At 65.2% G+C, this 113,856-nt stretch carries 99 protein-coding genes (2 of these 99 cut by a window edge); 57 read left to right on the top strand and 42 right to left on the bottom strand.

Annotation, left to right across the window (positions count from 1 at the left end; all coding sequences use genetic code 11):
- The 7 genes from minD to AC1Q6Z_RS12585 all read right to left on the bottom strand — a co-directional run.
- A protein-coding gene (gene minD / locus AC1Q6Z_RS12555; protein ID WP_256116480.1) for a septum site-determining protein MinD crosses the window boundary here: on the bottom strand, positions 1–440 show its 5' portion. Its footprint begins 376 nt before the window's first position; the window shows 440 of its 816 coding nt (coding positions 1–440); its start codon is at positions 438–440; the stop codon falls past the left edge of the window.
- A gap of 33 nt (positions 441–473) precedes the next feature.
- A complete protein-coding gene (gene minC, locus AC1Q6Z_RS12560; protein WP_492648052.1) occupies positions 474–1,247 on the bottom strand; it encodes a septum site-determining protein MinC in 774 nt (257 codons plus the stop codon).
- 316 nt (positions 1,248–1,563) lie between these two features.
- Positions 1,564–2,412 carry a sugar phosphate isomerase/epimerase family protein gene (locus AC1Q6Z_RS12565; RefSeq protein ID WP_439615703.1) on the bottom strand — a complete coding sequence of 283 codons (849 nt, stop codon included), beginning with the start codon at positions 2,410–2,412 and terminating at the stop codon, positions 1,564–1,566.
- Between the two features lie 11 nt (positions 2,413–2,423).
- Positions 2,424–3,410: an ABC transporter permease gene (locus AC1Q6Z_RS12570; protein WP_492648053.1), complete on the bottom strand. Its 987-nt coding sequence runs from the start codon at positions 3,408–3,410 to the stop codon at positions 2,424–2,426.
- A complete protein-coding gene (locus AC1Q6Z_RS12575) occupies positions 3,407–4,408 on the bottom strand; it encodes an ABC transporter permease (RefSeq protein WP_492648054.1) in 1,002 nt (333 codons plus the stop codon). The genes AC1Q6Z_RS12570 and AC1Q6Z_RS12575 overlap by 4 nt, the downstream gene beginning before the upstream one ends.
- Complete coding sequence (locus AC1Q6Z_RS12580) at positions 4,401–5,906, bottom strand: sugar ABC transporter ATP-binding protein (protein ID WP_492648055.1); 1,506 nt, start codon at positions 5,904–5,906, stop codon at positions 4,401–4,403. Before AC1Q6Z_RS12580 ends, AC1Q6Z_RS12575 begins: the two co-directional genes overlap by 8 nt.
- 113 nt (positions 5,907–6,019) lie before the next feature.
- The gene (locus AC1Q6Z_RS12585) at positions 6,020–7,003 is read right to left on the bottom strand and encodes a substrate-binding domain-containing protein (RefSeq protein WP_256116487.1); all 984 of its coding nucleotides are present in this window, start codon (positions 7,001–7,003) and stop codon (positions 6,020–6,022) included.
- Positions 7,004–7,248: 245 nt separating this feature from the next.
- On the opposite strand from AC1Q6Z_RS12585, the gene AC1Q6Z_RS12590 reads away from it, so the two are divergent.
- Positions 7,249–8,307: a LacI family DNA-binding transcriptional regulator gene (locus tag AC1Q6Z_RS12590; RefSeq protein ID WP_256116488.1), complete on the top strand. Its 1,059-nt coding sequence runs from the start codon at positions 7,249–7,251 to the stop codon at positions 8,305–8,307.
- Between the two features lie 40 nt (positions 8,308–8,347).
- Here AC1Q6Z_RS12590 and AC1Q6Z_RS12595 read toward each other — a convergent pair whose 3' ends face one another.
- From AC1Q6Z_RS12595 to AC1Q6Z_RS12615, 5 genes are all read right to left on the bottom strand, one after another.
- The gene (locus tag AC1Q6Z_RS12595) at positions 8,348–15,004 is read right to left on the bottom strand and encodes a beta strand repeat-containing protein (RefSeq protein WP_492648056.1); all 6,657 of its coding nucleotides are present in this window, start codon (positions 15,002–15,004) and stop codon (positions 8,348–8,350) included.
- A 235-nt stretch (positions 15,005–15,239) separates the two neighbouring features.
- Positions 15,240–16,727, bottom strand: a complete 1,488-nt coding sequence (locus AC1Q6Z_RS12600) for an HAL/PAL/TAL family ammonia-lyase (protein ID WP_492648057.1) — start codon at positions 16,725–16,727, stop codon at positions 15,240–15,242.
- Positions 16,720–17,550, bottom strand: coding sequence for a quaternary amine ABC transporter ATP-binding protein (locus AC1Q6Z_RS12605; protein WP_492648058.1), 831 nt, complete (start codon positions 17,548–17,550; stop codon positions 16,720–16,722). Before AC1Q6Z_RS12605 ends, AC1Q6Z_RS12600 begins: the two co-directional genes overlap by 8 nt.
- Entirely contained in the window at positions 17,543–18,400 is an 858-nt protein-coding gene (locus AC1Q6Z_RS12610; RefSeq protein WP_256116494.1) for an ABC transporter permease, read from the bottom strand. Before AC1Q6Z_RS12610 ends, AC1Q6Z_RS12605 begins: the two co-directional genes overlap by 8 nt.
- A gap of 97 nt (positions 18,401–18,497) precedes the next feature.
- Positions 18,498–19,532 (bottom strand): ABC transporter substrate-binding protein, encoded by a 1,035-nt coding sequence (locus AC1Q6Z_RS12615; RefSeq protein ID WP_256116495.1) that lies wholly within the window; start codon positions 19,530–19,532, stop codon positions 18,498–18,500.
- Positions 19,533–20,006: 474 nt separating this feature from the next.
- Here AC1Q6Z_RS12615 and hutC point away from each other — a divergent pair, with 474 nt between their 5' ends.
- The gene (gene hutC, locus AC1Q6Z_RS12620) at positions 20,007–20,747 is read left to right on the top strand and encodes a histidine utilization transcriptional repressor HutC (RefSeq protein WP_256116496.1); all 741 of its coding nucleotides are present in this window, start codon (positions 20,007–20,009) and stop codon (positions 20,745–20,747) included.
- A gap of 3 nt (positions 20,748–20,750) precedes the next feature.
- Here the strand turns inward: hutC and AC1Q6Z_RS12625 are convergent, their stop codons facing one another.
- Both AC1Q6Z_RS12625 and AC1Q6Z_RS12630 read right to left on the bottom strand, forming a co-directional pair.
- Positions 20,751–22,733, bottom strand: coding sequence for a beta-N-acetylhexosaminidase (locus AC1Q6Z_RS12625; RefSeq protein ID WP_492648059.1), 1,983 nt, complete (start codon positions 22,731–22,733; stop codon positions 20,751–20,753).
- 8 nt (positions 22,734–22,741) lie between these two features.
- Positions 22,742–23,212: a GNAT family N-acetyltransferase gene (locus tag AC1Q6Z_RS12630; RefSeq protein ID WP_492648060.1), complete on the bottom strand. Its 471-nt coding sequence runs from the start codon at positions 23,210–23,212 to the stop codon at positions 22,742–22,744.
- A 253-nt stretch (positions 23,213–23,465) separates the two neighbouring features.
- Between AC1Q6Z_RS12630 and AC1Q6Z_RS12635 the strand changes: the two genes are divergently transcribed.
- The 9 genes from AC1Q6Z_RS12635 (at position 23,466) to AC1Q6Z_RS12675 (ending at position 33,743) form a co-directional block, all read left to right on the top strand.
- The gene (locus AC1Q6Z_RS12635; RefSeq protein WP_492648061.1) at positions 23,466–24,053 is read left to right on the top strand and encodes a thioredoxin family protein; all 588 of its coding nucleotides are present in this window, start codon (positions 23,466–23,468) and stop codon (positions 24,051–24,053) included.
- A gap of 64 nt (positions 24,054–24,117) precedes the next feature.
- Positions 24,118–25,746 (top strand): FAD-dependent oxidoreductase, encoded by a 1,629-nt coding sequence (locus AC1Q6Z_RS12640; RefSeq protein ID WP_492648062.1) that lies wholly within the window; start codon positions 24,118–24,120, stop codon positions 25,744–25,746.
- A gap of 3 nt (positions 25,747–25,749) precedes the next feature.
- Positions 25,750–26,079, top strand: a complete 330-nt coding sequence (locus tag AC1Q6Z_RS12645) for a 4Fe-4S binding protein (protein ID WP_435265694.1) — start codon at positions 25,750–25,752, stop codon at positions 26,077–26,079.
- 16 nt (positions 26,080–26,095) lie between these two features.
- Positions 26,096–26,932, top strand: coding sequence for an ABC transporter ATP-binding protein (locus AC1Q6Z_RS12650; protein WP_492648063.1), 837 nt, complete (start codon positions 26,096–26,098; stop codon positions 26,930–26,932).
- Positions 26,933–26,943: 11 nt separating this feature from the next.
- Positions 26,944–27,807, top strand: coding sequence for an ABC transporter permease (locus AC1Q6Z_RS12655; protein ID WP_492648064.1), 864 nt, complete (start codon positions 26,944–26,946; stop codon positions 27,805–27,807).
- 52 nt (positions 27,808–27,859) lie between these two features.
- Positions 27,860–28,885: an aliphatic sulfonate ABC transporter substrate-binding protein gene (locus tag AC1Q6Z_RS12660; protein WP_492648065.1), complete on the top strand. Its 1,026-nt coding sequence runs from the start codon at positions 27,860–27,862 to the stop codon at positions 28,883–28,885.
- Positions 28,886–28,941: 56 nt separating this feature from the next.
- The gene (locus AC1Q6Z_RS12665; RefSeq protein ID WP_492648066.1) at positions 28,942–30,366 is read left to right on the top strand and encodes an MFS transporter; all 1,425 of its coding nucleotides are present in this window, start codon (positions 28,942–28,944) and stop codon (positions 30,364–30,366) included.
- An 89-nt stretch (positions 30,367–30,455) separates the two neighbouring features.
- The gene (locus tag AC1Q6Z_RS12670) at positions 30,456–32,018 is read left to right on the top strand and encodes a D-aminopeptidase (RefSeq protein WP_492648067.1); all 1,563 of its coding nucleotides are present in this window, start codon (positions 30,456–30,458) and stop codon (positions 32,016–32,018) included.
- Positions 32,019–32,120: 102 nt separating this feature from the next.
- Entirely contained in the window at positions 32,121–33,743 is a 1,623-nt protein-coding gene (locus tag AC1Q6Z_RS12675; protein WP_492648068.1) for an amidohydrolase, read from the top strand.
- Between the two features lie 75 nt (positions 33,744–33,818).
- On the opposite strand, the gene AC1Q6Z_RS12680 is transcribed toward AC1Q6Z_RS12675, so the two are convergent.
- The 3 genes from AC1Q6Z_RS12680 to AC1Q6Z_RS12690 form a co-directional block, all read right to left on the bottom strand.
- Positions 33,819–34,286, bottom strand: a complete 468-nt coding sequence (locus tag AC1Q6Z_RS12680) for a MarR family winged helix-turn-helix transcriptional regulator (protein ID WP_492648069.1) — start codon at positions 34,284–34,286, stop codon at positions 33,819–33,821.
- Between the two features lie 223 nt (positions 34,287–34,509).
- Positions 34,510–35,682 carry an aminotransferase gene (locus AC1Q6Z_RS12685; protein ID WP_492648070.1) on the bottom strand — a complete coding sequence of 391 codons (1,173 nt, stop codon included), beginning with the start codon at positions 35,680–35,682 and terminating at the stop codon, positions 34,510–34,512.
- Positions 35,683–35,713: 31 nt separating this feature from the next.
- Positions 35,714–36,733, bottom strand: coding sequence for a LysR substrate-binding domain-containing protein (locus AC1Q6Z_RS12690; protein ID WP_492648071.1), 1,020 nt, complete (start codon positions 36,731–36,733; stop codon positions 35,714–35,716).
- 179 nt (positions 36,734–36,912) lie between these two features.
- Between AC1Q6Z_RS12690 and speB the strand changes: the two genes are divergently transcribed.
- The 6 genes from speB (at position 36,913) to AC1Q6Z_RS12720 (ending at position 42,775) form a co-directional block, all read left to right on the top strand.
- On the top strand, positions 36,913–37,965 hold the full coding sequence (gene speB / locus AC1Q6Z_RS12695; protein ID WP_492648072.1) for an agmatinase: 1,053 nt from the start codon (positions 36,913–36,915) through the stop codon (positions 37,963–37,965).
- 171 nt (positions 37,966–38,136) lie between these two features.
- Positions 38,137–39,225: an ABC transporter substrate-binding protein gene (locus AC1Q6Z_RS12700; RefSeq protein ID WP_305111061.1), complete on the top strand. Its 1,089-nt coding sequence runs from the start codon at positions 38,137–38,139 to the stop codon at positions 39,223–39,225.
- 79 nt (positions 39,226–39,304) lie between these two features.
- The gene (locus tag AC1Q6Z_RS12705; RefSeq protein ID WP_492648073.1) at positions 39,305–40,339 is read left to right on the top strand and encodes an ABC transporter ATP-binding protein; all 1,035 of its coding nucleotides are present in this window, start codon (positions 39,305–39,307) and stop codon (positions 40,337–40,339) included.
- On the top strand, positions 40,336–41,190 hold the full coding sequence (locus AC1Q6Z_RS12710; protein ID WP_439615684.1) for an ABC transporter permease: 855 nt from the start codon (positions 40,336–40,338) through the stop codon (positions 41,188–41,190). Before AC1Q6Z_RS12705 ends, AC1Q6Z_RS12710 begins: the two co-directional genes overlap by 4 nt.
- Entirely contained in the window at positions 41,187–41,984 is a 798-nt protein-coding gene (locus AC1Q6Z_RS12715; protein WP_492648074.1) for an ABC transporter permease, read from the top strand. Before AC1Q6Z_RS12710 ends, AC1Q6Z_RS12715 begins: the two co-directional genes overlap by 4 nt.
- Before the next feature lie 8 nt (positions 41,985–41,992).
- On the top strand, positions 41,993–42,775 hold the full coding sequence (locus tag AC1Q6Z_RS12720) for a carbon-nitrogen hydrolase family protein (RefSeq protein ID WP_492648075.1): 783 nt from the start codon (positions 41,993–41,995) through the stop codon (positions 42,773–42,775).
- Here the strand turns inward: AC1Q6Z_RS12720 and AC1Q6Z_RS12725 are convergent.
- The 8 genes from AC1Q6Z_RS12725 to AC1Q6Z_RS12760 form a co-directional block, all read right to left on the bottom strand.
- A complete protein-coding gene (locus AC1Q6Z_RS12725) occupies positions 42,772–43,650 on the bottom strand; it encodes a DMT family transporter (protein ID WP_492648076.1) in 879 nt (292 codons plus the stop codon). The two genes, AC1Q6Z_RS12720 and AC1Q6Z_RS12725, sit on opposite strands and share 4 nt — an antisense overlap.
- A gap of 63 nt (positions 43,651–43,713) precedes the next feature.
- Positions 43,714–44,586: an N-carbamoylputrescine amidase gene (gene aguB, locus AC1Q6Z_RS12730; protein WP_492648077.1), complete on the bottom strand. Its 873-nt coding sequence runs from the start codon at positions 44,584–44,586 to the stop codon at positions 43,714–43,716.
- Between the two features lie 15 nt (positions 44,587–44,601).
- Positions 44,602–46,272: an amidohydrolase gene (locus tag AC1Q6Z_RS12735; protein WP_492648078.1), complete on the bottom strand. Its 1,671-nt coding sequence runs from the start codon at positions 46,270–46,272 to the stop codon at positions 44,602–44,604.
- Between the two features lie 22 nt (positions 46,273–46,294).
- Positions 46,295–47,476: a serine hydrolase domain-containing protein gene (locus tag AC1Q6Z_RS12740; protein WP_492648079.1), complete on the bottom strand. Its 1,182-nt coding sequence runs from the start codon at positions 47,474–47,476 to the stop codon at positions 46,295–46,297.
- Positions 47,477–47,554: 78 nt separating this feature from the next.
- On the bottom strand, positions 47,555–48,589 hold the full coding sequence (locus AC1Q6Z_RS12745) for an extracellular solute-binding protein (protein WP_435265677.1): 1,035 nt from the start codon (positions 48,587–48,589) through the stop codon (positions 47,555–47,557).
- A 17-nt stretch (positions 48,590–48,606) separates the two neighbouring features.
- Positions 48,607–49,419 (bottom strand): ABC transporter permease, encoded by an 813-nt coding sequence (locus AC1Q6Z_RS12750; RefSeq protein ID WP_256116523.1) that lies wholly within the window; start codon positions 49,417–49,419, stop codon positions 48,607–48,609.
- Positions 49,412–50,338 carry an ABC transporter permease gene (locus AC1Q6Z_RS12755; protein ID WP_256116525.1) on the bottom strand — a complete coding sequence of 309 codons (927 nt, stop codon included), beginning with the start codon at positions 50,336–50,338 and terminating at the stop codon, positions 49,412–49,414. Before AC1Q6Z_RS12755 ends, AC1Q6Z_RS12750 begins: the two co-directional genes overlap by 8 nt.
- 2 nt (positions 50,339–50,340) lie before the next feature.
- Complete coding sequence (locus AC1Q6Z_RS12760) at positions 50,341–51,438, bottom strand: ABC transporter ATP-binding protein (RefSeq protein WP_435265676.1); 1,098 nt, start codon at positions 51,436–51,438, stop codon at positions 50,341–50,343.
- Positions 51,439–51,693: 255 nt separating this feature from the next.
- Between AC1Q6Z_RS12760 and AC1Q6Z_RS12765 the strand changes: the two genes are divergently transcribed.
- Positions 51,694–52,380 (top strand): GntR family transcriptional regulator, encoded by a 687-nt coding sequence (locus AC1Q6Z_RS12765; protein ID WP_435265675.1) that lies wholly within the window; start codon positions 51,694–51,696, stop codon positions 52,378–52,380.
- Positions 52,381–52,479: 99 nt separating this feature from the next.
- Positions 52,480–52,641 carry a hypothetical protein gene (locus tag AC1Q6Z_RS12770; RefSeq protein WP_439615676.1) on the top strand — a complete coding sequence of 54 codons (162 nt, stop codon included), beginning with the start codon at positions 52,480–52,482 and terminating at the stop codon, positions 52,639–52,641.
- A gap of 4 nt (positions 52,642–52,645) precedes the next feature.
- Here the strand turns inward: AC1Q6Z_RS12770 and AC1Q6Z_RS12775 are convergent, their stop codons facing one another.
- From AC1Q6Z_RS12775 to AC1Q6Z_RS12795, 5 genes are all read right to left on the bottom strand, one after another.
- On the bottom strand, positions 52,646–53,380 hold the full coding sequence (locus AC1Q6Z_RS12775) for an ABC transporter ATP-binding protein (RefSeq protein WP_492648080.1): 735 nt from the start codon (positions 53,378–53,380) through the stop codon (positions 52,646–52,648).
- Positions 53,377–54,195 (bottom strand): ABC transporter ATP-binding protein, encoded by an 819-nt coding sequence (locus AC1Q6Z_RS12780; protein WP_492648081.1) that lies wholly within the window; start codon positions 54,193–54,195, stop codon positions 53,377–53,379. The genes AC1Q6Z_RS12775 and AC1Q6Z_RS12780 overlap by 4 nt, the downstream gene beginning before the upstream one ends.
- A complete protein-coding gene (livM, locus tag AC1Q6Z_RS12785; protein WP_492648082.1) occupies positions 54,192–55,499 on the bottom strand; it encodes a high-affinity branched-chain amino acid ABC transporter permease LivM in 1,308 nt (435 codons plus the stop codon). Before livM ends, AC1Q6Z_RS12780 begins: the two co-directional genes overlap by 4 nt.
- A 14-nt stretch (positions 55,500–55,513) precedes the next feature.
- A complete protein-coding gene (locus tag AC1Q6Z_RS12790; protein ID WP_435265671.1) occupies positions 55,514–56,431 on the bottom strand; it encodes an ABC transporter permease subunit in 918 nt (305 codons plus the stop codon).
- Between the two features lie 77 nt (positions 56,432–56,508).
- Positions 56,509–57,630 (bottom strand): ABC transporter substrate-binding protein, encoded by a 1,122-nt coding sequence (locus AC1Q6Z_RS12795; protein WP_435265670.1) that lies wholly within the window; start codon positions 57,628–57,630, stop codon positions 56,509–56,511.
- A 294-nt stretch (positions 57,631–57,924) separates the two neighbouring features.
- Between AC1Q6Z_RS12795 and AC1Q6Z_RS12800 the strand changes: the two genes are divergently transcribed.
- From AC1Q6Z_RS12800 to AC1Q6Z_RS12825, 6 genes are read left to right on the top strand one after another with little or no spacing between them, the layout of a single operon-like run.
- Positions 57,925–60,009, top strand: a complete 2,085-nt coding sequence (locus AC1Q6Z_RS12800; protein WP_492648083.1) for a hydantoinase/oxoprolinase family protein — start codon at positions 57,925–57,927, stop codon at positions 60,007–60,009.
- 11 nt (positions 60,010–60,020) lie between these two features.
- On the top strand, positions 60,021–61,679 hold the full coding sequence (locus tag AC1Q6Z_RS12805; protein WP_492648084.1) for a hydantoinase B/oxoprolinase family protein: 1,659 nt from the start codon (positions 60,021–60,023) through the stop codon (positions 61,677–61,679).
- A complete protein-coding gene (locus tag AC1Q6Z_RS12810) occupies positions 61,676–62,887 on the top strand; it encodes a pyridoxal phosphate-dependent aminotransferase (protein ID WP_492648085.1) in 1,212 nt (403 codons plus the stop codon). Before AC1Q6Z_RS12805 ends, AC1Q6Z_RS12810 begins: the two co-directional genes overlap by 4 nt.
- Before the next feature lie 11 nt (positions 62,888–62,898).
- Positions 62,899–63,705 carry an NAD-dependent epimerase/dehydratase family protein gene (locus AC1Q6Z_RS12815; RefSeq protein WP_492648086.1) on the top strand — a complete coding sequence of 269 codons (807 nt, stop codon included), beginning with the start codon at positions 62,899–62,901 and terminating at the stop codon, positions 63,703–63,705.
- Positions 63,705–64,898, top strand: coding sequence for an NAD(P)/FAD-dependent oxidoreductase (locus tag AC1Q6Z_RS12820; protein WP_492648087.1), 1,194 nt, complete (start codon positions 63,705–63,707; stop codon positions 64,896–64,898). The genes AC1Q6Z_RS12815 and AC1Q6Z_RS12820 overlap by 1 nt, the downstream gene beginning before the upstream one ends.
- A 16-nt stretch (positions 64,899–64,914) precedes the next feature.
- Positions 64,915–66,600, top strand: coding sequence for a thiamine pyrophosphate-binding protein (locus tag AC1Q6Z_RS12825; protein WP_492648088.1), 1,686 nt, complete (start codon positions 64,915–64,917; stop codon positions 66,598–66,600).
- A gap of 6 nt (positions 66,601–66,606) precedes the next feature.
- Here AC1Q6Z_RS12825 and AC1Q6Z_RS12830 read toward each other — a convergent pair whose 3' ends face one another.
- Positions 66,607–67,338 carry a FadR/GntR family transcriptional regulator gene (locus tag AC1Q6Z_RS12830; protein ID WP_256116540.1) on the bottom strand — a complete coding sequence of 244 codons (732 nt, stop codon included), beginning with the start codon at positions 67,336–67,338 and terminating at the stop codon, positions 66,607–66,609.
- A 32-nt stretch (positions 67,339–67,370) separates the two neighbouring features.
- On the bottom strand, positions 67,371–70,421 hold the full coding sequence (gene ydiJ, locus AC1Q6Z_RS12835; protein WP_492648089.1) for a D-2-hydroxyglutarate dehydrogenase YdiJ: 3,051 nt from the start codon (positions 70,419–70,421) through the stop codon (positions 67,371–67,373).
- A gap of 101 nt (positions 70,422–70,522) precedes the next feature.
- Here ydiJ and AC1Q6Z_RS12840 point away from each other — a divergent pair, with 101 nt between their 5' ends.
- The 9 genes from AC1Q6Z_RS12840 to AC1Q6Z_RS12880 all read left to right on the top strand — a co-directional run bounded on the left by AC1Q6Z_RS12840 (position 70,523) and on the right by AC1Q6Z_RS12880 (position 81,095).
- The gene (locus tag AC1Q6Z_RS12840; RefSeq protein ID WP_256116542.1) at positions 70,523–71,272 is read left to right on the top strand and encodes an SDR family NAD(P)-dependent oxidoreductase; all 750 of its coding nucleotides are present in this window, start codon (positions 70,523–70,525) and stop codon (positions 71,270–71,272) included.
- Positions 71,265–72,008, top strand: coding sequence for an SDR family oxidoreductase (locus AC1Q6Z_RS12845; protein WP_492648090.1), 744 nt, complete (start codon positions 71,265–71,267; stop codon positions 72,006–72,008). The genes AC1Q6Z_RS12840 and AC1Q6Z_RS12845 overlap by 8 nt, the downstream gene beginning before the upstream one ends.
- 10 nt (positions 72,009–72,018) lie before the next feature.
- A complete protein-coding gene (locus AC1Q6Z_RS12850) occupies positions 72,019–72,219 on the top strand; it encodes a hypothetical protein (RefSeq protein WP_439615663.1) in 201 nt (66 codons plus the stop codon).
- Between the two features lie 65 nt (positions 72,220–72,284).
- A complete protein-coding gene (locus tag AC1Q6Z_RS12855) occupies positions 72,285–72,887 on the top strand; it encodes an ANTAR domain-containing response regulator (RefSeq protein ID WP_439615662.1) in 603 nt (200 codons plus the stop codon).
- The gene (locus tag AC1Q6Z_RS12860) at positions 72,884–74,095 is read left to right on the top strand and encodes a CmpA/NrtA family ABC transporter substrate-binding protein (RefSeq protein WP_492648091.1); all 1,212 of its coding nucleotides are present in this window, start codon (positions 72,884–72,886) and stop codon (positions 74,093–74,095) included. Before AC1Q6Z_RS12855 ends, AC1Q6Z_RS12860 begins: the two co-directional genes overlap by 4 nt.
- Positions 74,096–74,405: 310 nt before the next feature.
- Positions 74,406–75,632 carry an MFS transporter gene (locus tag AC1Q6Z_RS12865; RefSeq protein ID WP_492648092.1) on the top strand — a complete coding sequence of 409 codons (1,227 nt, stop codon included), beginning with the start codon at positions 74,406–74,408 and terminating at the stop codon, positions 75,630–75,632.
- A gap of 15 nt (positions 75,633–75,647) precedes the next feature.
- Complete coding sequence (nirB, locus tag AC1Q6Z_RS12870) at positions 75,648–78,098, top strand: nitrite reductase large subunit NirB (protein ID WP_492648093.1); 2,451 nt, start codon at positions 75,648–75,650, stop codon at positions 78,096–78,098.
- A 4-nt stretch (positions 78,099–78,102) separates the two neighbouring features.
- On the top strand, positions 78,103–78,438 hold the full coding sequence (nirD, locus tag AC1Q6Z_RS12875) for a nitrite reductase small subunit NirD (protein WP_439615658.1): 336 nt from the start codon (positions 78,103–78,105) through the stop codon (positions 78,436–78,438).
- Positions 78,438–81,095: a nitrate reductase gene (locus AC1Q6Z_RS12880; RefSeq protein WP_492648346.1), complete on the top strand. Its 2,658-nt coding sequence runs from the start codon at positions 78,438–78,440 to the stop codon at positions 81,093–81,095. The genes nirD and AC1Q6Z_RS12880 overlap by 1 nt, the downstream gene beginning before the upstream one ends.
- Before the next feature lie 13 nt (positions 81,096–81,108).
- Here the strand turns inward: AC1Q6Z_RS12880 and AC1Q6Z_RS12885 are convergent, their stop codons facing one another.
- Positions 81,109–81,447 (bottom strand): cupin domain-containing protein, encoded by a 339-nt coding sequence (locus tag AC1Q6Z_RS12885; protein ID WP_492648094.1) that lies wholly within the window; start codon positions 81,445–81,447, stop codon positions 81,109–81,111.
- Entirely contained in the window at positions 81,444–82,547 is a 1,104-nt protein-coding gene (locus AC1Q6Z_RS12890; protein WP_492648095.1) for an alkene reductase, read from the bottom strand. The genes AC1Q6Z_RS12885 and AC1Q6Z_RS12890 overlap by 4 nt, the downstream gene beginning before the upstream one ends.
- A 124-nt stretch (positions 82,548–82,671) precedes the next feature.
- On the opposite strand from AC1Q6Z_RS12890, the gene AC1Q6Z_RS12895 reads away from it, so the two are divergent.
- Positions 82,672–83,568 (top strand): LysR family transcriptional regulator, encoded by an 897-nt coding sequence (locus AC1Q6Z_RS12895; protein WP_492648096.1) that lies wholly within the window; start codon positions 82,672–82,674, stop codon positions 83,566–83,568.
- A 3-nt stretch (positions 83,569–83,571) separates the two neighbouring features.
- Here the strand turns inward: AC1Q6Z_RS12895 and AC1Q6Z_RS12900 are convergent, their stop codons facing one another.
- Together AC1Q6Z_RS12900 and AC1Q6Z_RS12905 are read right to left on the bottom strand one after the other, a co-directional pair.
- Complete coding sequence (locus AC1Q6Z_RS12900; RefSeq protein WP_492648097.1) at positions 83,572–83,880, bottom strand: putative quinol monooxygenase; 309 nt, start codon at positions 83,878–83,880, stop codon at positions 83,572–83,574.
- A gap of 14 nt (positions 83,881–83,894) precedes the next feature.
- Entirely contained in the window at positions 83,895–84,908 is a 1,014-nt protein-coding gene (locus AC1Q6Z_RS12905) for a zinc-binding alcohol dehydrogenase family protein (RefSeq protein ID WP_492648098.1), read from the bottom strand.
- Between the two features lie 237 nt (positions 84,909–85,145).
- On the opposite strand from AC1Q6Z_RS12905, the gene AC1Q6Z_RS12910 reads away from it, so the two are divergent.
- Both AC1Q6Z_RS12910 and AC1Q6Z_RS12915 read left to right on the top strand, forming a co-directional pair.
- Positions 85,146–86,300 (top strand): CaiB/BaiF CoA transferase family protein, encoded by a 1,155-nt coding sequence (locus AC1Q6Z_RS12910; protein ID WP_492648099.1) that lies wholly within the window; start codon positions 85,146–85,148, stop codon positions 86,298–86,300.
- Positions 86,300–87,436 carry an extracellular solute-binding protein gene (locus tag AC1Q6Z_RS12915; protein ID WP_492648100.1) on the top strand — a complete coding sequence of 379 codons (1,137 nt, stop codon included), beginning with the start codon at positions 86,300–86,302 and terminating at the stop codon, positions 87,434–87,436. Before AC1Q6Z_RS12910 ends, AC1Q6Z_RS12915 begins: the two co-directional genes overlap by 1 nt.
- A 4-nt stretch (positions 87,437–87,440) precedes the next feature.
- On the opposite strand, the gene AC1Q6Z_RS12920 is transcribed toward AC1Q6Z_RS12915, so the two are convergent.
- Together AC1Q6Z_RS12920 and AC1Q6Z_RS12925 are read right to left on the bottom strand one after the other, a co-directional pair.
- A complete protein-coding gene (locus tag AC1Q6Z_RS12920) occupies positions 87,441–87,968 on the bottom strand; it encodes a MaoC family dehydratase (RefSeq protein WP_439615650.1) in 528 nt (175 codons plus the stop codon).
- A gap of 63 nt (positions 87,969–88,031) precedes the next feature.
- Positions 88,032–88,820 (bottom strand): IclR family transcriptional regulator, encoded by a 789-nt coding sequence (locus AC1Q6Z_RS12925; protein WP_256116561.1) that lies wholly within the window; start codon positions 88,818–88,820, stop codon positions 88,032–88,034.
- A gap of 159 nt (positions 88,821–88,979) precedes the next feature.
- On the opposite strand from AC1Q6Z_RS12925, the gene AC1Q6Z_RS12930 reads away from it, so the two are divergent.
- The 19 genes from AC1Q6Z_RS12930 to AC1Q6Z_RS13020 all read left to right on the top strand — a co-directional run bounded on the left by AC1Q6Z_RS12930 (position 88,980) and on the right by AC1Q6Z_RS13020 (position 106,978).
- Complete coding sequence (locus AC1Q6Z_RS12930; protein ID WP_492648101.1) at positions 88,980–90,290, top strand: type 2 periplasmic-binding domain-containing protein; 1,311 nt, start codon at positions 88,980–88,982, stop codon at positions 90,288–90,290.
- Between the two features lie 123 nt (positions 90,291–90,413).
- Positions 90,414–91,310, top strand: a complete 897-nt coding sequence (locus AC1Q6Z_RS12935; protein ID WP_256116563.1) for a carbohydrate ABC transporter permease — start codon at positions 90,414–90,416, stop codon at positions 91,308–91,310.
- 1 nt (position 91,311) lies between these two features.
- Positions 91,312–92,178: a carbohydrate ABC transporter permease gene (locus AC1Q6Z_RS12940; protein ID WP_492648102.1), complete on the top strand. Its 867-nt coding sequence runs from the start codon at positions 91,312–91,314 to the stop codon at positions 92,176–92,178.
- Between the two features lie 3 nt (positions 92,179–92,181).
- Positions 92,182–93,279, top strand: a complete 1,098-nt coding sequence (locus tag AC1Q6Z_RS12945) for an ABC transporter ATP-binding protein (protein WP_492648103.1) — start codon at positions 92,182–92,184, stop codon at positions 93,277–93,279.
- A gap of 1 nt (position 93,280) precedes the next feature.
- A complete protein-coding gene (locus AC1Q6Z_RS12950) occupies positions 93,281–94,399 on the top strand; it encodes a mandelate racemase/muconate lactonizing enzyme family protein (RefSeq protein WP_492648104.1) in 1,119 nt (372 codons plus the stop codon).
- Between the two features lie 3 nt (positions 94,400–94,402).
- Entirely contained in the window at positions 94,403–94,732 is a 330-nt protein-coding gene (locus AC1Q6Z_RS12955) for an L-rhamnose mutarotase (RefSeq protein WP_492648105.1), read from the top strand.
- Entirely contained in the window at positions 94,725–95,819 is a 1,095-nt protein-coding gene (locus AC1Q6Z_RS12960) for a Gfo/Idh/MocA family protein (RefSeq protein ID WP_492648106.1), read from the top strand. Before AC1Q6Z_RS12955 ends, AC1Q6Z_RS12960 begins: the two co-directional genes overlap by 8 nt.
- A gap of 81 nt (positions 95,820–95,900) precedes the next feature.
- Complete coding sequence (locus AC1Q6Z_RS12965) at positions 95,901–96,353, top strand: MaoC/PaaZ C-terminal domain-containing protein (protein WP_492648107.1); 453 nt, start codon at positions 95,901–95,903, stop codon at positions 96,351–96,353.
- A 21-nt stretch (positions 96,354–96,374) separates the two neighbouring features.
- A complete protein-coding gene (locus tag AC1Q6Z_RS12970) occupies positions 96,375–97,109 on the top strand; it encodes an SDR family oxidoreductase (protein ID WP_492648108.1) in 735 nt (244 codons plus the stop codon).
- 35 nt (positions 97,110–97,144) lie between these two features.
- Positions 97,145–98,422, top strand: coding sequence for an L-fuconate dehydratase (locus AC1Q6Z_RS12975; RefSeq protein WP_492648109.1), 1,278 nt, complete (start codon positions 97,145–97,147; stop codon positions 98,420–98,422).
- Positions 98,423–98,506: 84 nt separating this feature from the next.
- A complete protein-coding gene (locus tag AC1Q6Z_RS12980; RefSeq protein ID WP_256116987.1) occupies positions 98,507–99,118 on the top strand; it encodes a cupin domain-containing protein in 612 nt (203 codons plus the stop codon).
- A 138-nt stretch (positions 99,119–99,256) separates the two neighbouring features.
- On the top strand, positions 99,257–100,195 hold the full coding sequence (locus tag AC1Q6Z_RS12985) for an ABC transporter substrate-binding protein (protein WP_439615640.1): 939 nt from the start codon (positions 99,257–99,259) through the stop codon (positions 100,193–100,195).
- A gap of 63 nt (positions 100,196–100,258) precedes the next feature.
- Complete coding sequence (locus AC1Q6Z_RS12990) at positions 100,259–101,083, top strand: ATP-binding cassette domain-containing protein (protein ID WP_492648110.1); 825 nt, start codon at positions 100,259–100,261, stop codon at positions 101,081–101,083.
- Positions 101,084–101,121: 38 nt separating this feature from the next.
- The gene (locus AC1Q6Z_RS12995) at positions 101,122–102,090 is read left to right on the top strand and encodes an ABC transporter permease (RefSeq protein WP_492648347.1); all 969 of its coding nucleotides are present in this window, start codon (positions 101,122–101,124) and stop codon (positions 102,088–102,090) included.
- A gap of 1 nt (position 102,091) precedes the next feature.
- On the top strand, positions 102,092–103,183 hold the full coding sequence (locus tag AC1Q6Z_RS13000; RefSeq protein ID WP_492648111.1) for a phosphotriesterase family protein: 1,092 nt from the start codon (positions 102,092–102,094) through the stop codon (positions 103,181–103,183).
- 26 nt (positions 103,184–103,209) lie between these two features.
- Positions 103,210–103,974, top strand: coding sequence for a glutamine amidotransferase (locus tag AC1Q6Z_RS13005; RefSeq protein ID WP_492648112.1), 765 nt, complete (start codon positions 103,210–103,212; stop codon positions 103,972–103,974).
- Positions 103,975–103,995: 21 nt separating this feature from the next.
- Positions 103,996–104,901, top strand: a complete 906-nt coding sequence (locus AC1Q6Z_RS13010) for a PfkB family carbohydrate kinase (protein ID WP_492648113.1) — start codon at positions 103,996–103,998, stop codon at positions 104,899–104,901.
- Positions 104,902–104,906: 5 nt separating this feature from the next.
- Positions 104,907–105,740 (top strand): BtpA/SgcQ family protein, encoded by an 834-nt coding sequence (locus AC1Q6Z_RS13015; RefSeq protein ID WP_492648114.1) that lies wholly within the window; start codon positions 104,907–104,909, stop codon positions 105,738–105,740.
- Positions 105,737–106,978 (top strand): Zn-dependent hydrolase, encoded by a 1,242-nt coding sequence (locus tag AC1Q6Z_RS13020; RefSeq protein WP_492648115.1) that lies wholly within the window; start codon positions 105,737–105,739, stop codon positions 106,976–106,978. The genes AC1Q6Z_RS13015 and AC1Q6Z_RS13020 overlap by 4 nt, the downstream gene beginning before the upstream one ends.
- Here the strand turns inward: AC1Q6Z_RS13020 and pncB are convergent.
- Positions 106,975–108,279, bottom strand: a complete 1,305-nt coding sequence (gene pncB / locus AC1Q6Z_RS13025) for a nicotinate phosphoribosyltransferase (RefSeq protein ID WP_492648116.1) — start codon at positions 108,277–108,279, stop codon at positions 106,975–106,977. The two genes, AC1Q6Z_RS13020 and pncB, sit on opposite strands and share 4 nt — an antisense overlap.
- A gap of 52 nt (positions 108,280–108,331) precedes the next feature.
- On the bottom strand, positions 108,332–108,958 hold the full coding sequence (locus tag AC1Q6Z_RS13030; RefSeq protein WP_492648117.1) for a TetR/AcrR family transcriptional regulator: 627 nt from the start codon (positions 108,956–108,958) through the stop codon (positions 108,332–108,334).
- A gap of 139 nt (positions 108,959–109,097) precedes the next feature.
- Between AC1Q6Z_RS13030 and AC1Q6Z_RS13035 the strand changes: the two genes are divergently transcribed.
- Positions 109,098–112,496 (top strand): acyl-[ACP]--phospholipid O-acyltransferase, encoded by a 3,399-nt coding sequence (locus tag AC1Q6Z_RS13035; RefSeq protein WP_492648118.1) that lies wholly within the window; start codon positions 109,098–109,100, stop codon positions 112,494–112,496.
- Between the two features lie 6 nt (positions 112,497–112,502).
- Here the strand turns inward: AC1Q6Z_RS13035 and AC1Q6Z_RS13040 are convergent, their stop codons facing one another.
- On the bottom strand, positions 112,503–113,510 hold the full coding sequence (locus tag AC1Q6Z_RS13040) for a hypothetical protein (protein ID WP_492648119.1): 1,008 nt from the start codon (positions 113,508–113,510) through the stop codon (positions 112,503–112,505).
- On the bottom strand, positions 113,507–113,856 hold the 3' portion of the coding sequence (locus AC1Q6Z_RS13045) for a GNAT family N-acetyltransferase (RefSeq protein WP_492648120.1). 757 nt of this gene lie beyond the right edge of the window; 350 of the gene's 1,107 nt are visible here — the last part of the coding sequence; its start codon lies off the right edge, out of view; the stop codon is at positions 113,507–113,509. The genes AC1Q6Z_RS13040 and AC1Q6Z_RS13045 overlap by 4 nt, the downstream gene beginning before the upstream one ends.

A 113,856-nucleotide genomic window follows, 5' to 3' on the forward strand; every position in this document is an offset into this window, starting at 1 on the left:
GAGACTTCCGGGTTGGTGACGACGATCGCGACATCCGCATGGCGCATGGCGAGCGTGGCGCCACGCTCGATGCCGGCGGGGCTGTCGCAGATCACCCAGTCGAAGGCGTTCTTCAGGGCGGCGATGACCTTCTCGACGCCTTCGGGCGTCAGGTTGTCCTTGTCGCGGGTCTGGGACGCGGGCAGCAGGTAGAGCGTCTCGACGCGTTTGTCGCGGATCAGCGCCTGGGTCAGCTTGGCTTCGCCCTGGATGACGTTGACGAGGTCATAGACCACGCGGCGTTCGGCACCCATGACGAGATCGAGATTGCGCAGGCCGACGTCGAAATCCACGACCACGACCTTGTCGCCACCCTGCGCCAGCGCGGCGCCGAGGGCCGCGGTCGACGTCGTCTTGCCGACGCCGCCCTTGCCCGATGTAACCACGATTACCTTGCCCATTGACCTCTCCAGTTATGTGAACGCGTTTTCGGTTCAGCCGAGTGTTGCCGCCTTGATGGTCTCGCCTTCCAGCCAGATCTGCACTGCCTTGCCGCGCAGCTCCGGTTCCATGTCGTCAGCCGTCTTGTAGAAGCCGTCGATGGCGATCAGCTCCGCTTCGAGCTTGCGGCAGAAGATGCGCGCCGCGCCGTTGCCCATCGTGCCGGCCATCACCCGGCCGCGCAGCGGGCCGTAGATGTGGACCGAGCCGCCGGCGACGACTTCCGCGCCGGATGCGACGGAGCCGATGATGGTGACGTCGCCTTCGGGGAAGAAGACGGACTGACCAGAGCGCACGGGCCGGGTCACGACGATCGACGGTGTGGCCATCGGCATGGCCTGGGCCGGCGCAACGCTGATAGGCGCTGCCGCGGCGGCCTTTGCGACCGGTTCGGACGTCTCCGCCTTGTCGGTGGCCGAGGCGATATCCGTTGCCGGCGCCTCGATATCCGCCGTCGGGCGCCCATCGGTCATCGCGGGCGGCATGTCGGCGCCGAGCATCGAGGAGCGCGCGCCCTCAATGCCCATGACCCGCACGTTGCGGGCGTTGAGCTGGCTGACGAGTTCGCGAAGCTCAGCGCGGTCGATCTCCAGCCCCTCGACATCGAGCACCACAGGGCGGCGCAGGAAGAAGCCGGCGGAACGGGCAGCCAGGTCGTCGAGCCGCACCAGCCAGTCCTCGAAGGGAAGCTCCGGGGTCAAGGCGAGTGCGAGGAAGGAGCGCCCCTTGAGGCGGATCGGCCGTGGTTGAGTTAACACGTCAGTCATCTTGGTTAATTTTCGGTTGCTTTGGTGTAGCCGTGAAATGGTTAACAAACCATTAATTCGCAGGTCTAACTGGCGCGAGGCATGACGATACGACCGTCCGGGCGGGATGGACGGCGCGGAAGTCGGTGGCTTCAGCTAATCTTTTGAAAATAGAATATTTTTGGCTTCGGATTTTTTGTCCGTAGCGCGCTCGAAATAGGCCATCCGGCAGAGCGCAATGTCGCGATTCGAGCGGCGGTAGGGATGGCGGCACCGGGTCCGCCATCCCTGTGATTCTCTCGCCGCCGACAGGCCGTAACCCTTGGCGGCGAAGCGGTCAGATAAGGCCGTATTGCTGTGCCTTGTTGCGCAGGAAGGGCAGGCCGTTGCCCATGACCTCCTCCATGTCGCGCGCGACGGGGCGCCAGACGGCGAGGCCATAAGCCACTTCCGCCGGCATGTTGATGAAGCTTTCCATGGCAAGGCCGCCCTTGAAGCCGATGGCGGCGAGCGCCGCGTAGATCTCGTCCCAGGGGATGTTGCCATAGCCCGGCGTGCCGCGGTCGCTTTCGGAAAGGTGGATGTATTTCAGGTGGTCGCGGGCGATGATGATGCCGTTCGCCGCACCCTTTTCCTCGATGTTCATGTGATAGGTGTCGAGATGGACGAAGACATTGTCCGCGCCGACGCGCTCCACCATGTCGACGGCCTGCTGGGCCGAGTTGATCAGGTGGTTCTCGTAGCGGTTCACCGCCTCGACGCCGAGTTCGATGCCGTATTGCTTGGCGTGTTTCGCGGCCGCCTGGAGCACGCGGGCGATATTGTCGTATTCGCCCTGCGTCGGCGGCACGCCGGTGCGCTCGCCGATGCCGCCGAAGATCACGCCGGAGAGCGCTTCGGCACTCATTTCCGCGGTCTTCTCGATGGCGACCTTGAGGTGCTCGATCGCCGCATCCGGGCGGACGGAGGCCCAGGCGCGCTCCGGCAGGCCGAGCGAGCAGACGGCGCGCAGCTTGTTCTTCTGCAGGAGGTCGCGGGTGTGCTTAGTATCGACCGCGGGCGCGTTGAGGAGCGCGATCTCGATGAAATCCATCTTGTAGTGCACCGCGCCGGCAATCGCCTTTTCGGCGCCCGCGCGATCCCAGTTCATGGTCCACATGCTGGTATGAACGCCGAAACCTTCCATGGTCGTCTCTCCTATTTTGTAAGCTTGATGAACTTGGCCGAGGCCCAGCGCAGCACCATCACCACGATGAGCAGGATGCCCCAGACGGCGGTTGCCAGATGCTGGTTGGCGCCGAGCAGGTTCAGCCCCGAGGACAGGAGCTGCAGCACGACGAGCGCCACGAAGACGGGAAGCACCCGGCCGAAACCGCCGAACGGATTGATGCCGCCGAGGAAGCAGGCGAGCACGGTGATCAGCAGGTAGGATTCGCCGTGGCCGATGCGCACCGAATTGAACCGCGCCAGCATGATGATGCCTGCAACCGCCGCAATGGCTCCCGAGAGCATGTAGACCAGCACCAGCACCTTGCGGGTATTGATGCCGGAATAGCGGGCGGATTCGATGTTGGAGCCGATCATGTAGGTTGAGAAGCCGAGCTTGCTGCGCGAGAGCAGGACATGGCACGCCAGCACGCAGGCGATGAGGATGAGGAGCGGCACGGGAATGCCCAGAAGGCTGCCGTGGCCGATCGGCGCGATGAAGCCGGGGAAGCCGGAAATATCGCCGCCGCGGGTGAGAAATTCTCCCAGGCCGCGGAGAAAAATCATCATCGAGAGCGAGACGAGGATGGGGTGGGCGCGGGTGAAGGCGATGACGAGGCCCATGACGAGGCCGCTTGCCGCCCCCACGCCGAGCGCCAGCAGCGAGCCGAGCAGGAAGGCGCCGGGGCCGGCATCGGCGCCGCCATTGGCCTGCAACACCCAGGCGAGCGTCAGGCCGGCCATGTTGGCGGTAAACGTGATCGCGAGGTTGAGGCCGCCGGTCAGGATCGGCAGCAGCATGGCGAGCGTCAGGATGCCGAGTTCGGGAAGCTGGAAGGCGACCGAACCGAAGGTCGCGGCGGTGAAGAACTGCGGCGAGGCGAGGCCGAAGACGATGAGCACGGTGGCAAGGGCCGCGAAGGGGCCTGCCATGTCGGCGCCGAAGATCGCGTTGAATCGATTGGCAAGCGCGTTCATCGGTCGTCTCCCTTTTTGGCGCGCATCGGCAGCAGGTTTTCCAGGCGGGCGCTCGACAGCGTGATGGCGACGAGGATGATGGCGCCGACGATCATCTTGAAGGCGAAGGGCGAGACGCCCATCAGGTTGAGGCCGTTCTGGGTAATGGAGACCAGCAGCACGCCGAGCACGCAGCCCAGCACCGTGCCCTTGCCGCCGCCGAGCCGCGCGCCGCCGAGCACGACGGCGGCGAGAACGTCGAGCTCGCGGCCATAAAGCGCGTTGGGCACGACCTCTTGCGCGTAATGCGCCTGCATCAGCCCGGCAATGCCCGCCATCATGCCGAGCCAGCCGAAGGCGATGAACTGCATGGCGCCGATATTGATGCCGAAGCGGCGCGCACCCTCCGGATTGTCGCCGAAGGCGTAGAGCTGGCGGCCGGTCGTCGTGCGGGTGATGAAGAGCCAGGTGACGGCGACGCAGACGGCCATGACGACGACCGGCAGCGTGATTTCCGCCCAGCTGCCATCCGCCATCTCGCGCTCATAGAGGATGACGCGCGTCGTCAGCCAGTCCGGCAGGTTGTAGATCGACACGCCGCGCGTGAAGAACATCAGCAGGCCGAAATAGACGTTGAAGGTGGCGATCGTGGCGACGATCGAGATGATGCGGAAGCGGTGGATGAGGAAGGCGTTGATGAGCCCGAGCCCGATGCCGGTGCTTCCCGCAATGAAGAGGCCGGAGACCCAGCCGCCTCCGCCGATACGCTCCAGCAGAAGTGCCGTCACATACTGCACGACCGAGGCGGCGACGGCGAAGGAGATATCGATGCCACCGGCGATCAGCACCACGAGCAGGCCGACGGCGAAGATGATGTTGACGGCGCTGATGTTGAGCAGGTCGAAAGCATTGCCGAGGGTGAAGAAGCGCTCGGTGGTGAAGGACAGCACGATGCTGATCGCGATGATGACGGCGAAGAGCACGGCTTCCGTGGTGTGGGCGGCGACGAGTTTACGCATAGACGGCCGCCTCGATGTCCTTGAGGGTCGTCGCGCGCGGATCATGCCAGCCGGCCATGCGGCCCTTTTCCATGTGAAGGACCCGGTCGGCGTTGAAATAGACCTCCGGCACCTCGTCCGAGATCAGGATGATCGCGAGCCCTGCCTCGGCGAGCCGCGCGACGATCTCGAAAATGCCGGCGCGCGCGCCGACATCGACGCCGACCGTCGGCGAATCGAGGATCAGCACCTTCGGATCGGTCGCGAGCCATTTGGCGATCGCCACACGCTGCTGGTTGCCGCCCGATAGCGTCGAGATCGCATCCTCCTGCTGGCCGATCTTGACGCCGAGATCGGCGATCCAGCGCGAAACGAGCGAGCGCTTCTTGGTTGGCGAGATCAGCCTGCCGCTGAGAATGCGGTTGAGCGAGGCCATGACGAGGTTGTCGGCGATCGACTGCGGCTGGTTGAGGCCGAGGGCGAGGCGATCCTCCGAGAGATAGGCGACGCCTGCGGCGATCGCCTGCCGGTTGGAGGCAAAACGCACCGCCTCCTCAAGCGTGATCGTGCCGGCGGCCGGCTGGCGCATACCGAAGAGCGTCAGCGCAAGCTCGGTGCGGCCCGAGCCGAGCAGGCCGGTGATACCGAGCGTTTCGCCGCGGCGCAGGTCGAAGGCGATGTCGCTGAACTCACCGGGCCGGGAGAGACCCTGTACCGACAGCACGACGGGGTTTTGGGAAATGTCATGGGCGCGCACGGACTGGTCGAAGGTGCGGCCCGTCATCAGCTCGGTGATCCGCGATTGCGTCATGCCTTCGACCGGATAGACGCCGACCAGCGCGCCATCCCGCAGCACGGTGAGGCGCGAGGAGATTTCGAGCACTTCCGCAAGGCGGTGGCTGACGAAGACGACGGCGACGCCAGAGGCCGAAAGCGTGTGCACGATCGCCAGCAGGTGATCGGTCTCCGACTGGGTTAGCGACGCCGTCGGCTCGTCCATGAAGACGATGCGCGCCTCGCCGACCAGCGCGCGGGCGATCGCCACGATCTGGCGCTGCGCGATGGCAAAATCCTTGAGCGGCCGGTCGACGTCGAGCGTCACACCGAGCCGGGCGAGCGCCTCCTCGGCTATCTTGCGGATCGCCGGATAGCGGACGAAGCGCGGGCGCGCGCCGGAGAGCGTCTGGAAGGCGATGTTTTCCGCGACGGTCATTTCGGGAAAGAGCGCGAGGTCCTGCCAGATCACCTGGATGCCGAGCGACTGCGCGATGCCGGGCGTCATGGACGAAACGGCCGCGCCGTCGAAGACGATCTCGGCGCCGGCCGCCGGCCGGTAGACGCCGGTGATGACCTTGATCAGCGTGCTCTTGCCGCTGCCGTTCTCGCCGGCAAGGCAATGGACTTCGCCGGGCATGACCTCGAAGGAGACGTTCTTCAGCGCCCGAACCCCGCCGAAGGTCATGTTGATGTTGCGAAGCGAAAGGATCGGTCGGGCGTCTTCGCCTGGGGCCGTTGTCATGTCCATGCCTGCTGCCTGTTCCGTCGAGCACCGTCAGGGGCGGAAGCCGCGCTTTTGCCGAGTGTCGGGCCGGCAGGAATAACCGGCCCGACGCCCCGGGAGGGAGCCTCTTGTCAGAGGCCCATGGCGGCCAGGTCGTCGACCGTGTCCTTGTTGATGGGCAGCAGCTGATCAACGATGATGTCGTTGCCGACCGGCTTGATCACGCCGAGACCCGGAATGTCGTCGCCTTCCTTGACGCTTTCGCCCTTGATCAGGCGATCGGCGAGCGTGACGAAGACTTCACCGGCCTGTTTCGGGTTCCACATGAAGCCGCCGGAAATCGCGTCCGACTTGATGAGCTTCTGGCCCTGGCCGGGCGAGAACGGGCCGAGCACGAAGATCTCGCCGGTCTTGCGCCGTTCTTCGACCGCGCGGCCGGCGCCGATCGGACCCTGGCTACCAAAAGCGAGGAAGCCCTTGAGGTTCGGGTGCGCCGCGATCAGGTCGAGCGCGGTGGAGCGGCTCTTGTCGACGTCTTCGGCCACGCCGTAGCGCTCGCCGACCAGCGTCATCTCGGGATAGTTCGCCTTGATATAGGCGATGGCCGCATCCGCCCATGCATTGTGCAGCGGCACCGTCAGCGAGCCGACGAAGACGGCATATTCGCCCTTGCCGCCGGTCTTTTCGGCGAGCAGCTTGCCATGCGCCTCGCCGAAGCCGGTGGACGAGGCGAGCTCGAAGTTCCAGTCGGCGCCCTTCTGCGAGGGCGATTCATGGGTGATGACCTTGATGCCGGCAGCCTGCGCCTTGGTCAGCACGGGTTCCAGCACTTTGGCGTCGTTCGGCACGACGCCGATGACCTTGACGCCCTGGGCGATCAAATCCTCGATGGCGCGCACCTGGAGCGCCGGGTCGGCGCTTGTCGGGCCGACCATGAAGGCGTCGACGCCGAGTTTCTGGCCCTGTTCCTTGATGCCGGCCTCCATCGCGTTGAACCACGGAATGCCGCCGATCTTGACGACGACGCCGATTTTCGGCGTGTCCTGCGCGAGCGCGGCCACCGCGCCGGCAAGCGAGAGCGATGCGGCAAAAGCCGCCACGATAAGCTTCCTCATGTCCACTCCTCCTCAAATGGTCGCGTCTGCGAACGAATACAACCGGCCGGCTTTGCGGCAGGTTGTTTCTGGTTTCTCCACGGCGAGGGAACTCCCTTGCCTCCCGTCCCGCCTCCTCCGGCGAACCATCTTGCACAATCGATCTTTCTTTTTTGCACAATCGATGGTGCAATGAATATCCGTCAGGCTAGGACTTTCGTCAAGGGGGATTTCTTCCTAAGGGAATGAGGATAGAAGAGGCAGACATGACAGACACCGGAAAGAAGAAGGCGACGATCTACGATCTCTCGGTTCTCTCGGGCAGCTCACCTTCCACCGTCAGCGCGGTTCTCAACGGAAGCTGGCGAAAGCGGCGCATCAAGGAGGCGACCGCGACGCTCATCCAGGGGCTTGCCGTCGACCATGGCTATACCGCGAACCTCCAGGCGCGCGGCCTCCGTTCCTCCCGCTCCGGCCTCGTCGGCCTGCTTCTGCCGGTCTATGACAACCGCTATTTCTCCTCGATGGCGCAGTCCTTCGAGGCGGAGGTGAGGAGCCGCGGCCAGTGCCCGGTGGTGGTCAGCGCCTGCCGCGATCCGGAAGAGGAGCGCCAGGTCGTCGAGACGCTGATTTCCTATTCAATCGACGAACTGTTCATCGCTGGCGCGACCGATCCGGACGGCGTGCACGACGTCTGCGAGAAGGCGGGGCTGCGCCACGTCAATATCGACCTGCCCGGCACCAAGGCGCCGTCCGTCATTAGCGACAATTACGGTGGCGCGCGCATGCTGACGCAGGCGATCATCGAGCGGGCGCTGGCGGACGGCCCGGTGCCGCCGGAGGAGATCTACCTGTTCGGCGGCCGCGACGACCATGCCAGCCGCGAGCGTATCCGCGGTTTTCGCGACGTGAAGCGCGCGATGCTGGGCGGCGATCCCGATGCCTGCATCCGGCCGACCGGCTATTCACCGGGCATGACGGCGCGCGCCTTCGAGGCGTTCTACGCCGATCACGGCAAGCTGCCGCGCGGCTTCTTCGTCAATTCCTCGATCAACCTGGAAGGCCTGATGCGTTTTCTCGCGCAGCATCCGCACGAGACCTTCGCCGATATCGTCGTCGGTTGTTACGACTACGATCCGTTCGGGTCCTTCCTGCCGTTTCCGGTTTTCATGATCCGGCAGGACAGCGAGGCGATGATCACCAAGGGATTTGAAATCCTCGGCACCAGCCGCGCGCCGGCCGTCACCCATCTGGTGCCGCCGATGCTCGTGCCGCCGCGCACGGCGCTGACCGGCCCGCTCGATGCCCTGAAGGACATCGAGTAGGCGAGCCGGCCTCAGATTTCGAAATGATCCGGGCTTGCGGCTACACCCCGCCACCCTGCGGCAGCGCGTTGAGCTGCGCTGAGGTCATCGCGGCAAGCTGGCCGGGCGTAAAGGCGCTCGCCTGTTCGGTGCCTAGTCCGGCAAGCGTTGCCGTGCTCAATCCCGAAATGGCGTTCGAGCTCAGTGCGAGGATGTGCTCGGGCGTGAAGGAGCCGAGGTCGTCCGCACCCAGAGCCGCCGCCTGCGTTGCCGTCAGCGCACCGACCTGCGCGGTCGAGAGCGCGCCGATCTGCTGTGCGCTCAAGGCCGACATCTGCCCGTAGGTGAGAGCGGCAACCTGCCCGGTCGAAAGGGCGGTGATCGCATCGCTGGAAAGCGAGCCGATGGCCGCCGTGGACAAGCCCTTGATCGCGGCAGCGCTGATGGCGCTGAGTTCGGCGGTCGAGATGGTCTGCATCTGCGCGGTGGTGAGGCCGCCGATACCCGGCACGGCGAGTGCACCGATCTGGGCGAGCGAAAAGGCTTCGACTTGGTCCGTGCTGAGCGCTGCGACCTGGGCGCTGCTGAGACCGCCGACCTGGGCCGTCGTCAGCGCCGCGATCTCGGCTTCGGTGAGCGTCGCGAGATAGCTCGCCGGCACCCCCTTGATGGCATCGGCGCCGATCGCCGCCAGCTTGGCCGGCGTGAAAGTGTCGAGCGCCTGTGTCGACAGGCCCGCAAGCGCAGCCGAGCCGAGCCATCCGATCTGGCCGGCGGACAGCGCCTCGACCTGTTCCAGGCTCATTCCGGCGGCCTGCGGCCCGGTGAGGCCGGCGATCCCGCCGGCACTCAGCGCAGCGACCTGCCCGGGGGTCAGCACCACGATGTCTTCCACGTCGAGGGCTGCCACCTGCTTGGAGCCGAGGGCCGCGAGCTGCTGGTTGGTGAGCGCGCTCACCTGGCTGGAGCTGAGAGCCGCGACCTGGGCCGTGGTGAGCCCGCCGATGCCGGTTGCACTCAGCGCCGCGATCTGGCTGGCCGAGAAGCCGGCGAGCACGGCCGGCGACAGGCCGGTGATGGCGGAGGCACCGATCGCCGCCATGTCGGCGGTCGAAAACAGCGCGATATCGCCCGCATCCAGCGCTGCGATCTGCCGCGAGCTGAGAGCTGCAACCTGCGCGCTGGTGAGCGCCTCGACCTGATCGGAGGTCAGCGCCGCCATCTGGTCGCTCGACAGGCCCGAGATGCCCGTGGGGCTGAAGGCGGCGATCTGGCCGGTGGTGAGCGAGGCGAGCATGGCCGTCGTCAGGCCGGCAATGGCGCGCGAATTGATCGCGGCGAGGTCGCCTGGCGAGAACAGCTCAAGGTCGTCCGCGCCGAAGGCGGCGATCTGCGTCGAGCTCAGCGCGGCGATCTGCGTGCTGGTCAAGGCCTCGGCCTGGAGGGTCGAGAGGGCCGCGATCTGGGTGGTGCTGAGCGCGGCGATGCCGGCGGTGCTCAGCGCGGCGATCTGCGCCGGTGACAGGACGGAAAGGTCGTTCGTTCCGAGCGCGCCGACCTGCGTGAAGCCGAAGGCGGCAAGCTGGGCCGTCGTCAACGCCTCAAGCTGGAAGGTGTTGAGCGCGTCGATCTGCACGCTGGTGAGACCGGCGGCATTCAGCGCGGCGATCTGGCCGGTGGCGAGGACTGCGATCGTCGCCGTCGACAGGCCGGCGACGGCGCTGGAGGAAATGGCGGCGATCTCGCCGGCCGTGAAGGTCTCCATCCGGTCCGGCGCGAAGGCGGCGATCTGCGTGGAGCTTAGCGCGGCGACCTGGGCGCTGGTCAGCGCCTCGGCCTGGAGGGTCGAGAGCGTGGCGATCTGGGTCGAGGTCAGGCCGGCGATACCGGCGGGGCTGAGTGCCGCGATCTGCGTCGGCGACAGGGCGGCGATGTCTTCCGTATCGAGTGCCGCGATCTGCTTGGAGCCGAGTGCGGCGAGCTGCGCCGTGGTAAGGGCGCCGATCTGCTCGCTGGTGAGCGCCGTGATCTGGCTGCTCGTCATGCCGGAAAGACCGGCCGGGCCAAGCGCGGCGATCTGGCCCGTCGTCAGGGAGGCGAGCATGGCCGTCGACAGGCCTGCCATGGCGCTTGAGCTGATGGCCGCCATGTCGGCGACGGAGAACGTGTCGAGGTCGTCCATGCCGAGCGCTGCGATCTGGCGCGAGGTGAGGGCTGCGACCTGCGTGCTGGTCAGGGCCTCGGCCTGGGCGGTGCTGAGGGCCGCGATCTGCTCGGTCGACATGCCGGCGATGGCGGCGGTGCTGAGTGCTGCAAGCTGGGCGGTGGACAGCGCCGCGATATATTCCGTGCCGAGCGATGCGATCTGCCGGGCGTCGAGCGCCTTGACCTGCGCGGGTGTCAGCGCATCGAGCTGCTGGCTGGTGAAGGCTGCGATCTGGCGCGGTGCCATGCCGCCGATGGCGGCCGTGCTGAGCGCTGCGACCTGCGCCGTGGAAAGGCCGGCGATCGTTTCGCTGGAAAGCCCCGTGATGGCGCCCGCGCCGATCGCCGCGATCTCGCGGGTGGAGAAGGTGGCGATCTCGTCCGTCGCGAAGGCCGCAAGCTGCACGGCGCTCATCGCGCCGATCTGCGTGCTGGTCAGCGCCTCGGCCTGGGCCACGTTGAGGGCTGCGACCTGCCGTGCCGCCATGCCGCTGATGCCGGCCGCACTCAATGCTGCGACCTGGGCTGCCGAGAGCGAGGCGATCGTGTCGGTGGAGAGGCCCGAAATCGCCGACGAACCGATGGCGGCGATGTCCTGCGTGGAGAAGGTGGCGATGTCATCCGGCCCGAAGGCGGCGAGCTGGGTGGCGCTCAGCGCGGCGATCTGGGCGCTGCCCAGCGCCTGTGCCTGCGCCGTGTTCAGTGCTTCGAGCTGCTGCACGCTCATAGCGCCGATGGCGGCGGTGCTGAGCGCTGCGATCTGCGCCGTCGTCAGCGAGGCGATCATCGCCGCCGACAGGCCCTTGATGGCGTTGGAGCTGATCGCCGCGATCTCCTTCGTCGTGAAGGTCGCGATGTCGTCGGTGCCGAGCTCCTTGATCTGCTCGGAGGTCAGCGTGCCGATCTGCGCGCTGTTGAGCGCTTCGGCCTGGGCGGTGGTGAGCACGGCAAGCTGCTGGGAGTTGAAGCCCGCAATGCTGCCGGCATTGAGCGCGCCGATCTGCGCCGTCGACAGCACCGCCACCTTGTCCGTTCCCAGCGCTGCGATCTGCGACGAGTTGAGTGCCGCCATCTGCTTGGTGGTGAGGTTGGCGATCTGTGCCGTGTTGAGCGCGGCGATCTGGCTGGAGGTCAGTCCGGAAACGCCGAGCGCGCTCAGCGCCCCGAGCTGCGCCGAGGAGAGTGCGGCGAGGTCGGTGCTGCTTAGCGCGGCAACCTGGCCGGCATTGAGGGCGGCGATATGCGCGGTCGTCAGCGCGGCGATCTGGCCGGAGGACAGCGCGGCCACCTGGTCCGAGGCGAGACCGCTGATGGCGCCGGCGTTGAGGAATTCGATCTGCGCGGGCGAAAGCGCCGTGATGTCCTCCGAAAGTGCCTTCACCTGGGCTGCCGTCAAAGCCTTCACCTGGCCGCTGGAAAGCTGGCTGACCTGCTGCGAGGTGAGGGCCTCGACCTGGCCGGTCGTCATGCCGGCGACCGCGTTGGTGCTCAGGGCAGCGAGCTGGCTTGCCGAAAGGGCTGCGACGGTCAGCGTGCTGAGGCCGGCGATGGCGCGGTAGCTGAGCGCCGCGATCTGGGCGGTGGACAGTGCCTGGATGTCTTCCGCTTCGAGGGCTGCGACCTGCGCGGAGCCGAGGCCGGCGATCTGCGCGGTCGAGAACGCCGCGATCTGCGACGACGACAGGGCTTCGATCTGCGACGCCGTCATGCCGGACAGCGCGTTGCGGTCCAGCGCCGCGATCTGCGCGGTCGACAGTCCGGCGACCAGGCTCGCCTCCAGGCCGGCAATGGCCTTGGTGGTGATCGCCGCGATATCCGCGGTGGAGAAGGTCGCGATGTCGGCGGAATCGAGCGCGGCGAGCTGCGTGGAACTGAGCGCCTTGACCTGAAGCGCCGTCAGCGCCTCGACCTGCGCGGTGCTCAGCGCATCGAGCTGTGCCGTGGTGAGGCCGGTGACGACGGCGGTGCTGAGCGAGGCGATCTGCAAGGTGCTGAGCGCTGCGAAGAAGTCATCGCCCATGCTGGCGATCTGGCCCGGTGCGAGGCCGGCGATCTGGGTCGGCGACAGCGCGGCGATCTGGGCGCTCGTCAATTCTCCGAAGGCGGCCGAGTTGATGCCCTGCATGGCCTTGGTGTTGATCGCCGCCATGTCGGCGGTGGAGAAGGTCGCGATGCCGTCCGCGCCGAGCGCCGCGATCTGCTTGGCGCTCAGCACGCGCACCTGCGTCGGCGTGAAGGCTTCGATCTGGTCGGGCGATAGCGCTGCAAGCTGCGTGGCCGTGAGGCTGGCGATGACGGCGGTGCCCAGAGCGGCGATCTGTTCCGTCGTCAGCCCGGCAATGGCGTCGCTCTTGAGGCCGGTGATGGCCTTGCTGTTGATCGCGGCGAACTGGGCCGGCGTCAGCGCGGCCAGCGCATCGCTGTCGAGGGCGGAGAGCTGCGAGGCATTGAGCGCGCTGATCTGGCCCGGCGACAGTGCCTGGACCTGCTCAATGGTGAGGGCGCGCGATTGCGCCACCGTGAGGCCGGTCAGCGCGCCGCTGTTCATCGCGGCGATCTGGTCGGTCGTCAACTCCGCCAGCGCATCCGTGCTGATGCCGGAAATGCCGCGGTTGGTGAGCGCCGCCATGTCGGCGGTCGAGAAGGTGGCAAGCGCCTCCGGCGTCAGCGCCGCGAGCTGGAGGGCGTTGAGCGCGCGGACCTGGGTCGGCGACAGCGCTTCGACCTGGTCGGTATCAAATGCTGCAAGCTGTGCCGGCTTGAGGGCGGCGATCTGCGCGGTGGTGAGGGCCGCGATCTGGGCGGTGGTGAGGTTGGCGAGCGCGTCGCTGCCAAGACCGCTCAGCGCATTGTTCTGGATCGCGGCGATGTCGGCGGCCGAAAACTCTTCCAGCGCATCGAGTGTGAACGCGCCAAGCTGGAGCGCGCTCAGCGCCTTGACCTGCGAGGGCGTCAGGGCTGCGGCCTGGGAGAAGCTGAGCTCCGCGATCTGCTGGGTGGTGAGGCCGGGAATGGCCTTGGCGCTGATGGCGGCGATATGGGCGGGCGACAGGCCGGCAATGGTGGCGGTGCTGAGGCCCGCGATGGCGCTTGCCGAGAGGGCGGCGATATCCGCCGTCGAGAAAGTCGCGATGTCGATGTCGTCGAGCGCGGAGAGTTGCGCGGCGGTGAGCGCCTTCACCTGGGTCGGCGAGAGGGCTTCGACCTGCTCGGTCGCGAAGGCATCGATCTGGTCGGTGGTCAGGCCGGAAATGGCCTTGCTGTTGATGGCGGCAATCTGTGCGGTGGTGAACGAGGTCACGCCCTCCGCGCCGAATGCCGCGATCTGCTTTCCGTCGAGCGTATTGATCTGGGCGCCGGTCAGCGCCGCAATCTGGTCGGGCCTGAGGCCGGCGATCGCGGCGGAGCCGAGACCCTTGATCGCCTTGTCGTTGATGGCGGCGATGGCGCCGCTCGACAGCGCCGCGACGTCGTCGGAGGAGAGGGCGGCGATCTGAGTGGCGTTCATCGCACGCACCTGCGCCGGCGACAGGACCTCGACCTGGTCGGTGGTGAAGGCTGCGACCTGCGCGGCCGTCAGGGCCTGGATGACCGTCGGGTTCAGCGCTGCGACCTGCTCGGTCGAGAGCCCGGCGATTGCCGCGGTGGTGATGCCCGAGAGCGCCCGGTTGGAGATTGCGGCGATATCCTGCACCGAGAAGGTGGCAAGGCCGTCCGCGCCCATGGCGCCAAGCTGCAAGGCGTTGAACGAACGGACCTGCGCGGGCGAGAACGCCTCGATCTGGTCGACGTCCAGGGCGTTGATCTGCGTGGAGGTGAGGCCGGTGACCGCGCTGGTGCTCAGCGCCGGAATCTGCGTGCTGGAGAAGGCGGCGACGGCCGCCGTGCTGAGCGCCGCGATCTGTGCGGGCTTGAGGAGGGCGACCTGCGCGGTGGTGAGTTCGCGGATCTGGTCGGGCGTCAGCGCGCTTGCCTGCGCCGTCGTCAGGCCGGCCAGCGCAAGCGGGCTCAGCGCACCGATCTGCGCATCGGAAAGGGCGGCGATGGTGGCGGCGCTCAGGCCCTGCACGGCCTTGTAGCTGATCGCGGCCATGTCCTCGGTCGAGAAGGTCTTGATGTCGTCCGGGCCAAGCGCCTGAAGCTGGGCGGCGCTCAGCATGCGCACCTGCGCGGCCGTCAGCGCCTCCGCCTGGTCCTCCGTCAGCGCGCCCATCTGCCGCGTGGTGAGCGCGCCGATCTGCGACGGCGTGAGGCTTTCCACGTCGGCCTTGCTCAGCATGCCGAGCTGGTCGAGCGTCAGGCCGATGATCGCGCTCTGCGAAATGGCGCTGAGCTGCCGGGAGCTGAGGACATCGATGTCTTCGTTCTCCAGCGCAGCGATCTGCGCGGAGGAAAAGGCGCCGAGCTGGCCCGTCGAGAGCGATGCCACATCCTCCGTCGACCAGCCCCTGATCGTCGTTGCCGAGAGCTGCTTGATCTGGGCGATGCTGTAGGAGGAAACGGTCGACGTCATGAGCAAATTCCTGGAAAAATGAAGACGAAAGAACTGTAAATCCGCGTTCTGGCAGATTGCCTGATACAGCGAGGAGCTTGCCTGAGCCTGAAGTTCGGAATCGTCGCCGCAGGCGCCTGGGGCACCGCGTTTAAGCCCCGCAAAGGACGCTCCGCCGTGGGCTGGCGGATCAAGGAAATCAGCAGTGTGAGCGTGGTCGTTCAGCGAGCCGGGACGGCCCCGGCTCGCGGCCGAATCAGGCTTCGGTGCTGTGCAGGAGCGCGCGCAGGACGGCGACCATGCCGTTCAGCGGCCGGTCGTCGCGATAGACCGGGACGGCATCGCGGATCCGCGCGTAGAGCGCGGCGGTGCCGGCGGCCTTGCCGCTGGTATTCGGCTGCATGTCATAGGCCTGGGCGGCGCTCATGACCTCGATCGCCAGCACGGTTTCGAGATTGGCGATGATCGCCAGCGCCTTGTCCGCGGCAGGCGTCGCGTGGGTGAGGATATCCTCCTGCAAGGCCGAGGTGATGCCGCCGTCGAGACTGGCCGGCGCCGCAAGCCGCCGGTTTTCCGCGACGAGGCTTGCTGCCGTGTACTGGATGATCATGAAACCGGAGGCGACGCCGCTGCCTTCCGCGAGGAAGGCGGGAAGGCCGCTTACCAGCGGATTGACCAGCCGGTCGATGCGGCGCTCGGAAATCGCTGCAAGCTCCGCCGCGGCGATGGCGAGGCCGTCCATGGCGAGCCCGAGGGCGGCGCCGATGGCATGGGCCTGCGAATGCACCTCGGGCGCCTCCGGCGAGCCGGTAACGACGGGGTTGTCCGTAACGCTTCCAAGCTCGCGGTTCACGACCTCGGCGACCTGCGCGACGCTGTCGCGAACCGCGCCATGCACCTGCGGCACGCCGCGAAGGCTGAGCGGATCCTGCGTGCGCGAGCCCGCCGATTGCGCGAGCAGCGGGCTGCCGGCGAGCAAGCGGCGCAGGTTTTCGCCGACGGTCTGGAGCCCCGGCGAGGTGCGTAGCGCGAGCGGTGCCGCGGCAAACGGGTCCGCCTGCGCGCCGAGGTTTTCGTAGCTCATCGCCGCCGCCGCATCGGCCCAATCGAGCAGATGGGTCGTGCGGGCGACGGCAAGGCTGGCGAGGCCGGTGGCGCAGGGCGTGCCGTTGACGAGGCTGAGGCCTTCCTTGGCGCCAAGCACCAGGGCCGAGCGGCCGAGCCTGTCCAGTGCCTGCCGGCCTGAGATCGTCTCGCCCTTGTGGCGGGCCTCGCCTTCGCCGATCAGCACGAGGCCGATGGCGGCGGCGTGGGTGAGGTAGCCGACCGAACCCTTGGATGGGATGACCGGCAGGATATCGGCATTGAGCAGGGCCAGCAGCGTCTCGACCGTCTCGACGCGCACGCCCGAATAGCCATGCGCAAAATTGGCGATCTGGGCGGCCATCACGGCGCGGGTCTCTTCGCGGCCGAGCGGTTCGCCGACGCCGCAGGCGTGGCTGAACAGGATGTTGCGCGAGAGCGCCTGCTGCTGCGGGATATCCACGATCACGTCGCAGAGCGCGCCCACGCCAGTGTTGATGCCGTAGCCGCGCACGCGCTTTTCGACGAGCGCATCAACCACGGCGCGTGCGGCGGCGATGCGTTGCCATGTATTGTCCGACAGCGAGAGCGCCGCGCCCTTGGCGACGGCGGCGATCTCCTGCCAGGTCAGCGGACGATCGAGGACGATCGTATCAGGCATGCTGGACTTCTCCTGCGCCGGCGCGGCGCTGCACGAAGCGAGCGACATAGTCGTTCGCCGGGCTGTTCAAGATTTCACTCGGCGTGCCGACCTGCACCAGCTTGCCGTCCTTCAGGATCGCGATCTGCGCGCCGATGCGCAAGGCCTCGTCGAGATCGTGCGTGATGAAGACGATGGTCTTGTGCAGGTTCTTTTCCAGCTGGAGAAGCTGGTCCTGCATGTCGGCGCGGATCAGCGGGTCGAGCGCGGAGAAGGCCTCGTCCATCAAGATGACGTCGGTATCCGCCGCCAGCGCCCGCGCAAGCCCGACGCGCTGCTTCATGCCGCCCGAAAGCTGGTGCGGGAACTTGTTCTCATATCCCGCAAGGCCGACTGTCTCGATCCACTTCATGCCGATGGGCGCGGCATCGGCCTTGGTCAGCCCGCGCACGCGCTGGCCGTAGACGACGTTCTGCAAGACCGTGCGGTGCGGCATCAGCCCGAAATTCTGGAACACCATGCTGACGCGGCGGTTGCGGAAGTCGCGCAGTTCCTTCGCCTTGAGGTCGAGCACGTTGCTGCCGTTGACGAGGATCTCGCCGCTGGTCGGCTCGATCAACCGGTTGATGTGGCGCACCAGCGTCGATTTGCCGGAGCCCGAAAGCCCCATGATGACGAAAACGCGGCCGCCGGGAATGTCGAGGCTGACATCGTCGAGGCCGACGCTGCATCCCGTCTTGGCGAGGATGGCGCCCTTGTCGGCGCCGTCCCTGGTCATCGCCAGCGCGGCCTTCCAGTTGCCGCCGAAGATCTTGGAAACGTTGCGGATTGCGATGTCAGTCATTGCCGCGTTCCTTCCGGCTGGATTGGCCAAAACCCTGCGTGATGCGATCCAGCACGATCGCGAGGATGACGATGCCGAGGCCGGCCTCCAGCCCCTTTCCGACGTCGAGCGTCTGGATGCCGTTCAGCACCTGTTCGCCAAGCCCGCGCGCGCCGATCATCGAGGCGACGACGACCATCGAGAGCGCCATCATGATCGTCTGGTTGAGGCCGGCCATGATGGTGGGGGTGGCAAGCGGAAGCTCGACGCCGAAGAGGATTTGCGGCGGGCTGCCGCCGAAGGCGGTGGCGGCCTCGACCACTTCGCTGTCGACCTGGCGGATGCCGAGATCGGTGAGGCGGATGAGCGGCGGCACGGCATAGATGATGGTGGCGAGCACCGCTGGCACCTTGCCGAGGCCGAAGAGCATGATTGCCGGAATGAGATAGACGAAGCTTGGCATGGTCTGCATGACATCGAGCACCGGCAGCGTGATGCGGCGCATCAGCTCGCTTTTCGCCAGCCAGATGCCCATGGGAACGCCGATGGCGACGGAGATGAGGCTGGCGATCAGCATCAGCGCCAGCGTCTGCATCGTCAGGTCCCAAAGGCCGAGCGCACCGACGGCAAACAGCATGACCGCGACGGTGACGACGAGCGAGATCTTTTTCGACGCGAACCAGGCGAGCGCCAGGAAGACGATGAAGACGGCCCACCAGGGCAGACCGCGCAGGATCCATTCGACGAAGAGGATCGCCTGGAGAAGCGTCTGCGAGATCGCCTTGAAGACGAACCCGTAGTTCACCACCAGCGACTGCACAAAGTCGTTGATCGGGCCTCGAATGGAAATATGGAAAGCTTCAGGAAACATCGATGAAATCCTCGCGCGCGCCGACCGCCGTCCCGGTGGTCAGCCCCTGTCCTGACGGGAAAAGGCTGCGCGCCGAAAGAGACGCGCAGCCCTGCGATTACTTGACGGCAGCTTCGATGCGCGCCTTGGCGTCGGCCGAAACCCAGCCGCCCCAGACGTCGGCCTTGGTCTGGAGGAAGTTCTTGGCGGCCGCGACCGCATCGACCTTCTGGTCCGTCATGTAGGCGAGGCTGGCATTGACGTCTTCCAGCGGGAAGGTCGCCTTTTCGAGGATTTCCATGATGTCCGGCGCTTCGCCCGCAAAGGTGCTGTTGACGCCATAGGCGACCTCGACGGACGGGAAGGCGCAGCCGGCGTCGCGCTTGCCGTCGGCGGTGGTCAGTTCCTTCCAGCAGGCGTCGTTGTAGGCGGGCTCTTCGAGCTGGATGAGTTTGTACTTGCCCATGATCGCCGTCGGGCTCCAGTAGTAGAACAGCATCGGCTCGCCCTGGAGATAGGCGGCGGCAATGGCGGCGTCGAGCGCGGTGCCGGTGCCCGGGCGGAAGTTCACATAGGTTTCGCCGAGCTTGTAGGCTTCGAGCTTGGCGGTGTTGACGCCTTCGCAGGTCCAGCCCGACGGGCAATTCAGGAAGCGGCCCTTGGTGGGTTCTTCCGGATCGAGGAACAGTTCGACGATCTTCGGGTCGGAGAGCTGCTCGACGCTCTTCAGGTCCGGCGCCTTGGCCTCGATGCCCTTTTCGGCGTCGCCCTTCACCAGGTATTCCGGCACGAACCAGCCTTCGGCAGCGCCGACAAAGGTCTTGCCGACGGACTTCACCTGGCCAGCGGCAGCCGCCTTGTTCCAGACGTCGGAACGGCCGATCCACTCTTCTGCGAAAATCTGCACGTCGTTGTTGGCGGTCGCCTGTTCCAGCGTCACGGAATTGCCGGGGATCGAATCGACCTTGCAGTCGTAGCCCTTCGACAGGATTTCCTTCATGACTTCGGTGATGAAGGCGCCGCTTTCCCAGTCGATGCCGGCGAAGGTGACGGTCTTGCCGTCGCTGCAATAGGAGGCCTGGGCCGTGCCGGCGGAGCCGGCAATGAGGGCGGCGGCGGCGAGAAGCGAATATTTCAGTTTGGAGTTCAGCATTTCAGTTCCCCTTTTTGATGATGGTAACGATGAAAACCAGATTTTTCAGGCGGCCACCGGTGTGGCCTCAGGTCATGCGCAGCCTCCGCGACCTCAGGCCGCCTGTTCATTAAGTTCACTATACAACTTGTCTTGTAATGAATGTCATATCGCCCTGCAAGGTGCATCTTCGTCCGCGACATTGGATGTCGCATTAAGTGCCGGTGGTGGATTGGTGCATTTATGGTTGGACTGGCGTACAAGGCCTGTTTTTCGGGCAGTACGGCCTATTTTTCAGGCTTTTCGGGGCGCCTCGACCCGGAGAAAACCCGTCGCGCAAAGCCCATTGGAATCCATCAATAAAAGGCCAAAGTTGTATATGTAACTTGATAGAGGCTAGTAGACAAGTGGATGGCGCTGGGTGAAAACTGTGCTTACTTTATCCGGCATATTTTGTAAGCAGGTACTGAGGTTTGAACGCGGGGAGCCACGGCAATGCTGAATGAAGACGCCGGACTGCTGGCGAAGGATGCGGGCGAGCGCGGCGCGCCGATCTACGAGCGCATGAAGACGCAGATCCGGGCGAAGATCGAAACCGGCGAATGGCCGGTCAATCACCGTATTCCCTCGGAGAACGAGCTGGTGGACATGCTGGGCGTCAGCCGCATGACGGCGAACCGGGCGCTGCGCGAACTCGCCAACGAGGGCGTCATCACCCGCGTGCAGGGCAAGGGCTCATTCGTGGCGCCGAAGAAGCGCAGTGCGCCGGCGCTCGGCGTGCGCAACATCGCCGATGAAATCCTGGAGCGCGGCTCGGTCCATCGCATCGAGCTCATCCTCGCCCAGAGCGAGACCTGCGGCCATGAACTGGCGGCGGCGCTGGAGCTTGACGTCGGCGCGCAGTCCTTCCACTCCGTCATCGTGCACAATGAAGACGACGTGCCGATCCAGTTGGAAGACCGCTTCGTCAACCCCGCCATCGCGCCGGATTATCTGGAGCAGGATTTTTCCCACACCACGCCGAACGCCTTTTTGACGAGCATCGCGCCGATCGCCAAGACGGAGCAGTTCATCGAGGCGGTGCTGCCGCAGCCCTGGGAGTGCAAGGTGCTGGCGATTGCCCGCTCGGAGCCCTGCATCCTCATCCGCCGCCGCACCTGGTCGCAGGACCGGGTGGTGACCACCGTACGGTTGCTCTATCCGGGTTCGCGCTATCGCCTCCAGAGCAATTTCTGACGCTTACGAATAGAGCGCCGGCATGAGGCCGACGCAGGCCCGGAAGCGGTCCCAGGACTTGTGCTCCGGCTGCGTCCACCCCGTTTCGGCAATGGCCGAAAGGCGCGGGAAGACGAGGCGGTCGAAGACCGCGCGGTCCAGCATCGGTTCGGACCATATGCACGCCTGCACGCCCCGCAGCTTCTCCTTCTGCGCAGCGCTCCAGCCGGCGATGGGATCGAAGGCGTAAGTCGCCTCTGGCGTCGAGGCGCCGGCCCAGTTTGCGCCCGGTTCATCCCAGTCGCGGCTGTGCGCCATGTCGAGGTAATAGGCCTGGCCGGGGCAGACGACCATGCTGTAGCCCTCGCCGGCAAGCGCGGCTGAGATCGCCACGTCCCGCCAGCCGCAGAGATAGGTGGTCTCCTTGTCGATGACATTGCCATGCGCGGCCTCCTGCCAGCCGCCGGTAATACAGCCCTCCGCGGCGAGGAATTTTTGCACGCGCTCCAGGAAGAGCGCCTGGAGCACGGCCGCCCCGGACCCCTCGATGGCATCGGCGCCATGCGTGTTGGTGATCACGTTGAGCCTTTTGGCATGGGCCTCGGCCATGGCGTCGCCGCCGATCGCGCGCAGTTTTGCCAGCGCCTCCGGCGAGCCGGACCAGGCGCCGATCGGCACTTCGTCGGCGCCGATATGGATCGTGCGGAAGGGGAACAACTCGATCAGCTCCCTAAGGATCGTTTCCATCACCGCGTAGGTTTTTTCGCGCGCCGGGTTGAGGCAATTGTCCGGAAATCCCTGGACGGAAAAATAGCTGCCTTTTTCCTGCGGGTCGCGCAGGTCCGGAATGGCCTGCTGCAGGGCATGGCAATGACCAGGCACGTCGATCTCCGGCACGATCTCGATACCGATCTCCCGTCCGTAAGCGACGATCCCGCGGATGGCGGCCTTGGTGTAATAACCGCCGCTGCACTCCAGCCCGGTGCCGAGCAAAGGCGGGATCGCAAGACCGTGGCCGCGCCAGGCGCCGATTTCGGTAAGCGCCGGATAGGCGTCGATCTCGACGCGCCAGGCCTCGTCGTCCGAGAGGTGCCAGTGGAAGCGGTTGAGCTTGTTCCAGGCGAGGATGGCGAGCAGCCGCTTGATCTCGGCTTCGCCGTAGAACTGGCGGGCAACGTCGAGATGCAGCCCGCGCCAGCCCATGGCGGGTACGTCGGCAATCCGCCCTTCGGCGGGGAAACCATAGGTCTGCGGAAAATGCCGCGCACCGCGCCAGACCTGGCCGAGCGTCACGAGGCCGTAGAACAGGCCGGCCTCGGTGGAGGCCGCAATCGTGACCGAGCCGGGCGAGAAGGTGACGTCGTAGGCTTCGTCTGCAAACCCGTCCCTCCTGTGAAGATGCACCGGCATGCCGCCCTCCTCGACGGGCCGCACGATGCCCTCGACGGCGAAGAGCGCCTCGACCAGCCGGGTGAAGGCTGCGGCCGCTGCCGTGGCCTCCGCGCCGTCCGCGAGAAGCGTCAGCCCCGGCGGAACGGCATTGTGGCCGGAGACCGCGACATGGTTGGGCCAGGGGATGACCGAGACCGGTGCCGGCGCGTTCGCAGGGACCGGGAAGGGCTCCACGCCGCGCTTCGGCGCTGCATTGCCGCCCATGCGCTTCGTCGGCGTGGTGGTGAGCGCCAGCGTGCTGCCGTCGTCGAAGGCAAGATAGGCGCCGCGTGCGCCGTCCGTCCAATGCTGGAGGGCGAAGCCCAGCCCCTTGATGGTGATGGTCCAGCTGGCGCCGGGCTCCAGCACGAAGCCGTCCGGCGGCAGGAGTTCCGTGAAGGTGGAGAGCGTCCTGCCGACCGTGCCGCCTTCGGCGACGGCCGTGGCATCGACCTGGCAGGGGCCGCTGAAGCACAGCCGGAAGCCGCGGATTGCGCTTGTGCCGAGGTTTTTGAGGCTCAGGCTGTAGGCCGTCGCGTCGGGGTTCCAGACGGTCTCGAAGTCGAGTGTCGGCATGGGATTTCCTAGACGTCGAGCATGCCGGCATAGACGCCGGGTGCGGAATTGGGAATGGCGGTGGCACCGACCGTCTTCTCGTAGAAGGCCGAGGGGCCGACATCGCCGATGATGGCGTAAGCGTAGCCCATGGTCTTGAGGTCGAAGAGGCTTGCGAGCAGCAGCGCATGGCCGATGCCGAGGCCGCGCGCCGCTTCGTCGACGCCGGTCGGCCCGAAGAAGCCGCGGGCGATCGATTCATGGCAGGCAAAGCCGACGAGCTTTTTCGCCCGTGTCGCGATGAAGCAGGTGGGCGGCTGGCGGGTCAGCGCCACCGCGACCTCGCTCGACCAGCCCGTTTCGAACGTTTCCGCCACCCATTCGGTAACGAGCCGGGCTTCGGGTGCCAGCGGCCGGCGGATCGTCACGCCCGCTTCCGCCACGCGCGCATCGAGCGCCGGATCGGGTTTCAGCAGCGAGAGATTGACGAGATAATCCACGATGGCTTCCTCCGGTTCGACGTGGCGCGTGCCCGTCCTCCTGGCGGAATCTGGTAGTAAATCCACCCGATTTAATCAAACGGCCATTTGGAGGAGCGAGGGAGCGGCGGCGGGCCTCCCGCAAAAAGATTGCGCCGCGCGGCCCTTATGGCACCAACAATAACTCCATGGGGCGGATTGCTTGGAAAATGGTATCTATAAAATCTATGTAATATATAGATTATTATCCCCGTTGGCTTGCCAGGAGGATACCATGCCCAAGACCGAATCCAACCCCTTCACGCTCGGAACCCGCGCACCGGACTTCATCCTGCCGGATGCGGACGGCAATCTGTTCACCCTTGCTGAATTCAAGGACAGCCCCGCGCTGCTCGTCGCCTTCATCTCGAACCGCTGCCCCTTCGTTGTGCTGATCCGCGAGGCGCTCGCCGAATTTGCCCGCGAACATGCCGCCCACGGCCTGGCCGTCGTCGCGATCAACAGCAATGACGGCGCGGCGCATCCCGAGGAAACGCTGGAGCGCGTCGGCGCCGAGGTGAAGACCTACGGCTACGGCTTCCCCTATCTCAAGGATGCCTCGCAGGGCGTCGCCAAGGCCTATGGCGCGGCCTGCACGCCGGATTTCTTCCTCTATGACCGCGAGCGCAAGCTCGCCTATCACGGCCAGTTCGACGATGCCCGGCCGGGCAACGGCAAGGACGTGACGGGTGCCGACCTGCGCGCCGCCGTCGCTGCCGTGCTGAAGGGCGAAGCCGCCGGCTCGGCCCAGACCCCGTCGATCGGCTGCAACATCAAGTGGACCGCGGGCAACGAACCCTCCTGGTTCTCCGCCGCTGCCTGAACAGGCACGCCCTGCCGGCCCGCAAGGGCCGGCACCGTCTTCTCACCCCAAAAACCGGACCATCATGGCATCGCGTCGCAAGGAAGAGCCCACGCAGGACGGGCGCCGCATCGAAACGGACGTGCTCGTCGTCGGCGGCGGGCCATCTGCCGCCTGGGCGGCGCTGTCGGCGGCCGAGGCCGGCGCGCGTGTGGTGCTGGCTGACAAGGGTTATCACGGCACGAGCGGTGCCACGGCGCCCTCCAACACCGGCACCTGGTGCGTTCCGCCGGGCGAGGGCCGCGCGGCTTCCGTCGAGCAGCGCTTCAAGCGCACCGCGGGCCTCGCCGATCGCCGCTGGATGCTGCGCTCCGCCGACCGGGCCTATGAAAACCTGCAGAAACTTGTCGAATGGGGCTATCCCTTCCCGACCGAGGAGGACGGCAGCCTCTACATCGCCAATCTGCGCGGGCCGGACTACATGCGCTTCATGCGCCAGCGCGTGCAGAAGGCCGGCGTCACCATTCTCGACCATCATCCGATCCTGGAACTGCTCGGCGACGAAAACCATGTCGGCGGGGCCGCGGGGTTGGTACGCCGCAACGGCGCGAGCTTCGAGGTTTCCGCGGGTGCCGTCGTGCTCGCGACGGGCGGCTGCGCCTTCTTCGAGCGCATCCTCGGCGGCACCGGCCTGACCGGCGACGGCTATCTCTTCGCCGCAGAAGCGGGTGCCGCGCTGTCCGGCATGGAATTCACCGGCAAATACACGCTCGCCCCGCATGGCTCGTCGCTCAACAAGGGCCTGCCCTTCCGCTGGGCCACGTTCTACCGCGCCGACGGCGAGGTGCTGCGCGATGCCAAGGGCGAGCCCGTGACGAACGGCATCGGCGGCGGCGAGCGGCGGGTGGCGGAAGCCATGCTGTCCGGCCCGGTCTATGCCCGTCTCGATCTCGCTGAGCCCGCCATGCAGGATTGGCTGCGGCGCGGCCAGCCGAACTGTTTCCAGCCCTATGAGCGTATGGGCATCAACCCGTTCGAAGAACTCTTCCGCATCGACCTCAAATATGAGGGCACGGTGCGCGGCACCGGCGGCATCCGCATCGTCACGTCCGATTGCGGCACCGGCATTTCCGGCCTCTACGCCGCCGGTGATGCGGCAAGCCGCGAAAACGTGACCGGCGGCATCTCGGGCGGCGGCGCGATCAATGCCTCCTGGGCCATCTCCAGCGGCTGGTGGGCCGGCCATGGCGCCGCTCAACACGCCCGCCGCCGGCAGGGCCGCGACAGCACGCGATTGCAGCCGCTCGGCACGGCGGGTCTGCGCGGCAGCGGCGAGCGCGAGGACATCGACCTCGCCGCCGCGGCCCGCACCGCCCACGACCAGATCGCCCCGCTCGACAAGAGCTATTGGCGCACGGCGGAGACGCTGGAGGCGAGCCGCAGCACGCTGGAAGACCTCTGGTCGAGCTTGAACCAGGCGCCGCCTGCCACCGGCATCGAACGCCTGCGCTCCCGTGAGGTCGCCTCGGTCACCGCCAGCGCCCGCTGGACCGTCGCCGCCGCCTCGCTGCGCACCGAAAGCCGTGGCGTGCACCGCCGCCACGATTTCCCCGCCGAGAGCGACGCACAGGCCAACCGCATTATCGTCTCCGGCCTCGACCGGGTGACGGCGGTGCGCGAAGAACTTGCTCTCGAAACCGCGCTGGAGGGCTGAGCGATGATCGAAGTCATCTCCGCCGACCGCTGCATCCGCTGCGATATCTGCGAACGCATCTGTCCGGCTTTCGTTTTCGACCGCGACGAGACGGGGCTGCCCGTCATCGCCCGGCAGGACGACTGCCAGACCTGCTTTCTCTGCGAAATCTACTGCCCGACCGATGCCCTCTACGTCGCCGAACATGCGGATGGCCCGATCGGTATCACGGAGCCCGACGTCCTCGAACGCGACCTCTTCGGCGCCTATGCCCGCTCCCTTGGCTGGAGCCGCGGGCGCGCCGGAGGCGCACAGAACGACCCGACCCGCCACATCCGCGTGGCGCAGGTCTGAGAAGGAGACTTTGACCATGGAACGCATCGCCGTCAGCGCCGTCCGAAAATCCTTCAACCTGAAGCCCGGCCAGACCGTGACCGTCGACGGCGTCACCTCGAACCGCATCGCCGTGCTGGACGGTGTCGACCTCACCATCAACAGCGGCGAGTTCATCACGCTGGTCGGCCCCTCCGGCAGCGGCAAGTCGGTGCTGCTCGACGTGATCGCGGGGCTGACCGAGGCGACCTCCGGCATCGCCCGCATCGACGGCATCGAGGTGTCGAAGCCGCATGCCCGCACGGCCTATGTCTTCCAGCAATACGCGCTTTTCCCGTGGCGCACGGCCTTGCAGAATGTCGAATATGCGCTGGAGGTGCGCGGCGTCGCCGCTGCCGAACGGCGCGAGAAGGCCCTGCATTTCCTGCATCTCTTCGGGCTCCAGGGCTTCGAGGACCGGTTCCCGTCGCAGCTTTCCGGCGGCATGCAGCAGCGCGTGGCGATTGCCCGCGCGCTCTCCACCGATCCGCAGGTGCTGCTGATGGACGAGCCCTTCGCAGCACTCGACGCCCAGACGCGCGACATCCTGCAAAGCGAGCTGCTGCGCATCTGGGAGCAGATCAAGACGACCGTCGTCTTCGTCACGCATTCGATCGACGAGGCGATCTATCTCGCCGACCGCGTCGTGGTGATGACCGCCCGCCCGGCGAGCGTCAAGGAGATCGTCGATATCGACCTGCCGCGCCCGCGCGATCTCGATATCCGCAACAGCCCCGACTTCAACGCCTATCGCGGCCGCGTCTGGGAAAGCCTGCGCGACGAAGTCGGCAAGGCCCAGCGCGACTGGACCGTTGCTTCCACCTACGCCAACTGAGGGAGGATCGGATGAGCCTGATCGTCGACCGCAATCCGCCGCTTCGCAACACCTTCTCGCTGCGCCGCAAGCGCACGCTGCCGAAGGCGCCGACAGCACTTGGCGAGACCTTCTCCACCATCACGCTCGGCCTGCCGGCGCTGATCGCCTTCGCGCTGCTGTGGGAGATCGCGCCGCGCGCCGGCTGGATCAATTCGCTGTTCTTTCCGCCGCTGAGCCAGGTGCTCTCGGTGCTGTGGGAGATGATCGTCTCCGGCCAGCTCGCCGACCATATCGGCATCAGCCTGCAACGGGCGGCGATCGGCTTTGCGCTGGCCGTCGTCGTCGCCGTGCCGCTCGGCTTCCTGATGGGGCGCTATACGCTGTTCGAAAAGGCGTCGGATTTCCTCGTCCAGACGCTGCGCAACACCTCGCAATTCGCGCTGCTGCCGGTCTTCATCCTGCTGCTCGGCATCGGTGAGGCCTCGAAGATCGCCATCACCTTCTACGCTGCCGTGTTCTTCCTGCTGATCAACACGATCGTCGGCGTGAAGTCGGTCGATCCGCTGCTGGTGAAGGCGGCGCGCTCCATGGGCACGTCGGACTGGGATCTCTTCAAGAAGGTGATCTTCCCGTCCGCCATTCCCTCGATCGTCGCTGGCGCGCGGCTCGGCGTAAAAACCTCGCTCTTCTCGGTCATCGCGGCCGAGATGCTCGCTGCCCAGTCCGGCATCGGCTACCTCATCCAGCACTCCTCGCTGATGCTCGAAACCGACCGCATGTATGCCGGCATCCTGACGCTGACGATCATCGGCCTCCTGCTCAACTACCTGCTCGTTGCCGGCGAACGGCGCGCCACGCACTGGCGCGGCAGCGGCGAAAGCGGCCCGAACTGAGCCTTTTGAAACGCACCCATCCTTGAACCATCGATCTCGAAAGGATCAATCCATGACCCTTCATCCGCTTCGCCGCACCCTTCTGAAACTGGCGCTCGCGCTCTCCATCCTGCCGGTCGCAGGCCTTGCTCCCGCTGTCGCCGACGAGGCGAAGCCGGAGGTCATCCGCATCGGCTCCACCGCGCCGGGCCACCTGAAATTCATCCTCTACCGCAACAAGAAGCTCTTGGAGAACGAGTTCGCCAAGGACGGCATCAAGATCGAGCTGACCACCTTCGACGGCGGCTCGGCTGCGACCGTGGCGCTCGGCTCCGGCGCCATCGACTTCACCTATATCGGCAACAACCCGTCGCTGCGCCTGGCCGCCACCGGCGCGGACGTGAAGTTGATCGGCCTTTCGAGCTGGAACCGCTCGAACGAGACGCAGATCGTCGTCAAGCCGGATTCGCCGATCCAGAAGATCGAGGACCTGAAGGGCAAGAAGGTCGCCTATCTCTCGGGCACGGTGCGCCATTCGACCTTCGCCAAGGCGCTGAAGGCGGCCGGCCTGTCGCTCACCGACGTCGAAAGCCTGAACCTCGGCATCGAAAGCTCCGGCCCGGCGCTGGTGCGCGGCGATGTCGATGCCATTGTCGAGAGCACCGGCCCGGTCCAGACGCTCGTCGAAAAGGGCGTGGCGCGCGTGATCTTCGATGCCGGCGTGTCGGGAAAGCCGGAATGGGCCGTGCCGCATCTCATCAGCGTCAACGGTGACTTCGCCCGCAAATATCCGGATATCGTGACGCGCCTGCTGGCCGTCGACATCGCAACCGACCGCTGGGCGGACTCCAACCCGGAAGAGACGATCGCGATCTTCGTCAAGGAGACCGGCAGCGGCGACAAGGCCGTGCGCGCGACCTATCCGGACGGCAAGTTCTTCCAGAACCCGGAGATCAGCGAAGAGGCGGTGCGGGCGCTTCAGGGCGAGGAAACCTTCATGGCGGACGCCGAGCTTCTGAAGGGCAAGGTCGACTACACGACCTGGATCGATCGCTCGTTCTACGACGCGGCGCTCAAGAGGGTTGCCGCCAGCAACTGATAGCGTAGGTTTGGGCGTCGGCGTGTTCGCGCCGGTGCCCCTTTTTCTTGATTGTGATGTCCTCCATTCCCGCTTCGCCGATACCGCTCCACCGCACCCGCATCGTCCCGGCCGTCGTCGCCGTGGCCTTCTTCATGCAGATGCTCGACAGCACGATCATCGCGACGTCGCTGCCGGCGATGGCGCATGCCTTTTCCACGGATGTGGTGACGCTGAACATCGGCTTTACGGCCTATCTGCTGGCGATGGCGGTGTTCATTCCGCCCGCCGGCTGGCTCGCCGATCGGTTTGGCGCCCGCGCGGTGTTCCTTTCGGCCATCGTGCTCTTCACGCTCTCTTCCGTCGCCTGCGGATTTTCCGGCTCGCTGGCGGAATTCACCGCGGCGCGGCTGTTCCAAGGCGCATCCGCCGCGCTGATGACGCCGGTCGGGCGCCAGTTCGTGCTGCGCGGCGCGCCGAAGGCGGAACTGGTGCGGGCGATCGCCACCATCACCTGGCCGGCTTTGATCGCCCCCGTCATCGGGCCTTTGATCGGCGCCTGGATCACCACCCATGCGGGCTGGGAGTGGAATTTCTTCATCAACCTGCCGCTCGGCCTTCTCGGCGTCGTGCTCGTCGCCTTCTTCGTGCCGCATACGCCGGGCGAGGGGCCGCGCCCCTTCGATCTGCCGGGCTTTCTCCTGACCGGCGGCGCATTGGCGCTGACGCTGGCGGGGCTGGAACTCTCCAGCGCCTCGACGGGCGGTGCCGGTGCACTGGCGATCCTTGCCGCGGGCCTCGTCGCCGGCACGCTCGCCATCCGCCATCTCAAGCGCGCGCCGCATGCCCTGCTCGACATGGCCGTGCTGAAGGTGCCGACCTTCGCCTTCGCGACGCTTTCAGCCGGCACGGCAGGGCGGCTTGCGGTCAATGCAACACCATTCTTGCTGCCCTTGCTGTTCCAGGTCGGCCTTGGCTACGACGCGGTGGAGACGGGCTCGCTCGTGCTCGTCTATTTCTTCGGCAACCTCCTGATGAAGAGCGTCACGACCCCAGCACTCCGCCTGTTCGGCTTCCGTTCGCTGCTCGTCGTCAACGGCCTGGTCGCGGCGCTCACCATCGGCGCCTTCGCCTTCGTCGACGGCGGGACGCCGCGCCTCCTGCTCTTCGGCCTGCTGATCGCCTGCGGCCTGTCGCGCTCGATGCAGTTCACCGCGCTGACGACCATCGCCTTCGCCGATGTGACGCCGGCACAGCGCAGTGCGGCTACGACGATCTCGGCCATGTTGCAGCAGCTGTCGCAGCTTCTCGGCGTCGCCGTCGCGGCCGTGGTCATCCGCCTCGCCTCCGCCTTTTTCCCCGAGACCGCCGGTGGTGGAATGCTGACGGATATCCGCGCCGCCTTCCTCTGCATCGCCGTGATCGGCTTCGTTTCCGCGCTGCGCTTCCTGGCGCTGCCGCGTGACGCCGGGGCGGAAGTCTCCGGCCACCGCCGCGGGTGAGGGCGCGCGACCCGGATTTTTGACATGTTGCTAAGCGGCTCGCGACCGGACCAATATCCGCCGGTGAGATTCGCAACGGAAAGCGCGGCATGACCAAAATCGACGACAAACGGCTCGAAGCGGAGATCGACGCGCTTCCGGCCCGGTTCCAGGGGCCGGGTGGCGTTATCGGGGTGGTCAGCGAAGGGCGGGTCGTGGCGCGCCGCACCTGGGGGTTTTCGAACCTCGACGAGCGGCATGCGATGACGCCCGACACGCGGCTGCCGATCTGCTCGATCTCCAAGCAGTTCACTTGCGCAGCCATGCTCGCCGTGTGCGGCGAGCCCGAGGCCCTAGATGCGCGGCTTTCCGCGCACCTGCCGAACTTCGAAGGCCCGATACCCACGGTGCGCGACCTTTGCAACAATCAGTCGGGACTGCGCGATTACTGGGCGCTTACCGTGCTCCACGGCGGCAAGGCGGAGCAGACCTTTTCCCGCGCCGATGCGGGCCTGGTCCTTGCCCGCATGCGAACCGGGCATTTTGCACCCGGCACGCGCTATTCTTACAGCAACGGCAATTTCCGCATTCTTTCGGACATGCTGGAGGAAGTTTCGTCCGAGACGCTCGAAGCCCTCTATGCCCGCCACATCTGGCAGCCGGCCGGCATGGCCGGCGCCGTGCTGACCGCCGACACCCGCCAGCCCGCGGATGGCGTCGTCGGCTACGAAGGCAACGACGCTTCCGGCTACCTGCCCGCAGACAACGGCATCTACTGGCGAGGCGATGCCGGCATTTCCGCTTCGCTCGACGACATGCTTGCCTATGAACGCTGGATCGATGCCACGCGCGACGATCCCGCCAGCCTCTACCAGCGCATCGCCACGCCGCAGACCTTCCGCGATGGCAAGCCGGCCGCCTATGGTTTCGGCCTGCAGCACTCCCGCCTCGGCGATTTCGCCTTCACCAGCCATGGCGGCGCGCTCCGCGGCTTCCGGGCTCACCGGATGTGCTCGACCGAGGCGCGGCTCTCGGTCGTGGTGATGTTCAACCACCACGGCGATGCCCATGGCGCGGCGCACAGGCTGGCGCGCGCGGCACTCGGCCTGCCGCATCCCGCGTCACAGCCGCTGCGCGGGAACTGGGCGGGGCAGTGGATCAGCGAGGAAACCGGCCTGCTGGCACGGCTGGAGCCCGGCCGCGAGACGGTTTCCCTGCGATTCGGCACGTCGGTCGAAGCGCTCTCGGAAGCGCCGGACGGCAGCCTCGCCTCCGCGACGGTCAAGATCGCCCGCGCGGGCGAGGACCTGCTGATGGAGCGTCCGCACGAAAATCACGCCGAGCGGCTGGTGCCTGTCCCCACCGTCTTGCCGGTGGCGGACACCCGCATCGCCGGCCGCTATCGTTCCTCCGAACTGGAGGCGGATATCGTCATCGAATGCCGCGACGGCGGCACCTATCTCTGGGCCGAGGGCTTTCTCGGCACAGGCCGCCCCGAGCTCGTCTACCCCGCTGGCCCTGACCTCTGGATCATTGTGACCCGCCGCTCGATGGACGCCCCGGCGCCGGGAGACTGGACGCTGCGCGTGATCCGCGATGGCGCGGGAAACGTCACCGGTCTGACGCTCGGCTGCTGGCTGGCGCGGGATATCGGTTATGTAAAACAGGCATGATTGGGGTTCTGCCAAAAGCGAATTGGCCAAGCCGTCCGCAAAATTTCGCGTTGTGTCTGGAGGAGGGGCGCCGCCCGTTCGGCGCTTTGGAGGGAGCATTGCATGGCAGTCCGAATTGAAGCCGATCGCATCCTGCACAATGGCCGCATCTGGCGCGGCCGGGAGGAGGGCATCAGCGCGGCTGTTGCCGTGTGGCAGGGCAAGGTGCTGGCCACCGGCAGCGATGCCGACATTCTGGCGCTCCGGGGACCCGCCACGCAGGTCATCGATCTCGAAGGCCGTTTTGCCAGCCCCGGCCTCATCGACAACCACCTGCACCTGATAGCGACCGGCATCGCCATGGGTTTCGTCGACGCCACGCCCGCGGCAGCCCCGACGCTCGCCACGCTGATGGCAGCGATCGCCGATCGTGCCGCGGCAACGCCGAAAGGCGGCTGGGTCTGCGCCCGCGGCTACGACCAGGTCAAGCTCGACACCGGCCGCCACCCGACGCGCGAGGATCTCGACCGTGCCGCCCCCGATCATCCGGTCTATTTGACGCGGGCCTGCGGCCATATCTCGATCGCCAATTCCCGTGCTCTGGCGCTTGCCGGCGTCAACGAGGCGACGCCGGTGCCCGACGGTGGCGTGATCGGCGTCACCGATGGCCGGCTGAACGGTTTTCTTGCGGAAAACGCCCAGAACCTCATCAAGGCCGCCATGCCGCCCGCGACGACCGAGGACCTCATCGACGGCATCGAGCGGGCGGGGCGCCATCTCCTGTCCTTCGGCATCACCAGCTGCATGGATGCGGCGGTCGGCCATGTTGCCGGCTTTGCCGAAATCCAGGCCTACGAGATGGCAAAACTTTCCGGCCGCCTGCCGGTGCGCGTCTGGCTGACGCTGCTCGGCGATCCCGGCGTCTCAATCGTCGAGGACGCCTGGCGGGCCGGGCTGCTTTCCGGGGTCGGCGACGACATGCTGCGCGTCGGCGGGGTCAAGATTTTTCTCGATGGTTCGGCCGGCGGGCGCACCGCCTGGATGACGAAACCCTACGAAGGCGAGCCGGACAATATCGGCGTGCAGATGCTGCCGGACGAAACGGTCGAGGCGGTGGTCAGGGATTGCCATGACCGCGGCTACCAGATGGTCTGCCACGCCATCGGCGACGGGGCGATCGAGCAGCTCATCACGGCCTATGAAAAGGCGCTCGCCGCCAATCCCGATCCAGACCGCCGCCACCGCGTCGAGCATTGCGGCTTTTCCACGCCCGCACAGAACGCCCGCATGCACGCCGCCGGCATCCTGCCCGCGCCGCAGATGGCCTTCATCCACGATTTCGGCGACAGCTACATTTCCGTGCTCGGGGAGGCGCGGGGCAAGCCGTCCTACCCGATCGGCACGTGGATGCGCATGGGCCTGAAACCCTCGACCGGCTCGGATTCGCCGGTCTGCTCACCCGATCCCTTCCCGAACCTGCACGCCATGATCACGCGCCAGACCGGCAAGGGCACGGTGATGGAGGCATCCGAACGGCTGAGCCCGGAGGAAGCCCTTCAGGCCTACACGGAATACGGCGCCTGGTCACAGAAGGCCGAGGCGGTGAAGGGGCGGCTTGTGCCGGGCCAATGGGCCGACATTGCCGTCTTCGACAACGATCTCCTGAATGCCGAGCCTCACATCCTGTCGGGCACCCGCTGCCTGCTGACCTTGCTTGCAGGCCGTGTCGTGCATGATGCGCGCTAGAGGTCTGCAAACCTGAATCGCAGGCGACGCTCACCCACACCTATTGGCGCGACTGATTAACCCAACCGGGGTACGTCACCCGATCAACCGCGAGAGCAGCGTCAGGAACTGTTCGCGGGCGCCCAGGCTGCCGAGCCGTTCGAGGCAGTCGGCCTCGAAGTCTGCCTCGGCGCGCCGGGCGTCTGCCAGCAGGTGTTGGCCGGCGGGGGTGAGGTAGAGCGCGTAGGAGCGCCGGTCGTTCGGAGCGCTGCGCCGCTCTGTCAGGCAGCGGCTTTCGAGGTCGTTCATCAGCGCCACGAAATTCGCTCGCTGGATGCCGAGCGCCGTCGCAATCTCCGATTGTTTTCGCCCCGGCCGCTCCGCGATCAGCGCCAGCACGCAGAATTCGGCGGGGCGTAAATCGACACGGGAGAAATGGTGGAGGAAGCGGTGGACGAACTGCCCGTGCGCGCGCCTTAACTGATGGACGACGCTTTGCGCGACGGCGGAAGCTTCAAGCACGTCTGCGATGCTGGACTCGTAAGTTTGGCTTATCTTTTCCATGGCTTGGCCATCTTTCTCCCACCCGGCGGCGTTTCCGGCTTACGGCCTGCCATAGAGCATAGGAGCAAGTTTTCCACGCGCAAGATGCGGCATCGATGATTGCAGGAATTTTCTACGCGCAATCAGGGGGCGAGAAATCATTTTGCTGAATTTCGCCCATTGGTCGATGTCCCGAGCCTGCGTCGGGGCACCTTTTCTCAACCCAGGGATAGGTTCGGCGTCCTCAGTCGAGTGCGAATCGGTTGAGGCGGTCCTTCAGCAGCGCGATCGTCTCGACGTCGGCATTGGCGAAGGCGAAGCGCAGGTAGCCTTCCTGCCGGGCGCCAAAGTAGCTGCCGGGCAGGCAGAGGATGCCCGCTTCCTTGGCAAGCTTTTCCGCCACGCGGGCGGAAGGTGCGGCGCCGAACGGATGGCCGATGAAGGCGAAATAGGCGCCGACCGCGCCGACGCGCCAAGAGGGGACGCCGGCCATCGTCGAAAGAAGCCCCTCGACGCGCCTGGCGATCTCGCGGCGGTTTTCCTCGCGCCAGTCGGCCAAAAGCGGCAGCGCGGTGGCGACGGCGGCCTGGGCGGAGCGGGGCGGGCAGATCTGCAGGTTGTCCATGATCTTCGCGACCTGCGTGACGACATCGGCACCCGCGGTGATCGCGCCCAGGCGATGGCCGGGAATGCAGAAGGATTTGGAGAAGCTGTAGAGGCTGATCAGCGTGTTCTCCCAGCCTGCGCGGCTGAACAGGTCATGCGGCCTGCCGGCACCCGCGGGCAGGAAATCGCGATAGGTCTCATCGAGGATGAGCCAGACGCCGCGCGCGGCGCAGAGATCGTAGATGGCCGCAAGCAGCGCCGGCGGATAGACCGCACCGGTCGGGTTGTTCGGCGAGACGAGGGCGACGGCGCGCACGTCCGGGGTGATGGCTGCGGCAAGGGCATCGACATCCGGCAGGAAGCCGTTTGCCGGATCGCAGGCGGCGAACCGGGTCTTGATGCCCAGCATGGCGAGCGTGGTTTCCTGGTTGAAATAGTAGGGATCGGTCATCAGCACGGCATCGCCGGCACCGGCGATCGCCATGGCGGCGCAGATGAAGGCCTGGTTGCACCCGGCCGTAACATGGATGTTGCCGGCAGAAAGGGCGACGCCGTAGGTCCCGGAGACATGGTTGGCATAGGCCTTGCGCAGGCTGTCCTCGCCCTCGATCGGCCCGTAGCCGGTATAGGCACGCGAGGCGGCATTTTCACCGAGCAGGCGCAGCATGTCGGGATGCGGCGGATAGCCGGGCACGGCCTGCGACAGGTCGATCATCGGGCCGCTGCGGCCGTCATAGGCATCGCCCCAGGCGAAGACGGCGGGGATCGGCGGCGGTGCGAGGGATTCGACGAGCGGGTTGAAGCGAGGCATGGTCATGTCCGTAAAATCGGGGTCGTGAAGATCAGGCGCGGGTCTTGCGCTGGGTGGGAGTGGCCCGGCGCTTGGCCGGGGCGGGCGTCGCAATCGGGCGAAGGCTTTCCGCCGCGCGGCCGCTGCGCCCGCGCAGGATCATGCGGGCGGAGGTCTGCGGCTCGGGCATGCTTTCCTCCAGCGAGGCGAAGAACCAGTCGATGAACACCTTGACGATCGGCGTCTGGCGCACCGCTTGCCGGCAGGCGACATAGAAGGCGTCGTAGGCCGGCACCGTGAGGTCGAAGGGCACGACCAGCTCGCCGCGGGCGATCAGGTTGCTGGCGGTGATGGTGTCGCCGAGCGCGATGCCCTGCCCGTGCAGGGCGGCCTCGGTGGAAAGGCGGGCGTCGCTCATGAAATGCTGGCGGCCGCGCACCACGTCCACGGCATCGGCGGCGGAGAGCCAGGTGTTCCATTCGCGTCCGTCATCGCCATGGAACAGCGTGTGGTCCGAGAGATCGCGCAGCGAGCGCAGCGGCCGGCTGTTCAGCAGCGTCGGGCTGGCGATGGGGAAGAGTTGCAGCTTCGACCAGAGCCGCGTCCAGCAGTCCGGCCAGTTGCCGTCGCCGTAGAGCAGGCAGACATCCGTGTCGAGCGAGCGCAGGTGGTCCGGATCGTTGGAGGCGATGAGCGTCACGCGCACGCCCGGAAACTGGTCGGTAAAGGCGTTGAGGCGCGGGATCAGCCAGAGCGACAAAAGCGCCGGCACGCAGGTGATGGTGATGTCGCCGCTGGTCTCCGGCTGTTTCATCAGCGCGGTCGCCGCCGCGATCTCGCCAAACGCATTGGTGACGGCCGGCAGCAGCAGCGCGCCCTGCGGCGTCAGCTTAAGCCGCTTGCCGCCGCGCTCGAACAGCACGGTGCCGAGCGATTCCTCCAGCGCGCGGATCTGGTGGCTGACGGCGCCATGCGTCACGTTCAACTCGCGCGCGGCGGCCGAAACGGCACCCCGGCGGGCAGTCGCCTCGAAGGCGCGAAGCGGGTTGAGCGGTGGCAGGCGGGAGGCCATTGGGAAACCTGATCCGTGAGTTTTTCTCACATCAAACGCTATAACAATATCAATTGATTTTCTAGGCGTTTTATTACGATAATGTGAAAAACGAGGGCAAAGCCCCGGGGGAACATAGTTTGGACGCTTCTTGCACCGGCCCCCGGTCTGCCCGCATTTCTGATGGTGAGGTAGCGACGATGGACGGCAAAAAGCTCGACGAACTCAAGGCGAAATACGGCGCAAGCCACGGCGGCGAACTGTTCGACCCCGCCTTCCGCAAGGTCGCCGACAAGATATTCACGAAGAACGGCACGCGCCTTGCGCCCTTTGCCGGCGTGCCGACCTTCCTCTCCGCCCCCTATATGCCGGTCGATGCCAACGAGCCGGACTTCGGCAACCTCCAGGTCGCCATCACCGGCGTGCCGATGGACCTCGGCGTCACCAACCGTCCGGGCTCGCGCTTCGGACCGCGCGCCATGCGCACCATCGAGCGCATCGGCCCCTATAACCATGTGCTCGACTGCGCGCCGGTGCAGGACCTGCGCGTGGCCGATATCGGCGACGTGCCGTTCCAGAGCCGCTATCGGCTGGAACTCAGCCATGACGACATCGAGAAGCGCTTCAACCAGATCGTCGATGCCGGCGTGATCCCGCTTGCTGTCGGCGGCGACCATTCGATCACGCACCCGATCATGAAGGCGGTTGGCAAGAAGCGGCCGGTCGGCATGATCCATATCGACGCCCATTGCGATACGGGCGGCTCCTTCGACGGCACCAAGTTCCACCACGGCGGCCCGTTCCGCAACGCGGTGCTAGACGGCGTGCTCGACCCGACCCGCACCATCCAGATCGGCATTCGCGGCTCGTCGGAATATCTCTGGGAGTTCTCCTACGAGTCCGGCATGACGGTCATCCATGCCGAAGAAGTGAACGGCCTCGGCATTCCGGCCATCATCGAGAAGGCGAAGGCCATCGTCGGCGACGGCCCGACCTATCTCTCCTTCGACGTCGACAGCCTCGATCCGAGCTTTGCGCCGGGCACCGGCACGCCGGAAATCGGCGGGCTGACGACGCGCGAGGTGCTGGAGCTGATCCGCGGCCTCAAGGGCGTCAACCTAGTCGGCGGCGACGTGGTGGAGGTCGCCCCGCAATATGACGCGACCACGAACACCGCCCAGGCGGGCGCGCAGGTGCTCTTCGAAATTCTGAGCCTGATGGTATTCAGCCCTTCCGTGGCGCGGACCGCCTGACACGAGCAATTCCAGCAAAAGTGCGAAGCGGTTTTGCGTCCGGTATTGCGTAAAAACAGGAAAACAGACCATTTTCGCGATTCGGAGAAGCGCGGAAATGTTCTAGAATAGCAACAATGGGAACGCGCCCGGCGGGAAGCAACCCGCCGGCCTAACAGGAGAAAGACGACTATGCGTGACATCCTCAAGACCAATGTCAGCCGCCGCGCCGTGCTCGGCGCCGGCGTCGCCGGTGCCTCGCTGCTCGCCATGCCGGCAGTGCTGCGTGCGCAGGACAAGTCGCTGAAGGTCGGCGTCTACGGCGGTTACTTCAAGGATTCGTTCGACAAGAACATCTTTGCCGATTTCACCAAGGAAACCGGCATCGCCGTCGAATCCGTCGCCGAGCCGACGGGTGAAGCCTGGCTCGTGCAGCTCGAACAGGCCGCCAAGGCCGGCCAGGCGCCCGCCGACGTCTCGATGATGTCGCAGGTCGCCATGCTGAAGGGCCAGACCACCGAGCTCTGGGCGCCGCTCGACACGGCGAAAATCCCCAACGCCACCAACCTCATCGATCATTTCGTCAACAAATATCCGGACGGCCGCGTTGCCGGTATCGGTGCCGTCGCCTGGTACATCACGCTCGTCACCAACACGGATGTCTTCAAGGAAGCGCCGACCTCCTGGAACGCGCTGTGGGATCCGGCGAATGCCGACAAGCTCGGCCTGCTGGCGCTCGTCTCCAACTCCTTCCTGCTGGAAGTGACGGCGAAGACCCATTTCGGCGGCACGAATGCGCTCGACACCGAGGAAGGCCTTCTCAAGGCTTTCGAAAAGCTTGCCGAAGTGAAGCCGAATGTTCGGCTCTGGTATCGTGACGAGGCACAGTTCGAACAGTCGCTGAAGTCGGGCGAAATCCCGATGGGCCAGTATTACCATGACGTGACGGGTCTTGCTGCCGCTGACGGCCAGCCGGTCCGCTCCACCTTCCCGAAGGAAGGCGGCATCATGGATTCCGGCTGCTGGGCGCTGTCGCGCGCGTCTGAAAAGGTCGAGGAGGCTCACACCTTCATCAACTACATGAGCCAGCCGAAGATCCAGGCGATCCTGTCGCGCAAGGTCGGCACCGCGCCGACGGTCAAGCGCGACCTCATCGACCTGACGGCCGAGGAATTCGCCGCCGTGTCGTCTGATATCGAGCCGATCATCCCGCGCTACGACCTCTACACCACCAAGGCCGACTGGCTGAACCAGAAGTGGACGGAAATGATCGCAGGCTGAGGCCTGTCCATTGCCGAAGACACCGGCCGGCTGAAAAGCCGGCCGGTCAAGAAACCATAAAACGCCGCGCGGGGAACCCATGTCCGGACTGACTCTCCAGAATATCGTCAAGCAGTTCGGCCAGTTTACGGCCGTCAAGAATGTCGAACTGACCGTGCCGCACGGCACCTTCGTCTGCCTGCTTGGCCCCTCCGGCTGCGGCAAGACCACGCTGATGCGCATGGTCGCCGGCCTCGACCTGCCGACGAGCGGGGCGATCCAGCTCGACGGCAAGGACATCACCAATGTGCCGACGCACAAGCGCGATCTCGGCATGGTCTTCCAGTCGCTGGCGCTCTTCCCCCACCTGACGGTCGGCGAGAACATCGCCTATTCGCTGCGCATCCGCGGCATCGGCAAGGAGGAGCAGAAGAAGCGCGTCGACGAGCTTCTCTCGATGATCCATCTCACCGGCTATGCCGACCGCCCCGTCGCCAAGCTTTCCGGCGGCCAGCGCCAGCGCGTTGCGATTGCCCGCGCGCTTGCCATCTCGCCGAAACTCTTCCTGCTCGACGAACCGCTTTCCGCCCTTGACGCCAAGCTGCGTGAAGCGATGCAGGTCGAGCTTCGCCAACTCCAGCAGCGCCTCGGCATCACCACCATCGTCGTCACCCACGACCAGCGCGAGGCGATGACCATGGCCGATACGGTCGTGGTGATGAACAGCGGCGAAATCCGCCAGGCCGCTGCCCCGGTCGAGATCTACCGCCGCCCGGCCGATACCTTCGTCGCCGACTTCATCGGCATGACCAACCTCATCGATTTTTCCGCCGACAGCACCGGCGCCCATGTGCTCGGCACACCGGTCACCGGCCTTGCCATTCCGGCCGGCCTCAAGTCCGGCGTGCTTTCGGTGCGCCCGGAAGACGTGCACCTGACGGCGCCCGGCAATGGCGCGATCTCCGGCACCGTCACCTTCGTGCGCGATCTCGGCGGCACGATCGAGACCTTCGTGGAGGCCGGCGGCAAGCAGGTCGTCGCCGTCTCCATGCCGAATGCACGGCCGGACGTCGCGGTCGGGCAAACGGTCGGCATCAAGCTCAACCCGGCCGATTGCGTGGTGCTCAAGTCATGAGACGCGAAGCCCCGCAAAAACTCACGGATTATGGCCCGCTGTTCTTTCCCGCGGGCATGCTGATCGTGTTCTTCGTCGTGCCCTTTGCGACGATGATCGCCGTCTCCTTCTTCCGGCGCGATCCGTCCGGCTTCTACACGCCGGATTTCGTCTTCGACAATTATGCCCGCTTCCTCAGCCTGTTCTTCGGCAAGGTGCTCGGCTTCTCGCTGTTCCTCGCGGTCATGGTCGCGATCTGCTGCGTCGTGCTCGCCGTGCCCTTCACCTATCTGCTGTCGCGCGCCAAGCGCCGGACGCAGGTGCTCTGGCTGGTGGCGCTGCTTTCCATCCTGTCGCTGTCCGAGGTCATCATCGGCTTTGCCTGGTCGACGCTGTTCTCGCGCACCGCCGGCATCACCAATCTCCTCGTGATGCTCGGCGTCATGGAGCAGGCGGTGGCGCTCAATCCGAGTTTCAGCGCGGTGCTGACCGCCATGGTCTACCAGGCGCTGCCCTATACCGTGCTCGTGCTCTATCCCGCCCTCGTACGGCTCGACCCGACGCTCACGGAAGCCGCGAGAACGCTGGGCGCCTCGCCGATCAAGTCCTTCTTCACCGTCGTCGTGCCGGCGCTGCGCAACACCATCGTGGCGACGCTGATCATGGTCTTCATCTTCGCGCTCGGTTCCTACCTGCTGCCGCAGATCCTCGGCCGGCCACAGCACTGGACGCTCTCGGTGCTCATCACCGACCAGGCGATCTACCAGTCCAACATGCCGTTCGCCGCCGCCATGGCCGTGTTCCTCGTGCTCGTCACGCTCGGCCTCGTCGCACTCACGGTCTATGCCGGCCGCAAGGGAGAAGCCGCATGAACACGTTTCTGCAAAAGGCCTATTTCGGCCTGATCGGCCTCTTCCTGTCGCTGCCGCTCATCGTGGTGGCCGGCGTCTCGGTCAATGAAAAGCAGGACCTCGCCTTCCCGCCGAAGGGCTTTTCGCTCGGCTGGTATGCGGAGATCTTCACCAATGTCGAATGGCGCAACGCACTCTTCGCCTCGATCACGCTTGCGGCGCTGTCGGCCGCCGTGGCTCTGCTCATCGCGCTGCCGCTCGCCTGGTTCCTCTGGCGGCGCCATGCGCCCTGGGCGAACATTTTCCAGCTGCTCGGCGTCGCACCCTTCACGTTGCCGCCGGTCATCACGGCGCTCGGCCTCCTGACCTTCTGGGCGGCGACCGGCTTCTACGGCCAGCCGGCGACCGCCGTCATCAGCCATGCGATCTTCTTCGTGACGCTGCCGCTGGTGACGCTGTCGCTCGGCTTCTCCTCCATCGACCGTTCGCTGGTGGAAGCGGCCGCGACCATGGGCGCCGACGACCGCACGATTTTCCGCACGGTTGTCCTGCCGCTGATCCTGCCCTACCTCATCTCCGGTTACGCGTTCGCCTTCGTGCTGTCGCTCAACGAATACATCGTCGCCTATATGACGATCGGTTTCACCATGGAGACGCTGCCGATCAAGATTTTCAATGCGTTGCGCTACGGCTACACACCGACGATGGCCTCGGTGACGATCCTCTTCGTCGCGATCGCCGCCACCATCTTCGGCCTCGTCGCGCGCCTCGGGGATCTGCCGAAACTGCTCGGCGCGATGTCGACGAAGGACTAGGAGCAACCATGCGCATTGCCGCCCTTCAGATGCATGCGATCGCCGGCGATGGCGACGGCAATCTCCAGCGCATCGCGGCTGCCGCCGCCGATGCGGCGGCGGGCGGCGCGAAGCTGCTGATCGTGCCGGAACTCGCCGTCACCGGTTACGGCGCGGGGGAAAAGGCCTTCGCCGGCCTCGCTTCGCCCGCCACCGGCGAGGTGGCGGAGCGCCTCGGCACGATCGCGCGCGAGAACGGGCTTGCCATCGTCGCAGGCTTTGCCGAGCAGGAAGGCCGCGATACCTTCAACAGCGCGCTCTTTACCGATGGCATCGGCACCAATGCCGTCTACCGTAAGTCCCACCTTTACGGCGACTATGAGCGCAACGCCTTCCGGCCCGGCGTTCCCGCCTCCGTCATGGTGGAACTGGGCGGCATCCGGCTCGGCATGCTGATCTGCTACGACGTGGAGTTTCCGGAAAACGTGCGCCGCCTGGCGCTTGCCGGCGCCGATCTCGTCGTGGTGCCCACGGCGCTGCCGAAGGGCTCCTCCGGTACCTTCATCGCCAACCACATGATCCAGGTGCGTGCCTTCGAGAACCAGGTCTTCGTCGCCTACATCAATCATTGCGGCGCCGACGACCATTTCACCTATGCCGGCCTGTCGCGCATCGCAGCGCCCGACGGCAAACTGCTCGCCGAAGCGTCGGCCGAGGGCGAAACGCTGCTGTTCGCCGAAATCCGCCCGGAGGATTATGCGAAGTCGCGGGCGGAAAACACCTATCTCGTCGATCTCGGCCGCCCGGCCTAGAGGCTGATCAGCGCCGTTCCGACGACAGCCAGCGCGGCACCCGCCCAGGCGCGGGGCGCCGGCACGATGCCGGTGCGCGCCCAGACCATCGGCAGGATGACGACCGGCGTCATCGACGAGAGCGTCGAGACGATGCCGATCGTGCCATGCGCCAGCGCCGCCATCAGCAGCGACATGCCGAGCCCGACGCCGAAGAAGGCGGAGCCAACCGCAAAACCGAGCGCGCGCCTTTCGATGCGGGCCGCGGGCTTCAGCGCCGGTAGGGGCACGAGCATCAAAAGCAGGAAGAACAGCGCCGCGATGCCAGAGCGCACGGCCATCGCCGTGAAGGGCTCCACGCCACTCGCCATGGCCGGGCGGGCGGCAAGGCTACCAAGCGCCTGGCCGAGTGCGGTCACGACGCCGAGCGCGATGCCGAGCCAAGGCGCTTTCTCGCCGCCTTTTGCTTTGGAGCCACTGCCCGCGCCGATCGCCAGCACGATGCCGCAGAGTACGCAGGCGATGCCGATGCCCTGCTGGAGATCGAGCGTTTCACCAAGGAAGACATAACCGAGGCCGACCGCGAAGGGCGCCGTGAGCGAGAACAGCAGCGCGGTCGTGCGCGGGCCGGCGGCATAGATCGCCGCGAAATAGGTGGTGCTGGCGATGATGATACCGAACAGGCTGGAGACGGCGAGGAAGCCGAGCTGCCAGGCCTCCACCGTGCGCCAGCCGCCAACGACCAGCGATGCCGCGGCCGTCATCAGGAAAGCGGCGCCCATCTGCAGGCGGGCGAGGTCGAGGAGGGCCAGGCGGCCGCGCAACTCGCCGACGAGCATGCCGCTCAGCGCAATGCAGACGGCGGCCGACAGGGCAAGGATTTCAGCGATGTACATGGAAAGGCCAGACGATTGATCGTCCGGCCTATCGCATAGTTTGCGGGCTGCGGATAGGGCTTTTCAGAGCCGCCCGTCCAGCGTGCCGACACGGCCGTAAAGATCCGGCCGGCGGTCGCGGAAAAGGCCCCAGCCCCAGCGCTGCTTCTCGATGGCGTCGAGGTCGAAACTGGCGACCAGCACGCCCTCGTTCTCGCGGTCCGCTTCCACCACCTTCGCGCCGGTATGGTCGGCGATGAAGGAGGAGCCGTAAAAGGTCATCGACGTGTTGTTGCGGCCTTCTTCGGTGCCGATGCGGTTGGAGGCGATGAGCGGCACCATGTTGGCGCCCGCATGGCCCTGCATGACGCGCTGCCAGTGCCCGGCGCTGTCGATCGTCGGGTCCTGCGGCTCCGTGCCGATGGCGGTCGGATAGAGCAGGATTTCCGCGCCCATCAGCGCCATGCTGCGCGCCGCCTCCGGGAACCACTGGTCCCAGCAGATGCCGCAGCCGATCGTGCCGAACCGGGTCTTCCAGACCTTGAAGCCCGTGTCGCCCGGCGAGAAATAGAATTTCTCCGTATAACCCGGCCCGTCCGGAACGTGGCTCTTGCGGTAGTTGCCAAGCACCGTGCCGTCCGCATCGACGATGGCGAGCGAGTTGAAGAACGCCCGCTCGGCCTTTTCGAAATAGCTGACCGGCAGCACGACGCCGAGTTCGGCGGCGAGTTTCGCGAAATGGCCGATCAGCGGGTTGCCTTCGAACGGTTTTGCCAGGTCGTAGAAGCCGGCATATTGGTCCTGGCAGAAATAGGGCGTCTCGAACAGTTCCTGGATCAGGATAATGTTCGCGCCCTGCCGGGCAGCCTCGCGCACCAGCCGCTCGGCGGTGGCGATGTTCTGCTCGATGTCCCAGGTGCAGGCCATCTGGGTGGCGGCGAGCGTTACGGTTCTCATGGCAAACCTCCCCGATCAGGCCTGGTAGGTGACGCGGCCGTCGCAAATCGTCGTGACGGGGCGGATCGCCGCAAGGTTTGCATGTTCGGCGGCTTCCACATTGCCGGAGAGCACGACGATGTCGGCGAGATAGCCGGGCTTCAGCACGCCCTTGCGGTCTTCCATGAACTCCACCCAGGCGCCGTTCTTCGTATAGGCGGCGAGCGTTTCATTGAGCGAAAGCCGCTCGTCCTTCATGCCGTCCTTCCAAACCTCGCGCGACATGGCGCACTGGATGCAGTTCATCGGATCGAGCGGCGAAACGGGCCAATCCGTGGCAAAGACAATCTCGGCCCCGGCATCGACCAGCGTGCGCCATGCGAAAGCATACGGCCAGCGGTCTTCACCGATGTAGGAAAGGTAGGGTTCGAGCGGCAGGCCGGCGCTGCCCGGCGGATGGGTCGGCTGCATGGAGGCGACGGTGCCGAGTTCCTTGAAGCGCGGGATGTCGTCCGGATGCACGACCTCGATATGCTCGATGCGGTTGCGGCTGTCGCGCTTGCCGTTCGCCTCGATCGCCGCCTCATAGCCGTTCAGCACCATGCGCACCGCGCCATCGCCGATGGCGTGCACGGCGACCGGCAGGCCGAGCTTGTCGGAAGCGATCGCGACGTCGTTGAAGTGGTCCTGCGAGAACAGCGGATCGCCCTTCAAACCCGGCTGGTGGGCATAGTCCTCGACGAAGACGGCCGTGCCCGATTCCGTCACGCCGTCCATGAAGAGCTTGACGAAGTCGCAGCGCAGGCGATCGGAGTTGAAGCGCTCGCGCCAGGCGGCGGCCTTGGTTTCGAGGTCCGACAGCGGCATGAAGTTCTTCATGTGGAAGGGCATGCGCACGCGCACCGGAAGCCCGACCGTGCGCTCGATTTCGTCCAGCATTTCTAGCTGGTAGAGACTGCCGTCCATGTTCTGCAACGAGGTGATGCCGAGCGAGGCGACATAGGCGAGGCCCTGCTTGATGATCGCGATGTCGCCGGCGCGTTCTTCCGCCGTCACATGTTCCGGATCGCCGCCGGTGCCGACGCCGAGCATTTCGCGCCCGCCGGTCTCGCCGAGGGCCGAGACCGGGCGGATGGCGTTGCTTTCGCGCAGTTCGCCGTTGGCAAGGCCGTCGTCGCCCATGACGATCTCGTTGCCGACGCCCACATCGCGGCCTTCCAGGATGCCGCCCATCTTAAGGGCGAGCGTGTTCGCCCAGGCGGTGTGGTGGTCGGGCGCGAAGATGAGCAGCGCGCGGTCCGAGAGGATGCGGTCGAGGTGATGGCGCGTCACGCGCTCTTCGTCGGAGAGGATTGTGTAATCGGCCTGCTGGGCGACCAGCAACTGGCGCTCCGGATATTCGGCCGCATAGGCCTTGACCGCGGCTTCCAGCGCGTCAAAACCCTTGACGCCGGAGAGCGACAGTTCGCTGAGTTCGGCGGAGCCGCCAAAAATATGCATATGCGCTTCGTTGAAGCCCGGCAGCACCGTGCCGCCCTTGGCGTCGATCACATGGGTGTCGGGGCCGGAAAAGGCGTCGATCTCGGCTTCGGAACCGACGGCCAGGATGCGGTTGCCTGCAACGGCGACCGCGGCTGCCCGCGGGTTCGCCTCGTCCATCGTCAGCACCCGCGCGTTGCGGATGATAAAGCTCGCTTCGGTCTGCATGGCGTGTTTCCTCGATGTTTTTTCAGATTGCCCGGCGGCTGAGCGCCCGGAGGAACGTGAACAGGTCCTGGTTCTCCTCGTCGCCGAGCGGCTCCGGGTGGGAGGAGAGCTTGACGATGACCGTTTCGGTGCTGGGATCGACATAGAGCCATTGGCCGTGGATGCCGATGGCGCAAAAGGCCTGGTCGGCCTCGCCGGATTGATACCACTGGCTGCGGTAGCGCCCGTTCGGCAGGTCGACATTGCGGCCCTGCTGCCAGGCCTCCTTGTCGCCATTCTCCTGCATGTCGCGGATCCAGGCTTCCGGCACGATCTGCTTGCCATCGCGCGCGCCGCCGTTACGCAGCAATTCGCCGAGGCGGGCGAGGTCGCGCGCCGTCATGGAGACGCCGCCGGCGGTGCGCGGCGTGCCGATCGCATCCACGCTGATATCGGCATTGCCCTTGGCGCCCATCGGCTTCCACAGCAGTTCGGAGGTCAGGTCGGCGAAGCGCGCACCCGTGACGCGCTCGATGACGACGCCGAGCAGGTCGGCGTTGGGCGAGGCGTAGTAGAACGGGCCACCATGCGGCCGCTCGGCCTTCTGCAGGGTGACGAGGAAGGAGGCGAGCGTCTCGGGCTGAATATTCGGCTCCGGCGGGTTCCAAAGCATGGCGCGGCGATAGCGCGCGAAGGCGCCGTGCGGGTCGAGATAGGCTTCCTCGAAATCAAGGCTGACGCGCATGTCGAGCACGTCGCGGTAGGTGCAGTCGCCATAGACGCCGCCCTTCGCCTCGGGAAGGTAGTCCGTCACCGGCCGGTCGGGATCGATAAGGCCTTGGGCTTCGAGAATGCCGGAAACGACCGCCGTCAGCGACTTTGAGATGGAGAAGACGAGATGCGGCGCGTTGGGGTCGGCATGCGGCGCATAATATTCCGCGACGACCTCGCCCCGGCGCATCATGACGAAGGCGTCGGTATGGGCGAAGTCGAGGAAGGCGCGTGCGCTTGCGGCGCTCGCAAGGCCGGTTTCCATTGCCGCGTCGAGGAAGGCATCGCTTTGAAGCGGCACTTCCGCCGTGGCGGCTCCCGCGGCGATCACCGCCGTCGGCACGAAATCGCGGACATTCTGAAAGGTCCAGCGGCTATAGGGGGCAGTGCGCCAATTGGCGAGGGTGACATCGGCGCGGGCAAAGCCGTGCTGGTCCTTGAACGTCTTGATCATGACACATCCAGCCGAAGCGCGGGAAGGCGATGTGCCTTCCCGCGTAGGGCAGTCCTCATTTGTTTCGGCCGGAGCCGCTTACTTCTGCAGTTCGGTCCAGAGCTTGGTGTAGAGTTCCTGCACTTCCGGCGCGCAGGCGAGGTTGAACTTGCCGGCGGCCTTCAGTTCGGCCGGAATGTTGATTTCCGGCGCATCCTTCATGTCTGCCGGCATGAAGGGCTCCGAGCCCTTGATGCCATTGGCATAGCGCGCGAAGGTCGAGATCATCGCCGCATTTTCCGGATCCATGATGAAGTTCAGGAAAAGCTTGGCGTTATCGACGTTCTTGGCGTCCTTGAGGATCGCGGCATTGTCCATCCAGACCGGATAGCCTTCCTTCGGATAGCCGTAGACGACGTCCGGGTTCTGCAGACGGGCGCGGAACGAGGCGCCGTTCCAGTTCACGCCGGCGGCAAGGTCGACCTTCGAATATTTCTCGATATTGCCGTAGTCCATCGAGATCCACTTCGGCTTGGCGGCCGTGAGGATGTCGCGCGCTTTCTTGAGGACCGTCAGGTCGCCCGTGCAGGGCTCGCCGCCCGCATAGGTCACGACCATGTGCATGACGTCGGACATTTCCGGAACGACATTCACCTTGCCGACGAGTTCGGCCGGCGGATCGAGGAAGATGGCGGACGTGTTGATGTCGCCCTTGTAGATCGACTTGTTGACGGTCACGCCCGTGGTGCCCCACAGCCACGGAACCGTATAGTGGCGACCCGTGTCGAACGGCACGTCAACCCACTGCGGATCGACGTTCTTGAAATTCTCCATCTGGTCGGGGCGCGATTCGAGCAGCAGGCCTTCCGAAATCCAGATCGGCACGACGCTTGCGGATGGCACGACGATGTCGAAGCCGTGGCCGCCCTGGCGGATCTTGGCAAGCGCGGTATCGTTCGAATCGTAGTCGGTGACCGTCACCTTGACCTTGTAGGCCTCTTCGAACTTCTTGATCATTTCGGGGCTGGTATAGTTGCCCCAGTTGAAGATGTTGAGTTCACCCTCGGCATGCGCGATGGCGGTGGAGGCCATCATGCCGGCCGCGAGTGCGATCAATCCCAGTTTCATTTTCATTGGCTGTTCTCCTTTGTCTATTCGTTGTTTTTGTTGGGGTTCCGGCTGAGGAAGAAGAAGACGGTGACGATTGCGAGCGACAGCACGAGGAAGGCTGTCGAGATCGCGTTCATCTCCGGCGTCACGACACGGCGCAACTGACCCAGCATGTAGGTCGGCAGCGTATCCTGTCCACCGGACTTGACGAACTCGGTGATGACGACGTCGTCGAGCGAGATCACGAAGGCCAGCATCAGGCCGGCGAGAATGCCCGGCCAGAGCAACGGAAGCGTGACATAACGGAAGGTCTGGAAGGACGAGGCGTAGAGGTCGGACGCCGCCCGTTCCAGCGAGAGGTCCATGCTTTCGAGCCGCGCGCGGATCGGCATATAGGCGAAGGGAATGCAGAAGGCCGCATGCGCGACGATGAGGTAGCCGAGGCCGGAATAACCGGTCCACACCTTGATGCGCGAGAAGAGGATCAGGAGCGCCACCGCGGTGACGATTTCCGGCACCAGCAGCGGCATGTTGATGATGGAATATTTGAAGGTGAGGCCGCGATAGGGTGCGGTGCGCGTGGTGGCGATGGCCGCGAGCGTCGCGCAGGCCGTGGCGATGACGGCGGCGACCGCGGCGATGCGCAGCGACCGCCAGGAGGCTTCCATCACCTGCTGGTTGTTCCAGGCGCTTTCGAACCAGCGCAGGGAAAAGCCTTCCCAGGTGGCGATGGAGGTGCCCGAGTTGAAGGAATAGACGACGAGCGTGGCGATCGGCAGGTAGAGCAGGAAGAAGCACAGCATCGCGATCGTCGCGAAACCCGGCTGCCGCTTGATCGAGAAGGACTTAGCCATGGGCGCTGCCTCCGGACTTGGATGCATTGCGCACGTAGTAGAGCATTGCAAACAGCACGATGATGACCAGCGTGACGGAGAGTGCCGCGCCGAGCGGCCAGTTCCGCCCCTGGCCGAATTGCAGTTCGATCAGGTTGCCGAGCATCAGGTTCTTGCCGCCGCCGAGAACGCGGGGCACGACATAGGCCGAGAGCGCCGGCACGAAGACCAGGATGGAGCCGGCGATGATGCCGGGTTTGACCAGCGGGATGACGATGCGCCACAACACGCCGAAGCGGGAGGCGTAGAGGTCGTAACCCGCCTCGATCAGCCGGAAATCGAGTTTTTCCAGGCTCGCATAGAGCGGCAGCACCATCAGCGGCAGGTAGACATAGGTCATGCCGAGCATGATGGCGAAATCGGTGAACATCATCTGGATCGGCGACGAGATGAGACCGATCGACATCAGGAAGGAATTGACGATGCCCTCGCTGCGGATCACCTCCTGGATGGCGAAGGTGCGGATAAGCATGTTCGTCCAGAACGGAATGGTGATCAGGAACAGCCAGAGCGAGCGATTGTGCGGCGCGCGCGTCGCGATGAAATAAGCCGTCGGGAAACCGAAGATCAGGCAGAGCACGGTGGTGGCGAAGGCAAGCTTCACGCTGCGCCAGAAGATCAGGAAATGCGCGTCGGCGAGCGAAACGGTCTCGTCGAAAATATCGCGCGTGAAGAGCACGTTGAACCAGCCCTCCGAGGAGAATTCCAGCTTCACGTCGCCATAGCTGCCCGGCGCGAGGAAGGAATAGAACACCACGATGAGAAGGGGACCGACCCCTGCGGCGAGGATCAGAACCAGGGCGGGCGCGCTGAGCAGCCAGCGATCCCGGACGTCCTTCTTCTGCCTCTGTTCGCCGACGTCCTGAGCACTGTCCGTCATCTCTAGTCCCTCAGGATCTGTGCGACGTCATCATTGATGGCGACGCTGATGCGTTCGCCAACGGAGAAGCCGCAGGGGGCGCTGTTGGCGTTCTGCTGGCGCACGGTGAAGGTCTTTCCGTCGTCGATCGTGACGTGGAAATGGTTGTCCGTGCCGAGATAGACGATGGTGTGGATCGCGCCTTCCAGCACGCCGGAGCCTGGCGGGCCGAGGCGGGCGTGTTCGGGGCGGATGACGATGGTGACCTTGCCCTGCGGCGTGACGCCTTCCGGATAGGTGGCGGAGATTTCAGCACCCGACGAGAGCCGCACGCGGGCCTTGTCGCCGGAGACCGAAACGACGTCTGCCTCCAGGAAGTTCGTCTCGCCAATGAAGTCGGCGACGAAGCGTTCGGAGGGGCGATCGTAGATGTCCCAGGGCGAGCCGATCTGGCGCACCGTGCCCGTCGACATGACGGCGATGCGGTCGGACATGGTGAGCGCTTCTTCCTGGTCGTGGGTGACGAAGACGAAGGTGATGCCGGTTTCGGTCTGGAGCCGCTTGAGTTCCACCTGCATGGACTTGCGCAGCTTGAGATCGAGGGCGGAGAGCGGTTCGTCGAGCAGCAGCACTTTCGGCCGCGGTGCAAGGGCGCGGGCAAGCGCCACGCGCTGCTGCTGGCCGCCGGAAAGCTGGGTGACCGGGTTGTTGCCGCGCCCGTCGAGATGCACGAGCTTCAGCATGTCGCCCACGACCGAGTCGATTTCCGACTTCGGCTTGCCCAGCATCTTCAGGCCGAAACCGATGTTTTCGGCCACCGTCAGGTGCGGGAAGAGGGCGTAGTTCTGGAAGACCGTGTTGACCGGCCGCTGGTTCGGCAGCAGGCGGGAAATGTCCGTGCCGTCGAGCAGGACCTGCCCTTCGGTGGGCAGCTCGAAACCGGCGATCATGCGGAGGAGGGTGGTCTTTCCGCAGCCGGACGGGCCGAGAAGGGTGAAGAATTCATTCGAGCGGATTTCCAGCGAGACGTCGTTGACGGCCTGGAAGTTGCCGAACCATTTCTTGATGCCATGCATGCCAATGGCGCCGCCATGGGCACCGGTCGTTCGGGTCTCAGTCATCGGTTCCCCGTTTTTCGGCAGGCGTGTCCCGAGCTTTGCCCGATCCGCCGGCTGTCCTCTCGTCCGGCCGCTAATCACGGCTCTTATGTGATAGGCTTGTCTTGCTTATGATCACAACAAACCATAATTTGATCAAATCTGTAAAGGGCCATTTTGTGCTTTGGGAATTTATCCGCCCTGCGTGCAAAGATCACGGAATTCAGCCCTGAGACGAAAGACGGCATAGGCCGGGTCTGCAGACGGGAGGATTTGAGCATGTTGGTTGCAGCCAGTCGAGAGACTTCCGAATCGGCCAAGCAGTGGGTCTACCGCGTGCTCAGGCGGGGCATCATGACGGGCCAGTTCGAGCCGGGCGACCCGGTCACCATCAACGGCCTAGCCGAGACGCTCGGCGTCAGTGCAATGCCGGTGCGCGAGGCCTTGCACCGCCTCGTCGCCGATGGCGCGCTGGAGCTTCTCGACAACCGCCGGGTGCGTGTGCCGGACCTCGATCCGCAGCGTTTCGAAGAGGTGCTGGAGGCTCGCGTGGCGCTGGAAACGCGGGCTGCCGAGCGCGCCATGCCCTTTATCGACGAGACGCGGCTCGCCCGCATGCGGGCATTCGACAAGCAGGCTGATCAGGCGCTGGCGGATGGCGCTTTCGGGCGACTGGTGGAGGCGAATTTCGATTTCCACCGCTGCCTCTACGAGGCGCGGCCGGGCACGGTGCTGCTGCCGCTGATCGAATCCCTCTGGCTGCGTCTCGGCCCCTTCATGCGCCGGGCGGGCGAAACACTGTCGGAGACCTACCAGGTCGACCGGCACGCCGAGGCGCTGGTGGCAATCGTCAAGCAGGATGCGGAAGCCCTGAAGGCCGCGATTGCCGCCGATATCCGCGACGGCGCCGGTCTTCTCGGGCGCAGCCATTTCGAACGGATCGCCGCGCTCGGGAAAACGGCCTGACGGAAAGACGGGAACTTTTGCTCTCAGGCGCTTGCCGGTCGGGGTCAATCGCCGGTAAATCTCTGCGCGATTTGTTCTGCCCGTGCGTCGGAGGCCGCCTTGAACGACAACAATGTTCTGAAATTCGAACGCCGGAAGCCGGAACCCGAGAACAAGCCCAAGGCGCCGGGACCGAAAAAGGGACTGATCTGGCTCGCCGTCGTGGCCGTGATCGCGCTCGTCTGGGCCTATTACCAGTTCCTCGCGCCGCAGGCTCTCTGAGCCCTCAATGCAGGCCGAGATAGGCCTTGCGCACTTCGGCATTGTCGAGCAGCGCGGCGCTTTCACCGGAGAGGTGAATCCGGCCGTTGACCATCACATAGGCGCGCTGCGAGAGTTTCAGCGCATGGTTGGCGTTCTGCTCGACGAGGAAGATCGTCTTGCCCATCGCGGCGATCTCGGCCAGCACCTCGAAGACCCGCTTGACGACGAGGGGCGCCAGCCCCAGCGACGGCTCGTCGAAGAGGATCAGTTCCGGGCGCGCCATCATGGCGCGGGCGATCGCCAGCATCTGCTGCTCGCCGCCCGACATGGTGCCGGCCGTCTGGCTGCGGCGTTCCTTGAGGCGCGGGAAGAGCTCGAACATCTGTGCCCGATCCTCCTCGAAATGCCTCATGCCGATGGGCGTCGTGCCCATCATCAGGTTTTCCTCGACGGTCATGTCCTGGAAAATTTGCCGGCCTTCCGGCACCAGCGCGATGCCGCGCCGCGAAATGCGATTCGTCGGCAGGGTCGAAATGTCCTCGCCGCGGTGCAGGATACGACCGGACGAGGTGCGCGGCGCACCGAAGATGGTGGCGAGCAGCGTCGTCTTGCCGGCGCCGTTCGCGCCGATCAGGCTGACGATCTCGCCCTTCGAGATCTGCACGTCGACCGCTTTCAGCGCTTCGACGGGACCGTAATGGGCATGCACGCCTTCGAATTGCAGCAGCGGGCCGGCGGTGGGTTCTGTCGTGCTCATGCCGTCACCTCTTCCTCGCTGACGCCGAGATAGGCGGCGATCACCGCCGGGTCGTTGGCGACGCTGTCCGGCGTGCCGTCGGATATGACCTCGCCGTGATCGAGCACGACGATATGGTCGGCGATGCGCATGACGAGGCCCATGTCGTGCTCGATGACGAGCACGGAGAGATCGTGTTCGGCGCAGAGCCGCTGGATGACCTCGGAGAGCTCCCGCGTCTCCGACGGGTTGAGGCCGGCGGCCGGCTCGTCGAGGCAGATCAGCGCCGGCGAGGTGCACATGGCCCGCGCGATCTCAAGCCTCCGCTGGCGGCCATAGGGCAGTTCGCCGGCAAGGCGGTTGGCGTCGTTGGCGAGGTTCATCTGGGACAGCCAGTAGTAGGCGCGGTCGACCGCCTCGGTCTCGGCGGCGCGGTAGGCGCGGGTGCGGAACACGCCGCTAAGCAGGTTGTTGCGGGTGGCGAGATGCTGGGCGACCAGCAGGTTTTCTACCACCGACATTTCCTTGAACAGCCGGATGTTCTGGAAGGTGCGGGCGATGCCGGCGCGGGTGACGAGGTGCGAGCCGCCGGTGATCGGCCGGGTCATCAACTGGCCAATATCCTGCGGGCCGTTACGGCCGTTCAGCAGGATGCGGCCTTCGCTGGCGCGGTAGAAGCCGGTGATGCAGTTGAAGATCGTCGTCTTCCCGGCACCGTTCGAACCGATCAGCGCGGTGATGGCGCCCCTCTCGGCGGCGAAGCTGACATCGCGATTGGCGACGATGCCGCCGAAGCGCATGGTGACGTTCTGCACTTCCAGAATGGGCGTCTTCATCGGCCTGCCTCCGTTTGCGGCTCAAGACGGAGCGCGATGCCCGCCTCGCTATGGCTGGAGGGGAAAAAGGCGGGGCGGGTAAGGCGCACCAGGCCGCGCGGCTTCCAGATCATCATCACCACCATGAGGATGCCGAAAACCAGCACGCGGTACTCGGCGAAATCGCGCAGCAGCTCGGGCAGGATGGTCAGCACGATCGCTGCAAGGACGACGCCGACCGTGGAGCCGAGGCCGCCGAGCACGACGATGGCGAGGATGAGGGCGGATTCGAAGAAGGTGAAGGATGTCGGATTCACGAAGCCCTGGTGGACCGCAAAGAACACGCCGGCAATGCCACCCGTCGAGGCGCCGAGCATGAAGGCGGAAAGTTTCGTGAAGACGTGGTTCACGCCCAGCGAGCGACAGGCGATCTCGTCCTCGCGCAACGCTTCCCACATGCGCCCGAGCGGCATGACGCGCAGTCGATGCACCGCGTAGATGACCGCGCAGACGACGAGGAACAGCACGACATAGATGAACCAGAACTTGTAGTCGCCGCTATAGCTGATGCCGAGAAATTCATGGATCGGCACGCCGCCCTGCTTGGCCGTGCGGGTGAATTCCAGGCCGAAGAGGGTCGGGGCGGGCACGGGCGCGCCGTTCGGCCCGCCGGTGAATTCCAGCCAGTTGTTCAGCACCAGACGGATGATCTCGCCGAAGCCGAGCGTGACGATGGCGAGATAGTCGCCATGCATCTTCAGCACCGGGAAGGCGAGGACCATGCCGAAAAGCCCGGCGAGGAACGGCGCGATGATCAGCGCGCTCCAGAAGCCGAGGCCGAGATATTGATAGCCGAGCGCCAAGAGATAGGCGCCGACCGCATAGAAGGCGACGAAGCCGAGATCGAGCAGGCCGGCAAGGCCGACAACGATGTTGAGGCCGAGGCCGAGCAGGCAGTAGATCAGCGCGAGGATCGCAATGCCGAGGAAATATTTGTCGGCAAAAAAGGGTAGTGCGAGCCCGGCGAGGAAAAGGACGGCGAGCGGCAGGAGGGGTGAACGTTCCTGCCCGGTATTGACCGTGACGCCGGAATTGCTGCCTGCAAGCCGGCCGCGCAGGCGTTTTCCGAACTCGCTCATGCCGGCAAGCGAGACGAGCAGGCGGCCGGCCGTGATGATGGCCGCGAGCGTCACCGCGCGGCCGAGTTCGTTGCGAAAGCCGAAGCCGTCGAGCACCAGACCGGAGATCGGTCCGAACAGGATGAGCGAGATGACGAAGGTGAGGACGGCTTCCTTGAGAAGGGAGGCGAGGCGGTTGTTCTGCATGGCGTTTCCTCCCGTCAGACCTTCTGCACTTCCGGCCGGCCGAGCAGGCCGTAGGGGCGGAAGAACAGTAGGATGATGAGGAGCGAAAAGGCGAAGACGTCCTTATAGTCGGTGCTGACGTACCCGGCGAACAGCGCCTCCGTCAGCCCGAGCAGGATGCCGCCGAGCACCGCGCCCGGAAGCGAGCCGATGCCGCCGAGTACGGCGGCGGTGAACGCCTTAATGCCCATAACGAAGCCGATGAAGAAATTGAACGAGCCATAATTGAAGGTCACCAGCGTGCCGCCCACGGCGGCCGTCGCCGCGCCGATGACGAAGACAGAGGAGATGATCCGGTCCGTGTTGACGCCGAGGATGGCGGAAATCTGCCGGTTCTGCTGGGTGGCGCGGCATTCGCGGCCGATGCGCGTGTAGTTGATCACATAGGTGAGGATGCCCATGGCGACCAGCGCTGCAATCAGGATCACCGTCTGCATGTATGTGATTTGTACGAAATGCTGGCCCTCGCCGAAGCGGAAGGCGCCCTGGATGAGGATCGGCACGCCCTGGTCGCGCGCGCCCTGTGAGATCTGCACATAGCTCTGCAGCATCAGCGATATGCCGATCGCCGAGATCAGCGGCGCGAGTTTGGTCGAGCCCCGCAGCGGCCGGTAGGCCACTCGCTCGATCGCCCAACCATAGATGCCGGTGATGACGCACGTGATGATGAGGATCGAGATCAGCGCGAAGGGCACGGACTGGAAGCCGAAGAAATGCAGCACTGCGAGCGTGATCGCGGCGATATAGGCGGAGACCATGTAGACATCGCCATGGGCGAAGTTGATCATGCGGATGACCCCGTAGACCATGGTGTATCCGACGGCGATGAGGCCGTAGATCGTGCCGAGCGTCACGCCGTTGACGAGCTGCTGCGCCAAGATGAACGCGTCCATGGCGAACCCCTTTATGGATTGTTCTGGCAATCGGAGGCCGGCTGAAGACGGGCTTCAGCCGGCCGGCTTGAAGGAGCTTAGTTGCTCGGAACCGGGGCGCCCGCGTCGTCGAAGGCGTAGAAGACGAACTTGAAGTCCTTCACGTCGCCCTTGTCGTTCCAGGCGAGATCGCCGACCGCCGACTTGACGGAGTTGGCGCGAAGCCAGGCGATCTGGTCCTCGACGGAGCCTTCCTTGGTGCCCTGGACGGCTGCGACGATGGTCTGCGCGCTGGCATAGCCGAAGAGCGTGTAGTTGTCGGGCGCGATGTTCGCCTTCTTCAGTGCGGCCTGCGCATCCGCCGTCGCCGGGTCTTCCAGCGGATTGGCGGCGGAGGAGTAGTAGACGTTCTTCAGGTTCTGCGCGCCGCCGGCGGCGGTGACGATTTCGGTTTGGGCCAGCGCATCGCCGCTGACGAACTTCACGTCGAGGCCTTGTTCGTGGATCTGGCGGATGAGGGGACCGGCTTCCGGAATGAGGCCGCCGAAATAGACGGCGGTGGCGCCAGCGCTCTTGATCTTGGTGACCAGTGCATTGAAGTCGCGCTCGCCGCGCGTCAGGCCCTCATAGAGCACCGGCTCGACGCCGCGCTCTTCCAGCGTCTTCTTCAAGGCATCGACGAGGCCCTGGCCATAGGTGTCCTTGTCGTGGATCAGCGCGATCTTGTCGAGCTTCAGCGTATCGAGAATGAAGGCGCCGGCGACCACCGCCTGCTGGTCGTCGCGTCCGCAGGTGCGGAACATGGTGTCGAAGCCGCGATCGGTGACGATCGGGTTGGTCGAGGACGGCGTGACGGTCAGGATGCCGTTGTCGTTGTAGATCTCCGAGGCCGGGATCGTGCTCGACGAGCAGAAATGGCCGACGACTGCCTGCACCTTGTCCTGGTCGACGAAGCGGTTGGCGACGGCGACAGCCTGTTTCGGCTCGCAGGCATCGTCGCCCTTCACGAGCTCGATCTGCTTGCCGTCAATGCCGCCGGCGGCGTTGACCTCGTTCACATAGGCCGAGACGCCGGTCCACACCTGCTCGCCGAAGGTGGCGTTGGCGCCGGTCATCGGGCCGGCGACGCCGATCTTGATGGTGTCGGCAGCGAGTGCCGGAACGAGAAACAGCGAAGATGCGATCGCGGTGGCCGCGAAGAATGTCGAGAAACGAGTCATGAAAGGCTTCCCTCTGGTTAAGCCGTTGATCTTCCTTGATGCGACGCGCGTTCAGCCGGCGTTCTGGTTCTTTTTTCCCGCCCGCCGCGGCTCTTTTGGCCGGGTTGGTGGCAAACGGCCTCTGTCGTGATTGCGACGCTTCCCCTGTCGCAATCCGTCGGTATTTAAAGTTGACACATGTATGATAAGTGATATATCCAAAATCCGTCAAGCAGAAATCTTGCATCGCTGCGCCAGCCGTGGAAACTGGTGCTCAAAGGTCAAAGCGACATGGAATCGAGTGTGGGGAACGACATGGTGAACAACGCACCGCGGAACTGCCGCGTCGGGGTGGATATCGGCGGCACCTTCACGGATATTGCCCTCGATGTGGATGGCACGCTCCATTCGACGAAGGTGCTCACCGACTACACCGCCCCGGAGCGGGCGATTCTCAAGGGTGTCGCCGCCGTCGCCGAGCTCGCCGGCATCGCGCTCTCGGAAATCGGCCTGCTGATCCACGGCACGACGCTCGCCACCAACGCGCTGATCGAGCGGCGCGGCGCCAAGACCGCCTTCGTCACCACCGAGGGTTTTCGCGACACGCTGGAAATGCGCACGGAAAACCGCTTCGAGCAGTACGATCTCAACATCACCCTGCCGCCGGCACTGATCCCCCGGGCAGACCGCTTTACCGTGCGCGAACGCATGAACGCTGCAGGCAAGGTGCTGCTGGCGCTGGACGAGGCCTCCGTCGAGGCCGTCGTCTCGGCCATCGCGGCAGGCGGCTATGAAAGCGTCGCCATCGGCTTCATCCACGCCTATGCCAATGGCGCGCACGAGGCCGCCGTGCGTGACGCCATCGTCAAGCGCCTGCCGCATGTCTCCGTGTCGATTTCGTCGGAAGTCTCGCCGCAGATGCGGGAATTCGAGCGCTTCAACACGGTCTGCGCCAATGCCTATGTCAAGCCGGCGATCAAATCCTATCTCGACCGCCTCGTCGTCTCGCTGAAGGAGATCGGCGTCGGATGTCCGGTCTTCATGATCCATTCCGGCGGCGGCATCGTCTCCGTCGAAAGCGCCTCGGAGTTTCCGGTGCGCCTCGTCGAATCCGGTCCCGCGGGCGGGGCGATCTTCGCCGCCGATATCGCCCGGCGCCACGGGCTCGACACGGTGCTCTCCTTCGACATGGGCGGCACGACGGCCAAGATCTGCCTGATCGAGAACCAGGTGCCGAAGACAGCAAAGACCTTCGAGGTCGCCCGCACCTATCGCTTCCGCAAGGGTTCCGGCATGCCGATCTCCATTCCGGTGGTCGAGATGGTGGAAATCGGTGCCGGCGGCGGTTCCATCGCCGGCGTCGATGCCATGCGCCAGATCCGCGTCGGGCCGCATTCCGCCGCCTCCGAGCCGGGTCCGGCCTGTTACCAGCGCGGCGGCAAGAACCCGACCGTCACCGATGCCGACCTCATCCTCGGCAAGCTCGACCCCGATAATTTCGCCGGTGGCGCCATTCCGCTCTCCGTCGAGGCGAGCCGTCAGGCCATGGCCGACGATATCGGTGCGGTGATCGGTCTCGATCCGGACGGCGCCGCCTACGGCACCTGCGAGATGGTGGACGAGAACATGGCCAATGCCGGCCGCGTCCACACGGTCGAAAACGGCAAGAACATCGCCGATTTCACCATGATCACCTTCGGCGGTGCCGGCCCGCTGCATGCCGCAAGGCTTTGCGAGAAGATGGGCATCTCCACCTTCCTCGTGCCGGCCGGTGCCGGTGTCGGTTCGGCCATCGGCTTCCTGCGCGCGCCCTTCGGCTATGAATCGGTGCGCAGCGCCGTCTTCAATCTCTCCGATTTCGATTTTACCGCGGCCAATCATCTGCTGGACAGCATGAAGGCCGAGGCGACCGGCTTCGTGGAAGGCGGGCTGGATGCCGGCGCACCGGTGATCGAACGCACGCTCTTCATGCGCTATGCGGGGCAGGGCTGGGACATTCCCGTGGCGCTCGCCGCCGATCGGTTCGATGCTGCGAGCGCGCAAAAGCTCGTGGACCTGTTCGAAGCCGATTATGCCCGCTTCTTCGGCCGCGCCATCGAGGGGCTGGACATCGAGATCGTCAGCTGGTCAGTAAAGGCCAGTTCGCCGCTGCCGCCGGTGGAGCGGGTTGCCGCCATCGACGAGGGCAGCGTCGTCACGCCGGCAAAAACCCGCCGCCTGTTCGAAGCCGCGCAAGGTGCCTTCCTCGATGCCGGCATTCATGACCGTGACGACCTGAAGCCCGGCGATGTCGTGAAAGGCCCCGCCATCGTCGTCGAGCGCGAGACTTCCACCATGCTCACCGCCGCCTTCAAGGCCATCGTGCAGAACGACGGCTGCCTGCGCGTCACCCGGCTGTAAGGAACGAACCGATGAACCAGTCGATGATCGATATCCATATGCAGGTCATGTGGAACCGCCTGATCTCCGTCGTGGAAGAACAGGCCCAGACGCTGATCCGCACCGCCTTTTCCACCTCCGTGCGCGAGGCGGGCGACCTCTCTGCCGGGGTCTTCGACCTCGAAGGCCGCATGCTGGCGCAGGCCGTCACCGGCACGCCGGGCCATGTCAACGCCATGGCCGAATCCGTCGCCCATTTCATCCGCGATATCGGTCCGGAAAACATCTTTGAAGGCGATGTCTACATCACCAACGACCCGTGGAAGGGCACCGGCCACCTGCACGATATCACCGTCGTCACGCCCTCCTTCCATCATGGCAAGCTGGTCGGTTATTTCGCCTCCACCGCCCATGTGGTCGATATCGGCGGGCGGGGTTTCGGGCCGGATGCGCGGGAAGTGTATGAAGAGGGCCTCTTCATCCCGATCATGAAGTTCTTTGAGCGTGGCGAACTGAACCGCACCCTCATTCATATCGTGCGCAACAATGTGCGCGAGAGCGACAAAGTGGTCGGCGATTTCCATGCGCTTGCCGCCTGCAACGAGACCGGCCACCGCCGCCTCATCGACATGCTGACGGAATTCAACCTCGAAGACCTGTCGATGATCGGCGGCTTCATCCTGAAGCACAGCCGCGAGGCAACGTTGGAGCGGCTGAAAAACCTGCCGCACGGAAGCTGGTCCTACAGCCTCGATCTCGACGGCTACGACGAGCCCGTGCATCTCGCGGCAAAACTCACCATCGGCCCGGAGGGCGTGCTGGTCGATTTCGACGGCACGTCCGGCATGAGCAAGTTCGGCATCAACGTGCCGCTGGTCTACGCCAAGGCCTACGCCTGCTACGGCATCAAATGCGTGGTCGCGCCGGAAATTCCGAACAACGCCGCCTCGCTCGCGCCCTTCGACGTTGCGGCGCCCGAAGGCTGCATCCTCAATGCCAAGCGGCCGGCACCCGTTGCCGTGCGCCACGTGCTCGGCCATTTCGTGCCGGATCTCGTGCTCGGCGCGCTGCACCAGGCGCTGCCCGGCCAGGTGCCGGCGGAGGGTGCCAGCGCGCTCTGGAACCTGCATATGAGCGTGCGCCCCCTCTCCGACCAGATCGGCGGCAAGAGCGCGGAAATCCTGATGTTCAATTCCGGCGGCTCCGGCGCGCGCGCCAGCCTCGACGGCCTCAATGCCACCGCGTTCCCGAGCGGCGTGCACACCATGCCGATCGAGGCGACGGAGAATGTCGGCCCGGTCATCGTCTGGCGCAAGGAACTGCGCGAAGGCTCCGGCGGTGCAGGCGCCCAGCGCGGCGGCCTCGGCCAGATGATCGAGATCGAGGCGGCCGAAGGGTTTTCGTTCCGCTTCTCCGCCATGTTCGACCGCCTGAACCATCCGGCCCGCGGTCGCGACGGTGGCCTCGACGGCGCGCCCGGCGGCGTGGCGCTCGATGACGGCACGGCGCTGAAGGGCAAGGGCCTGCAATTCGTGCCGGAAGGCCGGCGCCTTGTGCTGTCGTTGCCCGGTGGCGGAGGTTATGGCGATCCGGCCGCGCGCCCGGCAGAGGCCGTCGCCCATGACGTCAGGCATGGTTACATCACAGAGGAGCAGGCCGCGCTTTATGGCAAGGCGGGAGGCAAGGCATGAACATGATCGCGTTTGAAAGCCTTCGGGCATCCACCATCAAATCCTCGCCCTCGATGGCCGTTTCCATGGCGGCGAAGGCGATGCGGGCCAAGGGCGAAGCGGTGATCGACCTCTCGCTCGGCGAGCCGGATTTCGACACGCCCGCCCATATCGTGGACGCTGCCGTGGACGCAATGAGGCGCGGCATCACCCGCTACACCGCGCCGGACGGCCTGCCGGAACTGCGCGAGGCGATCGTCCGGAAATTCAAGCGCGAAAACGGCCTCGACTATGCCATGGACGAGATTTCCATCGGCAACGGCGCCAAGCAGATCCTGTTCAACGCCTTCCTCGGCACGCTGGAACCCGGCGACGAGGTGGTCGTGCCGGCGCCCTACTGGGTCTCCTACACGGACATCGTCATCTTGCACGGCGGCGTGCCTGTCATCGTGCCCTGCGGCGTCGAGCATGCCTTCAAGATCACGCCCGAACGGCTGGAAGCGGCAATCACGCCGAAGACCCGCTGGTTCCTGTTCAACTCGCCGTCCAACCCGACGGGCGCTATCTACACCGCCGACGAGCTGAAGGCGCTGGGCGCAGTTCTGGCCCGCCATCCCCGCGTCGCCATCATGTCGGACGAGATCTACGAGCACATCGTCTGCGCCGACGTGCCCTTCACCTCCTTCGCCAATGCCTGCCCGGATCTGCGCGACCGCACGCTGCTTATCAACGGCGTCTCCAAGGCCTATGCCATGACCGGCTGGCGGCTCGGCTATGCGGCGGGGCCGAAGGCGCTGACGAAGGTGCTGAACAAGATGCAGTCGCAGAGCACGACCTGCCCCTCGTCGATCACCCAAGTCGCGGCCACGGCGGCGCTGAACGGCCCGCAGGATTTCGTGACGACGGCTGTCGCGGAGTACAAGGCGCGCGGCGAGCTGGTGACGCGCGGCTTCCGCGCCATTCCGGGACTTGAGGTGCGCGCGCCGGAAGGCGCCTTCTACCTCTTCCCGAAATGCGCCGCCCATATCGGCAAGACCGCGCCGGATGGCAGCGTGATCGAGAATGACACGGCGCTTGCCGCCTACCTGCTGACGGAAGGCAAGGTCGCGACCGTGCCGGGCGCTGCCTTCGGCGTCGAGCCCTATATCCGCCTGTCCTTCGCCACATCGCGCGACAATCTCACGCTGGCCATCGCGCGCATCGCCGATGCCTTGGCCCGGCTTCGCTAACGAGGAACCCCATGTCCCATTTCCAGAGAGTTTTATTGACAGGGGCGGCAGGCGGCGTCGGCACGGCGCTTCGCCAGTCCGGCACGCGGCTCGGCAATATCGTCCGGCTTTCCGATCGAAAGCCTTGCGAAAACGTCGCCTCGCATGAGGAGGATTTCCCGCTTGAACTCGCCGATTTCGATGCGGTTTCGGAAGCGGTAAAAGGCTGTGACGCCATCGTGCATCTCGGCGGGCAACCGCTCGAAGGGGCCTGGAAGACCATCCTCGATTCCAACATTTCCGGCGGCTACCACATCTACGAGGCCGCGCGCCGCCACGGCGTTAAGCGCATCGTCTATGCCAGCTCCGTGCACGCCATCGGCTATTACGAACGCACGGAGACGATCGACGGCACCGTGCCGACGCGGCCGGATAGCCTCTACGGCGTCTCGAAAACCTTCGTGGAAAACCTCGGCCGCTACTATTTCGACAAGTTCGGCATCGAGACGGTCTCGCTCCGCATTGGCTCCTGCTTCCCGGAGCCAACGGACCGCCGCCACCTCATCACCTGGCTCTCCTACCGCGATTGCCGCCAGTTGGTCGAAAAGAGCCTGTCGGCGCCGCGCGTCGGCTTCATGGTCGCCTATGGCATGTCGAACAATTCGCAGGCCTTCTGGGACAACCGCACCGCCGCCGTGCTCGGCTACAAGCCGCAAGACAGCGCCGACGACTATGCCGACAAGGTTTTCGCCAAGACCGAGCAGGGCGACCCGAACGACCCGGCCGTGCGCTATCAGGGCGGCAGTTTCACGGCTGCCGGTCATTTCGAGGACGAGTGATGCAGGCTTCGAAGACATCCTATGACGTCGTGATCGTCGGCGGTGCCGTTGTCGGCAGCGCTGCGGCCTATTTCCTCGCCACCAATCCCGATTTCACCGGCTCCGTGCTGGTGATCGAGAAGGACTGGACCTACCAGCGCTCAGCCACCGCGCTCTCCTCCAGCTCCATCCGCCACCAGTTTTCCAACGCGATCAACGTCAAGGTCTCGCAGTTCGGCACGGAGTTCATCCGCAATTTCAAAGAGAACGTCGCAGTCGACGACGACACGCCGGAAATCGGCTTTCACGAGAACGGCTATCTCTTCCTCGCCGGCGACGAGCGCGGCAGCGAGGTGCTGCGTCGCAACCATGAAACGCAGGTCGCCTGCGGCGCCGAGGTTTCGCTGCTCGATCCCGAGGGGCTCGGCCGGCGTTTCCCATGGCTGAACGTCGAGGGACTGACGCTGGGCAGCACCGGCGAGCGCGGCGAGGGCTGGTTCGACAGCGTCGGTCTCCTCCAGGGCTTCCGCAAGAAGGCCCGGTCGCTCGGCGTCGAATATATCGAGGACGAAGTTGTCGCGGTGAACCGCGAGGGCGATCGCGTGGTTTCGGTAACGACGAAGGGCGGGCAGACGATCGCCTGCGGCACGATGGTCAACACCTCCGGCACCAATGGCAAGAAGATGGCCCGCATGGCCGGCCTCGACATTCCGGTCGAGCCACGTCGACGGTCGCTGTTCGTCGTGGATTGCCGCACGCCGCTCGAAGGCCCGGTCGGCCTCACCATCGACCCGACCGGCGTGTTCTTCCGCCCGGAGGGGAAGTTCTACCTGATGGGCACCTATCCGAAACATGATCCGGAGGTCGATCCGAACGATTTCGAGGTGATGCACCATGAATTCGAGGATGAGATCTGGGAGACGCTCGCCCATCGCGTGCCGGCCTTCGAGGCGATCAAGGTCGTGAACAGCTGGGCGGGGCATTACGATTATTGCACGCTCGACCACAATGTCATCCTCGGCCCGCACAGCGAGGTGAAGAACTTCCTCTTCGCCAACGGCTTTTCCGGCCATGGCCTGCAACAGTCGCCGGCCATGGGGCGCGGGCTTTCGGAACTGATCACCTATGGCGGCTTCCGCACGCTCGACCTTTCGCCCTTCGGCTACGCGCGCGTGGCCGCGAACCGCCCCTTCCTTGAAGACGCCGTGATCTGACGGCCGGGAGACAGACATGAAAACCGAGAACAAGGCCCGCAGCGGCGGCCAGGTGCTGGTCGACGCCTTGAGAATCCATGGCGTCGAGCGGGTGTTCGGCGTGCCGGGCGAGAGCTATCTGGCGGTGCTGGATGCCTTCCATGATGCGGAACAAGCGATCGAATTCGTCATCTGCCGGCAGGAAGGCGGGTCGGCCTATATGGCGGAAGCCTATGGCAAGCTGACGGGCAAACCGGGCATCTGCTTCGTCACCCGCGGGCCGGGCGCCACCAATGCCTCGGTCGGCGTGCACACGGCTTTCCAGGATTCGACGCCGATGATCCTGTTCATCGGCCAGGTGGCGCGCGACCAGATGGAACGCGAGGCCTTCCAGGAGATCGACTATCGCCGCATGTTCGGTCAGATGGCGAAATGGGTGGTGGAGATCGAGGATGCGGCGCGCATTCCGGAGCTCATCAGCCAGGCCTTCCACCGTGCCGTCAACGGTCGGCCGGGACCGGTGGTGGTGGCGCTGCCGGAGGATATGCTGACGGATGTTGTGACGGTTCCCGATACGCCGGCCTTCAAGCGCGTCGAGGCCTATGCCGGCGAGCCGCAGCTCGGCGAACTGACCGCGTTGCTGGCGAAGGCCGAGCGTCCGATGGTCGTCGCCGGTGGTGGCGGCTGGACGCAGCAGGCCGTTGCCGATCTCAAGGCCTTTTCGGAAGCCTTCTCGCTCCCGGTCGCCGCCTCGTTCCGCTGCCAGGACCTGTTCGACAATACGCATCCGAACTACGCGGGCGACCTCGGCCTCGCCGCCGGGCCGAAGTTGATCCAGCACGTCAAGGACTGCGACCTGCTGATTTCCATCGGTGCCCGCCTCGGCGAGATGACCACGGGTGCCTATACGCTGATCGATATTCCGGTGCCGAAGCAGGCGCTGGTGCACATCCATCCCGGCGCCGAAGAACTCGGCCGCGTCTATCACGCGACGCTGCCGATCAATGCGAGCGTCGCCGGCTTCCTGTCGCAGGCGGCGAAGCTGAAGCCCGCCGCTACGCCTCGTTGGGTCGAATGGACGAAAGCGGCGCATGCCGACTATCTCGCAAACATCGATTACCCGCAGGTGCCCGGCCTCGTGCAGATGGGCGCGGTGATGGAATGGCTGCGCGGCCACCTGCCGGCCGATGCGATCCTGACGACGGGGGCGGGCAACTATTCCGCCTGGGCGCATCGCTTCTACCAGTACCGCACCTTCCGCACACAGCTTGGGCCGACCAACGGCTCCATGGGCTACGGCGTGCCGGCGGCGATCGCGGCAAAGATCACCGCGCCGGAGCGCACGGTGGTGGCCTTTGCCGGCGATGGCTGCTTCCTGATGAACGGGCAGGAACTGGCGACGGCCATGCAATATGACGCCCGCGTCATCTTCCTCGTCATCAACAACGGCATGTACGGCACGATCCGCATGCACCAGGAACGAAACTATCCCGGCCGGGTTTCCGGCACGCGGCTCACCAATCCGGATTTCGCCGATCTCGCCCGCTCCTACGGCCTGCACGGCGAGACGGTAGAGAACACGGAAGAGTTCGCCGATGCCTTCCGACGCTCGGAGGCATCCGGCAAGCCGGCGCTGATCGAGATCCGCATCGATCCGGAGGCGCTGACGCCGAAGATGAGCCTGTCGCAGATCCGCGAGCAGGCGCTTGCCGCGGGCCGGTGACGATGCTCAGTCGTCCGCTTCGCTGCCGGCCGGTTCGTCGAGCATCAGCCGGTAGCGGCTGAGGCTTTCCTCCAGATGCGCGGCCAGCGCCTGCTTGGCCGCCTTCGGGTCGCCCTGGGTGATCGCCGCGAGGATGGCGGCGTGCTCCTTGTTGATCTTCTTCAGATAGGCATTGTAGGAGCGGCCGGACTGGCGGTGTTTCAGCACGAGATCGAAATTGATCTCGCCCATCACCGCGACAAGGAAACGCGGAAAATGCGGGTTGCGCGTCGCCTTGGCGATGGCGAGGTGGAATTCGAAATCCGCGCGTGCCTCGATTTCCGCATCGCTCGTGTCGAGGTTCTCGATATAATCGAAAGCACGGGCGATTTCGGCGAGCGCTTCGGGCGTGCGGCGCTGGGCGGCAAGTGCGACGGACTGCATTTCCACGCCGAGCCGGAGTTCGAGGATCTGCATTGCCGAGCGGATGTCATCGATCCGGCTGATCTCGAAGTTCAGCGTCTTGGCGTCCTTCTCCGTGACATAGACGCCCGCACCCTGGCGGGCCATGACGCGGCCTGCCACCTTGAGCGAGGTCAGCGCCTCGCGGATGACGGTGCGCGAGACGCCGAACTCCTCGCACAATTGGGCGCTTGACGGAATCTTCTCGCCGGGCGCATAAAGTCCGGAGTCCATGCGCTCGGCCAGTTTGGCGACGACGATTTCCGCGAGATTGCCGCGCTGCGTGATGATCGACATGGCGATCCCGCCTTTGTTGAAGTTTACATTTATCACATATCATACATGGCGCCGTCCTTGAGGGGAAGCGCCGCGTCGTCTTCAAGTCTTGCGAGAAGGATTTGTAGAGGATGCGGAATCTGCCGCCCGCCCATCAGCTTTGCCTGCGCGCGGCAGGAATAACCGGTCGCCATCACCACGTCGTCGGTCCCGGCGGCCGCAAGCGCAGGCTGCCAGCTCATGGCATAGAGCCTTTCGGAAATCTCCCGGTTGCGCACCTCATGACCAAAGGTGCCGGCCATGCCGCAGCAGCCGGTTTCGACTGTGACCACGTCGATGCCGAGTTTGGCGAAGACGGCAATCCATTGGCCGACGGCGGCGGGCGCGGCGCTGCGCTCGGTGCAATGCGCCATGAGACGATGGCGCGGCCATTTGCCGGGAAGGGTGGGCAGGCGATCGGTGAGGGTCGCGAGCCATTCCTGCGGAAGAAGCACACGCGCTCGCATGGCAGCCGTGCCGGCATATTCGCTGCGAAAGGCGAGCGTCATCGAAGGGTCGAGGCCGACGAGGGGGATGCCCGTTTCGGCCAGCTGGTCGAGATGCCGCGCGGTGCGCCGCGCCGTCCTTTGGAAGGTGCCGAGATAACCATGCACGTGCAGTGCCTTGCCGTTCAGCAGCGGCGGCGCGAGGAACGGGTGCATCCCGAGGCGCCGTGCGACCGCCACGGCATCCAGCAGCACCTGCGGGTCGAAATGTTCGGTGAAGGCGTCCGGCACGAAGATAACCGCATCGGCGCGTTGCGCGGGGTCGAGCCGCGCGAGCGCTTGCGGTGTGGCTGTCGGCACGCGGCCGAGTTCCTGGCGCAGCGAAAGCGCGGGGAGGGTGGGAAGCGCGGTCAGGCCTGCGCGCCGCAGCAGCACCCTGCCGAGGGACGAGCCGACGGCGAGGTTGTAGAGCGGCCGCGCCCGCGCCATCAGCGGCAACATCGTTTCGATGGTCGCGACGATCGGGTCCTTTAGCGGCCGCAGATAACGTCCGTAATAGAGCTCGAAAAACTTGGCACGGAAGGCCGGCACGCTGACCTTGACCGGACATTGCCCGGCGCAGGCCTTGCAGGCGAGGCAGGTGTCCATCGCCGCGCGCACCTCGTGGGAGAAGTCATCGCGGTTGGCGGGGTTCAGGCTGTTCCAGGCCCGTCGCGCAAGCCGCAGGATGACGCTCGTGCGGCGCTGCTGTTCGGCCTCGCGGCGTGGATCGATGCCTTTTTCGGAAAGCCGCCGCAGCCATTCGCGCATCAGCGAGGCGCGCCCTTTCGGCGAAAAACGCCGGTCGCGCGTTGCCTTGTAGGAGGGACACATGAGGTTGTCGGCATCGAAATCGAAACAGGCGCCGTTGCCGTTGCAATAGGCGGCGTTGTCGAAGGCGGCGCGGATATCGTTGCCGATGGCACGGTCGAGCGTTCCGCGCAGCGGCACTGCGTCGACCTTCGGCAGGCTGCTGCCCGCAGGCGCGACGATCTTGCCGGGGTTCAGCTGGTTGAGCGGATCGAAGGCCTGCTTGATTTCCTGCAGGCGCGGATAGAGCGGTCCGAAGAAGGCCGGCACATATTCCGAGCGAACGCCCTTGCCATGTTCGCCCCACAGCACGCCGCCGTATTTTTGCGTCAGCGCCACGACGGCATCGCTGATGCGCCGGACGAGCGCTGCATGATCGTCCCGGGTGAGATCGAGCGCCGGGCGCACATGCAAGACCCCGGCATCCACATGGCCGAACATGCCGTAGGTAAGCCCCTCCGCGTCCAGCAGTGCGCGAAACGCGCGGATGTAAGCAGCGAGATGTTCCGGCGGCACGGCGGTGTCCTCGACGAAGGGCACGGGCCGCGTCGGCCCCTCCACATTGCCGAGCAGCCCGACCGCCCGCTTGCGCATCGCCCAGATGGCTTCGATATCGGCCTTTTCGGCAGTGATCGTGTAGCCCTTGCGACCGGCGAAGGCGGTTTTCGCAAGCGCCGCCGTGACGGCCGCAAGCTTTTCGGAAAGCTCTTCCGGCGCATCGGCCAGCACTTCGGCGATGTTGATGCCGTTCGCGTCGCTGGGAAAGAAGGCGGCGATGCGTGGCCAGACGATATCGCCTTTGGCAAGCCGCAGCACCGTCTCGTCGATGGTCTCGACCGAAGCAACATCGAGCGCGACGAGGGTACGGGCGTCTTCGAGGGCGGCGTTGAAATCGTCGTAGCGGATGTTGATGAGCGCCGCGCAGGCGGGAATGGGAAGCAGATTGAGTTCCGCCTCAGCGATCATCGCGAGCGTGCCCTCGGAGCCGCAGAGAACCGCGTTGAGGTCGAAGCGGCCGTCGCCGCGCTGAAGATGGGCGAGGTCATAGCCCGTCATGAAGCGGTTGAGTTTCGGGAAGATCTTGTCGATCAACGCCTTGTCGTCACGGGCGATGCGGGCCAGCGTGCGATGGATATGGCCGATGCGGTCCTGCCGCGCCTGAAGCGCCCGCAGCTCCTCCTCGCGCACCGGGCGGGAGAGAAAATCGCTGCCGTCCGACAGCACCACGCGAAGGCCGAGCACATGGTTGCTGGTCTTGCCGTAGAGGCACGAGCCCTGTCCGCAGGCGTCGGTGGAGACCATGCCGCCGATCGTCGCGCGGTTGGACGTGGACAATTCCGGCGCGAAGAACAGGCCGTGCGACGCCAGCGCCTTGTTCAACTGGTCCTTGACGACGCCGGCCTCGACACGGGCGATGCGGCGAACCGGGTCGATCTCCAGAATCCTGTTCATGTGGTGCGAGCAGTCGACGATGATGCCTTCGCTCAGTGACTGGCCGTTCGTCCCGGTGCCGCCGCCACGGGGTGCGATCGTGACGCCGGAAAATTCCGGGCGGGCGAGGGCCTTGGCAATGCGCTTGAGATCGCCGATGTTTTTGGGAAAGACGATGCCGGCGGGTTCCACCTGGTAGATGGAGTTGTCCGTGGAAAACACGAGCCGGTCCGCAGGCCCCGCGCCGATATCGCCCTCGAAGCCTTGGGTCGCGAGATGACGAAGGAAATTGTCGCTTGGCGAGGCGATGCGCCGGTCGGCATCGAGGCGGGGAATCATGGGCAAGGGTTCCGGAAGCGGCTTGCACTTCGTAAAAGTTAGCATATAAGTGATAACATACCAATATGGCCACGCAACTTGAAAATCGCGAGGAGTGAAACGTGAAGAACCAGTCTGTTGTCATCGTCGGCGGCGCTTCGGGCCTCGGTCTCACGACGGCCAAGCTGATGATCGCGCACGGCGCGCAAAAGATCGGCCTGATCGACCGCAACGAGGCGCTGCTCGCCACTTCCGCGGCGGAATTGGAAGCTCTCGGCGCCGAGGTGGCGACGGCGGTGGCGGACATTTCCCGCGCGGAGACGGCGCATGCGGGCTTCGCTGCAGTTGCCGGCAAGCTCGGCCGCGTGCACGCCCTCGTCAACAGCGCGGCGATCTATCCGCGAAAGGCCATTCTCGACATTACCGACGAGGACTGGGACCTGGAAAACGCCATCAACGTCAAGGGCACCTATCACATGATGGTCGCCGCCGTGCGGCACATGCGCCAGTTCGTCAACCCGCCGGAAGTGACCGGCCGCATCGTCAACATCACCTCGGTCGATGCCTTCAAGGCCCATCCGCAGAACGCGCATTACGCCGCCACCAAGGCCGCCGTCGTCAGTCTGACGAAATCCTTCGCGCAGGAATGCGCCAAGGACCAGATCTTGGTGAATTCCGTGGCCCCCGCCGGCTTTGCCACGGACCGCGCCAAGGAACTCGGCTTCCTGCCGGAACTTGCGAAAGCCAGCGCGCTCGGCCGCGCGGCGGAACCGGTTGAAATGGCCGAATGGATCGTCATGATGGCCTCCAGCCGCAACACCTATGCGACCGGCGAGAATGTCGTGATCAGCGGAGGTTACATCTATGTCTGACGCCTATCGCGTCGCCGTCGTCACGGGTGCGACCAGCGGCATCGGCAAGGCGATCGTGCCCATGCTGCGCGGGCGCGGGCTGACCGTCCATGCCGTCGGCCGCAACGAGGCGGTGCTGACCGAACTCGCCGAAAGCTGCGGCGCCGTGCCCGTGGTGGCGGATGTGCGCGACACGGCGCGCATCGCGGACGCGCTGGCCGGCGTCGAGGTCGATATCCTCGTCAACAATGCCGGCATCCTGTCGACCCGGGCGGCCTTCCAGGACATCGATCCCGCCGAAATCGACGCGATGATCGACGTCAACCTCAAGGCGCCGATGCATCTGACACGCGCCTTCCTGCCCGGCATGGTCGCCCGCAAGCGCGGCCATCTCATCTATATCGGCTCCAGCGGCGGGCAGGCGCCCTATCCGGGCATGGGCGCCTACGGACCTTCGAAGGCCGGGCTCAGCCTGTTTTGCGATAACCTGCGCTGCGACCTGCTTGGCACCTCGGTGCGGGTCAGCGAGATCGTGCCGGGCCGCGTCCAGACGGCGCTCTACCGCACCTCCATCCCCGACAACCAGGCCTCCGCCGTACTCTATGACGGCTATCGGCCGATCCAGCCGGAAAACATCGCGCAGGTCGTCAACGACGTGATCGCGCTGCCGGCCCATGTCGACGTCGCCCGCGTCGAGGTTTTCCCGACCGACCAGGCGACCGGCGGCGGGACGATGGTGAAGTTCGAGGCACCGTAGGAGAAACGCTATGGCGGGGGATGGCGACAAGGAAAAAGGAAAGACGGAGGAGGCGCCCGATCTCGTCCGGCACTATCGCCCCGTCGCGATCCGCTCCGTGCTCGCCGCCCACGCGATGATCCCGCGAACGCCCGTGCCCACCGTCTCGGAGCCGTCGTCGGATATGGGCTTCGCCTTGCCGACGGGGTTTCATTCCATTCCAGAGGATTGAGCCTCCCGGCTTGATTTCGCCGCGCGCATGGCGCATCTGGCATGCGACCTCAACGCGGTGGCGGCATGAAAGCAAGCGGACTGAACGTACTGGTCATCGACGAGAACCGGATTCGCGCCGCCATCATCGAGGAGGGCCTGCGCGATTCGGGCTATGACCAGGTCACCGTCATCGACGTGATGCACGGGCTCGCCCGGCGCATCGCCGATCTCAACCCGGACGTGATCGTCATCGATCTCGAAAACCCCAACCGCGACATGCTGGAGAGCATCTTCCAGCTTTCCCGCGCGGTGAAGCGTCCCATCGCCATGTTCGTCGACAAGTCGGACGAGGCCTCCATCGAGGCCGCGGTGGAGGCGGGCGTCTCCGCTTACATCGTCGACGGGCTGAAGCAGGAGCGCGTACGGCCGATCCTGAAAATGGCGATCAGCCGCTTCAACGCCTTTTCCCGCCTCAGCCGGGAGTTGGAGGAGACGCGCGGCGAACTGGAAAACCGCAAGGCGATCGACCGCGCCAAGGGGCTCTTGATGCGCTCGCGCGGGCTTTCGGAAGAGGAGGCCTATGCGCTGCTGCGCCGCACGGCGATGAACCAGAACCGCAAGATCGTCGAGATCGCCCAAAGCCTCATCACGGCGGCCAGCCTGCTCGATCCGGGAGTGAAGGAATGACGATGCGCCACGCCATCACCGCCGGTTTCGTGCCGCTGCTCGACAGCGCGCTCCTCGTCGTCGCCCGGGAAAAGGGTTTTGCCGAGGCACAGTCGATCGATCTTACCCTCGTGCGCGAACGCTCCTGGGCGAGCATTCGCGACCGCCTTGCCGTTCGCCAGTTCGATGTGGCGCATATCCTCGGCCCCATGCCGATCGCCTGCAATCTCGGCCTCAGCGCGCCGGCGCCCGACATGATCGTGCCGATGGCGCTGGGGCTTGGCGGCAATGCCGTCACCGTCTCGGCGACGCTGTGGCGGGCGATGGCGGGGGAGGGCGCGACGGCCGATCTCGACGCGCGTGCCAATGGCGCGGCGCTTCGCAAGGTCATCGACGGGCGGAAAGGCGAGCCGCTGCGCTTCGGTGTCGTGCATCCCTATTCGGGGCATAATTACGAGCTACGCTACTGGCTGGCGGCCAGCGGCATCGACCCGGACCGTGATATCGAGATCGTCGTGCTGCCGCCGCCGGACATGGGCGATGCGCTGGCGGAAGGCGCCATCGACGGCTATTGCGCCGGCGAGCCCTGGAACACGTTTGGCGTGGTGAAACGCGGCGGGCATCTCGCCACCGTCAAGGCCGCGATCTGGCGGTCGAGCCCGGAAAAGGTGCTGGGCGTCAATGCCCGCTGGGGCGAAACGCATCCGGAAGCATTGGCCGCATTGCTCGTGGCGCTCTACGAAGCGTCCCTGTGGTGCGCCCGGCCGGAAAACCGCGAGGAACTGGCGCAGCTTCTGGCAAAACCCGTCTATGTCGGGCGGGATGCCGCGCTGCTGCTGCCGGCGCTGAGCGGGGAGCTTCCGGTCGGCGGCGGTGCGGTTGAACGCGTCAGCGACTTTTTCGTGCCCAATGCCAAGGCCGCGACCTTCCCCTGGAAAAGCCATGCGCTATGGTTCTACACCCAGATGGTGCGCTGGGGGCAGGTCGCGCATACGGCCGAACGCCAAAAGATCGCCGCGGAAACCTATCGGCCGGATCTCTATCGCGCCGCGCTGAAGGGGCTCGGCATCGCCATGCCGTCGGCCAGTTCCAAGGTCGAGGGTGCCCTGAAGGTGGAAACGCCGGTCGGCTCGTCCGGGGCGCTGACGCTCGGGCCGGACGGCTTCTTCGATGGCGGGCGTTTCGATCCGGATGCCGTGGATGCCTATATCGCGGCGCAAATGCGATAGCGCTTATTTTATGCGCACTGCACAAAAAGTGGCTTCTTTCGTGCGCATGCGCCAAGCATTGTCTTGCGCGGCGGTCTCAAAAATTTCCCAATAGCTTTCAGAATCAAGTGTTTGAAGAAACTGGCACGCTGATTGCTTTGTTTCTTGCGGGCCTTCGGGTCACGAAATCGGCGTCCAACGACGGGCGCCTCCAGCAAAGCCGCTGATCAGGATTGTGCGCACCCTTGAGGGTCGCGCGTGCCTGGCCAGCGGCTTTTTGTTTTTCAACCCCATGATTTTCGGCACGACCTTGTCGGGCCTCGGAGAAGCCATGTCTGAGAACAAGCAGCCCCTGTCCCCGCGCGAACCGGCAATCGCGCTTTGGATGTCTACCTTCGCCTTCACCATCTGTTTCGCCGTCTGGACGATCTTCGCGATCATCGGCATCCGCATCAAGGATGACCTCGGGCTATCCGAAGCCCAGTTCGGCCTGCTCGTCGGCACGCCGATCCTCACCGGCTCGCTGGTGCGCATCCTGCTCGGCGTCTGGACGCCGCGCTACGGCGGCCGCCTCGTCTATACGCTCACCATGCTGGCGGCAGCGCTTTCGACGCTGCTGCTTTCCCACGCCACCACCTTTCCGCAGATGCTGCTCGCAGGCCTCGGCGTGGGGCTGGCCGGCGGGTCCTTTGCCGTCGGCGTCGCCTATGTCTCACCCTTCTTTCCGGCGGAAAAGCAGGGCACGGTGCTCGGTATGTTCGGGGCCGGCAATGTCGGCGCGGCGCTGACGAAATTCCTCGCGCCCCTCGTGCTCGTCGCCGCCGGCTGGCAGATGGTGGCGGAAATCTGGGCTGCGGCTCTGATCCTCACGGCCTGCCTCTTCTGGTTTACCACCAGCGACGACCCGGCCTTCCGCAACCGCCGCGACGGCAAGGCGCCGAAGCGCAGCCTCGCCCAGGAATTCGCGCCGCTGAAGAACGCCCGCGTCTGGCGCTTCTCGCTCTATTATTTCTTCGCTTTCGGCGGCTTCGTTGCTCTGTCGCTCTGGCTGCCGCGCTATCTGGTCGGCGTCTACGGCTTCGATATCGCCACCGCCGGCATGATCGCCGCCGCCTATTCCATTCCCGGCAGCATTTTTCGCGCCCTCGGCGGCATGCTGTCCGATCGCAAGGGCGCGCGTTCCGTCATGTACTGGATGTTCGGTGTTTCGGCCGTCGCCACGCTGATCCTGTCGCTCCCGACCGGTGTCACGCCGATCATCTTCATCGCCGTCGTCTTCGTGCTCGGCTTCGTCATGAGCCTCGGCAAGGCGGCGGTCTACAAGCACATCCCGGCCTATTACCCCGATAGCGTCGGCGCGGTCGGCGGTGTCGTCGGCATGGTCGGCGGGCTCGGCGGCTTCGTGCTGCCCATCGCCTTCGGCCTGCTCAAGGATGCGACGGGCCTCTGGTCGAGCTGTTTCCTGTTGCTCTTCGCCGTCGTCGCCGTCTCGCTTCTCTGGATGCACCTCTCCATCCGCCAGATGGAGCGTCCCTCCGTCTCCGCCGTCGCCGCGTAATTGTAAGGAAACACCATGACCGAGAAACTCGTCATCATCGGCAACGGCATGGCCCCGGGCCGCATGCTGGAGCATCTGCTGGAAAAGGCGCCCGGCCAGTACGAGGTCACCATCTTCAACGCCGAGCCGCGGGTGAACTACGACCGCATCATGCTCTCGCCGGTGCTCTCCGGCGAGAAGGATTACGAGCAGATCATCATCCACGGCGACGGCTGGTACATCAAACACGGCATCACCCTCTACAAGGGCCACCGCATCATCGCCATCGATCGCGATGCCAGGACGGTCACCTCCGATCACGGCGTCACCGAAAGCTACGACAAGCTGGTGATCGCCACCGGCTCCGTGCCCTTCATCATCCCGGTGCCCGGCAACAACCTGCCCGGCGTCATTACCTATCGCGACCTTGACGACGTGCAGGCCATGCTGCTCGCCGCCCAGTCGCGCGAAAAGGCCATCGTCATCGGCGGCGGCCTGCTCGGCCTGGAAGCGGCCGCCGGCCTTGCCGGCCGCGGCATGGATGTCACCGTGCTGCACGTCATGCCCACCCTGATGGACCGCCAGCTCGACCCCGCCGCCGGTTACCTCCTGCAGAAAGAACTTGAAGGCCGCGGCATCAAGATCCTCTGCAAGGCCAACACCAAGGCCATCGTTGGAAACGGCAAGGTCGAGGGCATCGAGCTTGACGATGGCCGCGTCATCCCCGCGACGCTCGTCGTGATGGCCGTCGGCATCCGCCCGAGCGTCGGGCTCGCCAAGGAGGCTGGCCTTGCCGTCAATCGCGGCATCGTCGTCGATCACGGCATGCAGACCTCGGACGGCAGCATTCTGGCGCTCGGCGAATGCGCGGAAGTGGGCGGCATGGTCTACGGCCTCGTCGCACCGCTTTACGAGATGGCCCGCGTCGCCGCTTCGCATCTTGCCGGTGAGCGTTCCGCCGCCTTCGTCCACTCCGATACGCCGACCAAACTGAAGGTGACCGGCATCGAACTTTTCTCGCTCGGCGATTTCGCCGATGGCGACGACCGGGAGGAGATCGTGCTGCGCGACGCCTCGGCGGGCGTCTACAAGCGGCTGGTGCTGAAGGACAACCGCATCATCGGCACGGTGCTCTATGGCGAGACGGCGGATGGCGCCTGGTTCAACGACCTCAAGAAGAAGGCGACCGACATTTCGCAGATGCGCGAGACGCTGATCTTCGGCCAGGCCTATCAGGGGGGCGCTCCGCTGGACCCTATGGCGGCCGTTGCAGCCTTGCCGGATGATGCGGAAATCTGCGGCTGCAACGGCGTCTGCAAGGGCCGGATCGTTTCGACCATCACCGACAAGGGCCTGACCTCGCTGGACGACGTGCGCGCCCACACCAAGGCGTCGGCCTCCTGCGGCTCCTGCACCGGCCTCGTCGAGCAGTTGATGACGCTGACGCTCGGCGACAGCTACAACCCCGCCGCCGTCCAGCCGATGTGCGGCTGCACCGATCTCGGCCATGACGACGTGCGCCGCCTGATCAAGGCCAAGGGGCTGAAGACCATTCCGGCCGTCATGCAGGAACTGGAATGGAAGACCTCCTGCGGCTGCGCCAAGTGCCGCCCGGCGCTCAACTATTACCTCGTCTGCGACTGGCCGGACGAATATGCCGACGACTACCAGTCGCGTTTCATCAACGAGCGCGTGCACGCCAACATCCAGAAGGACGGCACCTATTCCGTCGTGCCGCGCATGTGGGGCGGCGTCACCAATGCGGGGGAATTGCGGGCGATTGCCGATGTCGTCGACAAGTTCGAAATCCCGCTGGTGAAGGTGACGGGCGGCCAGCGCATCGACCTGCTCGGCATCGAGAAGGAGGACCTGCCCGCCGTCTGGGCCGATCTCGGCAAGGCCGGCTTCGTCTCCGGCCAGGCCTATGCCAAGGGCCTGCGCACGGTGAAGACCTGCGTCGGCTCCGACTGGTGCCGCTTCGGCACGCAGGATTCCACCGGGCTCGGCATCCGCATCGAAAAGTTCATGTGGGGCTCCTGGACGCCAGCCAAGCTGAAGCTCGCCGTCTCCGGCTGTCCACGCAACTGCGCCGAGGCAACCTGCAAGGATATCGGCGTGATCTGCGTCGACTCGGGCTTCGAGATCCATTTCGCCGGCGCGGCGGGCCTCGACATCAAGGGCACCGAGGTGCTCGGCCTCGTCAAGACCGAGGACGAGGCGCTGGAGCATATCGTGGCGCTGACGCAGATGTATCGCGAGCAGGCGCGTTATCTGGAGCGCATCTACAAATGGGCCAAGCGCATCGGCCTTGAGGAAATCCGCCGCCAGATCATGGGCGATGAGGCGAAGCGCAAGGCCTTCTACGGCCGCTTCGTCTTCAGCCAGAAGTTCGCCCAGGTCGACCCGTGGTCGGAGCGCGTCTCCGGCAAGGACAAACACGAATTCCGGCCGATGGCGACGATCGGCTATACGCAGGCCACGGAGTGAGCGCATGGACATGAACTGGATCGCCATCGGCAACATCGCCGATATCCCGCTGCGCGGTGCCCGCTGCGTGAAGACGCCGCAGGGCAGGATCGCCGTCTTCCGCACGGCCGAAAACGAGGTCTTCGCCATCGAGGATCACTGCCCGCACAAGGGCGGGCCGCTGTCGCAGGGCATCGTGCATGCCAAGGCCGTGACCTGCCCGCTGCACAACTGGGTGATCTCGCTCGAAACCGGCAAGGCGCTTGGGGCCGACCAGGGGGCGGTGAAGACCGTGCCGCTGCGCAACGAGGACGGCGCCCTCTTCATCGCGCTCGAAAGCCTGATGATGGCGGCGGAATGATGGAACAGGAGGTCAAGACAACCTGCCCCTATTGCGGCGTCGGCTGCGGCGTCATCGCTAAGGTGGGCGACGACGGCACGGTCTCCGTCAAGGGCGACCCGGACCATCCGTCGAACTACGGGCGGCTCTGCTCGAAGGGATCGGCGCTCGGCGAGACGGTCGATCTCGACGGACGCCTCCTCCATCCGGAAATCGGCGGAAAGCGGGCGGATTGGGACGACGCGCTCGACCTCGTCGCCCGGACGTTTTCCGCCGCCATCGCCGAACACGGCCCGGACTCCGTCGCCTTCTACGTCTCCGGCCAGCTCCTGACCGAGGACTATTACGTCGCCAACAAGCTGATGAAGGGGTTCATCGGCTCGGCCAATATCGACACCAATTCGCGGCTCTGCATGTCGTCCTCCGTCGCCGGCCATCGCCGCGCCTTCGGGGCCGATACGGTGCCGGGGACCTACGAGGACCTGGAACTGGCCGACTTGGTCATCCTCACCGGCTCGAACCTCGCCTGGTGCCACCCGGTCCTTTACCAGCGGCTCGCCGCCGCCAAGGCGAAGCGGCCGGGCATGAAGATCGTCGTCATCGATCCGCGCCGCACGATGACGGCCGATCTTGCTGACCTGCATCTGGCGATCCGCCCGGACACCGATGTCGCGCTGTTCGTCGGCCTCTTCTCCCATCTCGTCCTGAACAACGCGATCGACCAAAACTATGTCGCGGCGCATACGAACGGCTTTGTGGAAGCCTTCGTGGCCTCGTCTTCGGTCTCCTTTGCCGACGTGCTGGAGCAGACCGGCCTGCCGGCCATGCAACTGCGGGAATTCTACCGGCTTTTCACGACGACCGAGAAGGTGGTGACCTGCTACAGCCAAGGGGTCAACCAGTCGTCGTCAGGCACCGACAAGGTCAACGTCATCCTCAATTGCCACTTGGCGACCGGCCGCATCGGCCGGCCGGGCATGGGGCCATTCTCGCTGACCGGCCAGCCGAACGCCATGGGTGGCCGAGAGGTCGGCGGGCTTGCCAATATGCTGGCCGCCCATATGGCGATCGAAAGCGCGGAAGACCGCGACCGCGTGCAGCGCTTCTGGCAATCGCCGCGGATTGCCGAAAAGCCGGGGCTGAAGGCCGTCGATCTCTTCCAGGCGGTTGCGGACGGCCGCATCAACGCGCTGTGGATCATGGCGACCAACCCCGTCGTCTCCATGCCGGATGCCGATGCCGTCGCGGCGGCGATCAAGGCCTGTCCCTTCGTCGTCGTCTCCGACATCCTGAAGACGACGGACACCGCCCGCCACGCCCATATCCTGCTGCCCTCGCTAGGTTGGGGCGAAAAGAGCGGCACGGTCACCAATTCCGAGCGCCGCATTTCAAGGCAGCGGAGCTTTCTGGATGCGCCGGGCGAGGCCCGCGCCGACTGGTGGCAGCTTGCCGAAGTCGGCCGCCGTATGGGCTTTGCCGCCGCCTTCGATTATGAAGCGCCCGCTGAGGTTTTCCAGGAGCACGCGGCGCTTTCCGCCTTCGAGAACGAGGGCGGCCGCGATTTCGACATCGGCGCCTATGCCGGGCTCACCCCGCAGGCCTACGATACGCTCGCCCCGTTCCAATGGCCGCAGCCGGCGGAGGGCGGCAAGGCCGAAACCCGTTTTTTCGCGGAGGGCGGCTTCTACCACGCGGACGGCAAGGCGCGGTTCGTCGCGGTCGAGCCAACCCCGTCGGACCGCACCAGCACGACCTATCCCTTCACCCTCAACACCGGCCGCATTCGCGACCAGTGGCATACGATGACCCGCACGGGAAAAAGCGCACGGCTGTCCTCGCATATCGCCGAGCCTTTCGCCGAGCTGCATCCGCGTGATGCGATGGAGATCGGGGTCGGCAATGCCGGCCTCGTCGAAATCGAGAGCCCGCAGGGCAAGGCGGTCGTGCGCGCCCTCATCACCGATCGCCAGGCGCGCGGCAGCCTCTTCGTGCCGATGCACTGGAACGACCAATTCGCCGCGGCGGGCCGTATCGATGCCGTCGTGCCGCCCGTGACGGACAGGATCTCCGGCCAGCCCGCCTCGAAAAACGTCGCCGTCGCAGCCCGCAAATTCAAGGTGGCGCACTATGGCTTCGCGGTGTCGCAGGCAAAGCCGGACAGCCTCGACGCGGCCTATTGGGCGCTGGCGAAAGCGGAAGGCGGGTGGCGGCTCGAACTGGCGTTCGACCAGCCTGTCGAGGATTGGTGCGAGTGGTGCCGCAAAACCCTGTCCATTCCCGATGGCATCGAGCCTCTCGGTTATACCGACCGCCCGTCCGGCGAGGTCCGGCTCGCCTTCTTCGATGGCCCGCGCCTGCTCGCGGCCTTTTTCCTGGCGCGCGAGCCGGTCGCCGTCGCGCGCAGCTGGGCGGTCGCGCAGCTCGGTGCCGAACATGCCAACCTGCGCAAGCGCTTCGCCCTCGTCGCCGGGCGCCCGGGTGCCGACAAGCCGGACCCCGGCGCCACCGTCTGCGCCTGCTTCGGCGTCGGCGTCAACCAGATCGTTGCGGCCGTGCGGGGCGGCTGCCGCAGTGTCGACGCGGTGGGCAAGGCGCTCAACGCGGGAACCAATTGCGGGTCCTGCCGCGGCGAAATTCAAAACATCGTCGATGGATGCCTCGCCGCCGCCGCGGAATGAAGGCGGAGGTGCTTCAGCCGAACTCCACCGTCACGAAGACCAGTTCCGTGGTGCCGCTGTTGGCGAGATCGTGCACGAAGGCGGTGTCGGGCGTCAGGTCCGGAAAGTGACGCGTGTCGCCAGCGGCATAGGTCACGTCGACGACGCGCCCGTCGCCGTAGCGGGAGCGCGCCGTGCCGTCGCCCAGCACTGTCCAGAAATACGGCCGGTCATGCCGGTGCGGCGCCAGGCTTTCGCCCGGCTGGAGCCGCAGGTGCCAGATGCGCATGCCGGGCTGATCGAGCACCAGCACGGTGCCGATCCTGTCGTTTGCCCGCGCCGCCGTGCGTTCCTTCTCGGAGAGCGGCGTCATGCGGCGCTGCTCCAGGCCGGGTAGGTCGCGTAACCTTCATTGTCGCCGCCGAACAGCGTCGTCGCGTCGAAGGCGGCGAGCGGCAGGTTTTCGCGGTAGCGGCGCGGCAGGTCGGGATTGGCGATGAAGGGGCGTCCGAAGGCGACGACATCCGCCAGTCCCTCCGAGAGGATCGCCTCCGCGCGTTGCGGATCGTATTTGCCGGCGACGATGATCTTGCCGGAAAAGGCCGTCCGCAGATCGCGGCGGAAGGAGGCGGGGGTGACGGGCGCATCGTCCCAGTCGGCCTCGGCGAGGTGGATATAGGCGAGCCCCAGGCGATCGAGTTCGCGCGCCGCCTTCAGGGTCGTCGGCACGATCTCGTCGTCGACCATGCCGCGCTGGGTGATGAACGGTGACAGGCGGATGCCGGTGCGTGCGGCACCAGCCTCTGCGGCGACGGTTTGCGCGACCTCGACGAGAAAGCGGATGCGGTTCTCCTGGCTGCCGCCGTAGCCGTCCGTGCGCTGGTTTGCCGAGCGGCGCAGGAACTGGTCGACCAGGTAACCGTTCGCGCCATGGATCTCGACCCCGTCGAAACCGGCCTTCATCGCATTGGCCGCCGCTTTGGCAAAATCGACGACGACCGCACCGATTTCCGCCGTCGTCAGCGCCCGCGGCACCGGGCAATCGGCAAGGCCGCCTTCGCCTGTCGCGGGATCGACGATCCAGACTTTGGCCTCGGGTGAAATGGCGGACGGGGCGACCGGCAGGCCATCGGCATGGAAGCTCTCATGGCTCATGCGGCCGACATGCCAGAGCTGCAGCACCATGCGCCCGCCGGCCGCGTGGACCGCATCGGTCGCCGCGCGCCAGCCCGCAACCTGTGCGTCGGAATGGATGCCGGGCGTGAAGGAATAGCCCTGGCCCTGCGGCGAAATCTGCGTGGCCTCGCTGATGATGAGCGCGGCGGAGGCGCGCTGGGCATAGTAGCGCGCCATCATATCGTTCGGCACATTGCCCGGCTGCGTGCTGCGCGCGCGGGTCATCGGCGCCATGGCGATGCGGTGCGGCAGGTCGATGGCGCCGAGCGAGACGGGCTGGAAAAGCGAAGCGGTCATGGTCGTCCTCGATGTTTAGGCAGCGGATAAGCCCGGCCGCCATGGTTCGAGGTGGACAGTACTGCTTGCGGAAAGTCCCGATAATTGCTTTGATCCGGAAATCATAATTCGGAAAAGCCGATCAATGCTGCTTGAAAACCTGTCTCTCTTCCTGCGCATCGTCGAGAAAGGCGGCCTCGCCGTCGCGGGCCGCGAGGTCGGGCTTTCGCCCGCGACCGTCTCGGAGCGCCTCGCCGCGCTGGAGGCCTATTACGGGGCGACGCTGCTTACCCGCACGACGCGCGCCATCAGCCTGACGGAGGAGGGCAGGGCGCTCGTCGAGGGCGCCCGGCGGCTGCTGGCGGAGGCCGAGGAGTTGGAAAGCCGCGTGCGGCGCGGCGCGGACGTCATTTCTGGCCCGATCCGGCTGAGCGCGCCGGAGGATCTCGGCCGTCGCCTGTTGGTGCCCGTCATCGATGCCTTCCTCACGGACCACCCCGCGGTCACGATCGATCTCAACCTGACGGACGGTTATGTCGATCTCGTCGGGCAGGGCATGGATTTCGCCATCCGGCACGGTGTGCTCGCGGATAGCAGCCTCCGGGCGAAGCCCCTCGGCGACAACCGCCGCATCGTCTGCGCCTCGCCCGCCTATCTGGAAAGGCACGGCACACCGCGGCATCCGGACGAGCTCGAAAACCATGAATGCATCGTCATGCGCTTCGGGCAGAATATCGACCGCGAATGGCCCTTCGTCATCGACGGCGTGGTTCGCAAGGTCACCGTGCACGGCCGGCGCGTGGTGAACGACGGCGGGCTGGTGCGCCAATGGTGCAAGCAGGGGCTGGGCGTCGCGCTCAAATCGATCCGCGACGTCGATGCCGATCTCGCCTCCGGCGCGCTGGTGGAACTGCTCAAGGATTTTTCCACCGGCAGCACGGCCTTGCAGATCGTCTATCCGCCGAGCGCGGTCCAGCCGCGGCGCGTGCGCCTGCTGATCGAGCGCATCGCCGCGGCCCTTTCGCCGGGCCGCGGCGCATAGTCGTCAGGCGGAGACCTGGTCGAGGAAGATCAGGCGCAGCGGCTCGGCGAGCAGGTCGTCTATCGTCACGGCAAAGGCCTGGAAATAATCCGCGGCGATGTGCTCATCCAGCGCCGCCTGGCTTGCGAAGGCCTCGCGCATATAGAAGGTGCCGGGCTCGTCACGCAGCTCGAAGAGCACGTAGTCGAGGTTTCCAGGTTCCGCGCGGGTCGGCTCGATGAGGGCGAGCAGGCCCGCGCGCAACGCGTCCCGCTTATCGGGCTTTGCCTTCAGGACGGCGATGGCGATGAGTTTTTCGGCTTGTGTCGTCATGGTCATGTCCTTGCTTAGAAGCCTTCGAGCACGATCTTGCCCTTGGCCTTGCCGGATTCGATGAGCGCATGGGCGCGCTTGAGGTTTTCCGCGTTGATCGCGCCGAAATGATCGGCGAGCGTCGACTTGATCTTGCCGGCATCGACCAGTTCGCTGATGCGGTTCAGCAGGTCGTGCTGCTTTTCGATATCGGCGGTGGCAAACAGCGAGCGGGTGAACATCAGCTCCCAGTGCAGCGAGATCGACTTGCGCTTCAGCGGCAGGGCGTTCAGCACCTTCGGGTCGTCAATGAGGCCGAACCGGCCCTGCGGCGCGATCAGCTCGACGATATCGGCGAGATGGTCGTCCGTGTTGGTCGTGGAGAAGACGAAGGCGGGCTGCCCGATGCCGAGCGCCTCGATCTGAGGGGCCAGCGATTGGCGGTGGTCGATAACATGGTGGGCGCCGAGCGCCTTCACCCAGTCCTGGGTTTCCGGCCGCGAGGCGGTGGCAATCACCGTGAGGTCGGTCAATGCACGGGCGATCTGGATGGCGATCGAGCCGACGCCGCCGGCGCCGCCGATGATGAGGATGGCGTTAGCCGCACCGGCAACCGGGCGGGTCACCTCCAACCGGTCGAACAGCATTTCCCAGGCGGTGATCGAGGTCAGCGGGAGGGCTGCGGCGGCGGCGAAATCGATCGATGCCGGCTTTTTGCCGACGATGCGCTCATCGACGAGATGGAATTCCGCGTTGGTTCCAGATCGGTTGATCGCGCCGGCATAGAAGACGGCGTCGCCCGGCTTGAACAGGGTGGCATCCGGCCCGACGGCGGTAACGATACCGGCGGCATCCCAGCCAAGCACCTTCCAGTCGCCCGGCTCCGGCTTGGCGGAAGCGCGGATCTTGGTATCGACCGGGTTGACCGAGACGGCCTTTACCTCGACGAGGATATCGCGCCCCTGCGGCTCGGGCCGCGGCAGGTCGAAATCGACAAGCGCCGTCGCGGCATCGATCGGTTGCGGGGTCTGGTAGCCAATGGCACGCATTTCAATCTCCTGAATGTGCGAAAGTCGGTTCGTATGGGGTGAAGATAGGACCATACGGGATGCCCCGATAATTTGCCGAAATCCAAAATGATAATTCGAATTTTTCGAAGTTGTCCTCCTGCCGCCTCTTGCGGGGCCTTCGGCGTTGACAACCGGCCGTGAAATTCTCATATATAAAATAGTAATTCAAATAAGAATTCTGTGGAATCTTTCGGGGTGTCGCAGGGAGGAGCCTTCATGCAGGATGAACCCGGATTGCTCACCGGTCTGACCGTGGTCGATATGAGCCAGTTCCTTTCCGGCCCCTATTGTTCGCTGCGGCTGCTCGATCTCGGCGCCCGGGTCATCAAGATAGAGCGGCCCGATGGCGGCGATCTCTCTCGCCGGCTCTACCTCAGCGACACCGAAGTCGGCGGCGATTCGACGCTGTTTCACGCCATCAACCGCGGCAAGGAGAGCCTCGGCATCGACCTTAAGAACCCGGACGATCTCGCCTTCCTGCGAAAGCTCATCGCCAGGGCCGACGTGCTCATCCAGAATTTCCGGCCGGGCGTCATCGAGCGCCTCGGCCTGGATTATGCGGCGGCGAAGGCGATCAACCCGGCCATCGTCTATGCCTCGATCAGCGGTTATGGCGAGGATGGACCCTGGGTGATGCGGCCGGGGCAGGATCTTCTGGCGCAGGCGCGGTCCGGCCTGATGTGGCTGAACGGCGACGAGGAGCAGGGGCCGGTGCCCTTCGGGCTGGCGGTCGCCGACATGCTGGCCGGCGCCAATGCCTGCCAGGGCATTCTGGCAGCGCTGGTGCGGCGCGGCATTTCCGGCAAGGGCGCCCATATCCAGACGAGCCTGCTCGAAGGGCTGGTCGATTTCCAATTCGAGGTGCTGACCACCCATCTCAACGACGGCGGCCGCAAGCCGAAACGCTCCGGCTTTCGCAGCGCGCATGCCTATCTTTCCGCACCCTACGGCGTCTATCCGGCCAAGGACGGCTATCTGGCGATCGCCATGACGCCGCTCGGCCGGTTGCAGGATCTCTTGCAGATCGAGGCGCTTGGCATCTATCGCGACGATAGCAAGGCGTGGTTCACGGCGCGCGACGCGATCAAGCGGATCATCGCCGAACGCATCGCGACCGAGACCGTCGACCATTGGCTGTCCATCCTCGAACCGGCGGATATCTGGTGCTCCAAGGTGCTTGAATGGCCGGAACTGCTGGCGAGCGACGGTTTCCGCATGCTCGATATGTTGCAGACCGTCACCCGCGAGGACGACGTCTCGATCGGCACGACCCGCTGCCCCGTGCGCGTCGACGGCCGCCGGCCGCTCGGCGGGCAGGCGGCGCCGCGGGTCGGCGAACATACCGGCCGCATCCGGGCGGAGTTCGCCTGATGGGCGGCGTTACCCTGAAGGGCATGACCTGGAGCCATCCGCGCGGCTACGACCCGATGGTGGCCTGCTCGGACGATTGGTTGCAGAAGACCGGCGTCGCGATCGAATGGGACAAACGTTCGCTGCAGGATTTCGAGAGTTTTCCCGTCGAGGAGCTTGCGCGCCGTTACGATCTCATCGTGATCGACCATCCGCATGTCGGCCAGATCACGGCGGAAAACTGCCTTGCGCCGCTGGATGGACCCAGCCGGGAGGCCGCCTTCGCGGCTCTGGCCAAAGGCTCCGTCGGCAAATCTTTCCCGAGCTACAATTGGCAGGGCCGCCAATGGGCCTTCCCGATCGATGCGGCGACCCAGGTGCTGGCCTTCCGGCCGGACCGGCTCGACGCGCCGCCGACAACCTGGGCGGAGGTGCTCGACCTTGCAAAGGCAGGTGAGGTGCTGCTGCCGCTGCGCCCGCCGCATTCGCTGATGTGCCTGTTCACGCTGTGCGGCAATCTCGGCCGCCCATGCTCGGTGGAGTGGGACCGGCCGTTCGTCGATGCCGAGACCGGCGTCCAGGCGATCGAGATGATCCGCGAACTGGCAGCCCTCGTCGATCCCGCTTGCATCGGCATGGACCCGATCGCCGTGCTGGACCTGATGGGCGAGGAGGGCGCGCGCTACAGCCTTTCGCCGCTGATCTACGGTTATGTCAGCTATTGCCTCGAAGGTTTTCGCGCAAACCGCATCGCCTTTGCCGACATGCCGGTTGCCGGCGCAGGCGGGCCGGTCGGGTCGGCGCTTGGCGGCACGGGCATTGCCGTCTCGTCTTTCTCCGAAAACCGCGAGGCGGCCATCGATTTCGCCTATTGGATTTCGGGCGGGGCGGTGCAGGCCGATCGCTACTGGCGGTCGGGTGGCCAGCCCGGCCATGCCGCGGGGTGGGAGGACGAGGCCGCCAATGCCGCGACGCTGGGCTTCTACCAGAACACTCGCAGCACGCTGGAAGGCGCCTGGCTGCGGCCGCGCCATGACGGTTACATGCCGTTTCAGGAAGCGGCGTCGCAGCGCATCAACCGGGCCGTGACGAGCGCGGAGCCGGCGGCGAAGGCTGTTGCCGACCTCAACGATCTGTTCGTCAGGAGTTTTCGGTAGGCGCTCACGCCTCCGGCTTGCCGTCCCGGTATTTGACCGTCTGGATGTGCTCGCAATAGAGCACCAGCTCGCCTTCGCCCTTGAAGACCTCGTAGGAGGCGCGGATAAGGCCGAGCGCGTCATATTTCGGCTGTTTGTCGAGGTTGGTGCGGATCGTATAGATCGTGTCGCCGATGAAGACGGGCTTGATGAAGCGCAGGCGATCATAGCCGTAGGAGAAGGCGTTTACGCAGTTGGTCGCCACCAGCCCGAGCCCGGCCGAAAACACGAAGGCGCCCGCCACGAGGCGGCGGCCGAACAGGCCTTCCGTCTCGGCAAAGATCTGGTCGCCGACATAGGGGTGCATGTCGAGCACCAGCGCGTTGAACTGCATCGATTCGCCCTCGGAAATCGTGCGGCGCAACGAGCGGATCTTATGGCCGACCGCGAAATCCTCGTAGAACCAGTTTTCCGAATTCCACACCGGCAGCGCTGCGTGGGCCTCCGGCATGGTCTTGGGATGGGTGCTTTCGATTCCGACAGTCGACGTCATGCTTGGCTCCTCTGAACGAGAAGACCATGTCACAGAAGAATGATATATTCAAATACGAATTGATTAATCGCCGGGCTTGAAGTCGGCGCCGGTCATTTCGGAAAGCTTGCTGGTCGTCTCGCTGATGAGCTGGATCGTCGTGGAAATGTCGGGCGCGACAGGTGTGTTGATCAGCGTGATATAGGGCACGGTCAGGGCGGCGATCGCGGTGCCGTCCGCGCCGAGCACCGGGGCCGAGAGGTTGATGACGCCGGCCGTCTGGGCGCTCGGCATCATCTCGTAGCCGCGCGTGCGGATAAGGTCGAGCCGCGCCAGGAATTCCGGCGTCACGCGTCCGTCCGTGCCGCCATCGCCGACATGTTCGGCGATCATGCGCTCGCGTTCCAGCCCCGGGCGGAAGGCGAGCAGCACATGGCCGGAACCCGTATCGAAAAGGCCGATGCGCGAGCCGACGCGGATGGAAATGCCCCAGTAACCCGGCGCTTCCTGCTGGGCGATGACCACCGGATTGCCACGGTCGAAGACGACGAGCTGGTTGGCCTGGCGCGAGGCTTCGGCAAGCTCGCGCATCAGCGGCACGGCGAAGGAAACGAGCCGCCGCACCGGGGCGTGGAGCTGCGCGAGGCCGAAGAGTTTCAGCGTCAGCGAGAAGCGGTCGCCATCGATGCGCGTGACGTAGCCGCGTTTCACGAGGCGGTCGAGCATGCGGTAGAATTCGTTCGGGCTGCGGTCGAGCCGCTTGGCGATTTCCGCCTGGGTGAGGCCACCATCGACGCCGGCGAGCAGCTCCAGGATGTCGAGGCCCTTGTCGAGCGCCGGCGCGCGGTAGCGATCGTTTTCGTCTTCCGACACCTGAAATCCCTCTAGTGAATGAGTAAATTCATATACGCAGAAATACCCCATGGCAATGCCGGAATCCGGTTTTCCGCTTGACGATGAATGAATAATTGGTTTGTATATGAATGAAGCTCTTATTGGTGAGGGCTGGCGAAAGCCACATGGGAGGAGAACATGTCGAGATTTCTAGCCGGCGTCGCGGTCGGTGCATTGATGTGCGCGGGTTCCGCGTTCGCTGCCGACCTGCCGGGAAAATTCGAGGGCGTCACCGTCGATGCAAAGCTCATCGGCGGCCAGCAGTATGAGGCGCTCTACGCGCGCATCGCTGAATGGGAAAAGGCGACGGGCGCCAAGGTGAACGTTCTTTCGAAGAAGAACCACTTCGAGCTGGACAAGGAAATCAAGTCGGATATCGCAACGGGCAACATCACCTGGTGCGTCGGCTCGAACCACTCGTCCTTCGCCCCGCAATATCCGGATATCTATACCGATCTCGCAACGCTGCTGCCGAAGGAGGAGATCGACGCCTTCGTGCCGGCCAACATTTCGTCCTCGACGCTCAGTGGCAAGCTTGTGATGCTGCCGCGCGCGCAGTTCGACGTTTCGGCGCTCTACTACCAGAAGAGCCTCTATCAGGACGACGCCAAGAAGGCGGCGTTCAAGGAGAATTACGGCTACGACCTGACCCCGCCGGATACCTGGCAGCAGGTCACCGACCAGGCGACGTTCTTCTCCAATCCGCCGGATTTCTACGGCACGCAATATGCCGGCAAGGAAGAGGCGATCAACGGCCGCTTCTATGAAATGCTGGTGGCCGAGGGTGGCGAATATCTCGACGCCGACGGCAAGCCTGCCTTCAATTCCGAAGCAGGCGTGCGTGCCCTCGACTGGTTCGTCAACCTCTACAAGGCGAAGGCCGTGCCGGCCGGCACGACGAACTATCTGTGGGACGATCTCGGCCAGGGCTTTGCCTCGGGCACCATCGCGGTCAACCTCGACTGGCCTGGCTGGGCGAGCTTCTTCAACGATCCGAAGTCGTCCAAGGTCGCCGGCAATGTCGGCGTGAAGGTGCAGCCGGCGGGCTCCTCCGGCAAACGCACCGGCTGGTCCGGCCACCACGGCTTCTCGGTCACCGAAAGCTGCGCCAACAAGGAAGCGGCCGCCTCGCTCGTCTGGTTCCTCACCAACGAGGACAGCCAGAAGCTGGAATCGTCCGCCGGTCCGCTGCCGACGCGCACGGCCGTCTGGGATTTCAACATCAAGCAGGCTGAAAGCGATCCGTACCGCAAGGAAGTGCTGACTGCCTTCCAGGAGGCCGCGAAGAACGCCTTCGCGGTGCCGCAGACGGCATCGTGGATCGAGATCTCCAACGCCGTCTATCCGGAGCTACAGGCCGCCATCCTCGGCGACAAGACCTCCAAGGAAGCGCTGGACGCCGCCGCCGAAAAGGCGACGCAGATCCTCGAAGACGCCGGCGCGCTCTAAGACCAACCTGCGGCGCCGGGCAACCGGCGCCACGAACCACCCTTTTGACATTCCGGAAAATTTCAACGCCGCCGGTTTCGGCAGGCGGTTTTCCCTGCATTCGTGAAGACTGGAGAAGCCGATATGAAAGGCTGGAGGCCACCGGCACCGTTTCTGCTTCTGCTGCCCGCCATTCTGGTGCTGGCAGCCGTCGTCATCGTCCCGCTGATCCTGTCGCTCTATTCGAGCTTCACGCCGTTCCGGCTGACGCAGCCGGCCTCGCTCTATATGTTCGTCGGCTTCCGCAACTATGCGCGCATCCTTACGGACCTGGAGTTCTGGACGGCGTTCGGCCGCACCGTGCTGCTTTTGACGGTCGCGCTCAATGTCGAGATGCTGCTCGGCCTCGGCCTTGCCATGCTGGTGGAGAAGGCGACGCGCGGCCAGCGCCTGCTGCGCACCATCATGATGTTTCCGATGATGTTCTCGCCGATCCTCGTCGGCTTCCAGTTCAAGTTCATGTTCAACGACAATATCGGCCTCGTGAACAACGCCCTGCAATCGCTGGGCCTCACCGACCAGGCGATCCCGTGGCTGATCGACGGCACGCTCGCTTTCACGGCGATCCTGATTGCCGAAGTCTGGTCCTCCACCTCGGTCTTCGCGATCCTCATCCTCGCCGGCCTGCTCGCCATGCCCAAGGAGCCGATCGAGGCGGCGCGCGTCGATGGCTGCACGCCCTGGCAGACATTCCGCTACGTCACCTGGCCCTTCATCATGCCCTTCGCCTATATCGCCATGACCATCCGCTCGCTCGACGTCGCGCGTGCCTATGACATCGTCAAGATCATGACGGATGGTGGCCCGGCCAAGCGCACGGAACTGCTCTGGACGCTGGTCTCGCGCACCGCCTATGCCGATGCCCGTATGGGTCTGGCGAACGCCATGGCTTATGTCGCGATCCTGCTCTCCATCCTCTTCACCGTCTATTTCTACCGCAAGCTTGCGGCGGCGCGGACCCAGATTGCGGCGGAGTGGTAAGATGAACGAGAACGCAAAAGCCCGTATCAACGGCATCCTCCTTTCCGTCGCGCACAAGATTGGCCTGTTCCTGGCCATGACCGTCATCTGCCTGCCGGGCCTGTGGATCGTGCTCGCCTCGTTTCGGCCGACGGTCGAGATCATGGCGAAGCCGCCGGTCTGGATTCCGCAGGACCTGTCGCTCGATGCCTATGTCGCGATGTTTTCCGGCGTGGGGCAGGGCGGCATTCCGGTTATCGAATATTTCCGCAATTCGCTGATCATCTCCGTCACCTCGACGGCGATCGCGCTCGCCATCGGCATGGCCGGCGGCTACGCCTTCGCGCGCTTCCGCTTCAAGGCGAAGTCCTCGATCTTCCTCGGCCTGATGCTGACGCGCACCGTGCCCGGCATCGCGCTCTCGCTGCCGCTGTTCTTCGTCTATTCGAAGCTCGGCATCATCGATACGCATTTCGGGCTGATCATGGCCTATGTGGCGCTCAACGTGCCCTTCACCATCTGGCTGATCGACGGCTTCTTCCGGCAGGTGCCGAAGGACCTCGCCGAGGCCGCGCAGATCGACGGCTGCACGCGCTGGCAGGCCTTCTGGCAGGTGGAGTTTCCGCTCGCCGGCCCCGGCATCGCGTCCGCCGGCATCTTCGCCTTCCTCACCTCCTGGAACGAGTTCGCGCTCGCCTCGCAGCTCACCCGTTCCGTCAACTCCAAGACCCTGCCCGTCGGCCTGCTCGACTATACGGCGGAGTTCACCATCGACTGGCGCGGCATGTGCGCGCTGGCGGTGATCATGATCATCCCCGCCCTCGTGCTGACCTTCATCGTGCAGAAGCATCTGGTTTCCGGCCTCACCTCCGGCGCAGTCAAAGGATAATCCATGGCAACCGTTTCCCTCGAAAAGCTGGTCAAGCGCTACGGCGCGGTCGAAGTGGTGCATGGTATCGACCTCGAAGTGGCGGACCGCGAGTTCATCGCGCTGGTCGGTCCGTCCGGCTGCGGCAAGTCCACCACGCTGCGCATGATCGCGGGCCTGGAGCCGATCTCCGGCGGCAACCTCAAGATCGGCGGCAAGATCGTCAACGACCTGCCGCCGCGCTCGCGCAACCTTGCCATGGTCTTCCAGTCCTACGCGCTCTATCCCCACATGACCGTGCGCGAGAACATGGGTTTCTCGCTGAAGATCGCCGGCCAGAAGCCGGAGGAGATCGCGCCGCAGGTGGAAGAGGCCGCCAGGACGCTCGACCTCACGCATCTGCTCGACCGTCGCCCTTCGCAGCTTTCCGGCGGCCAGCGCCAGCGCGTCGCCATGGGCCGCGCCATCGTTCGCAATCCCGAGCTCTTTCTCTTCGACGAGCCGCTGTCGAACCTCGATGCGAAGCTGCGCACGCAGATGCGCGTCGAGATCAAGAAGCTGCATGCCAAGGTGCAGTCGACGGTGATCTACGTCACCCATGACCAGGTGGAGGCGATGACGCTGGCCGACCGCATCGTCATCATGCGTGACGGCTATATCGAGCAGGTCGGCACGCCAGAGGATGTCTTTCAACGCCCGCAATCGAAATTCGTCGCCGGCTTCATCGGCTCGCCGCCGATGAACCTCAAGGATGCCGAGGTGGCGGACGGCCAGCTCGTCTTCGAAAACGGCGACCGCCTGCCGCTGCCCGCGCGCTTCAGGGAACGTGTGACGGCTGGGCAGAAAGTGACCTTCGGCCTGCGCCCCGACGATCTCTATCCCGCCGGCCATGGCATCCATTCCGGCGAGGACGCCGATGTGCATGACCAGGATCTGCGGGTCATCCTCACCGAGCCGCTCGGCAACGAGACGCTGATCTTCTCCGATTTCGGCGGCGCCGAATGGGTCGGCCGCATGCTCAACCCGCGGCGGCTGACGCCCGGCGATACGCTGCCGTTCTGCTTCGACCTGTCGCAAGCCCATCTCTTCGACCGCGAAAGCGGCCGCACATTGCGAGGCTGACATGGCGAAGATCGAACGCATCGAGTTGAAAATGGTCGACCTTCGCCCGAAGGTCGAGCGCACGGACGCCATCCAGAGCTTCGTTTCGCAGGAGACACCGCTCGTCACCATCACCGACAGCGATGGCGCGGTGGGCACCGGCTACAGCTACACGATCGGCACGGGTGGTTCCTCCGTTATGCGGCTTCTCGCCGATCATCTGGCGCCCCGCCTGATCGGCCGCGACGCCGACCAGATCGAGGCGATCTGGCACGAGCTGGAATTCGCCACCCACGCCACGACGATCGGCGCGATCACCTCGATCGCGCTCGCCGCCATCGACACCGCGCTGTGGGATCTTCGCGCGCGAAAGCAGAACCTGCCGCTGTGGAAGCTCGCCGGCGGGGCGAAGGATCGCTGCCCGCTCTACACGACGGAAGGCGGCTGGCTGCATATCCCGATGGAAGCGCTCGTCGAGGATGCCCTTGACGCCAAGTCGAAGGGGTTCACCGGCTCCAAGGTAAAGATCGGCAAGCCGCATGGCTCCGAGGATTTCGCGCGACTTTCGGCCGTGCGCAAGGCGGTCGGCGATGGCTACGAGATCATGACCGACGCCAACCAGGGTTTTTCCGTCGACGAGGCGATCCGACGGGCCGAACGCCTGCGCGACCTCGATCTCGGCTGGATCGAGGAGCCACTTCCGGCGGACGACATCGACGGTCATGTGCGCCTCAACCGGTCGACTGCGACGCCGATTGCCATCGGGGAATCGCTCTATTCGATCCGCCATTTCCGCGAATATATGCAGAAGGGCGCATGCTCCATCGTGCAGGTCGATGCCGGCCGCATCGGCGGCATCACGCCGTGGCTGAAGGTGGCGCATGCGGCGGAGGCCTTCGACATGCCGGTCTGCCCGCATTTCCTGATGGAGCTGCATGTCAGCCTCACCTGCGCGGTGCAGAACGGCAAATATGTCGAATACATCCCGCAGCTCGACGACATTACCACTTCGCGCCTGACGATCGAGAACGGCATGGCGCTGGCACCCATGACGCCCGGCCTCGGCATCGACTGGGACTGGGACGCGATCCGCAGCCGGTCGATTGCCGAATTCGAGCACGAGATCCGCAAGGGAGCCTGAGACATGCAGCGCATCGGCATGGTGATCGGCGTCAAGCCGGAGAAGATCGAAGAGTACAAGCGCCTGCACGCCGCCGTCTGGCCGGAGGTTCTCGCGATAATTTCCGCCTGCAATATCCAGAACTATTCGATCTTCCTGAAGGAGCCGGAGAACCTGCTGTTCTCCTTCTTCGAATATCACGGCACCGATTATGCCGGTGACATGGCGAAGATGGCGGCGGACACGAAGACGCAGGAATGGTGGGCTGTCTGCATGCCCTGCCAGGCGCCGCTTGAGACGCGGAAAGAGGGGGAATGGTGGGCTGGCATGGAGGAGGTGTTCTTCCATGCCTGACTTCGACTCGAAATCGCTCTCCCAATCGTGGCAGCTGCCGGCAACGCCACGCCCGATCGTCACCTTCGGCGCCGGCTCGATCGTTGGCGACGCGCACTACCCGGCCTATCGCAAGGGCGGCTTCCCGATTGCCGGGCTCTACGACCCCGACCACGACAAGGCGAAGGTGCTCGCGGAAAAATGGGGCGTCACCGCCTATCGCACTGTCGAGGAAGCAGCCTCCGTAGAGAACGCAATCTTCGACCTCGCCACCCCGCCGGCCGCCCATGCCAAGGTGCTCGCAGCCCTTCCCGAAGGTGCGGCGGCGTTGATCCAGAAGCCGATGGGGGCCGATCTTGCGTCGGCGACTGAAATCCTGAAAATCTGCCGCGCTAAGAAGCTCAAGTCCGCGGTCAATTTCCAGCTGCGGTTCGCGCCGATGATGCTGGCGCTGAAGGATGCGATCGCCAAGGGGTTGCTCGGCGAAGTGGTCGATTTCGACGTCTATCTGGCACTCGATACGCCGTGGCAGCTCTGGTCCTTCCTCGAAGGACTGCCGCGAATCGAGATCGCCATGCATTCGATCCACTATCTCGACGTGATCCGCCAGGTGCTGGGCGATCCCAAGGGTGTGCACGCCAAGTCGATCGGCCACCCGAACCATGCGATGGCGCAGACGCGCACCACCGCGATCCTCGACTATGGCGACCGGGTGCGCTGCGCCGTCTCGATCAACCATGATCACAAATTCGGCCGCAGGCACCAGGCCTGTGAATTCCGGGTTTCGGGCACGGAGGGGGCGGCCTATCTCCAGCTCGGCGTCAATCTCGATTATCCGCGCGGCGAGCCGGATATCCTCGAAATCTATCCGAAGGGCAGCGATGGCTGGGTCGCCGTGCCGCTTGAGGGGACGTGGCTCCCCGATGCCTTCGTCGGCCGCATGGCGAACCTCCAGCGCTTCGTTTCGGGCGAGGACGCCGAACTCGTTTCCTCGGTGGAGGACGCCTGGATGACGATGGCGCTCGTCGAGGCAGCCTATGCCTCCAGTGCCGCGCCCGCCACCCCGCTCGCCGCCCGGCCCCAAAGCAATTCCAGCAAAAGTGCGTAGCGGTTTTGCGTCCGGAATTGCGTAAAAACAGAAAGTTAGAGCATTTTCGCGAAGCGGAAACGCTCTAGACAGGAACAGGACATGGAACAGGTCAGATATTTCGAGGACTATGCCATCGGCGATGGTCGGAAGACGATGGGGCGCACGATCACCGAGACCGATTTCGTCGTGCATGCCGGCCATACGGGCGATTTCTTCCCGCATCACATGGATGCGGAATTCATGAAGACGCAGCCTTTCGGCCAGCGCATCGCCCATGGCACCATGGTCTTTTCCATCGGCGTCGGACTGACGGCGAGCGTCATCAATCCGGTTGCCTTTTCCTACGGTTATGATCGCATGCGCTTTATCAAGCCCGTCTTCATCGGTGATACGATCCATACCCGCGTGACGATCAGCGGCAAGGAAGACGATCCGAAACGGGCCGGCTTCGGCCGCGTCATCGAACGCACGGAAGTCGTCAACCAGAAGGGCGAGGTCGTGCTCGCCGCTGATCATATCTACGTCGTCGAGCGCCGGCCGAACGCCGCCTGACGCTTTATCCAAGGAGCCATCATGTCTTTCTCCCTCGAAAACAAGCGCGTCCTCCTCACCGCCGCCGGCCAGGGCATCGGCCGGGCGAGCGCGGTCGCCTTTGCGCGCGCCGGCGCCACGGTCGTCGCGACGGATATCAATGCCGATGCGCTGAAGAGCCTGGCGGGCGAGGCCAATATCGAGACCTATGTGCTCGACGTGCTGGACGATGAAGCCGTCACGCGCGTCATCACCGCCACCGGCCCGTTCGACGTGCTGTTCAACTGCGCCGGTTTCGTGCATGCCGGCTCGATCCTTGAGATGCCGGACAAGGACCTCGACTTCGCCTTCGACCTCAACGTGCGGGCCATGGTGCGCACCATTCGCGCGGTGCTGCCGTCGATGCTGGAGCGCAAGGATGGCGCCATCATCAACATGGCCTCCGTCGCCTCCAGTGTAAAGGGCGTGCCGAACCGTGCCGCCTATACCATCACCAAGGCCGCCGTCGTCGGGCTGACGAAGTCGGTTGCGGCCGACTATGTCGGGCAGGGCATCCGCTGCAACTGCATCTGCCCGGGTACCGTCGAAAGCCCGTCCTTGCAGGATCGCCTGAAGGCACAGGGCGACTACGAGGCGGCGCGTGCGGCCTTCATCGCCCGCCAGCCGATCGGCCGCATCGGCACGCCGGAGGAGATCGCCGACCTCGCCGTCTATCTCGCCGGCGCCACCTACACGACGGGCCAGGCCTACGCCATCGACGGCGGCTGGACCATCTGAAATACTCGAAACCGACCATTGCAAGGGCCGCTTCCATGACCAAGATCACCAGCCTGCGTTCGATCGACCTGCGCTTCCCCACCTCGCAGAGCCTCGACGGCTCGGATGCCATGAACCCCGATCCGGACTATTCGGCCGCCTATGTCGTGCTCGGCACGGACGCGCCCGGTCTCGAAGGCCACGGCCTGACCTTCACCATCGGCCGCGGCAACGATATCTGCTGCATGGCGATCGAGGCGATGAAACATCTGGTGGTCGGCCTCGATCTCGACTGGGTGCGTGAAAATCCCGGCCGCTTTTGGCGCCATGTGACGAACGACAGCCAATTGCGCTGGATCGGCCCGGACAAGGGTGCCATGCATCTGGCGACCGGGGCGGTGGTGAACGCGGTGTGGGACCTGCTTGCCAAGCAGGCCGGCAAGCCGGTCTGGCGCCTCGTCGCCGAAATGAGCCCGGAGGAAATCCTCTCCATCGTCGACTTCCGCTATCTCACCGATGCGCTGACGCCGGAGGAGGCGCTCGCCATCCTCAGACAAGCCGAAGCGGGCAAGGCGGAGCGGATCGCGACTTTGGAGGCGGAGGGTTATCCCTGCTACACGACGTCGGCTGGCTGGCTCGGCTATGACGACGAAAAGCTGCGTCGCCTCTGCCAAGAGGCCGTTGATCAGGGCTTTACCCATATCAAGATGAAGGTCGGCCGCGATCTGGAGGATGACAAGCGGCGGCTCCGCATCGCCCGCGAGGTGATCGGCGACGATCGTTACATGATGATCGACGCCAACCAGGTCTGGGAGGTCGGGCAGGCGATCGACTGGGTGAAGGAGCTCCAGCCCTACAAGCCCTATTTCATCGAGGAGCCGACGAGCCCGGACGATGTCTTCGGCCACAAGACGATCCGCGAGGCGATCGCGCCCGTAAAGGTCGCGACCGGCGAAATGTGCCAGAACCGCATCATGTTCAAGCAGTTCATCGCCGAGGGCGCGATCGACATCGTGCAGATCGATAGTTGCCGCATGGGTGGCCTCAACGAGGTGCTCGCCGTGCTGTTGATGGCGGCGAAATACGACCTGCCGGTCTGGCCGCATGCGGGTGGCGTGGGGCTGTGTGAATATGTCCAGCACCTCTCGATGATCGACTACATTGCCGTGTCCGGCACGAAGGAAGGCCGGGTGATCGAGTTCGTCGACCATCTGCATGAACACTTCATCGACCCATGCCGCATCGAAAACGCCGCCTATATGCCGCCGTCGCTGCCGGGCTTTTCCATCGAGATGAAGCCGGAGTCGATTGCGGCCTACACGTTCGGCGGTTGAAGCCCGAGGGCTGCGGTCTGGACAGTCCTTGATTGAAGGATTTATGATCGCAACCCCGAACAATGCGATATGCACATCATGAATATGGTCAAGCCGCCTTTGCCGTCTGAAAGCCGGGAGGATAGAATCCAGTCGAATCCGGTGCGGCTCGGTGCGCGGTTGCGGCTGACGCGCCAGACGCGCGGGCTGACGCTGAAGGCGCTGGCGCTGGCGGCGGATTGTTCGGAAAGCCTGCTCTCGAAGATCGAGAACGGCAAGGCTTCGCCGTCGCTTCCCATGCTGCACCGGCTGGTGCGGGCGCTCGATTCCAACATCGGCTGGATGTTCGAGGAGACGGATGGCGAGGAGGGCGTGGTGTTTCGCGCCGGCACGCGCCCGCTCATCACGCTCGATCCGTTGCGCCGCGGCGAGGGCATCTCGCTCGAGCGCATCATTCCCTATTCGGCCGGCCATCTGCTCCAGTGCAACATCCACCATATCGAGGCGGGCGGCCAGAGCGCCGGGCCGATCCAGCATGTGGGCGAGGAGGTCGGCTATCTGCTGGTCGGCGAAATCGAGCTGATGATCGGCGACAAGACCTTTCGGCTTTCCGCGGGCGACAGTTTCGTGTTCAATTCCGAACTTGCCCACTGGTATCGCAATGTCGGGGAGGAGCGCGCCTCGATCTTCTGGGTCAATACGCCGCCAACCTTCTGATATCGTTTTCTAAAATCCTCTTCGACCGATTTTGCGAACCGGAAATTCAAGTAACTTGACATGTATTCAAGTTACTTGAATAATGCCTCTCGTAAATTCCTGTGGCCGCCAACGGCTTCAAACAAGGGGAACATCAAAATGGGTCGGACAAAATATCTTCTCGGCTGCGCTGCGGCCGCCACGCTGACGCTCATGAGCGCGGCCAATGCCTTCGCCGATACATTCGCACTCGTCACCATCAACCAGCAGGCACTGTTCTTCAACCAGATCAATGACGGCGCCAATGCCGCCGCCAAGGCTGCGGGCGTCGACCTTGTCATCTTCAATGCCAACAACGTGCCGTCCGCGCAGAACGACGCGATCGAGACCTACATCACCCAGAAAGTCGACGGCATCATTCTCGTCGCCATCGACGTCAATGGTGTGAAGCCGGCGATCACCGCCGCCAAGAATGCCGGCATCCCGGTCATCGCCATCGATGCGCAGATTCCGGAAGGCGACAACATCGCCTTCGTCGGCGTCGACAACACGGCGGCGGGCGGCGATATCGGCAAGTTCTTCTCCGATTACGTGAAGAGCGACATGAGCGGTGCCGCCAAGGTCGGCGTTGTCGGCGCACTCAACTCCTTCATCCAGAACCAGCGCCTCGATGGCTTCAAGGCGGCGGTGACAGAAGGCGGCCAGAAGGTCGAGTTCCTCGACACGGTCGACGGCCAGAACGTGCAGGACGTGGCGCTCTCGGCTGCCGAAAACCTGATGACCGCCAATCCCGACATGAACGCGCTCTATGCCACCGGCGAGCCGGCGCTGCTCGGTGCCGTTTCGGCCGTCGCCAGCCAGGGCCGCGGAGACAGCATCAAGGTGTTCGGCTGGGACCTGACCAAGTCCGCAATCGACGGCATCGACCAGGGTTTCGTGACCGCCGTCATCCAGCAGGATCCGGCGGGTGAAGGCAAAGCGGCCGTGGAAGCGCTCGTCAAGGTCAAGAAGGGCGAGACGATCGAGCCGATCATCAACGTGCCGGTGACCATCGTCACCAAGGAGAATGTCGACCAATATCGCGACATGTTCAAGTAAGCCGACCGCCGCTGCCCGGCCGTAAATCCGGGCAGCGGTGCTTTTTGGGAAGGGCCACTGAACATGACCGACACGCAAGTCAGCCGCGTCCGGATGACCGGCATATCCAAGCGCTATGGCGCGCTGCAATCGCTCGACAATGCCTCGCTGAACCTCATGCCGGGCGAAGTGCTCGGGCTGGTGGGCGACAATGGCGCGGGCAAATCGACCATCAGCAAGGTGCTTTCGGGCGCCGTGATCCCGGATTCCGGCACGATCGAGATCGACGGCCGGCCGGTCTCCTTCACCTCTCCGGCGGAGGCGCGGGCCGCGCGCATCGAAATGGTCTACCAGGACCTCGCGCTCTGCGACACGATCGACGTCGCCGGCAACCTCTTCCTCGGCCGCGAGCCGAAACGGCACATCGCCGGCGTGCCGATGCTTGACAAGAAGCTGATGCACGAGCGGGCGCGCGACATGCTCTCCAATCTCGGCATCGTCATTCCCGATACGTGGATGAAGGTCGAAAACCTCTCCGGCGGCCAGCGCCAGTCGATCGCGATCGGCCGCGCCGCCTCCTTCGATCCCTCCGTGCTCATCATGGACGAACCGACGGCGGCGCTTGCGGTCGCGGAGGTGGAGGCTGTGCTCGAACTGATCCGCACCGTGTCCCGCCGTGGCGTTTCCGTCATCCTCATCACGCACCGGCTGCAGGATCTCTTCCTCGTCTGCGATCGCATCCAGGTGATGTATGAGGGCCGCAACGTTGCCGAGCGGCGCATCGAGGACACCAATATCGAGGATGTCGTCAATCTCATCGTCGGGCGGAAATTCGCTGCCCGTTCCGCCGGCCATCAGGCCAGCCACAATCAGGCCGGCCACACTCAGGAACGAGGCGCTTCCGCATGAGCTCCGAGCCCAACGCCTATTCCAGCCATCCGCCCCGCATGCGCGAGACGACCATGCTCGACAAGGTCATCGCCAATGGCGGCGTCATGTCGATCGCGCTGTTCTTCGTCGTCTGCTGCTTTTTCTTCGCGCTGACGACGGACGCCTTCCTGACGGCGCCGAACCTGCTCAACATCATCCGCCAGTCCGCGCCGCTCTTGATCGTCGCGGCCGCCATGACCTTCGTCATCACCACGGGCGGCATCGACCTTTCGGTCGGTTCCGTGCTGGCGCTGACCGCCACCCTTTCGGCCGCCGCCTTGCAGGCCGGCATTCCCTGGCCGCTTGCCATTATCTTGATGCTGGCGCTGGGCGGCGTGGTCGGGCTTATCCAGGGTTATTTCATCGCCTATGAAAAAATCCCCGCCTTCATCGTCACGCTGGCCGGCCTTTCGGTGATCCGCGGTTTCGCGCTGCTCATCACCGGCGGCTATTCGATCCCCATCGAGCCGACGAGCCCCTTCGTGACGATCGGCCGGGCCTGGGTGCTGGGCATTCCGGCACCGGCGCTCATCGCCATCGTCGTGCTTCTCGCCGCCTATGTCGTCTTCAACGAAACCCATTTCGGCCGCTACGTCACCGGCGTCGGTGCCAATGCGGAGGCGACGCGGCGCGCCGGCGTCAACACCCGCCGCGTCATCCTCTGGGTCTACATCCTGTCGGGCACCGCAGCGGCTGCCGCCGGCATCATCCTCTCCGCGCGCCTTGGCTCCGGCTCGTCCAATGCGGGGCAGGGGTTCGAACTCGACGTCATCGCGGCCGTAGTGCTCGGCGGCACCAGCCTTTTTGGCGGACGTGGTTCGTTGGTCGGTACGATCCTCGGGGCGCTCACCGTGGCGGTTCTGGCGAACGGGCTGATCCTGTCGCACCTGTCGCCCTTCTTCACCCCTATCGTCACCGGCTTCATCATCCTGGTCGCGATCTGGCTCAACTTCCGCCTGTTCAAGGGCGGGGCAAAGGGGCGCTGACATGCTCGACCATCTCTTTGCCGAAGAGCCGAAGAAGCGCCACCCGATCGGTGTGAACTCCGGCACCGCCATGACCGTCACCGGCCCGGTCCCGTTGGACAATCTCGGCGTGACGCTGATGCACGAGCACATCTTCCTCGATGGCGCGACAAGCTGGATCTGCCCGTGCCATCCCGACGAAAAGGCGATCGCCGAGCAGAAGGTCGAGATCGGCATCATCGGCGAGCTGCGCATGAACCCCTATATGAACCGGGACAATGTCTCGCTCGACGACGGGGATCTCGCGCTCAGTGAACTGAAGCGCTTCCAGGCGCTCGGCGGCTGCACCGTGGTGGAGACGACGAATTTCGGTATCGGCCGCGATGCCGCAGGCCTTGCCCGCATCGCCCGCATGTCGGGGCTCAGGATCATCATGGGCACCGGCTTCTACCTCGAACACACCCATCCCGAATGGCTGAAGGCCATGGATGTCGAGGACGTGACGCAGTTCATCGTCGATGATGTCGGCGGCGGCGAGAGCCAGCCGGAGATCATGGCGGGCATTATCGGCGAGGTCGGCGTCAGCCGGCATTTCACGGCCGAGGAGGAAAAGTCGTTGCGCGCCTCGGCCCGGGCGGCGCGTATTACCGGCCTGTCGCTCTCCATCCACCTGCCGGGCTGGGAGCGTCTCGCGCACCGCGTGCTCGACGTGGTGGAGGAGGAAGGGGCCGATCCGGCGCATACCGTGCTCTGCCACATGAACCCGAGCCACAGCGATCTCGATTATCAGATGGCGCTCGCGAAACGCGGGGCCTTCCTGGAATATGACATGATCGGCATGGACTATTATTACGCCGATCAGGACGCCCAGTCGCCCTCCGACGAAGAAAACGCCCGCGCCATCGCCGCTCTTGTCGACAAGGGTTTTGGCGACCGGCTGCTGCTGTCGCAGGATGTCTTTCTCAAGATCATGCTGACCCGTTATGGCGGCTTCGGCTACGGCTATATTCTCAAGCACTTCCTGCCGCGGCTGAAGCGGCATGGCGTGGATCAGGCAGCGATCGACCGCATGCTGATCGACAATCCCAAATCCGTCTTTTCCGCCGCGCGCTGAGCGCCGGCCTGTTTCAAGGAGTTCCCATGACCAAGAAGAAAGTCCTGCTCGCCGGCGAATCCTGGGTTTCGACCGCGACCCATATCAAGGGTTTCGACCAGTTCCCGACCGTCACCTACCACACCGGCGCCGATGAATTGCTGAGTGCCCTGAAGGAAAGCCCCTTCGACGTCACCTTCATGCCCGCGCACGAGGCGCAGAAGGAATTTCCGAGCACGCTGGAAGGCCTGCAGGCCTATGACGCCATCGTGCTTTCCGATATCGGCGCCAACACGCTGCTGCTGCATCCCGATACCTGGATCCACTCCCGCCGCACGCCGAACCGACTGAAGCTGCTGCGCGAGTACGTTTCGAAGGGCGGGGCGCTGCTGATGTTCGGCGGCTACTATTCCTTCCAGGGCATCAATGGCGGCGCACGCTTCCGCAACACCGCCGTGGAAGAGGTGCTGCCCGTCTCCTGCCTCTCCGTCGATGACCGCGTGGAAGTGCCGGAAGGTTTTACGCCGGTTGTTTCCGGCGATGTCTCCCATCCGATCCTTGCCGGCCTGTCAGGCGAACTGCCCTATCTGCTGGGCTTCAACGAGGTGGTGCTGAAGGACGGCGCCAACCAGTTGATGACGGTTTCCTCCGAATACGGCTCGCTGCCGCTGCTCGTCACCGGCACCTATGGCGAAGGTCGCACGGTGGTCTGGACCTCCGATGTCGGCCCGCATTGGCTGCCGCCGGAATTCATCGCCTGGCCGGGCTACAAGACGCTGTTCGAGCAGATGCTCGCCTGGGCGACCGATTAACGCAACGCCGCGGGGCCGCCCATGACCATCCACGTCGTCGGCAATGTCTGCGTCGATACGAGCTTTCGCCTAGAGCGGCTGCCGCAGCCGGGCGAGACGCTGAATGCCCTTGCGACCAGTGAAGGGCCTGGCGGCAAGGGCGCTAACCAGGCGGCCGCCGCCAGCCGCACCGGCGCCGATGTCATGCTGTGGGCGCCGGTGGGCAAGGATGCAACGAGCGTTTGGATCGAGGGCGTCATCGCCGCCGAAATCCCGGCGCTCCGGCTGACGCGGCTCGATCTTGCCTGCGACCGCTCGGTCATCATGGTCGACCGGTCCGGTGAGAACGTCATCGTCACCGCGGCCGCCTGTGCCGATGCCTTCGACCCGCTCGCCATGAGCGCGCTTCGGGAAACATGGGCGGCGGGCGACATGCTGTTGATGCAGGGCAACCTGCGGGCAGGGGTCACCACCGCCTGCCTTCGCGCCGCGCGGGAGGCGGGGCTGTTCACGGTCCTTAATCCGAGCCCGCTTCCGGCGGAACCGCTCGACCTGGCGGCCGTCTCGCTAATCGTCGTCAACCGGCCGGAGGCGGAAGCCATGACGGGGAAGGCCGACCCCGAACAGGCGGCCCGTGCGCTGGTAGCTGCGGGTGCCGCTAGCGCCATCGTGACCCTCGGCGCCGAGGGCGCACTTCTTCTTGATGCGGCGTCGGCATTGCGCCTTCCGGCGCGTGAGGTCGCAGCCATTGACGCCAGCGGTGCTGGCGATTGCTTCGCGGGCACGCTCGCGGGGCTTCTCGCGCAGGGCGCATCGCTTGCCGCCGCCGCGACCATCGCGACAAAAGCGGCGGGGATCGCGGTCGGGCGCCCCGGCACGCTCGCCTCCTTCCCGACACGGGCGGAAATTTCCGCCCTCACCAAGACAACGAAACTGGAAAACGAGTGATCGACATGAGCAACCCTATCGGACGGCAGGACAACGATACGCTGAAGACGCTTTTCGGGCGCGACAAGCCGGTGATCGGCGTGGTGCACCTGCTCCCGCTGCCCGGCTCGCCACGCTATGACGACGAGGGCGTGGACGCGATCTACGAGCGCGGCCTGTCGGATGCCCGCGCCTATCTCGCGGGCGGCTGCGACGCATTGATCGTCGAGAACCACGGCGACGTGCCCTTCGCCAAGCCGGACCAGATCGGCCACGAGACCTCCGCCCACATGGCGGTCATTTCCGATCGCATCCGCCGCGAACTCGGCCGGCCGATCGGCATCAACGTGCTCGCCAATGCGTCCATCCCCGCGCTCGCCATCGCCTCGGCCGCCTCGGCCTCCTTCATCCGCGTCAACCAATGGGCCAATGCCTATGTCGCCAATGAGGGTTTCGTGGAAGGCGAAGCCGCGCGCGCCATGCGCTACCGCGCGCAGCTTCGCGCAAAGGGCATCCGCATCTTCGCCGATGCCCACGTCAAGCACGGCGCCCATGCCATCGTCGCCGATCGGCCGGTGGAAGAGCAGGTCAAGGACCTGGTATTCTTCGACGCCGACGTGGTCATCGCCACCGGCCAGCGCACCGGTCATGCCGCGGATCTCAGCTATATAAAGATGATCAAGGAAGCCGCCTCGCTGCCGACATTGGTGGGCAGCGGCGTGACCCACGACAACGCCAACGACATTCTCTCCGTCGCCGACGGCGTGATTATCGCCAGCGCTCTCAAATATGATGGTGTGTGGTGGAATGCGGTCGATCCCGACCGCGTCAAACGCTTCATTGCAGGCCTCGGGCGATGAGCAAAGCGCCAGCGGTCAATCCCGACCGCCTGCTGCAATCCGTCGCCGACTTCGCGGCAATCGGCGCCACGCCTGCCGGTGGCGTGAACCGGCAGGCCCTGACGGCGGAGGACCGCGCTGCCCGCCGGCTGCTTGCCGAGCGCGCTTTGGCACGCGGTTTCACCGTGTTCCAGGACGAGGCCGCCAATCTCTTCATCCGGCGCGAGGGCCGGGATGCCGCACTGCCGCCGCTTCTCATCGGCAGCCATCTCGACAGCCAGCCGACCGGCGGCCGGTTCGACGGCGCACTCGGCACGCTCAGCGCCTTCGAGGTGCTGGAAGCGCTCGCGGATGCCGACGTGGAGACCGAGCGGGCCATCGAGGTCGTCGCCTTCACCAACGAGGAGGGAAGCCGCTTTTCGCCGGGCTGCATGGGCTCCATGGCCTTTTCCGGTGCGGCAAACCCGGCGGACTGGCAGGCGGCCCGCGGCACGGATGACGCGCTCTTCGCCGACGAACTGCGCGCCACGCTCGACGCGCTTCCCGAAGCCGAAATCCGGCCCGCAGGCCATCCCATCTCCGCCTTCGTCGAGCTCCATATCGAGCAAGGCCCTGTCCTTGAGCGCGAAAATGTGCCAATCGGCATCGTCACCGGCGTACAGGGCACGAAATGGCTGGAGGTCGCCTTTTCCGGCGAGGCCGCCCATGCCGGCACCACGCCGCTCGAATTCCGCAAGGACCCGATGGCGGCAGCCGCCGCCGCCATCGCGCGCATTCAGGATGGCATCATGCCATCTGATCCCGAGGCGCGGCTGACGGTCGGCCGCATTTCGGCCGAGCCCGGTTCCGTCAATGTCATCCCGGGTCGGGTGTCCTTCACCGTCGACATGCGCCACCCCGATGTCGAAGCCCTTGCCGCCATCGAGCGGCGGGTCAACGAGGAATGCCTTGCCGCCGCCAAGCGCTGGGGCTGCGAAGCGGCGATCGCCCTGCGGGTCGACATGCCGCCCGGCCGCTTTGCCCCGGTCGTGACGGCGGCGATCGCGGAGAGTTGCGCGGCGCTCGACATCACCAGCCGCCCGATGGTCTCCGGCGCCTTTCACGATGCGCTCTTCGTCAACCGCGTCGCCCCGTCTGCGATGATCTTCGTGCCCTGCCGCAACGGCGTCAGCCACAACGAGGCGGAATTCGTCTCCGACGAGCACATCGTCACCGGCGCGCGGGTCTTGCTAGGCGTCGCGTTGCGCTTGGCGTCCTAAACCTCCACCGGCCGCGCCTTCTGGCCGCCGACGCCAAAGACGCGGCGGTAGCGTTCGATCTCGGCGGGGTCACCGGTCGCCTTGGCGGGGTTGTCGGAGAGCTTGACGGCGGGGCGGCCGTTGGCGCTCGTCACCTTGCAGACGAGCGAGATCGGGTCGAGGCCGTTTCCGCCATCCGGGTCGCAGCCGCGAAAATCATTGGTGAGGTTGGTGCCCCAGCCAAAGCTCATGCGCACCCGGCCGTGGAAATGCCGGTAGGCCTCCTCGATCGAGTCGATATCCATGCCATCGGAAAAGATCAGCAGTTTTTCGCGCGGGTCGCGGCCCTTCTCCTGCCACCAGCGGATAATCTCCTCGCCACCGGCGATGGGCGGCGCGCTGTCCGGGCGAAAGCCGGTCCAGTCGGCCAGCCAGTCCGGCGCATTGGCGAGGAAGGCAGGCGTGCCGAAGGCATCGGGCAGGGCGATCAGCAGGTTGCCGTTGTAGAGCTGCCGCCATTCCTCCAGCACCTGGTAGGGCGCCTGCGCCAGCGCCGCGTCGTCCTCGGCAAGGGCTGCGGCCACCATCGGCAGCTCGTGCGCATTGGTGCCGATGGCTTCGAGATCGGCATCCATGGCGAGCAGCACGTTGGAGGTGCCGATGAAACGGTCGCCGAGCCCCTCCTTCAGCGCCTCCACGCACCAGCGCTGCCACAGGAAACCATGCCGCCGCCGCGTGCCGAAATCGGAGATGACGAGATCGGGCAATTGCCGCAACCGCTCCACCTTCTCCCACAGCCGCGCCTTGGCGCGGGCATAGAGAATATCGAGCGCGAAGCGGCCGCGCTCGCGCATCGCGGCGCGCGACTTCAGCTCGTTGATGATGGCGAGCGCCGGGATTTCCCACATGGTCGTGTGCGTCCAGGGGCCGTCGAAATGCAGCTCGTATTGGCCGTCGGCCTTGCGCAGCTCGTAATCCGGCAGGCGGAAGGCGGCGAGCCAGGCGATGAAATCCGGCCCGAACATGCGCGCCCGGCCGTAAAAACTGTTGCCGGCCAGCCAGATCAGCTCCTTCTTGGTGAACCGCACGCTGCGGGCATGATCGAGCTGGGCGCGCAGTTCTCCCTCGTCGATGACGTCGGCAAGCCGCACGCTCGTCGTGCGGTTGATCAGCGAGAAGGTCGAGTCGACATCCGGATGCCGGTGCCGGATCATCTGGAGCATCAGCAGCTTGTAGAAATCCGTATCGAGCAGGCTGCGCACGATCGGGTCGAGCCGGAAGTTATGGTCGTAGGTGCGGGTCGCGATGTCGGTAACGGCCATGCCGGCTACTCCGTTCAGTATCTCCGATGTCACTCATACCCGAATGCCACGTTTATGAAACCAGCGGCCGCGAGCGTGCGTCCTTCTGAAGCCCGGTGGCGAGGAGGCGGGCGAGCGCCGCGACTTCCCGCTCCAGCAGCGCCGGCGTGATGCCGACGAAACGGCCTTCGAGGCTGATGGCGATGACGCCGTGCACGGCGGAAAACACGGTTCGCGCGCGGATCGCGATGTCATCGGCGGAGGCCTCCGGCATCTGGCGGGCGAGGGGTGCTGCGATCAGGCCGATGAGGAAGGCGTGCTCCGCCAGATGCCATTCCGGAACGGCAACACCGTCCGGCATCCGATGCTCGAACAATGCGGACCACAGGTTTCGCTCGGCAAGCGCGAAATTGAGGTAGGCGAGCGACAGGTTGAGGAAGGTTTCTTCGAGGCCGCCCGAAGACGGTAGCGCAGCGTTCAGCGCCGCCTCCAGCCGCTTGAGCGTGCGGGAATTGACGTGGAGAACAAGGCCGTCCAGATCGTCGAAGACGGTGTAGAGCCCGCCGAGCGCCGAGCCCGCGCGCTCCGCGATGTCGCGCGCCCGCAAACCCTTCAGGCCCTGTTCCCGGATAAGCTCCGAGCCGGCGTTTATCAGCCGCGTCTTCAGCTCTTCCTTCTTCTCCCGCCGCTTTTCCGTCATCGATGCCTCCTGTTTTGAACATCGTTCATTTTATACCTTGAACATCGTTCATTTTTATGCGAAAAAGTTCATGAACAATGTTCATACAGGCAGAGACACAAATGTTCAAATATAGTCTGCGCGAAAAGGGGAATGTTCCATGCAACGGAATCTGATGACCTCCCGGCGCTTTGCGCCGCTCTTCTGGACGCAGTTCCTGTCGGCCTTCAACGACAATTTTCTGAAGAACACCCTGGTCTTCCTCATCCTCGCCACCATGGCGGCCGATGCGGCGGGCTCGCTCGTCACGCTGGCGGGCGCCGTCTTCATGGCGCCGTTCCTGCTGTTTTCCGCGCTCGGTGGCGAGCTTGCTGACAAGTTCGACAAGGCCGTCATGGCCGAGCGGCTGAAGCGGGTGGAACTTGCCGCAGCCGCCGTCGCCGTCATTGGCCTCGCCTTCCACTCCGTCACGGTCTTGATGGTCGCGCTCTTCCTGTTCGGCGTGATCTCGGCCCTGTTCGGCCCGGTCAAGTACGGCATCCTGCCCGACCATCTGGAGCGCAAGGAACTGCCGCGCGCCAATGCCTGGATCGAGGGCGCGACCTTCATCGCCATCCTCGGCGGCACGCTGGTCGCCGGCCTTGCCGCCGCCGATGGCGTCAATCCCTGGCTCTTCGGGCCGATGATGCTGGGTCTCGCACTCGCCTGCTGGCTGTCGAGCCGCTATATCCCGCGCGTCGGCGCGAAGGCGCCGGAGCTTGTGATCGAGCGCAACGTGCTCGCCTCCACCGGCCGCCTCGTTAATGCGCTGCGCGGCGACCAGCGCCTCTGGCGCTCCGCGCTGATGGCTGCCTGGTTCTGGCTGGTCGGCGCGATCGTGCTTTCGCTGCTGCCGCCCATGGTCAAGGGCAGCCTCGGCGGCGAGGAGACCGCGATCACCGCCTATCTCGCCGTCTTCGCCGTTGCCGTCGGCATCGGCTCGGCCATTGCGGCCTGGATGTCGGCCGGCCGCATCGTGCTTCTGCCGGCCCCCGTCGGCACGCTGATCATGGCGCTGTTCGGCCTCGATCTCGCCTGGAGCGTCGGCCATGCCGGTGTTGCCGTTCCGGCCGAAACGCTCTCCGCCTTCTTCGCCGGCCCCTACACCATCCGCATCGCCATCGACCTCGCCGGCATGGCGATCGCCGGCGCCTTCCTCGTCGTGCCCACATTCGCAGCCCTTCAGGCCTATGCCGAGGAGGAGCAGCGCTCGCGCGTCATCGGCGCGGCGAATGTGCTTTCGGCGGGTTTTATGACGGTCGGCGGTGGCCTCGTCGCGGCCTTGCAGGCGGCAGGCCTCTCCACGCCGGTGCTGCTGGCCGGCCTCGCGCTCGCCAACCTGGTCGCAGCCTTCGTCATGCTGCGCACGCTGCCCACCAATGCCTTCCGCGATTTCGTCTCCATCCTCTTCCGCGCCTTCCTGCGGCTGGAGGTGGACGGCCTGGAGAACCTGAAGAAGGCCGGCACGGCGCCGATCATCGCGCTCAACCACGTCTCCTTCCTCGACGGCGCACTGGCGCTGGCGCTGACCGACGAGGAGCCGACCTTCGCCGTCGACTATACGATCGCCAAGGCCTGGTGGGTGAAACCCTTCCTGAAGATGTGCAACTTCCTGCCGCTCGATCCTTCCAAGCCCATGGCGACGCGCACGCTCATCAAGACCGTCAATGCCGGCAATCCGCTCGTCATCTTCCCGGAAGGCCGCATCACCGTTACGGGCGCGCTGATGAAGGTCTATGACGGCGCCGCCATGGTGGCCGACAAGACGGGCGCAATGGTCGTGCCAGTGCGCATCGACGGGCTGGAGAAGAGCTATTTCTCGCGCCTCTCGTCGCTCCACGTCCGCCGTCGCCTGTTCCCGAAGGTCAAGGTCACCATTCTGGAGCCGGTGCGCCTCTCCGTGCCGGACGAGCTGAAGGGCCGCAAGCGGCGCATGGCCGCCGGTGCCGCGCTCTACCAGGTCATGTCCATGCTGATGTTCCGCACCACGGACACGGATGCGACCGTGCTGGAAAAAGTGATCGAGACGGCGAAGGAACGCGGTTTCCGCAAGCTCGCCGTGCAGGATCCGGTGACCGGCTCGCTCTCCTACGGCAAGCTTCTGACGGGTGCGGCCGTGCTCGGCGCAAAGTTCAAGGCCCTGTACCCGGCGGAGAACACGCTCGGCGTGCTTCTGCCCAATGCCAACGGCGCGGTGGCGACGATCCTCGGCGTGATGTCGGCGGGCAAGGTGCCGGCCATGCTGAACTTCACGGCCGGTGCCGCCAATATCCTCTCGGCCTGCCGTGCCGCCGAGGTGCGCCATGTGCTGACGTCCCGCGCCTTCGTCACCCAGGCGAAGCTCGGCCCGGTGGTCGAGGCGCTGTCGAAAGAGGTTGAGATCGTCTGGCTCGACGACCTGCGCCAGACCGTTCGCTTCGTGGACAAGCTGCGTGGCCTCCTGCGCAAGGCCCGGCCGCTCGTTCGGCGCAAGGCGGATGACCCGGCGGTGATTCTCTTCACCTCCGGCTCGGAAGGCGCGCCGAAGGGCGTGGTGCTGACGCACCGCAACATCCTCTCCAACGCCGCGCAGGCCGCCTCGCGCATCGATTTCCACTCGGGCGACAAGGTGTTCAACATCCTGCCGGTGTTCCATTCCTTCGGGCTGACGGCCGGCACCATCCTGCCGCTCATCTCCGGCGTGCCGGTCTATTTCTACCCGTCGCCGCTGCACTACCGGATCATCCCGGAGCTGATCTATTCCTCCAACGCCACGATCATCTTCGGCACGGATACGTTCCTCAATGGCTATGCGCGCACCGCGCATCCCTATGATTTCCGGTCGATCCGCTACTGCTTTGCCGGCGCCGAGCCGGTGCGCGCCACCACCCGCGCGCTCTACATGGAAAAGTTCGGCGTTCGCATTCTCGAAGGCTATGGCGTCACCGAGGCGGCGCCGGTCATCGCGCTCAACACGCCAATGTTCAACAAGGCCGGCAGCGTCGGCAAGATCATGCCTGGCATGGAATACAGGCTGGATACGGTGCCGGGTGTCACCGAGGGTGGCCGCCTCTTCGTGCGCGGCGCCAATGTCATGGCCGGTTATCTCAAGGCGGAAAACCCCGGCGTGCTGGAGCCGACGCCGGACGGCTGGCACGACACCGGCGATATCGTGACGGTCGACGAGGATGGCTTCATCGTCATCCGCGGCCGCGCCAAGCGCTTCGCCAAGATCGGCGGCGAGATGGTCTCGCTTGCCGCCGTCGACGCGCTGGCTGGCGAATTGTGGCCGGGCAACCTCTCGGTCGTCGTCTCGCTGCCCGATGCGCGAAAGGGCGAGCGCCTGGTCATGCTGACCGACGCGCCCAACGCCACCCGCGCCGCCTTCCTGGCCTTCGCCCGGGAAAAGGCCGCCATGGACATGATGGTGCCCTCGGAGGTGAAGGTCGGCACGGTGCCGGTGCTCGGCTCCGGCAAGGTCGATTTCGTCAGCGCGCAGAAGCTGTTGGCCGAGGCGGCGAGGGCGGAGCAGGCGGCGTGACGCTGCCTAGCCGAGCACGAGGTCGCGGGCGGGCAGGCGGTATTTGGGAAGGGTGAGTGGCGCCGGCCCGACGCGCAGCACGTTGATCAGGCGATGGCCCTGCGGCAGCGAGAAACGTTGCCGCAGGGTTTGCGAAGCGGAAGGAACGTCGGCCAGCACCGCCATCGGCCAGCCGGCGAAGCCGAAGCGGGTGAGCCCGAGCCAGAAGCGATAGAAGGCCCGGCCGGAAACGACCGGGCTTTCGCCTTCCGGTCGGTGGAACAGCAGGCAGGCCGCCGCCGTCATAGTCTTGCCGGCCTCCGCGACGAGCGTCTTGCCGAGGCCAAGCCGGTCTGCGAGGTCGAAGAGCGGCGAGCCAAGCACGCGCCCCGCCACCGCGCCCTCCAGCCGCCCCATGCGCAGGGCATCGAGATTGAGGCCATCGAAAGCGTAGGCGGTGTGAGCCGGCGTAAGGCGCATCCACGCCACGAGTTCGTCGCGGAACGCGCGCTCGCGCATGACGGACAGGCTAGCGCCGTCGTTGAGTGCGGCGATGAAGGCGAGGGCGTCCGGCCCGCCGGCAAAGGTGATGTCGTCGGCTTCCACCGCCCATCGTTCGAGGCCCGCCAGCGCCTCCGGAGTGGCAGCAGAGAAGGAGCCACGCCAGGTGAAGCGTTTCTCCGTCCAGTCGGCAAGCGGCGAGGGGCTTGCTTCTCCCGCAGGGGTGAGGCGCACGGCGAGCCGATAGCCGGGGCGCCAGGAGCGGATGTCGGCCGCCCAGAGATCGTCCACGACAACGCCGATCCCGCGCGCGGCGAGCGCCATCACCATGCCCTCCAGCGCGGCGCCGCAGGAAAGGCCCATGTCGCGGCCCGTTGGATCGCCGACGCTGAGGTGCCGGGAGAGATCGGCGGCGATGAGGATGTTGCCCGCTTCATCCAGCGCGAAACGTGCGGGCTGGGTGTTGTGCACGGAGGGCGCGCGGTTCGCCAGCGCGGCAAGATCGGCGAGCGTGGCGGCATCGATCCGGTTCATAGCGTCTTTCCGAAGAGGTGCAGGCGGTGCAGGGGGCGGGCGCCGGCCTTCTCTGCCTGCCTGAGGCTCGCGGCATTGGCATCCGCGATCCACGTGCCGCCGGCGGTCTCATAGCCGGCATTGCGCATTTCGCCGAGCACATGGGCGAGCATCAGCGGATTGAGGCCGCACCCCTGATGCTCCGGCTTCACGCCCTGGAAGATGACGACGGCGCGCCGCCGCCGCAGGCGATGTTTCAGGAGGTGCCAGGGGGCGGAAAAACCGAGCCGCGAGCCCATCGCTTTCAGCATCGGGTTGACGTCCGGTATCGCAATCACCGCGCCAGCCGGCACGCCGTTCCGTTCGG

Source organism: Shinella sp. GW835-FHT14H05, from assembly GCF_058793575.1.

Bases quoted from the DNA above. Each gene is read 5' to 3' on its own strand.
- minC (WP_492648052.1), bottom strand. From the start codon at position 1,247: ATGACTGACGTGTTAACTCAACCACGGCCGATCCGCCTCAAGGGGCGC.
- AC1Q6Z_RS12565 (WP_439615703.1), bottom strand. From the start codon at position 2,412: ATGGAAGGTTTCGGCGTTCATACCAGCATGTGGACCATGAACTGGGAT.
- AC1Q6Z_RS12570 (WP_492648053.1), bottom strand. From the start codon at position 3,410: ATGAACGCGCTTGCCAATCGATTCAACGCGATCTTCGGCGCCGACATG.
- AC1Q6Z_RS12575 (WP_492648054.1), bottom strand. From the start codon at position 4,408: ATGCGTAAACTCGTCGCCGCCCACACCACGGAAGCCGTGCTCTTCGCC.
- AC1Q6Z_RS12580 (WP_492648055.1), bottom strand. From the start codon at position 5,906: ATGACAACGGCCCCAGGCGAAGACGCCCGACCGATCCTTTCGCTTCGC.
- AC1Q6Z_RS12585 (WP_256116487.1), bottom strand. From the start codon at position 7,003: ATGAGGAAGCTTATCGTGGCGGCTTTTGCCGCATCGCTCTCGCTTGCC.
- AC1Q6Z_RS12590 (WP_256116488.1), top strand. From the start codon at position 7,249: ATGACAGACACCGGAAAGAAGAAGGCGACGATCTACGATCTCTCGGTT.
- AC1Q6Z_RS12595 (WP_492648056.1), bottom strand. From the start codon at position 15,004: ATGACGTCGACCGTTTCCTCCTACAGCATCGCCCAGATCAAGCAGCTC.
- AC1Q6Z_RS12600 (WP_492648057.1), bottom strand. From the start codon at position 16,727: ATGCCTGATACGATCGTCCTCGATCGTCCGCTGACCTGGCAGGAGATC.
- AC1Q6Z_RS12605 (WP_492648058.1), bottom strand. From the start codon at position 17,550: ATGACTGACATCGCAATCCGCAACGTTTCCAAGATCTTCGGCGGCAAC.
- AC1Q6Z_RS12610 (WP_256116494.1), bottom strand. From the start codon at position 18,400: ATGTTTCCTGAAGCTTTCCATATTTCCATTCGAGGCCCGATCAACGAC.
- AC1Q6Z_RS12615 (WP_256116495.1), bottom strand. From the start codon at position 19,532: ATGCTGAACTCCAAACTGAAATATTCGCTTCTCGCCGCCGCCGCCCTC.
- hutC (WP_256116496.1), top strand. From the start codon at position 20,007: ATGCTGAATGAAGACGCCGGACTGCTGGCGAAGGATGCGGGCGAGCGC.
- AC1Q6Z_RS12625 (WP_492648059.1), bottom strand. From the start codon at position 22,733: ATGCCGACACTCGACTTCGAGACCGTCTGGAACCCCGACGCGACGGCC.
- AC1Q6Z_RS12635 (WP_492648061.1), top strand. From the start codon at position 23,466: ATGCCCAAGACCGAATCCAACCCCTTCACGCTCGGAACCCGCGCACCG.
- AC1Q6Z_RS12640 (WP_492648062.1), top strand. From the start codon at position 24,118: ATGGCATCGCGTCGCAAGGAAGAGCCCACGCAGGACGGGCGCCGCATC.
- AC1Q6Z_RS12645 (WP_435265694.1), top strand. From the start codon at position 25,750: ATGATCGAAGTCATCTCCGCCGACCGCTGCATCCGCTGCGATATCTGC.
- AC1Q6Z_RS12650 (WP_492648063.1), top strand. From the start codon at position 26,096: ATGGAACGCATCGCCGTCAGCGCCGTCCGAAAATCCTTCAACCTGAAG.
- AC1Q6Z_RS12655 (WP_492648064.1), top strand. From the start codon at position 26,944: ATGAGCCTGATCGTCGACCGCAATCCGCCGCTTCGCAACACCTTCTCG.
- AC1Q6Z_RS12660 (WP_492648065.1), top strand. From the start codon at position 27,860: ATGACCCTTCATCCGCTTCGCCGCACCCTTCTGAAACTGGCGCTCGCG.
- AC1Q6Z_RS12665 (WP_492648066.1), top strand. From the start codon at position 28,942: ATGTCCTCCATTCCCGCTTCGCCGATACCGCTCCACCGCACCCGCATC.
- AC1Q6Z_RS12670 (WP_492648067.1), top strand. From the start codon at position 30,456: ATGACCAAAATCGACGACAAACGGCTCGAAGCGGAGATCGACGCGCTT.
- AC1Q6Z_RS12675 (WP_492648068.1), top strand. From the start codon at position 32,121: ATGGCAGTCCGAATTGAAGCCGATCGCATCCTGCACAATGGCCGCATC.
- AC1Q6Z_RS12680 (WP_492648069.1), bottom strand. From the start codon at position 34,286: ATGGAAAAGATAAGCCAAACTTACGAGTCCAGCATCGCAGACGTGCTT.
- AC1Q6Z_RS12685 (WP_492648070.1), bottom strand. From the start codon at position 35,682: ATGCCTCGCTTCAACCCGCTCGTCGAATCCCTCGCACCGCCGCCGATC.
- AC1Q6Z_RS12690 (WP_492648071.1), bottom strand. From the start codon at position 36,733: ATGGCCTCCCGCCTGCCACCGCTCAACCCGCTTCGCGCCTTCGAGGCG.
- speB (WP_492648072.1), top strand. From the start codon at position 36,913: ATGGACGGCAAAAAGCTCGACGAACTCAAGGCGAAATACGGCGCAAGC.
- AC1Q6Z_RS12700 (WP_305111061.1), top strand. From the start codon at position 38,137: ATGCGTGACATCCTCAAGACCAATGTCAGCCGCCGCGCCGTGCTCGGC.
- AC1Q6Z_RS12705 (WP_492648073.1), top strand. From the start codon at position 39,305: ATGTCCGGACTGACTCTCCAGAATATCGTCAAGCAGTTCGGCCAGTTT.
- AC1Q6Z_RS12710 (WP_439615684.1), top strand. From the start codon at position 40,336: ATGAGACGCGAAGCCCCGCAAAAACTCACGGATTATGGCCCGCTGTTC.
- AC1Q6Z_RS12715 (WP_492648074.1), top strand. From the start codon at position 41,187: ATGAACACGTTTCTGCAAAAGGCCTATTTCGGCCTGATCGGCCTCTTC.
- AC1Q6Z_RS12720 (WP_492648075.1), top strand. From the start codon at position 41,993: ATGCGCATTGCCGCCCTTCAGATGCATGCGATCGCCGGCGATGGCGAC.
- AC1Q6Z_RS12725 (WP_492648076.1), bottom strand. From the start codon at position 43,650: ATGTACATCGCTGAAATCCTTGCCCTGTCGGCCGCCGTCTGCATTGCG.
- aguB (WP_492648077.1), bottom strand. From the start codon at position 44,586: ATGAGAACCGTAACGCTCGCCGCCACCCAGATGGCCTGCACCTGGGAC.
- AC1Q6Z_RS12735 (WP_492648078.1), bottom strand. From the start codon at position 46,272: ATGCAGACCGAAGCGAGCTTTATCATCCGCAACGCGCGGGTGCTGACG.
- AC1Q6Z_RS12740 (WP_492648079.1), bottom strand. From the start codon at position 47,476: ATGATCAAGACGTTCAAGGACCAGCACGGCTTTGCCCGCGCCGATGTC.
- AC1Q6Z_RS12745 (WP_435265677.1), bottom strand. From the start codon at position 48,589: ATGAAAATGAAACTGGGATTGATCGCACTCGCGGCCGGCATGATGGCC.
- AC1Q6Z_RS12750 (WP_256116523.1), bottom strand. From the start codon at position 49,419: ATGGCTAAGTCCTTCTCGATCAAGCGGCAGCCGGGTTTCGCGACGATC.
- AC1Q6Z_RS12755 (WP_256116525.1), bottom strand. From the start codon at position 50,338: ATGACGGACAGTGCTCAGGACGTCGGCGAACAGAGGCAGAAGAAGGAC.
- AC1Q6Z_RS12760 (WP_435265676.1), bottom strand. From the start codon at position 51,438: ATGACTGAGACCCGAACGACCGGTGCCCATGGCGGCGCCATTGGCATG.
- AC1Q6Z_RS12765 (WP_435265675.1), top strand. From the start codon at position 51,694: ATGTTGGTTGCAGCCAGTCGAGAGACTTCCGAATCGGCCAAGCAGTGG.
- AC1Q6Z_RS12775 (WP_492648080.1), bottom strand. From the start codon at position 53,380: ATGAGCACGACAGAACCCACCGCCGGCCCGCTGCTGCAATTCGAAGGC.
- AC1Q6Z_RS12780 (WP_492648081.1), bottom strand. From the start codon at position 54,195: ATGAAGACGCCCATTCTGGAAGTGCAGAACGTCACCATGCGCTTCGGC.
- livM (WP_492648082.1), bottom strand. From the start codon at position 55,499: ATGCAGAACAACCGCCTCGCCTCCCTTCTCAAGGAAGCCGTCCTCACC.
- AC1Q6Z_RS12790 (WP_435265671.1), bottom strand. From the start codon at position 56,431: ATGGACGCGTTCATCTTGGCGCAGCAGCTCGTCAACGGCGTGACGCTC.
- AC1Q6Z_RS12795 (WP_435265670.1), bottom strand. From the start codon at position 57,630: ATGACTCGTTTCTCGACATTCTTCGCGGCCACCGCGATCGCATCTTCG.
- AC1Q6Z_RS12800 (WP_492648083.1), top strand. From the start codon at position 57,925: ATGGTGAACAACGCACCGCGGAACTGCCGCGTCGGGGTGGATATCGGC.
- AC1Q6Z_RS12805 (WP_492648084.1), top strand. From the start codon at position 60,021: ATGAACCAGTCGATGATCGATATCCATATGCAGGTCATGTGGAACCGC.
- AC1Q6Z_RS12810 (WP_492648085.1), top strand. From the start codon at position 61,676: ATGAACATGATCGCGTTTGAAAGCCTTCGGGCATCCACCATCAAATCC.
- AC1Q6Z_RS12815 (WP_492648086.1), top strand. From the start codon at position 62,899: ATGTCCCATTTCCAGAGAGTTTTATTGACAGGGGCGGCAGGCGGCGTC.
- AC1Q6Z_RS12820 (WP_492648087.1), top strand. From the start codon at position 63,705: ATGCAGGCTTCGAAGACATCCTATGACGTCGTGATCGTCGGCGGTGCC.
- AC1Q6Z_RS12825 (WP_492648088.1), top strand. From the start codon at position 64,915: ATGAAAACCGAGAACAAGGCCCGCAGCGGCGGCCAGGTGCTGGTCGAC.
- AC1Q6Z_RS12830 (WP_256116540.1), bottom strand. From the start codon at position 67,338: ATGTCGATCATCACGCAGCGCGGCAATCTCGCGGAAATCGTCGTCGCC.
- ydiJ (WP_492648089.1), bottom strand. From the start codon at position 70,421: ATGATTCCCCGCCTCGATGCCGACCGGCGCATCGCCTCGCCAAGCGAC.
- AC1Q6Z_RS12845 (WP_492648090.1), top strand. From the start codon at position 71,265: ATGTCTGACGCCTATCGCGTCGCCGTCGTCACGGGTGCGACCAGCGGC.
- AC1Q6Z_RS12850 (WP_439615663.1), top strand. From the start codon at position 72,019: ATGGCGGGGGATGGCGACAAGGAAAAAGGAAAGACGGAGGAGGCGCCC.
- AC1Q6Z_RS12855 (WP_439615662.1), top strand. From the start codon at position 72,285: ATGAAAGCAAGCGGACTGAACGTACTGGTCATCGACGAGAACCGGATT.
- AC1Q6Z_RS12860 (WP_492648091.1), top strand. From the start codon at position 72,884: ATGACGATGCGCCACGCCATCACCGCCGGTTTCGTGCCGCTGCTCGAC.
- AC1Q6Z_RS12865 (WP_492648092.1), top strand. From the start codon at position 74,406: ATGTCTGAGAACAAGCAGCCCCTGTCCCCGCGCGAACCGGCAATCGCG.
- nirB (WP_492648093.1), top strand. From the start codon at position 75,648: ATGACCGAGAAACTCGTCATCATCGGCAACGGCATGGCCCCGGGCCGC.
- nirD (WP_439615658.1), top strand. From the start codon at position 78,103: ATGGACATGAACTGGATCGCCATCGGCAACATCGCCGATATCCCGCTG.
- AC1Q6Z_RS12880 (WP_492648346.1), top strand. From the start codon at position 78,438: ATGGAACAGGAGGTCAAGACAACCTGCCCCTATTGCGGCGTCGGCTGC.
- AC1Q6Z_RS12885 (WP_492648094.1), bottom strand. From the start codon at position 81,447: ATGACGCCGCTCTCCGAGAAGGAACGCACGGCGGCGCGGGCAAACGAC.
- AC1Q6Z_RS12890 (WP_492648095.1), bottom strand. From the start codon at position 82,547: ATGACCGCTTCGCTTTTCCAGCCCGTCTCGCTCGGCGCCATCGACCTG.
- AC1Q6Z_RS12895 (WP_492648096.1), top strand. From the start codon at position 82,672: ATGCTGCTTGAAAACCTGTCTCTCTTCCTGCGCATCGTCGAGAAAGGC.
- AC1Q6Z_RS12900 (WP_492648097.1), bottom strand. From the start codon at position 83,880: ATGACGACACAAGCCGAAAAACTCATCGCCATCGCCGTCCTGAAGGCA.
- AC1Q6Z_RS12905 (WP_492648098.1), bottom strand. From the start codon at position 84,908: ATGCGTGCCATTGGCTACCAGACCCCGCAACCGATCGATGCCGCGACG.
- AC1Q6Z_RS12910 (WP_492648099.1), top strand. From the start codon at position 85,146: ATGCAGGATGAACCCGGATTGCTCACCGGTCTGACCGTGGTCGATATG.
- AC1Q6Z_RS12915 (WP_492648100.1), top strand. From the start codon at position 86,300: ATGGGCGGCGTTACCCTGAAGGGCATGACCTGGAGCCATCCGCGCGGC.
- AC1Q6Z_RS12920 (WP_439615650.1), bottom strand. From the start codon at position 87,968: ATGACGTCGACTGTCGGAATCGAAAGCACCCATCCCAAGACCATGCCG.
- AC1Q6Z_RS12930 (WP_492648101.1), top strand. From the start codon at position 88,980: ATGTCGAGATTTCTAGCCGGCGTCGCGGTCGGTGCATTGATGTGCGCG.
- AC1Q6Z_RS12935 (WP_256116563.1), top strand. From the start codon at position 90,414: ATGAAAGGCTGGAGGCCACCGGCACCGTTTCTGCTTCTGCTGCCCGCC.
- AC1Q6Z_RS12940 (WP_492648102.1), top strand. From the start codon at position 91,312: ATGAACGAGAACGCAAAAGCCCGTATCAACGGCATCCTCCTTTCCGTC.
- AC1Q6Z_RS12945 (WP_492648103.1), top strand. From the start codon at position 92,182: ATGGCAACCGTTTCCCTCGAAAAGCTGGTCAAGCGCTACGGCGCGGTC.
- AC1Q6Z_RS12950 (WP_492648104.1), top strand. From the start codon at position 93,281: ATGGCGAAGATCGAACGCATCGAGTTGAAAATGGTCGACCTTCGCCCG.
- AC1Q6Z_RS12955 (WP_492648105.1), top strand. From the start codon at position 94,403: ATGCAGCGCATCGGCATGGTGATCGGCGTCAAGCCGGAGAAGATCGAA.
- AC1Q6Z_RS12960 (WP_492648106.1), top strand. From the start codon at position 94,725: ATGCCTGACTTCGACTCGAAATCGCTCTCCCAATCGTGGCAGCTGCCG.
- AC1Q6Z_RS12965 (WP_492648107.1), top strand. From the start codon at position 95,901: ATGGAACAGGTCAGATATTTCGAGGACTATGCCATCGGCGATGGTCGG.
- AC1Q6Z_RS12970 (WP_492648108.1), top strand. From the start codon at position 96,375: ATGTCTTTCTCCCTCGAAAACAAGCGCGTCCTCCTCACCGCCGCCGGC.
- AC1Q6Z_RS12975 (WP_492648109.1), top strand. From the start codon at position 97,145: ATGACCAAGATCACCAGCCTGCGTTCGATCGACCTGCGCTTCCCCACC.
- AC1Q6Z_RS12980 (WP_256116987.1), top strand. From the start codon at position 98,507: ATGGTCAAGCCGCCTTTGCCGTCTGAAAGCCGGGAGGATAGAATCCAG.
- AC1Q6Z_RS12985 (WP_439615640.1), top strand. From the start codon at position 99,257: ATGGGTCGGACAAAATATCTTCTCGGCTGCGCTGCGGCCGCCACGCTG.
- AC1Q6Z_RS12990 (WP_492648110.1), top strand. From the start codon at position 100,259: ATGACCGACACGCAAGTCAGCCGCGTCCGGATGACCGGCATATCCAAG.
- AC1Q6Z_RS12995 (WP_492648347.1), top strand. From the start codon at position 101,122: ATGCGCGAGACGACCATGCTCGACAAGGTCATCGCCAATGGCGGCGTC.
- AC1Q6Z_RS13000 (WP_492648111.1), top strand. From the start codon at position 102,092: ATGCTCGACCATCTCTTTGCCGAAGAGCCGAAGAAGCGCCACCCGATC.
- AC1Q6Z_RS13005 (WP_492648112.1), top strand. From the start codon at position 103,210: ATGACCAAGAAGAAAGTCCTGCTCGCCGGCGAATCCTGGGTTTCGACC.
- AC1Q6Z_RS13010 (WP_492648113.1), top strand. From the start codon at position 103,996: ATGACCATCCACGTCGTCGGCAATGTCTGCGTCGATACGAGCTTTCGC.
- AC1Q6Z_RS13015 (WP_492648114.1), top strand. From the start codon at position 104,907: ATGAGCAACCCTATCGGACGGCAGGACAACGATACGCTGAAGACGCTT.
- AC1Q6Z_RS13020 (WP_492648115.1), top strand. From the start codon at position 105,737: ATGAGCAAAGCGCCAGCGGTCAATCCCGACCGCCTGCTGCAATCCGTC.
- pncB (WP_492648116.1), bottom strand. From the start codon at position 108,279: ATGGCCGTTACCGACATCGCGACCCGCACCTACGACCATAACTTCCGG.
- AC1Q6Z_RS13030 (WP_492648117.1), bottom strand. From the start codon at position 108,958: ATGACGGAAAAGCGGCGGGAGAAGAAGGAAGAGCTGAAGACGCGGCTG.
- AC1Q6Z_RS13035 (WP_492648118.1), top strand. From the start codon at position 109,098: ATGCAACGGAATCTGATGACCTCCCGGCGCTTTGCGCCGCTCTTCTGG.
- AC1Q6Z_RS13040 (WP_492648119.1), bottom strand. From the start codon at position 113,510: ATGAACCGGATCGATGCCGCCACGCTCGCCGATCTTGCCGCGCTGGCG.